This is a genomic window from Enterobacter sp. HNDS-6 (genome assembly GCF_039850505.1).
In the GTDB taxonomy this organism is placed as follows: Bacteria; Pseudomonadota; Gammaproteobacteria; order Enterobacterales; family Enterobacteriaceae; genus Enterobacter; species Enterobacter kobei.
In genome coordinates, this window is sequence record NZ_CP156673.1 from 1,037,888 (window position 1) to 1,153,230 (window position 115,343).

Annotated in this window: 102 protein-coding genes, 1 tRNA gene, 1 other RNA gene and 1 pseudogene (2 of these 105 running past the window's edge); 32 read left to right on the top strand and 73 right to left on the bottom strand. The window is 55.7% G+C overall.

Features of this window, described 5'->3' with window-relative positions; translation table 11 throughout:
- Positions 1-709, bottom strand: partial view of an N-acetylmuramoyl-L-alanine amidase AmiC gene (gene amiC / locus ABFI50_RS04755; protein WP_014885071.1) — the 5' portion only. The gene continues 545 nt to the left of window position 1, outside the view; the window shows 709 of its 1,254 coding nt (coding positions 1-709); the start codon lies at positions 707-709; its stop codon lies beyond the left edge, outside the window.
- Between the two features lie 226 nt (positions 710-935).
- Between amiC and argA the strand changes: the two genes are divergently transcribed.
- Entirely contained in the window at positions 936-2,267 is a 1,332-nt protein-coding gene (argA, locus tag ABFI50_RS04760; RefSeq protein ID WP_014885072.1) for an amino-acid N-acetyltransferase, read from the top strand.
- Positions 2,268-2,321: 54 nt separating this feature from the next.
- On the opposite strand, the gene recD is transcribed toward argA, so the two are convergent.
- The 12 genes from recD to rppH form a co-directional block, all read right to left on the bottom strand.
- Positions 2,322-4,142, bottom strand: a complete 1,821-nt coding sequence (recD, locus tag ABFI50_RS04765) for an exodeoxyribonuclease V subunit alpha (RefSeq protein WP_023337709.1) — start codon at positions 4,140-4,142, stop codon at positions 2,322-2,324.
- Positions 4,139-7,681 carry an exodeoxyribonuclease V subunit beta gene (gene recB / locus ABFI50_RS04770; RefSeq protein WP_096217991.1) on the bottom strand — a complete coding sequence of 1,181 codons (3,543 nt, stop codon included), beginning with the start codon at positions 7,679-7,681 and terminating at the stop codon, positions 4,139-4,141. Before recB ends, recD begins: the two co-directional genes overlap by 4 nt.
- The gene (gene ptrA / locus ABFI50_RS04775; protein WP_088127248.1) at positions 7,678-10,560 is read right to left on the bottom strand and encodes a pitrilysin; all 2,883 of its coding nucleotides are present in this window, start codon (positions 10,558-10,560) and stop codon (positions 7,678-7,680) included. Before ptrA ends, recB begins: the two co-directional genes overlap by 4 nt.
- Positions 10,561-10,825: 265 nt before the next feature.
- On the bottom strand, positions 10,826-14,200 hold the full coding sequence (gene recC / locus ABFI50_RS04780; protein WP_096217989.1) for an exodeoxyribonuclease V subunit gamma: 3,375 nt from the start codon (positions 14,198-14,200) through the stop codon (positions 10,826-10,828).
- A 12-nt stretch (positions 14,201-14,212) separates the two neighbouring features.
- Positions 14,213-14,536 (bottom strand): prepilin-type N-terminal cleavage/methylation domain-containing protein, encoded by a 324-nt coding sequence (locus ABFI50_RS04785; protein WP_023331216.1) that lies wholly within the window; start codon positions 14,534-14,536, stop codon positions 14,213-14,215.
- A complete protein-coding gene (locus tag ABFI50_RS04790; protein WP_032629471.1) occupies positions 14,521-14,922 on the bottom strand; it encodes a DUF2509 family protein in 402 nt (133 codons plus the stop codon). The genes ABFI50_RS04785 and ABFI50_RS04790 overlap by 16 nt, the downstream gene beginning before the upstream one ends.
- Complete coding sequence (locus tag ABFI50_RS04795; protein WP_023331218.1) at positions 14,919-15,479, bottom strand: prepilin peptidase-dependent protein; 561 nt, start codon at positions 15,477-15,479, stop codon at positions 14,919-14,921. Before ABFI50_RS04795 ends, ABFI50_RS04790 begins: the two co-directional genes overlap by 4 nt.
- Positions 15,473-15,934, bottom strand: a complete 462-nt coding sequence (locus ABFI50_RS04800) for a prepilin peptidase-dependent protein (protein WP_023331219.1) — start codon at positions 15,932-15,934, stop codon at positions 15,473-15,475. Before ABFI50_RS04800 ends, ABFI50_RS04795 begins: the two co-directional genes overlap by 7 nt.
- Positions 15,935-16,118: 184 nt before the next feature.
- On the bottom strand, positions 16,119-16,913 hold the full coding sequence (gene thyA / locus ABFI50_RS04805) for a thymidylate synthase (RefSeq protein ID WP_014885081.1): 795 nt from the start codon (positions 16,911-16,913) through the stop codon (positions 16,119-16,121).
- 6 nt (positions 16,914-16,919) lie between these two features.
- Positions 16,920-17,795, bottom strand: coding sequence for a prolipoprotein diacylglyceryl transferase (gene lgt / locus ABFI50_RS04810; protein WP_014885082.1), 876 nt, complete (start codon positions 17,793-17,795; stop codon positions 16,920-16,922).
- Between the two features lie 194 nt (positions 17,796-17,989).
- On the bottom strand, positions 17,990-20,236 hold the full coding sequence (ptsP, locus tag ABFI50_RS04815) for a phosphoenolpyruvate--protein phosphotransferase (RefSeq protein WP_014885083.1): 2,247 nt from the start codon (positions 20,234-20,236) through the stop codon (positions 17,990-17,992).
- Between the two features lie 12 nt (positions 20,237-20,248).
- On the bottom strand, positions 20,249-20,779 hold the full coding sequence (gene rppH, locus ABFI50_RS04820) for an RNA pyrophosphohydrolase (protein ID WP_013098553.1): 531 nt from the start codon (positions 20,777-20,779) through the stop codon (positions 20,249-20,251).
- Positions 20,780-21,242: 463 nt separating this feature from the next.
- Here rppH and ABFI50_RS04825 point away from each other — a divergent pair.
- The 4 genes and pseudogenes from ABFI50_RS04825 to ABFI50_RS04840 form a co-directional block, all read left to right on the top strand.
- Positions 21,243-21,308, top strand: a pseudogene (locus ABFI50_RS04825) (hypothetical protein); the annotation flags it as partial.
- A 154-nt stretch (positions 21,309-21,462) separates the two neighbouring features.
- Positions 21,463-22,155 (top strand): DNA mismatch repair endonuclease MutH, encoded by a 693-nt coding sequence (gene mutH, locus ABFI50_RS04830; RefSeq protein ID WP_014885084.1) that lies wholly within the window; start codon positions 21,463-21,465, stop codon positions 22,153-22,155.
- A gap of 128 nt (positions 22,156-22,283) precedes the next feature.
- Positions 22,284-22,502, top strand: a complete 219-nt coding sequence (locus ABFI50_RS04835; RefSeq protein WP_014885085.1) for a YgdI/YgdR family lipoprotein — start codon at positions 22,284-22,286, stop codon at positions 22,500-22,502.
- Positions 22,503-22,633: 131 nt separating this feature from the next.
- Positions 22,634-23,674 carry an NADP(H)-dependent aldo-keto reductase gene (locus ABFI50_RS04840; RefSeq protein ID WP_014885086.1) on the top strand — a complete coding sequence of 347 codons (1,041 nt, stop codon included), beginning with the start codon at positions 22,634-22,636 and terminating at the stop codon, positions 23,672-23,674.
- A gap of 92 nt (positions 23,675-23,766) precedes the next feature.
- On the opposite strand, the gene lplT is transcribed toward ABFI50_RS04840, so the two are convergent.
- A complete protein-coding gene (gene lplT, locus ABFI50_RS04845) occupies positions 23,767-24,960 on the bottom strand; it encodes a lysophospholipid transporter LplT (protein ID WP_347485489.1) in 1,194 nt (397 codons plus the stop codon).
- Positions 24,953-27,112 carry a bifunctional acyl-ACP--phospholipid O-acyltransferase/long-chain-fatty-acid--ACP ligase gene (aas, locus tag ABFI50_RS04850; RefSeq protein WP_347485491.1) on the bottom strand — a complete coding sequence of 720 codons (2,160 nt, stop codon included), beginning with the start codon at positions 27,110-27,112 and terminating at the stop codon, positions 24,953-24,955. Before aas ends, lplT begins: the two co-directional genes overlap by 8 nt.
- Positions 27,113-27,736: 624 nt before the next feature.
- Between aas and galR the strand changes: the two genes are divergently transcribed.
- Positions 27,737-28,753, top strand: a complete 1,017-nt coding sequence (galR, locus tag ABFI50_RS04855; RefSeq protein ID WP_014885089.1) for an HTH-type transcriptional regulator GalR — start codon at positions 27,737-27,739, stop codon at positions 28,751-28,753.
- On the opposite strand, the gene ABFI50_RS04860 is transcribed toward galR, so the two are convergent.
- Positions 28,714-29,199, bottom strand: a complete 486-nt coding sequence (locus tag ABFI50_RS04860) for a GNAT family N-acetyltransferase (protein WP_014885090.1) — start codon at positions 29,197-29,199, stop codon at positions 28,714-28,716. The two genes, galR and ABFI50_RS04860, sit on opposite strands and share 40 nt — an antisense overlap.
- Before the next feature lie 221 nt (positions 29,200-29,420).
- Here ABFI50_RS04860 and ABFI50_RS04865 point away from each other — a divergent pair, with 221 nt between their 5' ends.
- Complete coding sequence (locus ABFI50_RS04865; protein ID WP_014885091.1) at positions 29,421-30,458, top strand: LacI family DNA-binding transcriptional regulator; 1,038 nt, start codon at positions 29,421-29,423, stop codon at positions 30,456-30,458.
- Here ABFI50_RS04865 and lysA read toward each other — a convergent pair.
- Entirely contained in the window at positions 30,428-31,690 is a 1,263-nt protein-coding gene (gene lysA, locus ABFI50_RS04870) for a diaminopimelate decarboxylase (protein ID WP_014885092.1), read from the bottom strand. The two genes, ABFI50_RS04865 and lysA, sit on opposite strands and share 31 nt — an antisense overlap.
- A gap of 122 nt (positions 31,691-31,812) precedes the next feature.
- Here lysA and ABFI50_RS04875 point away from each other — a divergent pair, with 122 nt between their 5' ends.
- Positions 31,813-32,739, top strand: a complete 927-nt coding sequence (locus ABFI50_RS04875; protein ID WP_347485494.1) for a LysR family transcriptional regulator — start codon at positions 31,813-31,815, stop codon at positions 32,737-32,739.
- Here ABFI50_RS04875 and ABFI50_RS04880 read toward each other — a convergent pair.
- The 7 genes from ABFI50_RS04880 to ABFI50_RS04910 all read right to left on the bottom strand — a co-directional run bounded on the left by ABFI50_RS04880 (position 32,734) and on the right by ABFI50_RS04910 (position 40,652).
- Complete coding sequence (locus ABFI50_RS04880; protein WP_014885094.1) at positions 32,734-33,426, bottom strand: aspartate/glutamate racemase; 693 nt, start codon at positions 33,424-33,426, stop codon at positions 32,734-32,736. The genes ABFI50_RS04875 and ABFI50_RS04880 overlap by 6 nt on opposite strands.
- An 88-nt stretch (positions 33,427-33,514) precedes the next feature.
- Positions 33,515-34,639, bottom strand: a complete 1,125-nt coding sequence (gene wzz(fepE), locus ABFI50_RS04885) for an LPS O-antigen length regulator Wzz(fepE) (RefSeq protein WP_023331226.1) — start codon at positions 34,637-34,639, stop codon at positions 33,515-33,517.
- A gap of 249 nt (positions 34,640-34,888) precedes the next feature.
- Entirely contained in the window at positions 34,889-36,304 is a 1,416-nt protein-coding gene (locus ABFI50_RS04890) for a sugar porter family MFS transporter (protein WP_347485497.1), read from the bottom strand.
- A 312-nt stretch (positions 36,305-36,616) separates the two neighbouring features.
- Positions 36,617-37,378, bottom strand: a complete 762-nt coding sequence (gene kduD / locus ABFI50_RS04895) for a 2-dehydro-3-deoxy-D-gluconate 5-dehydrogenase KduD (RefSeq protein WP_014885097.1) — start codon at positions 37,376-37,378, stop codon at positions 36,617-36,619.
- Between the two features lie 62 nt (positions 37,379-37,440).
- Positions 37,441-38,277 carry a 5-dehydro-4-deoxy-D-glucuronate isomerase gene (kduI, locus tag ABFI50_RS04900; protein WP_014885098.1) on the bottom strand — a complete coding sequence of 279 codons (837 nt, stop codon included), beginning with the start codon at positions 38,275-38,277 and terminating at the stop codon, positions 37,441-37,443.
- A gap of 236 nt (positions 38,278-38,513) precedes the next feature.
- On the bottom strand, positions 38,514-39,692 hold the full coding sequence (locus ABFI50_RS04905) for an acetyl-CoA C-acetyltransferase (RefSeq protein ID WP_014885099.1): 1,179 nt from the start codon (positions 39,690-39,692) through the stop codon (positions 38,514-38,516).
- 93 nt (positions 39,693-39,785) lie between these two features.
- Positions 39,786-40,652 (bottom strand): LysR family transcriptional regulator, encoded by an 867-nt coding sequence (locus ABFI50_RS04910; RefSeq protein WP_347485500.1) that lies wholly within the window; start codon positions 40,650-40,652, stop codon positions 39,786-39,788.
- A 104-nt stretch (positions 40,653-40,756) separates the two neighbouring features.
- On the opposite strand from ABFI50_RS04910, the gene ABFI50_RS04915 reads away from it, so the two are divergent.
- Positions 40,757-41,218, top strand: coding sequence for a multidrug/biocide efflux PACE transporter (locus tag ABFI50_RS04915; RefSeq protein WP_023331229.1), 462 nt, complete (start codon positions 40,757-40,759; stop codon positions 41,216-41,218).
- Positions 41,219-41,337: 119 nt separating this feature from the next.
- Positions 41,338-42,567, top strand: coding sequence for an amino acid permease (locus tag ABFI50_RS04920; RefSeq protein WP_032635639.1), 1,230 nt, complete (start codon positions 41,338-41,340; stop codon positions 42,565-42,567).
- A 63-nt stretch (positions 42,568-42,630) separates the two neighbouring features.
- Here ABFI50_RS04920 and ABFI50_RS04925 read toward each other — a convergent pair whose 3' ends face one another.
- Both ABFI50_RS04925 and yjdI read right to left on the bottom strand, forming a co-directional pair.
- The gene (locus ABFI50_RS04925; RefSeq protein WP_014071634.1) at positions 42,631-42,903 is read right to left on the bottom strand and encodes a GNAT family N-acetyltransferase; all 273 of its coding nucleotides are present in this window, start codon (positions 42,901-42,903) and stop codon (positions 42,631-42,633) included.
- Between the two features lie 10 nt (positions 42,904-42,913).
- Complete coding sequence (gene yjdI / locus ABFI50_RS04930; protein ID WP_008499689.1) at positions 42,914-43,144, bottom strand: 4Fe-4S mono-cluster protein YjdI; 231 nt, start codon at positions 43,142-43,144, stop codon at positions 42,914-42,916.
- 177 nt (positions 43,145-43,321) lie between these two features.
- Between yjdI and ABFI50_RS04935 the strand changes: the two genes are divergently transcribed.
- The 5 genes from ABFI50_RS04935 (at position 43,322) to ABFI50_RS04955 (ending at position 49,817) form a co-directional block, all read left to right on the top strand.
- A complete protein-coding gene (locus tag ABFI50_RS04935) occupies positions 43,322-44,962 on the top strand; it encodes a sensor histidine kinase (protein WP_096217984.1) in 1,641 nt (546 codons plus the stop codon).
- The gene (locus ABFI50_RS04940) at positions 44,946-45,641 is read left to right on the top strand and encodes a response regulator (protein ID WP_014885104.1); all 696 of its coding nucleotides are present in this window, start codon (positions 44,946-44,948) and stop codon (positions 45,639-45,641) included. The genes ABFI50_RS04935 and ABFI50_RS04940 overlap by 17 nt, the downstream gene beginning before the upstream one ends.
- A 168-nt stretch (positions 45,642-45,809) precedes the next feature.
- Positions 45,810-46,898 (top strand): ABC transporter substrate-binding protein, encoded by a 1,089-nt coding sequence (locus ABFI50_RS04945; protein ID WP_014885105.1) that lies wholly within the window; start codon positions 45,810-45,812, stop codon positions 46,896-46,898.
- An 86-nt stretch (positions 46,899-46,984) separates the two neighbouring features.
- Entirely contained in the window at positions 46,985-48,754 is a 1,770-nt protein-coding gene (locus ABFI50_RS04950) for an iron ABC transporter permease (protein ID WP_248186035.1), read from the top strand.
- Complete coding sequence (locus tag ABFI50_RS04955; protein ID WP_121528241.1) at positions 48,747-49,817, top strand: ABC transporter ATP-binding protein; 1,071 nt, start codon at positions 48,747-48,749, stop codon at positions 49,815-49,817. The genes ABFI50_RS04950 and ABFI50_RS04955 overlap by 8 nt, the downstream gene beginning before the upstream one ends.
- Before the next feature lie 75 nt (positions 49,818-49,892).
- Here the strand turns inward: ABFI50_RS04955 and arsC are convergent, their stop codons facing one another.
- The 7 genes from arsC to actS form a co-directional block, all read right to left on the bottom strand.
- Positions 49,893-50,318 (bottom strand): glutaredoxin-dependent arsenate reductase, encoded by a 426-nt coding sequence (gene arsC, locus ABFI50_RS04960; RefSeq protein ID WP_014885108.1) that lies wholly within the window; start codon positions 50,316-50,318, stop codon positions 49,893-49,895.
- A 12-nt stretch (positions 50,319-50,330) separates the two neighbouring features.
- The gene (gene arsB, locus ABFI50_RS04965; protein WP_347485510.1) at positions 50,331-51,620 is read right to left on the bottom strand and encodes an arsenite efflux transporter membrane subunit ArsB; all 1,290 of its coding nucleotides are present in this window, start codon (positions 51,618-51,620) and stop codon (positions 50,331-50,333) included.
- A gap of 47 nt (positions 51,621-51,667) precedes the next feature.
- Positions 51,668-53,419: an arsenite efflux transporter ATPase subunit ArsA gene (arsA, locus tag ABFI50_RS04970; RefSeq protein WP_347485512.1), complete on the bottom strand. Its 1,752-nt coding sequence runs from the start codon at positions 53,417-53,419 to the stop codon at positions 51,668-51,670.
- A gap of 17 nt (positions 53,420-53,436) precedes the next feature.
- Positions 53,437-53,799, bottom strand: coding sequence for an arsenite efflux transporter metallochaperone ArsD (gene arsD, locus ABFI50_RS04975; RefSeq protein WP_059372300.1), 363 nt, complete (start codon positions 53,797-53,799; stop codon positions 53,437-53,439).
- Between the two features lie 49 nt (positions 53,800-53,848).
- Positions 53,849-54,202, bottom strand: coding sequence for an As(III)-sensing metalloregulatory transcriptional repressor ArsR (gene arsR / locus ABFI50_RS04980; protein ID WP_269195172.1), 354 nt, complete (start codon positions 54,200-54,202; stop codon positions 53,849-53,851).
- A 730-nt stretch (positions 54,203-54,932) separates the two neighbouring features.
- Positions 54,933-55,006 (bottom strand) — tRNA-Gly (locus tag ABFI50_RS04985).
- An 80-nt stretch (positions 55,007-55,086) separates the two neighbouring features.
- On the bottom strand, positions 55,087-55,830 hold the full coding sequence (gene actS, locus ABFI50_RS04990) for an amidase activator ActS (RefSeq protein WP_032635615.1): 744 nt from the start codon (positions 55,828-55,830) through the stop codon (positions 55,087-55,089).
- A 164-nt stretch (positions 55,831-55,994) separates the two neighbouring features.
- On the opposite strand from actS, the gene idi reads away from it, so the two are divergent.
- Complete coding sequence (gene idi, locus ABFI50_RS04995; protein ID WP_117581049.1) at positions 55,995-56,537, top strand: isopentenyl-diphosphate Delta-isomerase; 543 nt, start codon at positions 55,995-55,997, stop codon at positions 56,535-56,537.
- A gap of 38 nt (positions 56,538-56,575) precedes the next feature.
- Here the strand turns inward: idi and lysS are convergent, their stop codons facing one another.
- The 5 genes from lysS to xerD all read right to left on the bottom strand — a co-directional run bounded on the left by lysS (position 56,576) and on the right by xerD (position 62,669).
- Positions 56,576-58,093 carry a lysine--tRNA ligase gene (lysS, locus tag ABFI50_RS05000; RefSeq protein WP_014885130.1) on the bottom strand — a complete coding sequence of 506 codons (1,518 nt, stop codon included), beginning with the start codon at positions 58,091-58,093 and terminating at the stop codon, positions 56,576-56,578.
- Positions 58,094-58,102: 9 nt separating this feature from the next.
- Positions 58,103-59,201, bottom strand: a protein-coding gene (gene prfB, locus ABFI50_RS05005; protein ID WP_096059326.1) for a peptide chain release factor 2 whose coding sequence is annotated in 2 segments (ribosomal slippage) — positions 58,103-59,125 and positions 59,127-59,201 — 1,098 coding nt in all. Because the reading frame shifts where the segments join, the coding sequence is not laid out codon by codon here.
- A 90-nt stretch (positions 59,202-59,291) separates the two neighbouring features.
- A complete protein-coding gene (gene recJ / locus ABFI50_RS05010) occupies positions 59,292-61,025 on the bottom strand; it encodes a single-stranded-DNA-specific exonuclease RecJ (protein WP_023331239.1) in 1,734 nt (577 codons plus the stop codon).
- 5 nt (positions 61,026-61,030) lie between these two features.
- The gene (dsbC, locus tag ABFI50_RS05015) at positions 61,031-61,744 is read right to left on the bottom strand and encodes a bifunctional protein-disulfide isomerase/oxidoreductase DsbC (protein ID WP_014885133.1); all 714 of its coding nucleotides are present in this window, start codon (positions 61,742-61,744) and stop codon (positions 61,031-61,033) included.
- 28 nt (positions 61,745-61,772) lie between these two features.
- A complete protein-coding gene (xerD, locus tag ABFI50_RS05020; RefSeq protein WP_014885134.1) occupies positions 61,773-62,669 on the bottom strand; it encodes a site-specific tyrosine recombinase XerD in 897 nt (298 codons plus the stop codon).
- Positions 62,670-62,770: 101 nt separating this feature from the next.
- On the opposite strand from xerD, the gene fldB reads away from it, so the two are divergent.
- On the top strand, positions 62,771-63,292 hold the full coding sequence (gene fldB, locus ABFI50_RS05025; RefSeq protein ID WP_014885135.1) for a flavodoxin FldB: 522 nt from the start codon (positions 62,771-62,773) through the stop codon (positions 63,290-63,292).
- A gap of 5 nt (positions 63,293-63,297) precedes the next feature.
- Here the strand turns inward: fldB and ABFI50_RS05030 are convergent, their stop codons facing one another.
- Positions 63,298-63,708, bottom strand: a complete 411-nt coding sequence (locus ABFI50_RS05030) for a protein YgfX (protein WP_014885136.1) — start codon at positions 63,706-63,708, stop codon at positions 63,298-63,300.
- Positions 63,689-63,955 (bottom strand): FAD assembly factor SdhE, encoded by a 267-nt coding sequence (sdhE, locus tag ABFI50_RS05035; RefSeq protein ID WP_010435322.1) that lies wholly within the window; start codon positions 63,953-63,955, stop codon positions 63,689-63,691. Before sdhE ends, ABFI50_RS05030 begins: the two co-directional genes overlap by 20 nt.
- A gap of 294 nt (positions 63,956-64,249) precedes the next feature.
- Between sdhE and ygfZ the strand changes: the two genes are divergently transcribed.
- Positions 64,250-65,230 (top strand): tRNA-modifying protein YgfZ, encoded by a 981-nt coding sequence (gene ygfZ / locus ABFI50_RS05040; RefSeq protein ID WP_347485517.1) that lies wholly within the window; start codon positions 64,250-64,252, stop codon positions 65,228-65,230.
- An 84-nt stretch (positions 65,231-65,314) separates the two neighbouring features.
- Here ygfZ and ABFI50_RS05045 read toward each other — a convergent pair whose 3' ends face one another.
- A complete protein-coding gene (locus tag ABFI50_RS05045) occupies positions 65,315-65,974 on the bottom strand; it encodes a hemolysin III family protein (protein WP_347485519.1) in 660 nt (219 codons plus the stop codon).
- Between the two features lie 265 nt (positions 65,975-66,239).
- On the opposite strand from ABFI50_RS05045, the gene ABFI50_RS05050 reads away from it, so the two are divergent.
- Positions 66,240-66,971 (top strand): MurR/RpiR family transcriptional regulator, encoded by a 732-nt coding sequence (locus ABFI50_RS05050; protein WP_014885139.1) that lies wholly within the window; start codon positions 66,240-66,242, stop codon positions 66,969-66,971.
- A 116-nt stretch (positions 66,972-67,087) separates the two neighbouring features.
- Positions 67,088-68,521, top strand: coding sequence for a 6-phospho-beta-glucosidase BglA (bglA, locus tag ABFI50_RS05055; protein ID WP_014885140.1), 1,434 nt, complete (start codon positions 67,088-67,090; stop codon positions 68,519-68,521).
- An 88-nt stretch (positions 68,522-68,609) separates the two neighbouring features.
- On the opposite strand, the gene ABFI50_RS05060 is transcribed toward bglA, so the two are convergent.
- The 8 genes from ABFI50_RS05060 to ABFI50_RS05095 form a co-directional block, all read right to left on the bottom strand.
- The gene (locus tag ABFI50_RS05060; protein ID WP_014885141.1) at positions 68,610-69,353 is read right to left on the bottom strand and encodes an SDR family oxidoreductase; all 744 of its coding nucleotides are present in this window, start codon (positions 69,351-69,353) and stop codon (positions 68,610-68,612) included.
- Positions 69,354-69,423: 70 nt separating this feature from the next.
- Positions 69,424-72,297 (bottom strand): aminomethyl-transferring glycine dehydrogenase, encoded by a 2,874-nt coding sequence (gene gcvP / locus ABFI50_RS05065; RefSeq protein WP_023331246.1) that lies wholly within the window; start codon positions 72,295-72,297, stop codon positions 69,424-69,426.
- A gap of 124 nt (positions 72,298-72,421) precedes the next feature.
- Positions 72,422-72,811: a glycine cleavage system protein GcvH gene (gene gcvH, locus ABFI50_RS05070; RefSeq protein ID WP_014885143.1), complete on the bottom strand. Its 390-nt coding sequence runs from the start codon at positions 72,809-72,811 to the stop codon at positions 72,422-72,424.
- A gap of 23 nt (positions 72,812-72,834) precedes the next feature.
- Complete coding sequence (gene gcvT, locus ABFI50_RS05075) at positions 72,835-73,929, bottom strand: glycine cleavage system aminomethyltransferase GcvT (protein WP_014885144.1); 1,095 nt, start codon at positions 73,927-73,929, stop codon at positions 72,835-72,837.
- A gap of 397 nt (positions 73,930-74,326) precedes the next feature.
- On the bottom strand, positions 74,327-75,529 hold the full coding sequence (gene ubiI, locus ABFI50_RS05080; RefSeq protein WP_347485522.1) for an FAD-dependent 2-octaprenylphenol hydroxylase: 1,203 nt from the start codon (positions 75,527-75,529) through the stop codon (positions 74,327-74,329).
- 12 nt (positions 75,530-75,541) lie between these two features.
- Positions 75,542-76,720 carry a 2-octaprenyl-6-methoxyphenyl hydroxylase gene (gene ubiH / locus ABFI50_RS05085; RefSeq protein ID WP_023331249.1) on the bottom strand — a complete coding sequence of 393 codons (1,179 nt, stop codon included), beginning with the start codon at positions 76,718-76,720 and terminating at the stop codon, positions 75,542-75,544.
- Positions 76,717-78,030 (bottom strand): Xaa-Pro aminopeptidase, encoded by a 1,314-nt coding sequence (gene pepP, locus ABFI50_RS05090; RefSeq protein WP_086527817.1) that lies wholly within the window; start codon positions 78,028-78,030, stop codon positions 76,717-76,719. The genes ubiH and pepP overlap by 4 nt, the downstream gene beginning before the upstream one ends.
- 31 nt (positions 78,031-78,061) lie before the next feature.
- Positions 78,062-78,640, bottom strand: a complete 579-nt coding sequence (locus ABFI50_RS05095; protein ID WP_014885148.1) for a YecA family protein — start codon at positions 78,638-78,640, stop codon at positions 78,062-78,064.
- 167 nt (positions 78,641-78,807) lie between these two features.
- On the opposite strand from ABFI50_RS05095, the gene zapA reads away from it, so the two are divergent.
- The 3 genes from zapA (at position 78,808) to ABFI50_RS05110 (ending at position 79,983) form a co-directional block, all read left to right on the top strand.
- On the top strand, positions 78,808-79,137 hold the full coding sequence (gene zapA / locus ABFI50_RS05100; protein ID WP_006811891.1) for a cell division protein ZapA: 330 nt from the start codon (positions 78,808-78,810) through the stop codon (positions 79,135-79,137).
- A gap of 41 nt (positions 79,138-79,178) precedes the next feature.
- Positions 79,179-79,362, top strand: a non-coding RNA gene (gene ssrS / locus ABFI50_RS05105) — 6S RNA.
- A gap of 24 nt (positions 79,363-79,386) precedes the next feature.
- Entirely contained in the window at positions 79,387-79,983 is a 597-nt protein-coding gene (locus tag ABFI50_RS05110) for a 5-formyltetrahydrofolate cyclo-ligase (protein ID WP_014885149.1), read from the top strand.
- A 127-nt stretch (positions 79,984-80,110) separates the two neighbouring features.
- Here ABFI50_RS05110 and serA read toward each other — a convergent pair whose 3' ends face one another.
- Together serA and rpiA are read right to left on the bottom strand one after the other, a co-directional pair.
- Positions 80,111-81,343 (bottom strand): phosphoglycerate dehydrogenase, encoded by a 1,233-nt coding sequence (gene serA, locus ABFI50_RS05115; protein ID WP_014885150.1) that lies wholly within the window; start codon positions 81,341-81,343, stop codon positions 80,111-80,113.
- 267 nt (positions 81,344-81,610) lie between these two features.
- A complete protein-coding gene (gene rpiA, locus ABFI50_RS05120) occupies positions 81,611-82,270 on the bottom strand; it encodes a ribose-5-phosphate isomerase RpiA (protein WP_014885151.1) in 660 nt (219 codons plus the stop codon).
- A 127-nt stretch (positions 82,271-82,397) separates the two neighbouring features.
- On the opposite strand from rpiA, the gene argP reads away from it, so the two are divergent.
- Positions 82,398-83,291: a DNA-binding transcriptional regulator ArgP gene (gene argP / locus ABFI50_RS05125; RefSeq protein ID WP_008499727.1), complete on the top strand. Its 894-nt coding sequence runs from the start codon at positions 82,398-82,400 to the stop codon at positions 83,289-83,291.
- Positions 83,292-83,335: 44 nt separating this feature from the next.
- On the opposite strand, the gene ABFI50_RS05130 is transcribed toward argP, so the two are convergent.
- The 7 genes from ABFI50_RS05130 to tkt all read right to left on the bottom strand — a co-directional run bounded on the left by ABFI50_RS05130 (position 83,336) and on the right by tkt (position 91,718).
- Complete coding sequence (locus tag ABFI50_RS05130) at positions 83,336-84,067, bottom strand: oxidative stress defense protein (protein WP_014885152.1); 732 nt, start codon at positions 84,065-84,067, stop codon at positions 83,336-83,338.
- Between the two features lie 92 nt (positions 84,068-84,159).
- On the bottom strand, positions 84,160-84,795 hold the full coding sequence (gene argO, locus ABFI50_RS05135) for an arginine exporter ArgO (protein ID WP_023338768.1): 636 nt from the start codon (positions 84,793-84,795) through the stop codon (positions 84,160-84,162).
- Between the two features lie 145 nt (positions 84,796-84,940).
- On the bottom strand, positions 84,941-85,795 hold the full coding sequence (gene mscS / locus ABFI50_RS05140; protein ID WP_023331254.1) for a small-conductance mechanosensitive channel MscS: 855 nt from the start codon (positions 85,793-85,795) through the stop codon (positions 84,941-84,943).
- A 186-nt stretch (positions 85,796-85,981) separates the two neighbouring features.
- Positions 85,982-87,061, bottom strand: a complete 1,080-nt coding sequence (gene fbaA, locus ABFI50_RS05145; protein WP_014885155.1) for a class II fructose-bisphosphate aldolase — start codon at positions 87,059-87,061, stop codon at positions 85,982-85,984.
- A 92-nt stretch (positions 87,062-87,153) separates the two neighbouring features.
- Positions 87,154-88,317 carry a phosphoglycerate kinase gene (gene pgk, locus ABFI50_RS05150; protein ID WP_014885156.1) on the bottom strand — a complete coding sequence of 388 codons (1,164 nt, stop codon included), beginning with the start codon at positions 88,315-88,317 and terminating at the stop codon, positions 87,154-87,156.
- A gap of 49 nt (positions 88,318-88,366) precedes the next feature.
- Positions 88,367-89,386, bottom strand: a complete 1,020-nt coding sequence (gene epd, locus ABFI50_RS05155) for an erythrose-4-phosphate dehydrogenase (RefSeq protein ID WP_014885157.1) — start codon at positions 89,384-89,386, stop codon at positions 88,367-88,369.
- A 340-nt stretch (positions 89,387-89,726) separates the two neighbouring features.
- Positions 89,727-91,718: a transketolase gene (gene tkt / locus ABFI50_RS05160; protein ID WP_023331255.1), complete on the bottom strand. Its 1,992-nt coding sequence runs from the start codon at positions 91,716-91,718 to the stop codon at positions 89,727-89,729.
- A gap of 272 nt (positions 91,719-91,990) precedes the next feature.
- Here tkt and ABFI50_RS05165 point away from each other — a divergent pair, with 272 nt between their 5' ends.
- Positions 91,991-92,749 (top strand): M48 family metallopeptidase, encoded by a 759-nt coding sequence (locus tag ABFI50_RS05165; RefSeq protein WP_032635602.1) that lies wholly within the window; start codon positions 91,991-91,993, stop codon positions 92,747-92,749.
- Positions 92,750-92,959: 210 nt separating this feature from the next.
- The gene (locus ABFI50_RS05170; RefSeq protein ID WP_023337739.1) at positions 92,960-94,228 is read left to right on the top strand and encodes an OprD family outer membrane porin; all 1,269 of its coding nucleotides are present in this window, start codon (positions 92,960-92,962) and stop codon (positions 94,226-94,228) included.
- Between the two features lie 113 nt (positions 94,229-94,341).
- Here ABFI50_RS05170 and ABFI50_RS05175 read toward each other — a convergent pair whose 3' ends face one another.
- The 14 genes from ABFI50_RS05175 to ABFI50_RS05240 form a co-directional block, all read right to left on the bottom strand.
- On the bottom strand, positions 94,342-95,982 hold the full coding sequence (locus ABFI50_RS05175; protein ID WP_032635597.1) for a thiamine pyrophosphate-binding protein: 1,641 nt from the start codon (positions 95,980-95,982) through the stop codon (positions 94,342-94,344).
- A 13-nt stretch (positions 95,983-95,995) separates the two neighbouring features.
- Entirely contained in the window at positions 95,996-97,465 is a 1,470-nt protein-coding gene (locus ABFI50_RS05180; RefSeq protein WP_248230870.1) for an aldehyde dehydrogenase, read from the bottom strand.
- 9 nt (positions 97,466-97,474) lie between these two features.
- Entirely contained in the window at positions 97,475-98,245 is a 771-nt protein-coding gene (locus ABFI50_RS05185; RefSeq protein WP_023331260.1) for an aspartate dehydrogenase, read from the bottom strand.
- Between the two features lie 9 nt (positions 98,246-98,254).
- Entirely contained in the window at positions 98,255-99,049 is a 795-nt protein-coding gene (locus tag ABFI50_RS05190; RefSeq protein WP_014885164.1) for an SDR family oxidoreductase, read from the bottom strand.
- Positions 99,033-99,803, bottom strand: a complete 771-nt coding sequence (locus ABFI50_RS05195; protein WP_180262284.1) for an alpha/beta hydrolase — start codon at positions 99,801-99,803, stop codon at positions 99,033-99,035. The genes ABFI50_RS05190 and ABFI50_RS05195 overlap by 17 nt, the downstream gene beginning before the upstream one ends.
- Before the next feature lie 9 nt (positions 99,804-99,812).
- Positions 99,813-100,343: a cupin domain-containing protein gene (locus tag ABFI50_RS05200; protein WP_014885166.1), complete on the bottom strand. Its 531-nt coding sequence runs from the start codon at positions 100,341-100,343 to the stop codon at positions 99,813-99,815.
- 10 nt (positions 100,344-100,353) lie between these two features.
- On the bottom strand, positions 100,354-101,610 hold the full coding sequence (locus ABFI50_RS05205) for an MFS transporter (protein ID WP_023338769.1): 1,257 nt from the start codon (positions 101,608-101,610) through the stop codon (positions 100,354-100,356).
- Positions 101,611-101,635: 25 nt separating this feature from the next.
- Positions 101,636-102,823, bottom strand: coding sequence for an FAD-dependent oxidoreductase (locus ABFI50_RS05210; protein ID WP_347485533.1), 1,188 nt, complete (start codon positions 102,821-102,823; stop codon positions 101,636-101,638).
- Positions 102,820-103,746, bottom strand: a complete 927-nt coding sequence (locus ABFI50_RS05215) for a VOC family protein (protein ID WP_014885169.1) — start codon at positions 103,744-103,746, stop codon at positions 102,820-102,822. Before ABFI50_RS05215 ends, ABFI50_RS05210 begins: the two co-directional genes overlap by 4 nt.
- A 78-nt stretch (positions 103,747-103,824) precedes the next feature.
- Entirely contained in the window at positions 103,825-104,613 is a 789-nt protein-coding gene (locus ABFI50_RS05220; RefSeq protein ID WP_014885170.1) for an IclR family transcriptional regulator, read from the bottom strand.
- 12 nt (positions 104,614-104,625) lie between these two features.
- Complete coding sequence (locus ABFI50_RS05225) at positions 104,626-105,375, bottom strand: SDR family oxidoreductase (RefSeq protein ID WP_164955153.1); 750 nt, start codon at positions 105,373-105,375, stop codon at positions 104,626-104,628.
- Positions 105,375-106,397, bottom strand: coding sequence for an aromatic ring-hydroxylating dioxygenase subunit alpha (locus tag ABFI50_RS05230; RefSeq protein ID WP_014885172.1), 1,023 nt, complete (start codon positions 106,395-106,397; stop codon positions 105,375-105,377). The genes ABFI50_RS05225 and ABFI50_RS05230 overlap by 1 nt, the downstream gene beginning before the upstream one ends.
- A 10-nt stretch (positions 106,398-106,407) precedes the next feature.
- Positions 106,408-106,716, bottom strand: a complete 309-nt coding sequence (locus ABFI50_RS05235) for a recombinase-like helix-turn-helix domain-containing protein (protein WP_014885173.1) — start codon at positions 106,714-106,716, stop codon at positions 106,408-106,410.
- A complete protein-coding gene (locus ABFI50_RS05240; protein WP_014885174.1) occupies positions 106,713-107,036 on the bottom strand; it encodes a non-heme iron oxygenase ferredoxin subunit in 324 nt (107 codons plus the stop codon). The genes ABFI50_RS05235 and ABFI50_RS05240 overlap by 4 nt, the downstream gene beginning before the upstream one ends.
- Before the next feature lie 415 nt (positions 107,037-107,451).
- Between ABFI50_RS05240 and ABFI50_RS05245 the strand changes: the two genes are divergently transcribed.
- Positions 107,452-108,663 carry an MFS transporter gene (locus ABFI50_RS05245; RefSeq protein WP_180262276.1) on the top strand — a complete coding sequence of 404 codons (1,212 nt, stop codon included), beginning with the start codon at positions 107,452-107,454 and terminating at the stop codon, positions 108,661-108,663.
- Between the two features lie 3 nt (positions 108,664-108,666).
- On the opposite strand, the gene speB is transcribed toward ABFI50_RS05245, so the two are convergent.
- Positions 108,667-109,587, bottom strand: coding sequence for an agmatinase (speB, locus tag ABFI50_RS05250; RefSeq protein ID WP_002434404.1), 921 nt, complete (start codon positions 109,585-109,587; stop codon positions 108,667-108,669).
- Positions 109,588-109,986: 399 nt separating this feature from the next.
- On the opposite strand from speB, the gene ABFI50_RS05255 reads away from it, so the two are divergent.
- The 5 genes in view from ABFI50_RS05255 to ABFI50_RS05275 are tightly spaced (at most 54 nt apart) and all read left to right on the top strand, a layout consistent with a single transcriptional unit that may run on beyond the window.
- The gene (locus ABFI50_RS05255; RefSeq protein ID WP_032645301.1) at positions 109,987-110,565 is read left to right on the top strand and encodes a fimbrial protein; all 579 of its coding nucleotides are present in this window, start codon (positions 109,987-109,989) and stop codon (positions 110,563-110,565) included.
- 54 nt (positions 110,566-110,619) lie between these two features.
- Positions 110,620-111,357, top strand: a complete 738-nt coding sequence (locus ABFI50_RS05260) for a fimbria/pilus periplasmic chaperone (protein ID WP_347485537.1) — start codon at positions 110,620-110,622, stop codon at positions 111,355-111,357.
- Between the two features lie 29 nt (positions 111,358-111,386).
- Positions 111,387-113,960, top strand: coding sequence for a fimbria/pilus outer membrane usher protein (locus ABFI50_RS05265; protein WP_023337752.1), 2,574 nt, complete (start codon positions 111,387-111,389; stop codon positions 113,958-113,960).
- Positions 113,957-114,952: a fimbrial protein gene (locus tag ABFI50_RS05270; RefSeq protein WP_221703853.1), complete on the top strand. Its 996-nt coding sequence runs from the start codon at positions 113,957-113,959 to the stop codon at positions 114,950-114,952. The genes ABFI50_RS05265 and ABFI50_RS05270 overlap by 4 nt, the downstream gene beginning before the upstream one ends.
- A gap of 17 nt (positions 114,953-114,969) precedes the next feature.
- Positions 114,970-115,343, top strand: partial view of a ShlB/FhaC/HecB family hemolysin secretion/activation protein gene (locus ABFI50_RS05275; protein ID WP_023337753.1) — the start only. It continues 1,360 nt past the right edge of the window; only the first 374 of its 1,734 coding nucleotides appear in the window; the start codon lies at positions 114,970-114,972; the stop codon falls past the right edge of the window.

A 115,343-nucleotide genomic window follows, 5' to 3' on the forward strand; every position in this document is an offset into this window, starting at 1 on the left:
TCATGTAGGCGCGCATATTGCCCTCTTTATCAATCAACGCCTTCAGACGACGGGCAATTTGCAGCACCACGTCTTTCTCCCGCGTATGATATTTCCCCACCGCACCCGAGTCTTCGCCGCCGTGGCCAGGATCGAGCATGATCACAATCGGGCGATCGCGCCCCGCTTTGCCCGGCTGCGGACCACTTTGCGCAGGCGGAACCTGACGTTGCAGATCGCCTTTGTTGTAATCCTCCAGCAGGGCCAGAAGCGGATCCTGAATATCCGTTGCATTGGCTGGGTAGAGATCCATTACCAGACGCTCTTTAAACGTCGCCACAGGGGCGAGAGCGAACAGCTGCGGCTTCACGTTCTGTTTGAGCTCAAACACCATACGCACGGTTTGCGGATCAAACTGCCCGACGCGCGCCGATTTAATAAACGGATCGTCACCGCGGATCTGCGCCGCCATCCCCTTCAGCACGGAGTTAAGGTTCACGCCTTCGAGATCCACTACCACACGTTCAGGATTGCTGAGGGCAAATTGCTTATATTTCAGCACACGATTGGATTCGACCGTCACGCGCGTGTACGTCGACGACGGCCAGACGCGCACCGCCACCACCTGACTCGTGGCGGCAAGGCCGACCTGGCTGACGCTAAGCAACCACATTGCCCCGGCCCCTTTTAACAAACGGCGGCGGCTTATTGCTGAATTGGATCCCGACATGCTTCTCCCGAGCAAGAAAACGAACTGATATACAAAAGTCCAGATTGACCGAAAACTTTAACGAATGACGCATAAACTGTCATCTATAAAAGGGTAAACAATTCGCTGCTAACGCACGGATTACTTATTCATTTCTGTGGGTCGCAGAAAATTTGCACTTGCACACGCGGCCACAATCGAATAAAAATACAGAAATTACGAATAAACATTCATTAAGGGTTGTGCCATGGTGAAGGAACGTAGAACCGAACTGGTCCAGGGATTCCGCCATTCTGTTCCCTATATCAACGCCCACCGGGGAAAAACGTTTGTCATCATGCTTGGTGGCGAAGCCATTGAACATGAAAATTTTTCAAGCATCGTCAATGACATAGGCCTGCTGCACAGTCTCGGGATCCGCCTGGTGGTGGTCTACGGCGCGCGCCCGCAGATTGATGCCAACCTGGCCGCTCACCACCACGAGCCGATTTACCACAAACATACCCGCGTCACAGATGCAAAAACCCTGGAACTGGTGAAACAGGCGGCGGGGCTGCTGCAGCTGGATATTACGGCTCGCCTGTCGATGAGTCTGAACAACACACCGCTGCAGGGGGCGCATATCAACGTCGTGAGCGGCAACTTTATCATCGCCCAACCGCTCGGCGTGGACGATGGCGTGGATTACTGCCACAGCGGCCGCATTCGTCGTATTGATGAAGAGGCCATTCACCGCCAGCTGGACAGCGGTGCCATCGTGCTCATGGGCCCGGTGGCGGTATCCGTGACCGGCGAAAGCTTCAACCTCACGTCAGAAGAGATTGCCACCCAGCTGGCTATCAAGCTGAAGGCGGAAAAAATGATTGGGTTTTGCTCCTCACAGGGCGTCGTTAACGATGAAGGGGTGATTGTGCCGGAACTCTTCCCGAATGAAGCCCAGGCGCGCGTGGAAGCGCTGGAAGCCGAAGGAGATTACCACTCCGGCACCGTGCGTTTTCTGCGTGGTGCGGTGAAGGCCTGCCGTAGCGGCGTACGCCGTAGCCACCTGATCAGCTATCAGGAAGACGGGGCCTTACTGCAGGAGCTGTTCTCTCGGGATGGCATCGGTACCCAGATTGTCATGGAGAGTGCGGAGCAGATACGCCGCGCGACCATCAACGATATCGGCGGTATTCTGGAACTGATCCGCCCGCTGGAACAGCAGGGTATTCTGGTGCGTCGTTCCCGTGAACAGCTGGAGATGGAGATCGACAAATTCACCATTATTCAGCGCGATAACCTGACCATTGCCTGCGCCGCGCTCTATCCGTTCCCGGAAGAGAAGATCGGTGAAATGGCCTGTGTGGCTGTGCATCCTGACTACCGGAGCTCTTCTCGCGGAGAAATGCTGCTAGAGCGCGTGGCGGCGCAGGCGCGCCAGATGGGATTGAGCAAGCTGTTCGTCCTGACCACGCGCAGCATTCACTGGTTCCAGGAACGCGGGTTCACGCCGGTGGATATCGATTCCCTGCCGGAAACGAAGAAAGAGATGTACAACTATCAGCGCCGTTCAAAAGTGCTGATGGCCGACCTGGGATAATACGCCACTTGCCGGGAAGCGCTGCGCTTACCCGGCCTGCATTTCGTCCCTCATTCAGAGAGACTCAAAGATTGCGCCCAGCCCGCTTCGGCGTTCCGTGCGGGTGGCGATGGCCTGCATCAGCACGCGTTCATCGGTATACAGCGACAGGCGCTGACGCGCACGCGTGATGGCGGTATAGATCAGCTCGCGGGTAACGACAGGTGAAAGCTGCGTCGGCAGGATCAGCGCCGCATGGTTAAACTCAGAGCCCTGCGATTTATGCACCGTCATCGCCCACGCAGTTTCATGCTCGGGCAAACGGCTGGGCTGGAAGGACTTCACGCTACCATCCGGCATCTGGAACCAGACGCGCAACCCCTGCCCGCGATCGAGTGCAATGCCGATATCGCCATTAAACAACCCCAGCGCACTATCGTTGCGGGAAATCATCACCGGGCGCCCTTCATACCAGCGCGAGTGCAGGGTACGGTTGATTTTACGTTTCTGCGCCAGCAGCTGTTCCAGCCTGTCATTCAGGCCGCTGACGCCAAACGGCCCCTCCCTCAACGCGCAGAGCAACTGATATTCGCCAAACGCGGCAATCACCTGCTCCGGCGGACGTTGCTGTTGTACGCCGGTGAGAAAATGTTGATACCCCAGCAGGGCATCATCCAGCATCGCCTGATACTCTTCCCCACTTTGCAGCGATTTTTTCTCAATGTCGGTAAAGGTACCGTCAAACACCGCACAGGTCGTGTGCCGGTCTCCCCGGTTCACCGCCGACGCAAGCTGCCCGATGCCGGAGTCGCTGCCGAAACGGTAGCTTTTTTGCAGCAGGCACAAGCTGTCGCGCAGCGCGCCCGCGATCGAGTGCTGTTCCGCCGCAAGGGAACACCCTGTCAGGCGGGCCAACTCCTCCGCGCGTTCCGCGGTATAACCCAGACTGGCATAGGTGCAGATATCACCCAGCACGGCCCCGGCTTCCACGGACGCTAGCTGGTCACGGTCGCCGAGGAAAATGACCCGCGCATGAGGCGGCAAAGCATCGATCAGCCGCGACATCATCGTCAGGTCAATCATCGACGCTTCATCCACCACCAGCACATCCAGGTGTAGCGGGTTACCGGCATGGTAGCGCAGACGCTGGCTACCCGGCTGCGCGCCAAGTAACCGATGCAACGTGCTGGCTTCATTGGGTAAAAGCGCAAGCTGTTCCCCTGTGAGCGGCAATTTTTGCAGGGCACCGCCTAATGACTCCGTCAGACGTGCCGCGGCTTTACCGGTGGGAGCCGCCAGACGAATACGACACTTTTGCTCACCGGATAACTGAATCAGCGCGGCAAGCAGTTTTGCAACCGTCGTTGTTTTCCCGGTGCCCGGGCCGCCCGAAATCACCGAGATCCGCCGCGTTAACGCCACGGCGGCCGCCACTTTCTGCCAGTCAGTCGCGTCGTCAGAGGTAAACAGCGTATCCAGCACTTGCCGGAGCTGCGCTTCATCGCAGGGAAGCGGGGCGTTGGTCTCGCTGAAGAAGCGCGCCACCGTCAGTTCGTTACGCCAGAGTCGGTTCAGATACAAACGCTCGCCGGTCAAAATCAGTGGCGTCCCGGTATCGGTCGCGCTGACGGCAGGCGAGCGGAGTAATATCGCCTGCCAGTCCACTGCCTCACCGAGCAGTGCGAAACACGACTGCAGCGCCGGAGGCATTTTCTCATCCACAGCCAGACGCGACAGCGGAAGGCACACATGCCCCTCGCCTGCGTCCTTACTCAGAATGGCGGCAGCGAGCATAACGGCTGGCTCCTCGCCCGCCACCATCATGGCAAACTGCACGTCCAGGTGGCGCAATAATCGTTGTTCTACCGCCTCCAGCAATAGCGCCTGCATCGTCATGCCACCTCCTCTGTGCGTGCAGCAAACAGGTTATCCATTTTTTCAATCAGCTCCGCATCCGGACGGGTGCTAAAAACGCCCGACTGCGGGTCGTTAGCATCCACGCCGCGCAGGAACAGGTAAATAACGCCGCCAAAATGGTCTTCGTAACGGTAATCGGCCATGCGATGGCGCAGGTACCGGTGCAACGCCAAGGTATAGAGCTGATACTGTAGGTCGTAGCGATGCATTTGCATCGCTGAGGCCATCGCCTGTTGGGTATAGGCTTCGCTGTTCTCACCCAGCCAGTTCGATTTGTAATCCAGCAGGTAGTAGCGCCCTTCGTGGCGGAAAACCAGGTCGATGAACCCTTTTAGCATCCCCTGAACCTGGCGGAAGTTGAGCGGTGGGCACCCGGCGGATAACGGATCGTACTCACGGATCAACGCGTCAAGCGCGTCGGCCCTGAGCGGGCTGGCGATGGGGAGATAAAACTCCATTTCGACCTGTTTATCTTTGGCGGTCAGCTGGCTGAGGGAAATCCCCTGTGTCGTGAGCGGCGCGTGCAAAACAGCGCGGAGCCAGTCGGTGAGAACCGGCTGCCATTGGGCGTCGTAGCCGCCGCTCTGGAGCATCTTCAGCACCCATTCTTCAGAGACCGGCTGGGTAAAATCCAGCTCTTCAAACAGGCTGTGTAAAAACGTGCCCGGCGAGGCCCCACGCGGGAACTGATGCGGTGTGAGCACCGGTTCAGCGGGCACGCTTCCTGCGCCTGCAGCATCTACGTCCAGTTTAGGCATCAAATCCTGAGCAACGCTTTGCCCGTGCTGCTGTAAACCGGAGTAACTGGTAACGCGCCAGTCGTCGGCAATCGTGCGGGCAACCTGGCGGGCATGCAGCTCTGACGCTCTCTCTTCCGGCGTCTGCCAGCGGCTGTTGTCGGGCTGAGACGGAATATGCAGGGCAACATGCTCTGAGCAAAGAGATTCGATGCACTGGCGCAGACCGGCAGCATCTTTGGGTTCGCCTCGCTGGATAAGCCTTCCCAGCGCACTCAGATGAAAATCACTCTCGCCGCTCTTATCGCCCCGGCGACGAAACAGCGGCGCAACGCCCAGGCTGCAGTGCCAGACCGAGCGGGTCAGCGCCACATAAAGCAGACGCAGATCTTCTGCCAGACGCTCGGCTTCGGCCAGCTCAACGCTTGACTCTGCGTTGCTGAGATCGAGTACCGCTTCAAACGACTCGCGATCGTGGTAAAAAGCCTGATCCTGCACGCGGTAATTGGCGATAAAGGGCAGCCAGACCAGCGGGTATTCCAGGCCTTTCGATTTGTGAATGGTGACGATTTGCACCAGGTGTTTATCACTCTCAAGGCGCATCTGCTGGCTGGACGAATTACTGTTCGGGTCGGCAATCTGCTGCGCCAGCCAGCGCACCAGGGCATGCTCGCTCTCCAGCTGTGTCCCCGCTTCCTGCAGCAATTCGCTGATATGCAGAATATCGGTCAGACGGCGCTCACCGCCCGCGGTTGCGAGCATGTTCTCCGCAATGTGACGCTCTGCCATGAGCTCACGCACCATCGCCATCACGCCGCGCTTTTGCCATTTTTCGCGGTAGCGAACAAACTCTTCTACCACGGCATCCCACGCGGCTTCGTCATTGTTGAGCACATCAATATCACGCGCATTCAGCCCGAGCATCGCACTCGCCAGTGCACTGCGCAGCGTACTTTCACGCTCTGGCGCCAGCACGGCCTGCAGCAGCCAAAGCATCTCCTGGGCTTCCAGCGTTTCAAAAACGCTGTCGCGGTTGGAAAGATAGACGGACGGAATATTCAGTAGCGTCAGGGCGTCGCGAATAAGCGCGGCCTCCTGGCGGCTTCGCACCAGCACCGTGATATCGGATGCTTTTACCGGCGCGGGTTTATCGCCCTTCCACAGCAGCGCATCTCCCCGCGCGCCTGCGCTGAGCCAGTCCCTAATCTGCGCCGCACAGTACTGGGCCATGGCATTTTGATAGTCGGCGACGCCACAGCCTTCTCCGTCCAGCAGCCAGAAGTGCATGGCGGGCTGCGTCTCACCGTTGAATTCGAAGCGCAACGAATCGTTTTTCGGGGCAAATTTGACCGGCAGAAACGGGATTTCCCGGAACATAAACGCCATATCCATGCGACTGAACAGCGCGTTAACGCTTTCCACCATGCCGGGAGAGGATCGCCAGTTGGTATCGAGCGTATAGTGCGCATCAACCTCACTGCGGGCTTTCATGTAGGTGAAAATATCCGCACCGCGGAAAGCGTAAATGGCCTGCTTCGGATCGCCGATTAACAGCAGTGCGGTGCCGGGCTGATGGCGCCAGATACGGCGGAAAATACGGTACTGCTGAGGATCGGTATCCTGAAACTCGTCAATCATTGCGACCGGGAAGCGAGTACGAATCGCCTCTGCAAGCGCTTCGCCATTTTCGCTGCACAACGCCGCATCAAGGCGACTCAGCATGTCATCAAAACCCAGCTCGCCCCGCCGGCGCTTTTCGCGCGCCACGGCATCGCGAATTTCCGTCATCGCACGGGTGATCATCAGATCGTTAAGCGTCAGGGGCTCCGCCAGCAGAGTTTCAATTGCCACAAACAGGGGATGTTCAGGCACAATGCCGTCGGCTTTGGTCCGCTCAACCAGGAAACGCTGTGAGAATTTCTCCAGCGCGTCCGGAAGCTGATAACCGCGCGTCTCTTCCTGCGCCCATGCGCTGATCTTCTCGATCCATTTCCCCTGGTTGCCACGGTTGAACTTGCGTCTGTCGATCCCGGAACTCTCGATGATCGCCTCAATCTCGCCGACTGATTCATTCCATTTTTGCTTGATGTCTGCGATTCGCGCGATGATTTTTTCATGGCGTGAGGCCAGGGTTTCATCCGCTGGCGGCGGCGATTTGATGACCGGCGCTTCCCCCTGAAGATAACGATCGATGGCACGCAGCAGTGCCTCTGGCCCTTTCCACAAGGCATGTACCGCTTCGGCGATATCGCGCGGTAACGGGTAGCAGTGGCGACGCCAGAAATCCGCACAGGCCTGATAGCGCAGCACGGATTCATCTTCAATGAGTTGTTGTTCAAACAGCATGCCGGATTCGAACGCATTCAGACTCAGCATGCGCTGGCAAAACCCGTGAATGGTAAAGACGGACGCTTCGTCCATCTGTCGTTCCGCAAGGAGCAGCCACTGGGCGGCCTGCTGCTTATCAGCAATTTCTTCCAGAAGGCTCGCGTAGAGAGGGTTATCCGTACTCTGGCGCAGGCAGGCGATGCGCAGTTCGTGAATATTGGTACGAATACGGCCGCGCAACTCAGCGGTGGCGGCCTCGGTAAAGGTCACGACCAACAGCTCTTCAACGCTCAAAGGGCGCGGAAAAGCAGCGTTACCGCCAAGCCCTAACAGCAGGCGCAGATAGAGCGCGGCAATGGTAAACGTTTTTCCCGTTCCCGCTGAGGCTTCAATCAATCGTTCACCCTGTAGAGGTAAACGTAAGGGATCAAGGGACTCAGCGGTATCGGTCATTCTTTCTTACTCCAGGGCATTGATTGCTGCAGCGCGCTGACGCTCTTCCAGACTTTCCAGCCTTGTGGATTCACGTACTCCGTTTTCCCGTTCTGGCTACCGGAAACCTGAGACAGAATGGTGATGCCCTGCGGCTTAATCACGGCCTGATGGAAGAAGTCCGCAACCTTCTGCGGCGTCAGCTGTTTTATCTCGGCCACTACTTTATCACGCGAATCAAATTTCATATTACCGCGATCAAAATCTTTGCTCAGCTGCGACGCCTCTTCGCCCAGCGTCTGCGGCGGCTGCATCACCTGCGCAATGACGGCCTGCTGGATCTGGGAAAATTCTTCCGGCTTCATGGCCCGCAACTTTGCTTCCACCTGCGGGAAGAACGCCTGATAGCGCTGCCAGAGATAGGCCGGTTGTTTATCGCTGCTTTGCAGCAGGAAGCCCAGCCCCCACTGACGGCCAACGTTCATCGAGAAAGCAAATACCGCGTAGCCAAGCTGCTCTTCCGTACGCAGTTGGTTATAGAACCACGGCTGAATAATCTGCCCCAGCACCGCGCTCTGTGCGGACCCGGAGAATTCGTCATAGCCCGTGGGCACAAACACTGCAGCCAGCGCGGAATCGGTACTGCTCCCCGCTTTTTCAAAAATCACATTCTGTTTTTTCTCAACCAGCACGTCCTGGTTACGGCACCACTCGTCGCCTTTCGAACCCAGCTGAGTGCGGACATTCTCTGCCAGCGTTTTAGCCTGATCCTCGCTCATGTTACCGACGATAAGGAACTCAGGACGCGTGTTAGTTTTCAGCGCATCACGGTAATCCAGCACCTCTTTTAATGAGATAGATGGCAGCAATGCCCGGCGTTCTTCACGCTGGAAATACGGGATTTGCGACAGCATTTGCGCTGGCATCAGCGCCTGATCGTAGGCTTTGCCCTTTTCCGCAGAATCCATCATCTGCGCATACCAGGACTTGGCCTGCTCAAGCTGCTCTTCCGTCGGCGTATAGCTAAAATAGCCCTCCAGCAGTGCCTGGAACAGCTGAGGCAAACGCTGGGTATAGCCATTTGCATTCAGCATCAAACCATTGTTGGCATTGGTGGAGAAGCTGATCCCGCCAACGGCTGCCTGGTTGCTAAGCTGATCGAGCGCGATACCCGCGAGATAGTCATTCAGCGCGAACATCACCTGATTTTTGGCACTATTCATCGCTTTCGGATTACGCAGCACCACGCTGACATCCACCTTTGGCTCGCTCGCGAAATAACGGCTTGGGGTATACACCACGCGCAGCGTCGGCTCATCGACAATGAGCTGGGGGTGCGGATAATCCTTAGTGGTTTTGATAAGCGTAAAATCATCCGGAATGTAAGGGTTCAGTTCCGGCAACGTCAACGCAATCTCTCCAGCCTTCTTTTGCCAGGCAGCGAAGGTCTGGTCGCCGATCTTGTCTACCTGATAAGGTGCATCGACAAAGTAGGCGGTTTTGTTATGCGGTTCGTTCGGGCTGATGTACCAGATACGGGCATTCTGCGGGGTCATCATCGCCAGGCGCGCTTTTAACGCCGCCGCATCATAGCGATCGGCAATATTGACCGCATCGAGGGTGTGTTCCACCGGCACGCGGATCATGGTATCCGCCAGCCACTCCACATAATCCATGTCGCGGGTGATGGACGGGTAACGGAAATCGAGATCCAGCACATGAGCGAGTTCATCAAAATAGCGCTTATCGACGCCTTTCTCACGCAGCAAAGAGAGGTAGCTGAAGATAGCGGCAACCACTTCATCACGGTTGGCCTGCCCTTTGTCGGTCAGGGTGGCGGAAATTGCCAGCACGCCGCTGTTGCCGTTTACAACAGGATCCGAATCGGCGCGAATCCCTTCCACCAGCCCCTGTTTTTGCAGCCAGTCGGATAATGTTCCCGGACTGCGGTTACCAATCAGGTAGGTCACCAGCTCGTCGGTTTTGCTGCGAAACTGTGCGGTGTTGTTATCAATGCGGAACTCAACGCGCAGCACCTTGCGGGGCATGGCAGGAACGTAGTGGATGACGATCCCTTTTTGCGCGTCCGTGACAACCGGCACGTCAATCTTGGGCAGGTCGATATTTTTATTTGGCACCCGGCCAAACGTTTTTGCCGCCAAACCAGCCAGTTCAGGCAGCGGTTTGTTGCTGTAAATAACCGCCTTCATCAGGTTGGCTGAGTAGTATTTGTCGCGAAACGCATGCAGAGCATCAATGACCGGGCTGCCGGGTTTATCGCTGAGCGTCTCCAGATTGCCGCCCGAGAAGCGTGCACCTGGGTGCGCCGGGTTGATCGTCTCAGCGCTGACCTGCGCCATACGCATACCGTCTCGGGTACGGGCCATCGTCAGTTCGGCATTCACCGCATTGCGTTCACGATCGGCGTACTTTTTATCCAGCAGCGGCGCGGCGATAGCATCCGCAAGACGATCAACCGCCCCGTCCAGCGCGTCATTTTCGACTTCGAGATAAAAGGCCGTGCGGTAAGGTGCCGTGCTGGCATTGTGGCTGCCGCCATGCATTTTTAGAAATTCGGACAGGCTATCCGGCTGCGGATACTTCTTTGACCCCATTAACGTCATGTGTTCGAGGTAATGCGCCAGCCCCGGGTGAGCCTCAGGATCTTCCAGCGATCCAATCGGCACGACCAATGCCGAGAGGGATTTCACCGCCTGCGGATCGGAAACCAGCAGCACGGTCATGCCGTTATCAAGCCGGATCGCCTGATACTGCCGGGTGTCTTTTTCGCTCTTACGGATAGTGTCCTGAACGGGTTGCCAACCGGAGTCTGCCTGAGTGAAGGGAGCCCAAAGGGCGATAAACAAAACAAACGCTTTGAACACGGTGCTGCCTGGCATTACGACCTCTTTATCACGGCTATCCCCGTCATACTTCAAGTTGCATGTGCGTTGGCTGCGTGCGTTCACCCCAGTCACTTACTTATGTAAGCTCCAGGGGATTCACACCCTTGCCGCCTTCCTGCAACTCGAATTATTTAGGGTAAACATCATTAACACACTGCGTGCTGGACACGCCAACATCTCTTTATTGGGGGTACATCAGTCCATGATAAGAAGTGCATCATAAATGAACACCCCATACTGCGCAATTTTTATACAGCACTCAGGACTGATTAAATTTAAACAACGGTAACAGGTAGCGCTTTGCCTCTTCCGTGATAGCCTCAAAGTACTCTGGTTCGAGCGTGCGCCATAAGCGCTGGTACCAGACATCTTCCCCCTCGCCGCGCACCATCATGTTCCCTTCATAGGCCTGTATAAATTTACTGCGCGCTTTCTGCAGAGAAGCCTCATCCGTTAACATCGCATCATTCTGTGCGTCGTAACAGGCTTTTATCCACGCACCACCACTTTCAGGCAATAACAGCAGAGGTTTGTTCATTCCCTGGAGATAGCCTTCAATGTACAAAGAGAGGTAGCGAAACGCCTGCTCTGCCTCCATTGGCGGAAAGCGCCACTCGCCCTCTTTGCGCACGAAAATCCGGCTTTCGCCTTTATGGCCCAACGCACTGTAGACAAGATGTTCCAGCCAGAGTTGCAATCCCTGTGAAACGCTGAGCAGTGAAGGCCGCCAGCGCAGCAGCCCATCAGGCTGAACCTGAGTGAGCCAGCCGGTGAGCTGGATGCCATTGCAGCTGAGATCGATTTCAAGACTTTGTCCGGGCTGACGCTGCTCCCTTACGCGCTCCGCCAGAGCGTTCATCTCCTGGCATTGCGCCTCCCAGACGATCTCCCCAAACGCGCCATAAGGCAGTTGCCCTGCCGCACGATAGCGGCGATAAAGCTTGTCGGCATCTTCCTCGTCAACCAGTGCATTCAGCAGTTGCAGATTTAACTGATAGCGCTCCAGCCCTTCCAGCGTAAAAGGTTCTGCATCCGGAATTTCGCTCTCTTCAGAACGGAAGTTGACCTGCAATCGTTGCTGGAAGAAGGCGCGAACAGGATGCGCCCAAAAGCATTGAAGCTGTTCAAAAGTCAGGGTGTTAATGGGCAGCGGGTCAAGTGTCTGAATGAAATCCGTATGTGCTCTCCCCTCCTTTTTCGCCGCCGGTAGCCACTCGCGGGCATAGCTCTGCTGTTCGCTAACAACGTAGTTCATCGGGTCAAACGGCATACGGCTGTGGACACAGGTGATATGCGCTTTGACCCGCTGTTCGCTTTCATCACAGTTAAGGGCTTCATCACCCGCCAGATAGTGGCTCTGGCCGATATAATCCACTAACTCCTGCACCAGAACGGAGGGGAAGCGCTCGCTGTTATCCTGAATGGAGCGGCCGATATAGCTGATATAGAGCTTACTCTGGGCAGAGATGAGCGCTTCGAGGAAAAGATAGCGGTCATCATCACGACGACTACGGTCACCCCGCTTTGGATTTGCGCTCATTAAATCGAACCCCAGCGGCGCCAGGGCGCGAGGATAAACGCCGTCATTCATGCCGAGCAAACAGACCACCTTAAAGGGGATTGAACGCATTGGCATCAGCGTGCAGATATTGATTGGGCCCGCCAGGAAACGCTGACTGATTCGCTCCTGGTCAAGACGCTGCGTCAATTCGTCCCTCAGCAGCGACAATGGAATCGCCTCGTGATAGTGGGAATTCACGCCCTCGTCGACGATAGCCTGCCACTGCGTTTCAATGAGCGCCATCGCCGCTTCGGTGTCACTGTCTGGCAGGAAGAAATCATTGAGCAACGCCCTGCAAACCGGAAGCCACTCTTCAAGCGGACGCGGCTGCATTAACTCACGACGCCAGCGGTTAAGCTGCATCAGCAGAGACGCTAAATGCCCCACCAGTTCAGCAATCAAACCGCTGGACTCATCGTATGGCAGCACCTCATTCCACTCGCCCTGGCTGCTTTCCATGGCGTAGCCCAGCAGCATACGCGTCAGGCCAAACCGCCAGGTATGTTGCCCGGTCGGAGGAAGCTCGAACTCCTGGACGTTGTCGTCATCAATCCCCCAGCGCACGCCAGATTCATTCACCCACTGGCGAAGGTAGCGCAGCCCTTCCTCATTGATGTTGAAGCGTGCGGCCAGCACGGGAACATCCAGTAACGCCAGGACATCTTCCGAGATGAAGCGGCTATCCGGCAGTGAAAGCAGGGTAACAAAGGCCTGCAAGGCGGGATGCGACTGACGAGCGCGACGGTCAGAGATAGCGTAAGGCAAGTATCGCTCCCCTGTCGCACTGCCGAAAACAGCCTGAATAAAGGGGCTGTAGCTATCGATGTCTGCCACCATCACCACGATGTCACGCGGCGTGAGTTCGGGATCGTCCTGCAGCATCGCCAGCAACTGGTCGTGAAGCACTTCGACCTCACGCTGCGGGCTATGGCACACATGGATCGTGATACTACGATCGTCAGCGTCCAGCTGACGCTTGCTGTCGCTGCGTTCAAACTCTTTCGCCGTCACGCCCATAACGGCACGGTTTTCCAGATCAAGAATATCGAGCTGAATGTTATGCAGCAGGTTATCCGGGGCGATCTCGACAAAAGCATCCACATCGCCTTCACCCGATGAAGTGATATCAGAGAGCATGTGAATGTAATCACGTCCCAGCTTCCCCCATGAGGCAAGCAGCGGATTGGGCAGGTTCTGAATACCGTCTTCATCGAAAAGCTGCGCGGCGGTGGAGCCGTCTTTAAACAAAGGGACGGATCGCTCTTCAAAAAGGCGCTTTCTTTGGCGGGTTACCAGTCGTGAAAGCCAGCGTTCATCGAGGATATCCCCCCAATAGTGCCGGCAGGGGTTGGTAAACAAAATATGAATATCAATATGTTTACCCAGCGCATTCAGCGCCTTCAGATAGACAGGGGGTAATGCGGATATCCCACAGATAAAGACGCGTGACGGCAGACGGGCCGGGCGCTCCGACGCATTTTCGAGTATCGAGATAAACCGATCGTACAAATTGGCACGGTGCCACTTAGGCTGGCCCAGTTTCTCCGTATGCTCAACCAGCGCTTTCCACAGCGGCGCCTGCCAGATTTGCGCCTCCGGTAGCCCTTCAACCCGCTCACCCGCTTCCCAGCGAATTAACCAGTCAGCACGGTAAACCAGATATTGGTCGTAGAGATCGGCGGTACGGGACGCCAGCTGGAACAGCTTGCGCTTATCGGTATCGTCATTGAGATAGTGGCGCAGCATGGCGAATTCATCGTGCTGCAGCATTTCCGGCAGCAGCGCCATCAGCTTCCAGCTCATGCTCTGCTTGTTGAAGGCGCTCTGCTCGGGAATGTCTGGCAATACGCGAACAAACATTTCCCAGATAAAGCTCGCCGGCAGCGGAAAATCAATGTTCGCGGCAATGCCAAATTTACGGGAAAGCGACATTTGCAGCCACTGCGCCATACCGGTGCTTTGCACCAGCACCATTTCAGGCTCAAAAGGGTCGTCCAGCCGCTCGCGCTCAACGATAAATTCCATCAGCGCTTCCAGCACATCCAGACGATTTGAGTGGTAGACCCTTAACATAGACGCTCCCGACTACTGGCTAACAGGGCAATGCAGACGCGTTATCTCACCGCGCCGCCCCAGAGGCGAAAAAAGTGTAACCGTGATGCTGACACATCCTGAGTGCGTTGTCTGCACCCGACTCACCTGCCAGCCTGCGGGCAGCGCAGTCGTTGAGAGCTGAGCCTGGTTCCAGGCATAATGCCAGAGCTGGCGGTACTGGTTAAACAGGGTAAACCGCGCCGCCAGTGCCCTGTGATAACCGGCCAGTGCGGTTACGATCATCACCAGCAGCATCATCGCCAGCAGAACCTCAACCATGCTAAATCCTTTCTCTTTGTTTACGGTAGCTGGCATAACGCGCGCTCCTTAAGGGGACAAAAATCACTCCAGCCGTGGGGTGAAAAGTGAATTTTACCGTCGATTATCTCTCCTGAGCGCCAGAGCAGCAGGTCATTGCCTCCGGCAATCAGCAGCACACTCGTCTCACTCAGCCGCCGTAAACACACTCGCCACGCTGATGCCTGTTTGCACTGCGCCAGAGGCTCCGATGACCAACGCTGAACGCGTCCCCACTCAAGCGCAGATTGCACCGCGGCCTGCTGCTGAAATGAACGGCTTTCTCCGCCAACGAGCGCACTAAACGTAGTGAGTTGCTGGTTGAGACCGGTGAGGATCAGGGTACCAAGCACCAGTAAAAGCAGAACCAGCGCCAGGGAAGACATACCACGTTGACGGTTCACAAGTTGTACCCCGTGACCGTATACACCGCCTGATAAGGCTTCCCCTGCTCGCCCTTGCGGATAGCGGCCAGTTCGATAGTGAACTCAGGCGCAAACCTGGCGTGTTCAACTTTTCTCACCATAAAGTGCGTGATCACCAGCCTGTCCGGATCCGTGAGCTTTTCCCATCCTTTGCCTTCACACGAGGTTGCACCACGCAGGGTTTCCAGTGCACCCGACTCCAGACGAAAACCGGTGCTGTCGTTTTCTGATGCACTGTTATCCCAGCTGCCGTTACTGTTGGCATCCCATCGCACAATGACACAGCTACCTTGCCTGCCCGTTAACAACCCTTGTCCCTGGCAGTTACCCGCACAGTAGCCTGCCCGCTGGAGCTGTTTGCCGAGGGAAAACAGTCTCTGCCAGACCTCCTCTTCCTGTTCTCGCTGGCCGGATTGCAGTAACACCGCTCGCTGCAAACCGGGTAAAAAGCGCGATGCGCCGATCAATAACAGGCTGCTGATGGCCGTAGCAATCAGAACTTCAGTAAGGGAAAATCCCTGCTGACGCTTCAACATTGCCCCCCCTGCGAGACCTGACACATCCTGATGCGCCCTCCATCTGAGACAATAATCAGCCATTCTCCTGCACGGCTTTGCACTCTTATCCGACCTGCCCATGCCGTATCCCTCAATCCATAGAACCCGAGTGACGGCGTTACCTCGCTGACCGCGACTTCTGGCCAGAGTGGAATCAGTGCAAAGGGGCTGCCCTGCTCACAGCCTTTTACGGCAGAACTCACCAGGCATGCCCTTTCCCCCACCTGCTGCAAGGTAATGCGGTGCTCGCGGTTGTACCGGTTAGCATGGTTGCGCAGAAACACCAGGTAGTCGCGCACCTGGCTGGCGGTTTGCCACAGCCGCTGCTGCCCCTGCCAACTGCTCCAGCCGTACAGGCCTGAGGCACTGAGAATGACGACCAGCGACACAGCCACCAGCGTTTCGATAAGCGTAAAACCGTTCTCTTTTTTCATACGGGGAGTGTGGCGATGCGCCGATAAAGTGGCGAGCAGCGAATTAACGTTTTACGAGGCGTTATCCAGGGGATTAAGCGAGTTGCAGCGCGTTGCACGCTTTCTGGATAACGCCTCGGGAAACGGGATAAAGACGAAAAAAAACCGGCGCTAAATAGCACCGGTTGTGTCACGCTTTACCGCATCAGATAGCGACGGGCGCTTTGATGCCAGGGTGCGGGTCGTAGCCCTCAATCTCAAAATCATCGAAGCGGTAGTCAAAGATTGACGCCGGTTTGCGCTTGATGATGAGCTTCGGCAGCGCGCGCGGTTCGCGGGTCAGCTGGAGATGGGTCTGCTCCATATGGTTGCTGTAGAGATGGGTGTCCCCACCGGTCCAGACAAAATCCCCCACTTCCAGGTCACACTGCTGCGCCATCATATGGACTAACAGCGCATAGCTGGCAATGTTAAACGGCAGGCCGAGGAACACGTCACAGGAACGCTGGTAGAGCTGGCAGGAGAGCTTTCCGTCAGCGACGTAGAACTGGAAGAACGCGTGGCACGGAGCCAGCGCCATTTTGTCCAGCTCGCCCACGTTCCAGGCGGAAACAATGATTCGGCGCGAGTCCGGATCGTTTTTCAGCTGGTTCATCACGGTGGTGATCTGGTCAATATGGCGGCCATCAGGCGTTGGCCATGCGCGCCACTGCTTGCCGTAAACCGGGCCCAGGTTGCCGTTTTCATCTGCCCATTCGTCCCAGATGGAGACGTTGTTTTCGTGCAGATACGCAACGTTGGTATCGCCTTGCAGGAACCAGAGCAGTTCATGAATGATCGAGCGCAGATGGCAGCGCTTGGTCGTCACCAGAGGGAAGCCTTCCTGTAAATTGAAGCGCATCTGGTGGCCAAAAATGGAGAGCGTACCGGTGCCGGTACGGTCGTTTTTCGGCGTGCCCTCATCGAGCACTTTTTTCATCAATTCAAGATACTGTTTCATGGTTCCTCAGGAAAGTTGTTGCTGTGGACGACGACGATACGCCCAAATCATCATAATGGCACCCGCGACAATCATCGGAATGGAGAGGATCTGCCCCATGCTGATGTACTGTACCCATTCACCGGTGAACTGTGCATCCGGCTGGCGGAAGAATTCAACAATGATGCGGAACGCGCCGTAGCCAATCAGAAACAGGCCGGAGACAGACCCCATCGGGCGCGGTTTGCGAATAAACAGGTTCAGGATGATGAACAGCACGACGCCTTCCAGTGCCAGCTCATAAAGCTGGGACATATGACGCGGCAGCACGCCGTAGGTATCGAAAATGGATTGCCACTCTGGATGCGACGGCAGCAGCGCCATGTCTTCTGCACGCGAGCCGGGGAACAGCATGGTGAAAGAGACGCTCGGGTCAACACGCCCCCACAGCTCACCGTTGATAAAGTTGCCCAGACGGCCAGCCCCCAGCCCAAATGGGATCAGTGGTGCGATAAAATCTGATACCTGGAAGAAGTTGCGTTTGGTGCGTTTGGCAAAAATCACCATCACCAGGATCACCCCAATCAGGCCGCCGTGGAAGGACATGCCGCCGTCCCAGACGCGGAACAGGTAGAGGGGATCGTTCAGGAATACCGGGAGGTTATAGAACAGCACATACCCAATACGGCCACCGAGGAACACGCCGAGGAAGCCCGCGTACAGCAGGTTTTCCACTTCGTTTTTGGTCCAGCCGCTGCCAGGACGGCTGGCGCGACGACCAGCAAGCCACATGGCAAAAATGAAGCCCACCAGGTACATCAAACCGTACCAGTGAAGCGAAACAGGTCCTACTGAGAAAATGACCGGATCAAATTCCGGAAAATGCAGATAACCACTGTTCATCTGTCACCACAAGATGTTGTTATTCCGCTGAAAGTGGACAGCGGTAGAAATGCGATTCTGCCTTAAGCAGAGGCTCCAAAGTTGCGAATCATAGCATAAGGCGGGCGTGGAGGATGCGCCAGAGATGTAAAAGATGTGTATAGGGTTTTATCCGCACTGGTGCCCTCTCACTACAGGGAGAGGGAGTAAGAGGATTAGCGGCCGCCGCGAATCAGGCCACCCATACCGCGTCGTTCCATAAACGCCGCCACCTGGTGCCGTACCTCCGCGGACAGCTGCGCTTCAAGACTGCGCTCAGCCAGCTCGCGAGCATCATTGATGTCGATATGTCGCAACAAATACTTCACGCGTGCGACGGCACGGCCGTTCATCGACAGGTGGCGATACCCCAGACCAATCAGGATCGCGACGCACATTGAATCCCCGGCCATTTCGCCGCACAGGCGTAAATCAATGCCGTACTGCTCCGCCTCACGGGCAATCATCGCTAACGCGCGAATGATCGCCGGATGCAGACTGTCGTAAATACTGGCGACGCGGGTGTTGTTACGATCGACGGCCAGAATATATTGCGTCAGGTCGTTCGTACCGACAGAGATAAAATCAACGCGGTTAGCCAGCTGCGGCAACATAAAGACCATCGACGGCACTTCGAGCATGACACCGATCCGTGGTTTAGGGATCGCATAGCCAATCATCTCTTCCACTTCCCGGCCAGCACGTTCAATCAGGCGCCGCGCTTCGTCGATCTCATCAATACTGGTCACCATCGGCAGTAAGATGCTGAGATTCCCCGTCGCCGCGTTGGCGCGCAGCATGGCGCGCACCTGAATCAGAAAGATCTCCGGCTGATCGAGCGTAATACGGATCCCGCGCCAGCCCAGGCATGGGTTCTCTTCGCTGATCGGCATATACGGCAGCTGTTTATCCGCCCCGACATCCAGGGTACGCAGGGTGACGGGCTTGTCGTTAAACATCTGCAACATGCCCTGATACTGCGCCACCTGCTCCTCTTCGGAGGGGAAACCACTTTGCAACATAAACGGGATTTCAGTGCGGTATAAACCGATGCCGTCGATGCGGCTGCCAAGCTTCTCCTCGTGTTCCGGGCTTAAGCCCGCGTTGAGCATGACTTTGATCCGCTCTCCGCTTTTGAGTTGCGCAGGCAGGTTAACGTCATCTTCCGCCAGCTTGCTTAATTCATTCTCTTCGCTGATGAGACGCTGATATTCCTGAAGCAGAACCGGCTCAGGATCGACCAGCAGTTCACCGCGGTAACCATCAACCACCAGCGTGCGTCGGTGCAGTACCGACGGCTGGATATCCGCCCCCATAACGGTAGGAATACCCAGCGCACGTACCATAATGGCGGCATGTGAGTTGGCGGCACCATCGCGCACCACGACGCCGGCCAGCCGGTCCTGAGGCAGTTCAGCCAGCGTGGTTGCCGAGAGTTCATCGGCAACCAGGACAAACCGTTTTGGCCAGGCATTTGGCCCCTGAATGGTGTCATCCAGATGGAACAGCAGACGTTGGCCCAGCGCGCGTAAATCTCCGGCGCGCTCCTTCAGATAACCGTCAGTTAATACAGCAAACTGTTCAGCAAACTTTTCGATAACCTTTTTAACGGCCCATTCTGCTACCGAACCTTTATCCACCTCGGCAAAAAGCTCACGACGCAAACGCGCGTCTGAGAGCAGGTGCGAATAGAGGTCAAAGATAGCCGCCGTCTCTTTTTGCGCACCCGCCGCAAAGCGTTTGCTGTAGCGACGAAATTCATTCGCCGCCTCTTCCAGGGCTGCGGTAAGACGCTCGCGCTCCAGCGCTTCATCAAGCGTGGAGGCTTCGTACACCTGCTCCATTAACGGCAGCGTGGCGTCCATCCAGCCTTCAGCAATCGCCACGCCTGGCGAGGCCGGAAGAGCACGGATACGCGTATGACGATACTGACCAAAAAGCGCAGCAAGCTGAGACTGTGAGAGGATCGCCGCCATCTGTGTGGCAAGCGTAACGAGGAATGACTCTTCGCTTTCATCGTACTGACGCAGCTCACGCTGCTGGACGACCAGAACGCCGAGCAGCTGACGACGCTGGATAATTGGCACACCAAGGAAAGCGCGGAAGCGCTCTTCCTTTACGGAAGGAATGTATTTAAAACTGGGGTGTTTTTGCGCATCGGCAAGGTTGATGGGTTCCGCCAGCCGTCCAACCAGACCGACAATCCCTTCATCGAATGCGAGCGTTACGGTTCGTCCCCGTGGTTTTTTCAAACCACGGGTCGCCATCAGGTAATAGCAGCGCCGATCGTGGTCGGCCAGATACACCGAACAGACCTCGGTCTCCATCGCAAGACAGATGTCAGTAACCAGAATATTCAACGCCTCGTTCAGACGCGGAGCACTGGCCACCTTCTCGACTATTTCTCGCAAGCGGGTGAGCATGATTTGCGTAGCTTAACCTCTTTTACGTCGCCAGGCAGGTGCGCTTTGCGGCTTAGGCGGGATCTCCTGAAGCTGCATAACCACACTTGCAAACTCTTTCATCACCCTACGGTAAACATCGCGTTTAAATGACACGACCTGACGAACAGGATACCAATAGCTTACCCAGCGCCAGCCATCGAACTCCGGCGTACTGCTGGTTTGCATATTGATGTCTGAATCGTTGCCCACCAACTGCAGAAGAAACCACTTCTGTTTCTGGCCGATACAAACCGGCTTTGTGTCCCAACGCACCAAACGTTTCGGTAACTTGTAACGCAACCAGTTGCGGGTCGAGGCCAGGATGCGAACATCTTTACGGCTTAAACCGACCTCTTCAAAAAGCTCCCGGTACATCGCTTGTTCTGGGGACTCTCCCGGATTGATCCCACCTTGCGGGAACTGCCAGGAGTGCTGACCATATCGCCTTGCCCACATGACCTGGCCCTGACGATTACAAATTACTATTCCTACGTTCGGGCGGTAGCCATCGTCATCAATCACCGGACTACCCCAATCTAAACCTTATATATGAATGATTGTTTCACACTACAGGGAGGCGGTAAACCACTCTCTTACAGGCCTGCAACCTAATAACATTTGAATAACTCACAAATAAGGGCAGAGTTATAAACAGAAGTGCAGCTGCGAAGGGAATTTTATTCACCTTTTCTGTGGATATAGTTGTGAAGAAGTGTCTGATTACCCATGAACAACCTGAATCACCGTCAGGCTCCCTCTTTTAATGAAATTATATAAAATTATTATTTTCATGCAGTTAAGTACGAAACCATCAACAAAAAAGAGAATAGCGTGACGATCATCACATCAGGGATCATCGTGCTGATGAAAGATCGAACAGCGTCGGTTTTATCCACAGATTGTGCCAATAAGTTAAACACAATTTGTCTGAAATTTGGATTTTCGTCGCACGTCAAGGCTGTAAATTGAAACAGTAGTCAGGGTTATGCCCAGTTATCCCACTTTTCTGTGGATAACATGGTGTAAGATCCTGTTTATTGTCAGTGACCAGATTTGAACAACCCGTTTTACGTTTCAGATCTGATGCTAAATTTTCGATAAAAAAACCTATAAATCATAGACATGGAATATTGGTACAGAAAAAGTTAAACTCTATCCACAAGGGACAATTTCTTCGTTTATTTTTTAATCATAAGGTTACCTTCATGCATCCGCTTACCCCCTTGCTCACACCGCCGTCAAGCGAGCGTCAGTTGCTGCAGCAGGCTCAGCGTCTGGCGGGTTTCTCGCTGGGCGAACTGGCGGCGATGGCAGGGCTTCCGATCCCGAAGGATCTGAAACGAGATAAAGGCTGGATCGGCATGCTGCTGGAACTGTGGCTGGGTGCCAGCGCCGGGAGCAAACCAGAGCAAGATTTTGCTGCCCTTGGCGTAGAGTTAAAAACCATTCCCATCGACAGCCAGGGCAAGCCTCTGGAGACCACGTTTGTCTGCGTTGCGCCTTTGACCGGTAACACCGGCGTGACGTGGGAGACCAGCCACGTGCGCCATAAGCTGAAGCGCGTGCTGTGGGTTCCGGTTGAAGGTGAACGTCAGATCCCACTGGCTGAGCGTCGCGTTGGCGCGCCGCTGCTCTGGAGCCCGGATGAAGAGGAAGAGCATCAGCTGCGTCTGGACTGGGAAGAGCTGATGGACATGATCGTGCTCGGGCAGGTGGAGCGCATCACCGCCCGACACGGAGAAGTGTTACAGCTGCGCCCAAAGGCGGCTAACAGCAAAGCGCTGACCGAGGCGATCGGCGCAATGGGCGAGCCGATACTGACGTTGCCGCGCGGTTTTTATCTCAAAAAGAATTTCACCGGCGCACTGCTTGCTCGTCATTTCTTACTAAAAACATAGTTTTTTACTTATTTTGCGAGCTAACAAACATAATCGCCTGGTTTTTAAGATTTTACTGCTTCTCCCTGTTTTCATAACGGGTTAATACTACACTATGATTTGATACGAGCCAGATGAGGATGATAACGATGAAAAAATGGGCGGTGTTAATTTCAGCAGTCGGGTTGGCGTTTGCTGTATCGGGCTGTAGCAGCGATTACGTTATGGCGACAAAAGATGGCCGGATGATCCTGACCGACGGCAAACCCGAAGTCGACGACGATACCGGTCTGGTCAGCTACCACGACCAGGCAGGCAATAAAATGCAGATCAATCGCGACGAAGTTTCGCAAATTATTGAGCGATAACAGTCAGAGGTCAGTAGCGTACTGGCCTTTTTGATTTTTTTCTTCCCCTTTTGCTTCCCCTCTGCCATGTTTATATTCCTTTGTCGGGAGGTTCCTGACGCGGTCTACATGTCTATTGAAGGAAGCCGGCTATGCATTATCACCGTATCCCCCACAGCGCTCTGGAGATAAGTCAACTGGGGTTGGGCACGATGACATTTGGTGAACAAAACAGCGAAGCCGATGCCCATGCACAACTCGATTATGCCGTCAGCCAGGGCATTAACCTGATTGATGTCGCAGAGATGTACCCTGTGCCGCCACGCCCTGAAACCCAGGGACTTACCGAAACCTACGTCGGTAACTGGCTGGCAAAACGCGGCAACCGTGAAAAGCTGGTTATCGCCTCGAAAGTCAGCGGCCCCTCGCGCAATAACGATGCCGGGATCCGCCCAAACCAAATCCTCGATCGCAAAAATATCCGCGCCGCGCTGGATGCCAGCCTGAAGCGCCTGCAAACCGACTATCTTGATCTGTACCAGGTCCACTGGCCACAGCGTCCAACCAACTGTTTCGGTAAGCTCGGCTACAGCTGGAATGAGAGCGCTCCCGCCGTTACGCTGCTGGAAACGCTGGAAGCGCTGACCGAATGCCAGCGCGCGGGGAAAATCCGCTACATTGGCGTGTCTAACGAAACGGCCTTTGGCGTGATGCGCTATCTGCACCTGGCGGATAAACACGATCTGCCGCGCATCGTCACCATTCAAAACCCCTACAGCCTGCTTAACCGCAGCTACGAAGTTGGCCTGGCGGAAGTGACACAATATGAAGAGGTGGAACTGCTCGCCTATTCCTGCCTCGGTTTTGGCACGCTGACGGGGAAATACCTGAACGGCGCAAAACCGGCCGGGGCGCGTAATACCCTCTTTAGCCGCTTTACCCGCTACAGCGGCGAGCAGACACAGAAAGCCGTTGCGGCCTATGTGGATATCGCAAAGCGTCACGGTCTTGACCCCGCACAGATGGCGCTGGCCTTCGTGCGCCGTCAGCCGTTTGTGGCCAGTACTCTGCTGGGGGCAACCACACTGGAACAGCTGAAAACCAATATTGAGAGTTTCCATCTGGACCTGAGTGAAGAGGTATTAGCGGAGATTGAAGCGGTGCATCAGGTTTATACGTATCCTGCACCGTAATAAATGCAAAACGGCAACGCACGTTGCCGTTTTTAGTGTTCGCACCCTCTCCCGTGGGAGAGGGCCGGGGTGAGGGCATCAGACCGCATAAATCAACGGCGACGCTGCCAAAGCCATAATGCGGCAATCGCCAGCGCAAACAGCGCACCAAACCCGATGCCAATTCCCACCACTGGCACACCGACTTTCACCGCCAGCGAGTAGAGCCCCAGCATTAACAGCATCGCCAGGTTTTCACCCAGATTTTGCACCGCAATGGCATTTCCCGCCCCAACAGTCTGCTTGCCGCGCTCCTGCAGTAACGCGTTGAGCGGTACCACGAAGAAACCACCCAGAATACCAATCAGGATCAGCAGAACATAAGCAGGCAATAACGCATGCTGTAGCGAGAAAAGGAGCACCACGACGCCAATCAGGATCCCCGCAGGCATGCAGCGTGCCACCGTTTCGAGCGTCACCAGCTTCGCCGCCGCGCCCGCGCCAACAACAATGCCAATCGCCACCATCGCGTTAAGATAGGTCGGCGTCGCATTGTCGGTAATGCCCAGCGCCACCGGCACCCACAGCACCAGCAGGAAGCGCAGCGTGACGCCTGCACCCCAGAACATACTGGTGCCCATCAGAGAGAAACGTGTTTCACCGTTACGCCACAGCACGCGGCAGGCATTAAAGAAACTGCCGGTCATCGGTTTGAAGCGCCAGGATTGTCCCGGACGGGCTACCGGCAGCTTCGGAATGTACAGGTTAGCCACGACCGCACCGCCATACACCACCGCACAAACGCCCAGCGCCGCCAGGACATGCCAGTCGGCCAGTACACCGCCCGCGACGGAGCCGAGCAGGATAGCGGCGATAGTAGACGACTCCATCAGGCCGTTGGCTTTCACCAGCTTATCACCCGTGGTCAGCTCTCCGAGGATGCCATATTTCGCCGGTGAGTAGGCGGCAGCACCAATGCCCACCAGCGTGTAGCCAATAAACGGATTGAAACCAAAGCAAATGCTGGCGGCCCCCAGCAGCTTCAGACCGTTAGCAAACATCATCACCCGGCCTTTCGGGAAACTGTCCGCCACCTGCCCCACAAACGGCGCGAAGATAATGTAAGCGCCCACAAACACCATCTGCAGGATCGGCTGGCTCCAGTCAGGGTAAAACTCGGCCTTCAGCAGCGCCAGGGTGGCAAACAACAGCGCGTTATCGCCGAACGCAGAGAGAAACTGCGCGGCAATCACTGCCATCATGCCTTTAGACCTAAGCGATGTGTTAGTGTGCACTGACTCACGCATTTTGCTGTTCCGCCTCTTCAACCATGCCTTTCAGGGTCACAAAGTCAGGCTTACCGCTACCCAGTACCGGAAGGTGTTTCAGGTAACGAATATCGCGCGGTACCGCCAGCTCGGGAATGCCATGCTCACGCGCATGGCTAAGTAACCTGTCGCGCTTCAGCTCACTGTCGGTGGTAAACAGGACCAGCGCCTCGCCTTTGCTGGCATCACTCTTCACCACCGTCGCGTGCATCTTATCCGCGGACACCGCCGTCGCCAGCTGCTCAACCATCTCCAGAGAGACCATTTCACCGGCGATTTTGGCGAAGCGTTTTGCACGCCCCTGAATCTGCACAAAGCCCTGCTCGTCGAAGCGAACGATATCACCGGTGTCGTACCAGCCGGTTTCGACCTCACCGTTCACGTTTTCCGCCGTTGGCGCTTCCAGCACGCCCGGGTTTTCCACGCGCAGGTAACCGTTCATCACGTTTGGTCCTTTCAGCTGCAGGCGGCCACCGTCCTCAATGCCCGGTACCGCCAGCAGACGCGCATCCATTCCCGGCAGAATTCGGCCAACCGTACCCGGCTTCGCCGCCATCGGCACGTTGATGGAGACGACGGGTGCGCACTCCGTAACGCCATAGCCTTCAAGAATGCGCAGGCCAAACTTGTCCTGCCAGATCTGACGCGTGCTCTCCTGCAGTTTTTCCGCCCCCGCCACCACATAACGCACACGATAGAAATCATATGGATTAGCGAAACGCGCATAGTTACCCAGGAAGGTTGAGGTCCCAAACAGGACGGTGCAGTTACGGTCATACACCAGCTCCGGCACAATGCGGTAATGCAGCGGGCTGGGATAGAGGAACACTTCTGCGCCGGTCAGCAGCGGCGTAAACAGCCCCACCGTCAGACCAAAGGAGTGGAACAGCGGCAGCGCAGACATAAAACGGTCACTGGCGGTAAAGTCAGCAATGCTTTTGATCTGTTCAACGTTCGCGAGAATACTCTTGTGGCTGTGGACGACGCCTTTCGGGTTGCCTTCCGAACCGGAGGTAAAGAGGATAATCGCGTCATCTTCCGGCTGCTGTTTAACCTGTGCCAGATGGGGCATCAGCAGGTGAGCGAAAATCCACAGCTTGTCGCCCGTCGTCACGTCCGCCTTCAGATCTTCCAGGAAGACCCAGCGAACCTGAGTCAGCTGCTCCGGCAGATGCCACAGCTTGCCTTTATCCAGGAACTGGCGAGAGGTAAAAACGGTGTTGATTTGGGCCGCAGTGATGGCACTGGTCAGCCCTTTTACACCCGCCGTGTAGTTCATCATTGCCGGAATACGGCCGCGGGACACCGCACCAAAAATCACCGCTGCGCTGATGCCCGCGTTAGGCAGCATCAGGCCAATCTTTTCACCCTTCTTACTGTATTTTTCAAGAATGCGGCCCACAAACAGGGTCTTGGTCAGCAGTTTGCAATATGTGTCAGGCGTGAAATTGATGTCTTCAATACAGTTTTTCCTGGCACCATAGCGATACTGTGCCGAAAGCAGAGATTCATACAGCGTTTCGCGCGGACGAACGGCCATTCGCGCTTCCATCATAATCTGGTGCAGCATTTCTCCGGCAATTTTACGGCGATCGCGGGCACGCGGTGCATCGGGCATCGGTAACGACGTTGGCGGCAGAATATGCAGGGTAATTTTTGGGAACAGACGCTGCTTCACCAGCCCTTTCAGGCGGCTGAAGTGGCTCAGCTCTGCGCCTTCGATACGCAGTGGCACCACGGTCGCTTTTGACTTCGCCGCGACAAAACCCGCGCCGTCATAGATTTTCATTAGCGAGCCGGTCACTGAAATGCGCCCTTCCGGGAAAATGACCACCGGACGCCCCTGCTCAACCAGACGTACCAGATGTTTAATCATCATCGGTTTGGTGGGGTCGAGCGGCACGAAGTCAATCAGCGGCGTGAGCCAGCGCATATACCACTGCTGGCTGATGGAGGTATACACCGCAAACACCGGACGCACGGGCAAAAACAGCGCCAGCAGGATGCCATCGATAAAGGAAACATGATTTGGTGTGATGAGAACGCGTTCGCCGCGAAGCGCCTGGGCATCGCCAGTGACGCGGATGCGAAAAAGAATACGGAAAAGTGTACGGAAGAACCCAAATAGCATCTCAACTCCCTTTGCCAGACAGTGTGGAGGGTTGACAGTAAATGGTGGCAGATTACACGAGAAGTGGTATGGGAGCGACAGCAAAAGTGGAGGCAAAAAAAAACCTGCGCATCCGCGCAGGTTGGTGCAAGAGATGAGTACGAAAACGTACTAAGAATTCTCACCAATCAATACCTCTGGGATCTTGATTGTGGCCGTTGCCCCTGCGCTTCGCCAGCAGGAAAACGCAAGGGAATGAGCCGAAGTGCAACCAGGTGTGAATATTCTCTTTTGCTGTTACAGGTTGAACTATCAGGCAAAAAAAAACCTGCGTAAAAACGCAGGCTGGTGTAAGTCGTGTTAATCAACCGGAGTTGATTCCACCTATCAATACCTCTGGGATCTCGACTCTATCAACCTCTTTAACGTCATCGCCACCGGACAATCGCAACAGCCTGAGGCAAAGTGTAACCAAAGGTTCAGATTCACCGTCTTCTGACATGACTGCGCGTGTAACGATTACACGATCAGGGGTGTTCTGCGTCACGTTTGTAGTGAGGGGAAATCGGTGCCCCTTGAATGCACGCCACTTTTCCGCAACACTATTTGGTGTGTAAACGCTTACCCCTAATAAGAAGGTTATAAATGGCGACAATAAAGGATGTGGCTCGTCTGGCCGGTGTTTCGGTTGCCACCGTCTCCCGCGTGATTAATGATTCCCCCAAAGCCAGCGACGCATCGCGCCAGGCGGTACAAAGCGCCATGGAAACCCTGAACTACCACCCCAACGCCAATGCTCGCGCGCTCGCCCAGCAGTCCACTGAAACCATTGGTCTGGTGGTGGGTGATGTATCCGACCCCTTTTTCGGCGCCATGGTGAAGGCGGTTGAACAGGTCTCTTATCAGACGGGTAACTTTTTACTGATCGGCAATGGCTATCATAATGAGCAAAAAGAGCGCCAGGCGATCGAACAGCTGATCCGCCACCGCTGCGCAGCTCTGGTGGTTCACGCCAAAATGATCCCGGATGCCGAACTGATCCACCTGATGAAGCAGATGCCCGGCATGGTCATCATCAACCGCATTATTCCTGGATTTGAAAAACGCTGCGTGGCTCTCGACGACCGCTACGGCGCCTGGCTTGCGACCCGTCATCTGATTCAACAGGGACATACGCGGATTGGCTATCTCTGTTCCAACCACCCTATTTCTGACGCAGAAGATCGTCTTCAGGGCTACTACGATGCCCTGCGCGAAAACGGTCTGCCCTGTAATGACCGTCTGGTGGCCTATGGTGAACCGGATGAGAGCGGTGGCGAACAGGCTATGACGGAACTGCTGGGCCGCGGACGGAACTTCACGGCAGTGGCCAGCTATAACGACTCGATGGCCGCTGGCGCAATGGGGGTATTGAATGATAACGGGATTGAGGTCCCGGCAGAAATCTCGCTGATTGGCTTTGATGATGTGCTGGTCTCTCGCTATGTGCGCCCGCGCCTGACCACCGTGCGTTACCCTATCATCACGATGGCCACACAGGCTGCCGAGCTGGCGTTAGCACTGGCCGAGCAACGCCAGCCACCGGAAATTACCCATCTCTTCAGCCCAACCTTAGTGCGCCGTCACTCCGTTGCGTCGCCTGCTGAAGCGCAAAGCGAATAACGGTACAGATGTACCGTTTTATCGGGATACTCCAGCCCATCGCCAATGTACTGCCAGCCGTAACGTTCATAGAAGTCACGGCAGGCAGACCAGAGATGGAGTTCGTCGTATCCGGCCTGTGCGGCAAAGGCGATAACGTGTTGCTGTAACTTACCTGCCAGTCCCTTACCGCGCGCCGCCTCATCAACGTAGAGCGCCGCCAGCCACGGACAGAGATCCTGTCGGGTAATCAAATCGCAGCGCCAGAGGCCCACCGTGCCGAGAAGCTGTTGGTCTTCTAAAGCGATAAACGTCAACGGCAGTGCCCCCGGCGCCTGGCTGTGCTCAACGATGCTGTGGAAAAATGCCCGTGGGAGCCCCTCGCCAAACGCCTGCCATATCCAGTCGGTAACCTGCTCCGCATACTGCGGGGCTTCATAAAGCGGGAGGATGACACTCTTTTTCACGTTTCACCTGGGTGTTCTTATTAATGGGCTAGCCTGACGCCTCCAGCCCGGTTTGTCGATTATTTTACCAGAGTCAGACTATTACGTTTTACTTCTGAGGGGCCAGGCGAATCGTTACCAAAAAGCGTGATCGTGGCAGAAGTTTTGCCCTTCCCGCATCGCTTATACGCCGTCAGGTCTGTGTTAAACTGCAGGGCATTACGTGGAAGCAGGAATGTAGAATGGCAACAATGCTGGATGTCTCACTGCGTGCGGGCGTGTCGAAGGCTACCGTCTCGCGCGTGCTGAACGGCACGGGTCAGGTTAAAGAGAGTACGCGTCAGCAGGTCTTTGCTGCGATGGAAGAGCTGGGCTACCGCCCCAACTTTCTCGCGCGCTCACTGGCTAACCAGACCAGCAACAGCATTGGTCTGGTCGTCTCCACCTTCGACGGCTTTTATTTTGGGCGCCTTCTGCAGCAGGCGTCGCGGCAGACCGAAACCCACGGCAAACAGCTGATCGTCACCGACGGTCACGACGCGCCGGAACAGGAAGAACAGGCAGTGCAAATGCTGGCCGATCGTCAGTGTGATGCCATCGTGCTTTACACGCGCTATATGAGCGAAAAGGCGATCATCAAACTGATGAATACCGTGCAAACGCCGCTGGTGGTCATCAACCGTGAAGTCAGTCAGGCTCCGGATCGCTGCGTGTTCTTCGAACAGCAGGATGCCGCATTTAAAGCAGTGGATTACCTGATCAATCAGGGCCATCGGGAGATCGCCTGTATTACCGTCCCGATCCACACGCCCACGGGTAAAGCGCGGCTGATGGGCTATCGCAAAGCGCTGGAAAAGCACGGTATTCGCCTGGACGAGCGTCGAATTAAGTACGGTGATGCCGGAATGACGAGAGGCTATGAGCTGTGCAAGGAGCTGATTGCCGACGGCGTGCCGTTTAGCGCCCTGTTTGCCTGTAACGATGATATGGCACTGGGTGCGTCCAAAGCGTTGCACCAGGCAGGACTCAAGATCCCGCAGGATATCTCCCTGTTCGGTTTTGACGATGCCCCAAGCGCGAAGTGGCTGGAGCCTGCGCTTTCATCGGTTTATCTGCCAATAGATAACATGATTATTACGGCCATCGATCAGGCGATCCGGCTGGCAAAAAACCAGCCGGTCGATGCGATCCCACCGTTTACCGGCACGCTGGTATTACGCGATTCGGTCACCACCGGGCCGTACTTTACTCAGATGAGTTCTAAAGCCAGCAGTTCCTGAATGGTCTGACGACGACGGATCAACTGCGCTTTGCCGTTATCAAACAGTACTTCCGGCAGCAGCGGGCGGCTGTTGTAGTTCGAGGACATCGACGCCCCGTACGCCCCGGTGTCGTGCAGCACCAGGTAATCGCCCGGCTTCACCTCTGGCAGCGCGCGGGTTTCCACTTTTCCACCTTCCTGCTGAGTGAAGACGTCCCCCGATTCACACAGCGGGCCTGCGACAACCGTCTCGCGGCGCGGCGCATGCGTTAAATCGCGGCCATCAGCGGCCAGCGCGGTAATGTGATGATAGCTGCCGTACATCGATGGACGCATCAGGTCGTTAAAGCCCGCGTCAATCAATACGAAGTGGCGGGAGCCCATCTCTTTGACGCTGCGTACCTGCGCCACCAGCACACCGGCTTCGGCCACCAGGAAACGACCCGGCTCAATTTCCAGCTTCACGGCATGACCGAGATGGGCGGCGATTTGGTCACGCGCGGCGCTCCACAGGCCGTAATAGTGATCGGTGTCGATCGCCTCCTCTCCTTCGCGGTAAGGAATGGAAAGCCCGCCCCCGGCGGAGATCGCCTCAAGATCCTGGCCAAAATCGACAACCTGGCGCACCATCGCTCCGCAAACCTGCTCCAGATGGCCGTAATCCACGCCAGAGCCAATGTGCATGTGAATACCCACCAGCTTCAGGTTGTAACGCTGCAACACGTCAAGCGCGGCTGGCATGTCGGCATACCAGATGCCGTGCTTGCTGTTTTCGCCGCCGGTGTTCGTTTTTTGGCTATGACCGTGACCGAAACCCGGATTCACACGCAGCCAGACGCGATGACCTGGTGAAACCTGACCCAGCTGCTCCAGCATATCCACCGAACCGGCATTCACCGGCACCTGTAGTTCATGCACGCGCGCCAGCGTGGCGTCGTCAATCAGATCCGCAGTAAATACAATCGCGTCTGGATCGGTTTTCGGATCAAATCCGGCCGCCAGCGCACGTTCGATTTCACCCAGCGAGACAGAGTCAACCTTGACCCCCTGCTCACGCATCAGGCGCAGGATGTGAATATTGGAGCAGGCCTTCTGGGCAAAACGCACCACGTCAAACTGATGCAGGGCCGCGATCTTCTCGCGAACGATCTGCGCGTCGTAGACCCATACCGGGCAACCAAACTCGGCGGGCAGGCGCAGCAGATTTTCGGCATTTAAATCGGTATCAGTTTGATTGAGCGGGCGTGGCATGGTCTTCTCCGGATAAATTCATTTTTCATGATTACGCCACAGCGGAAGGAGAATAAAAAATATCGTTTTATCGTGAGTCTATGCAAAAATGATATGGACAGTTCTCTGCTTTCAGGTGCCCTATGCCCGCTGTGAATTTACGCCATATAGAGATTTTTCACGCTGTGATGACCACCGGCAATCTCACCGAAGCCGCGCAGATGCTGCATACGTCGCAGCCGACGGTCAGCCGCGAGCTGGCGCGCTTCGAAAAGGTACTGGAACTGAAACTGTTCGAGCGCACCCGAGGAAGACTTCACCCGACGGTGCAGGGGTTGCGCCTGTTTGAGGAAGTCCAACGCTCCTGGTACGGGCTGGACAGAATTGTCAGTGCGGCGGAAAGTCTGCGCGAGTTTCGTCAGGGCGAGCTGTCGATTGTCTGTCTTCCGGTTTTCTCTCAGTCTTTTTTACCGACCCTGCTTCAGCCTTTTCTGGCCCGCTATCCGGAGGTCAATCTCACCATCGTGCCGCAGGAGTCCCCCCTGCTTGAAGAGTGGCTTTCAGCACAGCGTCATGATTTGGGCCTGACCGAAACGCTCTCCACGCCTGCGGGAACGGCACGCACGGAGTTACTTTCTTTAGATGAAGTGTGCGTTTTGCCCGCTGGGCACCGGCTCGCCGGTAAGACAGTGATTGCACCAGAGGATTTCCACGGGGAGAACTACATTAGCCTGTCGCAAACCGACAGCTACCGGCAGCTGCTGGATACGCTTTTTGCTGAGCATCAGGTGAAACGGCGGATGGTAGTGGAAACGCACAGCGCGGCGTCAATATGTGCAATGGTGCGGGCGGGCGTCGGCGTCGCGGTCGTTAACCCGCTCACGGCGCTGGATTATGCCGGGAGCGATATCGTGATTCGCCCGTTTAGCCTATCCGTTCCGTTCACCGTGAGCCTGATCCGCCCGCTACACCGTCCGGCCTCCGCGCTGGTGGACACATTCACCGAACACTTAATGGATCACGCCCGCCAGGTGGCGCTTCGCTTACCTGAACGGCAAAACCCATTATGAGAGCATAAACTCCACGGCATCGGCGGCGTGAATGGCGGCGGTATCAAAGACCGGGACCGGGCTTCGCTCTGCAGGCACCAGCAGGCCGATCTCCGTGCAGCCGAAGATCACCCCTTCAGCCCCCTGCTGCGCCAGCTTTTCAATCACGCTGACGTAATACGCCCGGGAAGGCTCGCTGAAGGTACCCAGGCACAGTTCTTCGAAGATAATCTGATTGAGGCGCGCCCGGTCTTTCTCATCCGGTATCAGGCTTTCGATGCCGAATTCGCTGTGCAAACGCCCGCGATAGAAATCCTGCTCCATGGTGTAGCGCGTGCCGAGCAATGCCACGCGCGACATCCCCGACGAGCGAATAGCACGTCCTGTGGCATCGGCGATGTGCAGGAATGGCAGCGAACAGCGTGCTTCAATGTGCGATGCAACTTTGTGCATCGTATTGGTACACAGCAGAATGCCCTGTGCCCCCGCACGCTCCAGCCCCAGCGCGGCATCCGCCAGTATTTCACCGGCTTTATCCCACTCTCCGCTCGACTGACAGGCTTCAATTTCATGGAAATCAACGCTGTGCAGCAGCAGACTCGCAGAATGCAGTCCGCCCAGACGCTGCTTTACCCCTTCGTTAATCAGGCGGTAATAAGGGATTGTCGATTCCCAGCTCATCCCACCTATCAGGCCGATCGTTTTCATTATCTCTCCTTATCTCTGGTATCTCTTTTAACACAACCGACGCCCATAAAAAAAGGCGCTGTATTCAGCGCCTTTTTAAACCCTGCGTTTATTGTGTCAACGGCTCTGACAGCGGATGACGGGAGAGCATCGCTTCACGCAGCAACACGCTACCGCAGGCAAAGAGCCCGCCCAGGAGTGCCGCCAGAATTACAATCAGAGGTTTGCCCGGACCGTCTTTTTTCACCGGCAAAGACGGAGAAAGCTGATACCTGAAGGGTTCAAGCTTAACGTCTGCAAAGGAGAGATTTTTCAGCTGCGCCAGATAGTATTCCCGGTTCTGGAAGTCCGCGTTCAGCTCCGTCACATCTTTGAGATTTTTTTCAATCTGCAGCTTTTGCGCAATTCCGTCGGCACCGAGCGCAACGGAGTAATCCGGGTCATCTTTTACCGCCTGCCCGCTGCTGTAGACTGGCTTCTTAATGCCCGCAGCATTTGCCACTTCCAGCGAATAATTCAGCCGCTGCAGGTTAGTATTGTGAATATTGGTCAGACGCACACGGTCGAGCTTAAGCTGCTGCTCTACCTCATTCGTCCTGAGGGCGATCTGGTTACGGATATTTTGCACCGTCTCTTTTTCAACAACCGCCGCGATATAATTGATATACCCCTCCAGTACGGTTTGCGCATCACTGGCTTTCGGTGCCGTGAAGCTCAGAGTCCAGGAGACATAAGGCACTTTATCCGCATCTTTTACCTGTGCGTCATTCACCGCTTTCATTCTTTCCGCAATATTGACGACCGCACGGTGCAGTTCAAGCGCGTCAACCTCAACCTCTTCAAGCTGTGACATGACGTAAGGGGAAGAGGTCAAATACTCTTTGAGCAATGACTGCGACTGGAATTTTTTGATAAACAGATCAAAGATTTCCGAACGTGTCACCTGCGCCTTCACGTCAAGAACCTGCAGCGCAACCATCATCTGGCGCAGCGGGTTCCACTGCGTCTGCTCTGCCGGGGTGATCACCGCTTTACTGGTCCATTTTTGCGGCAACAGAAACGCAATAGCCAGACCTGCCAGCGCAAAGATAAAGACGATGGTGACGATGCGTTTTTTCGCGGCCAGCAGAACATCTAACAGACCCAGAAGGTCGATCTCTTTTGGAGAGATTGCGGGGGTAGCATATGAAGGAAAATCGAGATCCGTATTTTTTTTGAAATCCATTGCTGACATAGCCGTTCTTCTATTGCGATTGCAGTAAAGTTCTGCCTGGTGAGTTCAGTTTTCAGATAATACTAGGAAATGAGAATAATCTGAACGCAAGAATCGGCTATGTGTGCGCTTGCTATCAAAGTTGGTAGTTATTTACAACATGGCTCTTGTTAAACATCGATCTAGAAAAAAGCCGGGTGGCGCTAGCGCTTACCCGGCGTACATTTTGCCCACGCAGGCCCAGTAAACGTAGGGCCCCCGGTATTCACATTACACGCCGATATTACGCAGTTTTTCCCCGGCCATCAGTTTGCGTTCAATATGTTCCAGCGTCACACCTTTGGTTTCCGGAATCAGCCAGAAGGTCACGCCAATAAACGCCACGTTCAGCACCGTGTAGAGCCAGAAGGTTCCCGCAGCGCCAATGGCATCCAGCAGCGTCAGGAAGGTCGCACCAATGATCATGTTCGACACCCAGTTGGTGGTGGTGGAACAGGTGATCCCAAAGTCACGGCATTTGAGCGGCTGAATTTCGGAGCACAGGATCCACACCACAGGTGCGGCGCTCATCGCGTAACCGGCAATACACATCATGGTCATCCCGACAGAAAGCCAGGAAAGACCGCTTGAGGCCGTGCCGTTATCAAACTGCATCAGGCAGTAGCCGAGGATCAGCGTGCCGAGAGCCATCACGCTAAAGCCAATTTTCAGCGCCGGTTTACGCCCGGCTTTATCGACGGTGAATACCGCAATAAAGGTGGCGAACATAAAGGTGAGCCCCACCACCAGCGTGGCAATCATCTGCTGCTCAGTGGTGGTAAAACCGGCCATTTTGAAGATGCGTGGCGCGTAGTACATGATGATGTTCATCCCGGTGAACTGCTGCATCGCCTGCAGCAACATGCCGAGGAACACCGCGCGGCGCACGTTGCGGTTGCTCTTAAACAGCGCCCAGCCCCCCTGCTTCAGCTTCAGGCTTTCGCGGATTTCGTTCAGCTCTTCACGCGCTTTTTCAGAAGTATCGCGCAGCATCCGCAGCACCTCTTCCGCCTCGACGTGACGCCCTTTTTGCGCCAGCCAGCGCGGGCTATTGGGCAGGAAGATCACTAGTACAATCAGCACCACCGCAGGCAGCGCCAGCACGCCGAGCATGGCGCGCCAGTTGCCGCTGTAGCTGAAGTACGTATCGGACAGGAACGCCAGCACGATGCCCAGCGTCACCATCAACTGATACATACTGATCATCTTGCCCCGCACATTCTCACTTGCCATCTCAGAGAGATAAAGCGGTGCCGTGTAGGAGGCGATCCCCACTGCCACGCCGAGCAGCACGCGGGAAAGCAGCAGTACCTCTACGTTGGTCGCAAATGCAGAGCCAATCGACCCCGCAACAAACAGGACGGCGCCGACCATCAGGCTGTATTTGCGCCCGAGGCGGAACGAAAGCCAGCCGTTAAACAGCGCACCGATAGCCGCACCAAGCATCATGCTGCTCACCACCCACTCCTGCAGGCGATTACTCAACGTAAAATGATCGGTAATGAACGGCAGCGCCCCGGCGATGACGCCAATATCCAGGCCAAACAGCAAACCTGCTACAGCAGCCGCAATGGAGACAAACTGGTTCATGCGTCGGGTATCGCGCAGCGCAGCGGGCATCAGGGTAGAGTCATTGATAGATGTCATATTTTTCCTGCCTCAACAGCAAAATTTGTTAAGTGAAATTACGAGAAAGCGCGGAAAAGTGTCAGGCAGGAATTCGCGAAGATATGGATGATTTCGCTATGGCATAGCGATCTGTGATGGACATTACAATTTCAACTAATCCTGATTAATCACAATATTTTACTAATCCGTTAATTTTTCAGGAATAAAAGTGTGATAGCGGTCATTTATCATTTTTCGGTATGGATTTTTCGTGTTTATCGATATGGATTTTGACAATTTTTAAGCAAAAAAAACCTCCGCTGAAGCGCAGAGGTTTTGTCAGAAGCGGGGTTATCGCGCCAGCCAGCCGCCATCCACCGCAATGGTATAACCATTGATGTAGTCCGAGGCTGAGGAGGCCAGAAACACAACCGGCCCCATCAGGTCACTCGGCAGACCCCAGCGCCCGGCCGGGATACGCTCCAGAATGGCCGCACTGCGTTCTTCGTCCGCCCGCAGCTGCTGGGTGTTATTGGTGGCCATGTAGCCCGGGGCAATCGCGTTGACGTTGATATTGTGCTGCGCCCACTCGTTCGCCAGCAGACGGGTCACGCCCATCACCGCGCTTTTTGACGCCGTATAAGACGGCACGCGGATGCCGCCCTGGAAGGAGAGCATCGAGGCGATGTTAATGATCTTGCCGCCTTTTCCCTGCGCGATGAAGTGCTTTGCCGCCGCCTGAGACATAAAGAATACGCTCTTAATATTCAGGTTCATGACGTCGTCCCAGTCAGTCTCGCTGAAATTAATCGCGTCTTCACGACGGATCAGACCCGCGTTGTTGACCAGAATATCAATATGGCCCCATTCCGCCACCGCGCGCTCAAGCAGTTGCGGAATGCCGTCAATTTTACGCAGGTCGGCGGTCAGGCTGAGAAAACGACGCCCCAGCGCAGTCACGCGCTCAATCGTTTCTGTGGGTTCAACGATATTAATCCCGACGATGTCACAACCCGCTTCCGCCAGACCCAACGCCATCCCCTGACCCAGGCCGGTGTCGCAACCGGAAACCACCGCCACTTTGCCCTGCAGAGAAAATGCATCCAGAATCATGTTAGTTCCTTACTCTTCAGCGCCTGTCACCAACAGGCAGATAGATACTTAACCGCCCGCGACTAGCGCAGATCCTTAACAGCAACGTGGTCCATGTCATCGAAGACCTGGTTTTCGCCGACCATACCCCAGATGAAGGTATAGGCTTTGGTCCCTACGCCAGAGTGAATAGACCAGCTTGGTGAAATCACCGCCTGCTCGTTATGCATGACGATATGGCGCGTCTCCTGCGGCTGCCCCATCATGTGGAACACGCAGGCATCGTCGTCCATGTTGAAGTAGAAGTAGACTTCCATGCGGCGTTCATGGGTATGGCACGGCATGGTATTCCACAGGTTGCCCGGAGCCAGTTCAGTCAGCCCCATGCTGAGCTGGCAGGTTTCCAGCACATCCGGAACGAAATATTTATTGATGGTGCGACGGTTGCTGGTGAGGTTATCGCCCAGCGTTACGGGCGCTGCGTCCTCAGGCGTCACTTTTTTTGTCGGGTATGAGGTATGCGCAGGGGCGCAGTTATAGTAAAACTTCGCGGGCTTACCGCCGTCGATGCTGGCAAAGACCACCTCTTTCGCCCCTTTACCGACGTACAGCGCATCGCGGTGACCAATCTCGAAGCACTGGCCGTCCACGGTAATCGTGCCCGGCCCGCCGATATTAATCACCCCCAGCTCACGACGCTCCAGAAAATAGCTCACGCCCAGCTGTTTACCCACTTCCCCGCCCACGGAGACGGTTTTTGCCACCGGCATAATGCCGCCGACAATAATGCGGTCGATATGGCTGTAGACCATGGTGTACTTGTCGGCCTCGAACACCTGCTCAACTAAAAACTCACTGCGCAGCCCCTGCGTATCCAGCGTTTTGGCGTGCGCACTGTGAATGCTTTGTCTGACGTCCACGGTAACCTCCAGATGTGGTCATGCCCAAAAGAAGAAAATAAACGAAACAACGTTCCGTTTTCATGATGAACACATACTATCGGCATAAAATAGGCTTTTCAATTAAATTCAAAACAACGTTTCATTTTTTATTTTGTTTATAACGAAAATGACACCCGGATCACGGTTAAGAGGTATGGGAATGAAGGGAGGATAAAAAAAAACCTCCCGGAGGAGGTTTCATTAATCAGGAAAGATTAGCGTTCGATGGCCAGCGCCACCCCTTGCCCGCCGCCTATACAGAGCGTTGCTATCCCTTTGCGGGCATTGCGTTTTTTCATTTCGTGGACCAGTGAAACCAGGATCCGGCAACCGGACGCCCCGATAGGGTGACCCAGCGCAATGGCTCCACCGTTTACGTTGACCCGCAGCGGATCCCACTCCAGCATTTTGCCGACCGAGATCGCCTGCGCGGCAAACGCTTCGTTCACTTCAATCAGATCCACATCGGAGAGTTGCCACCCTGCGCGATCCAGACAGCGACGGGTAGCGTAGACGGGTGCGATCCCCATCAGTGCTGGATCAACACCCACGCTGGCAAAAGCCTTGATGCGGGCCAGGACAGGGAGATCCAGCTCCAGGGCTTTACTTTCACTCATCATCATAACGGCTGCGGCGCCGTCGTTAATGGAAGAGGCATTGCCCGCCGTGACCGAGCCCTGGGTTTCAAACGCAGGATTGAGTCTTGCCAGGCCTTCAGCACTGGCGTCAGTGCGCGGCTGTTCGTCAGTATCCACGACAACCACCTCGCCGTTCTGACGCTGCGTGCTGACCGGGACAATCTCGTCGCGAAAACGACCAGAATCAATCGCAGCACGCGCCTTTTGCTGGGAACTGAGCGCGTAAGCATCCTGCAATTCACGGCTGATACCGTACTCGCGCGCCAGGTTTTCCGCCGTCACACCCATATGATAGTCATTGAACGCATCCCACAGCCCGTCATGCACCAGGCTGTCGAGCAACTGACTGTTACCTAACTGCGCACCGGTACGACTGTCGGTGAGAACGTGCGGCGCACGGCTCATATTCTCTTGTCCGCCAGCAATAACCACATCCGCTTCACCGCATTGAATGGCTTGCGTAGCGAGATGAAGTGCTTTGAGTCCTGAACCACAGACGTCGTTGATGGTGATGGCGGATACGGTGTTGGGCAGACCGCCTTTCAGGGCCGCCTGGCGCGCAGGGTTTTGCCCGGCTCCGGCAGTGAGAACCTGCCCCAGGATCACCTCATCAATTTCGTGTGCGGCGACCCCGCTACGTTCCACCAGCGCTTTGACCACCACGCTGCCCAGGTCAACCGCCGAGTGACGCGCGAGCGCTCCCTGAAAACAGCCTATAGCTGTACGCAACGCACCCACTATGACGACATCTTTCATCACGACCTCTGTGTTAAATGACATGACGATAGTAGAGGATTGTTACTGGCAATTATCTTAATTGTTTAAAAATAGTGAGTTTAATCACAAGGATTAACGGACATCCTGCAGATACTGCCGCAGCCAGCTTCCGGCAACGCCGGGAGGGGATCGTTTATTCCACAGCAGATCGATGCCGATCGCCCTTGGCCAGCCAGGCACATTGAGCTGAACCAGGGATTTCGCGGCGGCAAATTCATCCACCAGCGCGCACGGCAACACGCACCAGCCGAATCCCTGCACAGCCATACTCAAGAGTAACAGGTAATTCGGTGCTGACCAGACGGGTCCTCGCGCAATTTCAGCCTCGCGTTCCAGATAGGTGCTAAGCCGCAGTTCGCGCCAGCCGTGCAGCTCGTCACTCTGCACTTCGGCTTGGCCCGCCAGGGGATGCGTGGTCGCAACATAAATTGCCATACGGGTCTGCATCGGCAGGCGGGTAACGCCAATGTCGGTGGGGTAACTGTCCCGCGCTTCCGTCAGCCCCACCTGCGCTCGCGCCTTTTGCAGCAGATCGATCACATCCTCTTCCTCGCCAATCAGACATTCGAACGCCGTATGGGGAAAGCGAGCGTCAAACTGCTTCATCATCTCTTCCAGCACGTCCGGGTTCAGGGTATCGGAAAGGACAAATGTCAGACGCGCCTCCGTTTGTGCCGTTAGCGACACCGCCAGTTCATCCAGCCGCGTGCTGGCGGCAAGGATGGCCTGGACATAGCCCAGCACCTGCTCACCCTGAGGCGTTAACACCGGCTGACGCGCCGAGCGGTCAAAGAGCTCAAAACCGAGATCGGCTTCAAGATGGGCAATGGAGGTGCTGATCGTCGACTGACTTTTACGCAGCCGGCGTGCGGCGGCAGAGAAAGAGCCAGCCGCAACAGCCTCAACAAACGCGGTAAGGGCTTCAGGTGAATAGCGCATAACCTATCTACTTTATCGATGGATACTATCTTTAATATATCAGCTTTAACGATAAAAATAGGCCGCATCACCGCCCATACCGGCGAATTAATGAGGTCTACACTATGCAACATCAGGATGCACTCCACCGTAAACTGCCGGAGCGGATCTTCCATGCTGTCTGTTTCGAAGGGATTGCCACGGCGATCCTCGCCCCTACGGCCGCGTGGCTCATGCAGCGCTCCGTAGTGGAAATGGGGGGATTGACCGTTATTCTGGCCACTACCGCCATGCTCTGGAACATTATTTATAACTTCGGTTTCGACCGTTTCTGGCCAGTCCAGCGGGTAACACGCACGGCAAAAGTGCGTGCGCTGCACGCCCTGGGGTTCGAATGTGGGTTTATTGTGATTGGCGTGTCGATTGTCGCTGCCGTGCTGGGCGTCACCTTGCTTCAGGCATTCACACTGGAAATAGGTTTCTTCCTGTTCTTCCTGCCCTACACCATGTTCTATAACTGGGCATACGATAACCTGCGTGAGAAATTCCTTAAGCGTCGCCAGCAACGACGCGCCCTGGCAGGCTAAATGCTCTCTGGCCGGACGCCTGTTCCGGCCAAATACCAACGAAGCAACTGCGCTCTACACGCATAACTATGGTAAATTGCACGCCATTCTGATGGTTTGATAGTTGAAACGTTGCTCTAATGTCGAAAATTTGGTCAAAAGATGAGACTCTCTGGAGTTTCGCTCTCTATGGCACGGCCGTGGGCGCAGGAACGCTGTTCTTGCCCATTCAGCTGGGCTCTGCAGGCGCTATTGTTCTGTTTATCACCGCCCTTGTGGCCTACCCGTTAACCTACTGGCCGCATCGCGCGCTGGCGCAATTTATTCTCTCTTCAAAAACAAAAGGCAATGAAGGGATCACCGGCGCCGTCTCGCACTATTACGGCAAGAAGATTGGCAATCTGATCACCACGCTCTATTTCATCGCCTTCTTTGTGGTGGTGCAGATTTACGCGGTGGCCATCACCAACTCGTTAACCGAGCAACTGGCAAAACACCTGACGGTGGATACCGCCGTGCGCGTGCTGGTCAGTTTAGGTGTGGTGCTGGTGTTGAATCTGATCTTCCTGATGGGACGGCATATCACGATAAAGGTGATGGGCTTCCTGGTATTCCCGCTGATTGCCTATTTCCTCTTTGTCTCGATCTACCTGACCGGGAGCTGGCAACCCTCGCTACTTACCAGCCAGATGGCCGTTGATCGCCATACGCTGCATCAGGTATGGATTTCCATTCCGGTGATGGTGTTTGCCTTCAGCCATACCCCGATTATCTCGACATTTGCCGTGGATCGTCGCGAGAAGTTTGCTGACGCCGCCATGGATAAATGCAAGAAGATCATGAAGGTGGCGTACCTGATTATCTGCCTGAGCGTGCTGTTCTTTGTCTTCAGCTGCCTGCTCTCGATTCCGCCGTCCTACATTGTGGCCGCCAAAGAGCAAGGGGTAACCATCCTGTCAGCACTGTCGATGATGCCCTCTTCTCCCGCATGGCTCGGCATTTCCGGGATAATCGTGGCGATTGTTGCGATGTCGAAATCGTTCCTCGGCACCTATTTTGGGGTCATTGAGGGGGCGACGGAGATCGTGAAGTCGTCGCTCAATCAGGTGGGTGTGAAAAAGAGCCGCGCCTTTAACCGCGCAATTTCCATTATGGGTGTGTCGTTAATTACCTTCGCGGTCTGCTGCATAAACCCGAACGCGATTTCGATGATTTACGCCATCAGCGGCCCGCTTATCGCCATGATTTTGTTTATCATGCCGACGCTGTCGACGTACCTGATCCCTTCGCTGAAGCCTTACCGCTCCCCTGGCAGCCTGCTGACGCTGATCGTCGGCGTGCTGTGCGTGTCGGTGATGTTTGTTGGCTAATGTTCCTGCCATACATTGTGCCGGGTAGCGCTGCGCTTACCCGGCCTACATTCCTACAGAGAATCACGCCCGGATATCGTCATATTCCCGCGTATTATCAAACTCATGTTTCGCAAACGGACACAGCGGAATAATTTTACGGTTCTCACCGCGCATCTTCTCGACCACTTTCGCCACCAGCTGTTTGCCAACGCCCTGCCCTTTCAGGCTCGGATCGACATCAGTATGCTCAATAATGCTCAGGTGCTCGCCGGTCGGCACGAAGACAATCTCCGCCACCTGATTTCCGTCTGCATCATTCACGTAAAACTTGTTATGGCCTTCCAGAATATCCATGGTTCCTCGCTTATTTTTGGCGATACTTCAGCGCACCGCTCGGGCAGGTATCAATTACGCGTACAACCGTTTCGACGTCCACTTCATCAGGAATAATCCACGGTTTACGTTTCAGATTAAACAGCTTTGCGCTCCCACGCACGCAGTTACCTGAGTGTTTGCAGATCCCGGTGTTGAAGTACACGTCAATTTTCTCGCCGGTATAGGCCCGGTAACCCGCATCCAGTAGTTCTTTATCCATGACATTGCCTCTGTAATTATTCTCGTGCTGAATGAAGCATAGCCTTACGGGATCCCGATGGCTATCACGCTGAAAACGAAAAGCCAGCTCACAACTCTTTTCTTACCGGATTGCGTCCACTATTTGCACATGTCAGGCTCCATAAATATCCCCTTTTCCAAGGCTAGCGCGGGTTGAATGAAACGCAGACTCTCTTTTCAGGTAAAGCTGTTTTTAGCGCTGGTGTGCTTCTCCTGCCTGCTGTTAGTGCTGCTGGGTACGATCCTGTTTCATTTTATTGACCGGCAGCTCCATCACGATCTCGGCCAGCGCGCCCGGGTTCAGGCCAGTGAGATTGCGCTGATGCCGGGTCTGGCGGAAAAGGTGGCGGCCAGAGATATCCCCGGCATCGCCCGGTTAATTCAGCCGCTGCGTGCCGAAAGTGACGCCAGCTATATTGTGATTGGCGATACCCGGGAGCAGCATCTTTATCATTCAGAATCCCCGGAGCGCATTAATTTACCGATGATCGGCGGCGATAATGCCGAAGTACTCAAGGGCAAAACCATTATTTCCGTGCGTCAGGGCGGGATTGGGGTTTCGCTGCGCAGCAAAGCGCCCATCTTCAATACACAGCATCAGGTGATTGGCATTGTCTCGGTCGGCTATCTGACTTCGTATATCGCCAACATTAACGCCCGCATTCTCTGGCAGGCCGGTTTATACGGGATTGCCCTTCTGCTGCTGCTGTTTATTTTCTCCTGGCTGTTTACCCGCAACCTTAAAAAACAGATGTTCAGACTTGAGCCGAAAGATATTGCCCAGCTGGTTTTGCAGCAAAGGGCGCTGTTAGAAGCCATGTATGAAGGGGTATTTGCCGTCAATGAAGAGAAGCAACTGATTTTAATTAACCGCGCGGCACGAGAAATGCTGGATATTCATCGGAGTGAAAAAGATCTTATCGGCAAGCCGCTGGACGAGGTTCTGCAAACCTCGCCGGGGTTTTTAACACAGCGCTACGCCTCGGTGAGCAGCGGCCGCCACGACCAGATTGCGGTACTTAACCAGCGCGAGGTCATCGTCAACCGCGTGGCGATTGAGGTCGAGCCTGGCGTTGAAAGCGGCTGGGTATACAGCTTTCGCGACAAAAACGACATTAATACCCTCAGCAGCCAGCTCAGCCAGATCAAACGCTATGCCGACAACCTGCGCATTATGCGCCACGAACAGCTGAACTGGACCGCGACGCTGGTGGGGTTGTTGCAGATGAAACACTATGACGAAGCGATCCGCTATATCCAGGTGCAGTCGGAAGGCGCACAGCGCGTGCTGGACTTCGTGTCGGCCCATTTTGCCTCTCCGGCCTTATGCGGGCTGCTGCTCGGGAAATATGTCAGCGCACGGGAAAAAGGGGTTGAGCTACAGTTTGATCCCGCATGCCAGCTCACCCGCATGCCGTCCCGCCTCAGTGAAACGGAGCTGATGTCCATTATTGGTAATTTGCTGGATAACGCCGTGGATGCGACCCTCACCGCACCGGTCCCCGCGCCGGTAGAACTCTATATTTCCGATCGCAACCAGGAGCTGCTGATTGAGGTGGCCGACCGGGGCTGCGGGGTGGATGATGCGCTGAAGCCGCATATCTTTCGACAGGGATTCAGCAGCAAGCCGGACAGTGAAAACGACATTGTGGGTACCGAGCACGGTATCGGCCTGTTTCTGGTGGCAGGCTATATCAACAAAGCGGGCGGCAGCATTGAGATTGCCGACAATACGCCGCAGGGCACGATTTTCTCTGTATTTATTCCGAATGGGCTAAAGCATGACCCAAGCACTTGATGTTGTGATCGTTGAGGATGAGCCGCACCTGGCGGAGCTGCATCGCGAGTATATTGAGCAGAACTTTCATCTGCACGTGGTGGGCATCGCCGCGTCGATTGAGCAGGCATGCAGCCTGATTCGCCAGCATCAGCCGCGGCTTATTCTGCTGGATAACTATCTTCCGGACGGCAAAGGCGTGGAGTTAATCGACACTCCCCTGCTGAAAAGCTATGAGTGCTCGGTGATCTTCATCACCGCCGCCAGCGATATGCAGACCTGCAGCCATGCCATGCGCAGCGGCGCGTTTGATTACCTGATTAAACCGGTCTTTTTCCAGCGCCTGCACGCCTCGCTGGAGCGTTTTATGCGCTTCATCCACACCGTGCAGCAGGTAAAAGTCGTTGATCAGCATGCGCTGGATCGCCTGTTTAACCTGCCTGCTGCTGAATCCCCGCACACGCCGTCGACGAAGGGCATTGAGCCTCAGACCCTGGAGCGGATCAAACGGCTGTTTGCCGATCGTCCCGACAGCGCAATGTCGGTGGAGGAGGTCGTGGAAAACGTCGGGGTCAGCAAAACCACGGGGCGTCGCTATCTTGAATACTGCGTGGAGAGTGGGTTAATCAGCGTCGAAATGCTGTACGGCAATATCGGTCATCCGCGAAGGCTATACCGTAAAGCCCCCGATAAAACGTAATCCGCGAACATTAGCCAGCAAACGTTCGCGGATTCTATGGTGTTAATTGCTGAAACGACGGTGACAATCACACTTCGGAATCATCGCCCGCTTCCCCCTATTGTGGGTGGAGGCCGATAGGCTATGTTGACAATTAGTTCCTCAAATGTAACTAAAAGGTTAACTATAATGTCGAACACATTCCGAATTTCTCTGATTACCGCTACCGTCCTGTTCTCCGCTTCTGCGCTGTCTGCCCTGCCGCAGGGCTATCCGGCTGAGTATCAAAAGGTTGTCGATGCCGCCACGAAAGAGGGCAAAGTTGTCATCTACTCCACCACCGACACCAAAGCCGCCGGGCCGCTGATCGAAGGCTTCGAAAAAACGTATCCAGGCATCAAAGTTGAATATAACGACATGAACAGCACGGAGCTGTACAACCGTTTTATCAGCGAACAGGCCTCCGGTGGCGGTAGCGGTGATGTGGTCTGGAGCTCGTCCATGGACACCGGACTGAAGCTCGCCGCTGACTACGCTATGGAGTATAAATCGCCGGAGCAGAGCCAGCTGCCGAAATGGGCGGTCTGGAAAGATAAGGCGTACGGCACCACCTATGAGCCGGTGGTCTTTATCTACAACAAACGCCTGATCCCGGCCGGTGACGTGCCGGATTCACACGCCGCGCTGGCGAAGCTGATTGCCAGCCAGACGGATAAATTCAAGAGTAAAGTCACCACCTATGACATTGAGAAATCAGGTCTTGGTTTTATGCTCTCAGTGCAGGATCACAAGGCCGATCCAAATTACTTTAAAACCCTGGCCGACGTTGCCAAAGGTGGCTTAGCGGTGCAGTCGTCTACCGGCACCATGATGGAGAGGGTCTCCTCCGGTGAAAACCTGATCGGCTTCAATATCCTTGGTTCTTACGCTGAAGCGCGTGCGAAGAACGACCCGTCGCTCGGCATATCCTATCCAAAAGATTACACCCTGGTGCTGTCGCGCGTGTCGTTCATCAGCCAGCAGGCGCAAAACAGCAATGCGGCAAAACTGTGGCTGGACTATGTGCTGTCTGAAAAAGGCCAAAGCATCCTGGCAAATCAGGCGGACATTCCATCCATTCGTAACGATATCGAAGGCAAAAACGATATCGACGGCCTGACCAAAATCCTCGGCAATGCGCTGAAGCCGATCCCGGTTGATGAATCGCTGCTGGAGTATCTGCAGCCGAAGAAACGCCTGGAGTACATCAAAGAGTGGCGTGCAGCCGCCGCCAAATAAGCGTCCTGGCGCGGCGGCGTGCGCCGTCGCGCGTCTGTTCATCTGACTGAGTTCATTTTTCCGGGCTGCAACACCAGGGATACCCCATGAATACATTACGCAGAAAGTGGCAAAGCCTGCCGCGCGGTATTGTCGTGTTGATAACCGCCCTGGTTATCTATACGCCACTGTCGTTTATCGTGATACAGAGCTTCCTGTCCGCCCCGTTCTTTTCCCCGGCAAAAGAGTGGAGCCTTGAATCATTTGGTTTTATCTTCACCGACCCTGATTTCTACAAGGCCCTGAGAAGCGGCTTTCTTCTCGCTTTCGGGCTGGTCATCATTGCCATTCCGCTGGGTGGCGTGCTGGCGTTTCTGATGGTGCGTACCGATCTGCCAGGCCGACGCCTGATCGAACCGCTGATCCTGGTCCCGATTTTCGTTTCACCGATGGTGCTGGGTTTTGGCTATGTGGTGGCTGCCGGTCCGGTGGGCTTCCTGTCCCTGTGGGCACAGGCGCTGATCGGCTTTGTGCCGTGGAACATCTATGACATGTCGAGCATCGTGGTCATTGCCGGCCTGACGCATGTTCCGCATGCCTATCTCTATATTTCCTCCGCGCTGCGTAGCGTAGGCTCCGATGTGGAAGAAGCCGCGCGCACCGCGGGCGCCTCTCCGCTGCAGGTGATGACCTCCGTCAGCCTGCCGATGGTGCGGCCATCCATCCTGTACGCCATCGTGCTGCTGTTCTTCCTCGGGCTGGAAGTGTTTGGTCTGATGCTGGTACTTGGCGATCCGGAAGGCAACATGGTGCTGGCGACCTATCTGTACCAGCTGACGAACAAGCTCGGAACGCCTTCCTATCATCTGATGGCGGCGGTCGCCGTGGTGCTGATTTGCATCACTATCCCGCTGGTCATGCTCCAGCGTCGCCTGATGCGCACCGCCAACCGCTTTGTCACCATGAAAGGGAAAGCCTCTCAGGCTCGCGCGTTACCACTGGGTAAATGGCGCTGGGTGGCCGGGGCGGTGGTCGCCTTCTGGCTGACTGTCACCATCGGTGTTCCCCTGCTTGGCGTGGTGCTGCGCGCGTTCATCTCCAACTGGGGGGTGGGCGTTTCACTGTGGGATGAGCTTTCGCTGAGTACCTTTCGCACCATCTGGGCGCAGCCTAACCTGCTGCGCGCCATCGTCAACTCGATGTCGATTGGCGTTATTGGCGGCGCACTGGCCGTCGCGTGCTACCTGTTTGTTGGTATTGCCATGCACCGTAAACCGGACAACACCACGCGGTTCCTGGATTACAGCGTGCTGGTGCCGCGCGCCGTGCCGGGATTGCTGGCGGGTCTGGCCTTTTTGTGGGTGTTTCTGTTCCTGCCGATGTGGCTGGATAACGCCCTGAAATCCGGCTGGCTTTCCGGATTCGTCTGGACCGACTGGATGCGCGAAAACTTCATCGTCTGGCTGCGCTCGCTGCGCAGCACCATTTTCAGCGTCTGGCTGGCTTATACCGTGGTGTGGATGGCTTACGGACTGAGGCTCATCTCTTCCACGCTGTTGCAGGTGGGGCCGGAGCTTGAAGAGGCGGCGCGCAGCACCGGCGCGACGCGCGGGCAGATCACCCGCCACGTCACCATTCCGCTCTCCCGCTACGGGCTTATCGGCTCATGGCTGCTGATGTTCCTGATCTTTGAGCGCGAATATTCAACCGGTGTGTACCTGCTCTCCCCCGGCACGGAAACCATCGGCTCGATGCTGGTTTCCCTGTGGGCCGCGGGTGCAATTGATATCGTGGCGGCGCTCTCTTTCATTAATATCCTGCTGGTCGTGGTAGGTCTGGGCATTGCCCTTCGTTTCGGAGTGAAATTACATGATTGAATTAGCGGTTGACGATCTGCACTTAACCTACGGCGACAATCCTGTTTTAAAAGGGGTCTCCATGAACCTGAAACGCGGCGAAGTGGTCTCCCTGCTGGGCCCTTCCGGCAGCGGCAAAACCACCCTGCTGCGCGCCGTCGCGGGTCTGGAAAAACCAACTCAGGGGTCGATTGTCATTGGTCAAAATAAAGTTTATGACGGTACGCCGCGCAGCGAGGTTCCGGCGGAGGAGCGTAACCTGGGGCTGGTGTTCCAGTCCTACGCCTTGTGGCCGCACAAAACCGTATTTGAAAACGTGGCCTATCCGCTCAAGTTGCGTAAAGTCCCGGCCAAAGAGATCCAGCAGCGCGTACAGGATGTGCTGGACCAGCTGGGTCTCGGTCATCTTGGTAAACGTCACCCGCACCAGCTCTCAGGCGGGCAGCAGCAGCGCGTGGCGATTGGCCGGGCGCTGGTCTATAACCCGCCGGTGATTTTACTGGACGAGCCGCTGTCCAACCTCGACGCCAAACTGCGCGAAGAGGCCCGCGTATTTCTGCGCGAGCTGATCATTAAGCTCGGGTTATCTGCGCTGATGGTAACGCACGACCAGAACGAAGCGATGTCGATTTCCGACCGCATCCTGCTGCTCAACAACGGTAAAATTGAGCAACAGGGTACACCGCAGGAGATGTACGGTTCACCGAAGACGCTGTTTACGGCCGAGTTTATGGGCAGTAATAACCGCCTGCATGGCAAAATCACCGAAGTACGCGACGGCAAAGCACGCATTGCAGGAAAAGACTGGGTGCTCTGGGGCCAGGCGGGTGAAGGGGTGCAGAGCGGTAATGAGGCTACGGCGGTGATCCGCGTCGAGCGCGTGGCGGTTGTCGAGGGGCCGGGGGAAAATCAACTTGCGCTGCCGCTCCTCACCAGCATGTATCTTGGCGACCGCTGGGAGTACCTGTTCCGCACGGCGGGGGATGATTATGTGATCCGCGCTTACGGGAATGAGCTTCGCGACCCGCAGCATTGTCATCTATCGCTGCCAGAGAAGCATGTCTGGATATTCCCGAAAAACTAGAGAAATCGGCCTGCCATTCAGTGGCTAAACGGGATGGCAGGCCGACACTCAAAGCGCGAATGCGCTCCTCCATACTTATTTCAATCGTTTACCTGTTTCATCAACGACCTTCTCACCGTCTTCCTTCGCGAAAGCCGCTTTCTGCGCATCCGGAAGAATATCCAGAACCACTTCTGAAGGACGGCACAGTTTGGTTCCCAGCGGCGTCACGACAATAGGCCGGTTAATCAGGATCGGATGCTGCAGCATAAAGTCGATTAACCGATCGTCAGTAAACTTATCTTCCGCCAGCCCCAGTTCTTCATAAGGCTCGACATTTTTACGCAGCAGTGCCCGTACCGTGATCCCCATATCTGCAATGAGTTTGACCAGTTCATCGCGAGACGGCGGATTCTCCAGGTAATGAATGACGGTCGGCTCATTTCCGCTGTTGCGGATCATCTCCAGCGTATTACGGGACGTACCGCAGGCCGGGTTGTGATAAATAGTGATGTTGCTCATAACAGTATCTCATTACAAAGTGAAAGAGAGACGTAGCGCCAGCGCGGCCAGCGTTACAAATAGCACAGGCAGAGTCATAACGATCCCGGTGCGGAAATAATATCCCCAGGTAATCGTCATGTTCTTCTGTGAAAGGACATGCAGCCAGAGCAGCGTTGCCAGGCTCCCAATAGGGGTGATTTTTGGCCCCAGGTCGCAGCCAATCACGTTGGCGTAGATCATCGCCTCTTTGATAACACCGGTTGCGGTGCTGCCATCAATAGAGAGCGCACCAACCAGCACGGTCGGCATGTTATTCATGATGGAGGACAGGAAAGCCGTCAGGAAACCGGTACCCAGCGTCGCGGCCCACAGTCCTTTATCCGCCAGCACGTTCAGCACACCTGAAAGGTATTCGGTAAGCCCGGCGTTGCGCAGACCGTAGACCACCAGGTACATCCCCAGCGAGAAGATGACGATCTGCCAGGGTGCGCCATGCAGCACTTTGCCCATGTTAATGGCATGGCCGCGTTTCGCCACAGCAAACAGGATGACGGCCCCCACCGCCGCAATCGCGCTCACCGGAATACCGAGCGGCTCAAGGACGAAAAAACCTACCAGCAACAGAATTAAAACGACCCAGCCGGTACGAAACGTCGCCGGATCTTTAATCGCTTTTGCCGGTGTCTTAAGAAGAGACAGCTCGTAAGTCGGCGGGATATCTTTGCGAAAGAACAGATGCAGCATCACCAGCGTGGCGACAATGGCTGCAATATCGACCGGAACCATCACCAACGCGTATTCGGTGAACCTCAGACCGAAGAAGTCTGCCGAAACAATATTCACCAGGTTCGACACGATAAGCGGCAGGCTGGCGGTATCGGCAATAAACCCGGCGGCCATCACGAATGCCAGCGTGGTGCCTTTGCTGAACCCTAATGCCAGCAGCATGGCAATCACGATCGGTGTCAGAATAAGAGCAGCACCGTCGTTGGCAAACAGTGCAGCCACCGCTGCGCCGAGCAGAACGATATAGGTAAAGAGCAAACGGCCCCGACCGTTTCCCCAACGCGAAACATGCAGCGCTGCCCATTCGAAAAAGCCGGATTCATCAAGCAGCAGGCTAATAATAATGACGGCAATAAACGTTGCCGTCGCGTTCCAGACGATATTCCACACCACCGGAATATCGCCTAAATGCACAACGCCTGAAATTAAAGCCAGGGCTGCGCCCAGCGTCGCGCTCCAGCCAATTCCCACCCCCTTCGGCTGCCAGATAACCAAAACAAGGGTCAGGACAAAAATAGCGCCTGCCAGTAACATAAAACCTCCTGACAGGGCGGCTCTGCCGCCCTGTATTAACCAATAAATTAGCGCATCAACGCTCTGAGCTTTTCGATACCGGCAGGCTCTGACGCCAGTAACGGAACAAGCGCTATACGGTCAGCATGCTGATGCTTAACCGCCTCAATCTGCGGCAATTCCTGCCGGGCGCGCTGGCAAAGCAATGGAGAACGCGTATCCGCAATAGAAAGGCTGTTATTGATAATCCAGCCCCACGGATGAATCCCCGCGCGTTCAAGATCGGCCTGCAAATTCGCTGCCTCCAGCACTGGAGTGGTTTCCGGAAGCGTAACCAGCAGCACCTTGGTTCGCTCCGGGTCCTGAAGCTGCATCATCGGGGTAGTAAAATGGCCTTTGTCGCCCATTTTTTTGGCAATTTCGCGGTGATAAGCCCCGGTTGCATCCAGCAGCAACAGCGTATGCCCCGTGGGAGCCGTATCCATCACCACAAACCGCTTACCTGCTTCGCGGATCACGCGGGAAAATGCCTGGAAGACGGCGATCTCTTCAGTACAGGGGGAACGTAAATCTTCTTCCAGTAGCCGTTTCCCTGCTTCGTCCAGACCTTTTCCCTTCGTCTCAAGGACATGCCGGCGATAGCGTTCGGTTTCCTCGTGTGGGTTGATCCGGCTGACCTGCAGGTTATTCAGGCTGCCATTTAGCGTTGTGCTGAGATGTGCGGCGGGATCGGAGGTGGTGAGATGGACATCAAACCCCCTGTCTGCCAGCCTGACGGCGACAGCAGCCGCCATCGTGGTTTTACCCACGCCACCTTTGCCCATCAGCATAATCAGGCCGTGTTCGTTACGGGCGATATCCTCGACCAGGCCAGAGAGCGTTGCGTTTTCAGGCGTATCCAGGGCGTTCGTTGCAGGGAGCGGTAATGCCTCAGAACGGCTGTCCAGCAGGCCCTTTAATGCCGACACGCCAACCATGTTGACGGGTTGCAGTAATAAGGTATCTGTCGGCAGCCCGGATAAACCGGCAGGAAGATTTGCCAGTGCCTCTTGCTCCCGTTGCCATATCGCAGCAGCCAGTGCGTCATGTTCCGCTTCGGCTGCCGGCAAAACGCCATTAATCACCAGATACTGGTTTTTCAGGCCGATCGCCGCCAGTTCTTCATGGGTGCGGGCGACTTCCTGCAAAGTGGATTTCTGCAGTCGTGCAACCAGAACCAGACGGGTACGCGCAGGATCGGATAACGCCTCTACCGCGTGTGCGTACTGCTCACGCTGTTTTTCCAGCCCGGCCATCGGGCCGAGACAGGAAGCACCGTCCGGGTTACTTTCAATGAAGTTACTCCATGCACCGGGAAGCTGGAGCAGGCGGATAGTGTGGCCCGTCGGCGCTGTATCAAAAATGATGTGATCGAAGCGGGTCAGCAGGGAAGCGTCTGTCAATAAACCGGTGAACTCATCGAACGCCGCAATCTCAGTCGTACAGGCGCCGGAAAGCTGCTCGCTGATGCTGTTAACGACGTCATCAGGCAAAAGCCCCTTAACAGGATCAACGATTCTGGCGCGATACTGCTGGGCAGCTTCCTGTGGGTCAATCTCCAGAGCGGAAAGCCCGGGAACGGCATTAACAGAGTGGATCGTGTTACCGATAGTTTGATCAAAGACCTGGCCGACATTGGAAGCGGGATCGGTACTCACCAGCAATACCCGCTTACCCCGTCCCGCCAGGCGGATAGCCGTCGCGCAGGAAATGGAGGTTTTGCCCACACCGCCCTTTCCGGTAAAAAACAGGTAAGGCGGGATATTCTGTAAGAATTTCATATATCCTCCCGACATAATCAGCAACAGGAAGTCTTCCCACCACAGCAGCTGGTGGGCGCCAGGCCCACTTTTTCCAGCGGGATCCCAAACCAGCGAGCCAGCTCAGCGCGTTTTGGATATCGCCCGGCCATTACCGTTTCACCGTCCAGCAACAGCAGCGGAAGCCCTTCTGCTCCCGAGGCTTCCAGGAAGGCTTTCGCTTTTTCGTTCTGAACGAAGCTCATGGGCTGCTGCGCCAGGTTGTAACGTTCCACCTGTACGCCACGTCCTTTCAACCACTGCACATCCGCAGAAAAATCAACCAGAACCTGATCGACATCTGAACCACATACGCCGGTACTGCAGCACAATGCCGGGTCAAACACCGTTAACATTTTCATTCTGAACACCTCACATTTGAAAAATCATATATGTTCAGGCAAATTTTTTTTAGAGACAAATAGCCTTACCGCTACCAGAGCAATTTGCCGTTGCCAGCTTACGGGCGATGGCCTGTACGTCGTCCTGCTGGCTTAACCAGGCTTGCTCAATCACCTGAGCAGCCCATGACGGAATATGCGGGGAAAGACGATAGTGAACCCACTTGCCCTGCTTACGATCCTGCAATAGCCCACTTTCCCGTAGCATTGCCAGATGACGGGAGATCTTGGGCTGCGACTGATCCAGTGCCGTGCAGAGATCGCATACGCACAACTCTCCCATCTCTCTGAGCAGCAGTACGATGCCCAGACGGGTTTCATCGGAGAGGTATTTGAAGAGTTGTAAGGATGTTAGTGACATCAAACCTCCTGAGTATTTACCAACAGGATACTCGGCATGAACGAAAACTCAATACACATTCGAAAAAACACATATGTTTTTAATGATGGGTTTGAATCGCGACGGATGCTTTATGTCTTATAAGGGGAAGAAAATTATTAGCATCACTAATACCCGATTAAAATTAGTGACTTGCTCCACCCGATCCCACCAGTAATAATACCGCCCAGAAACGTTACCAGCATAATAATCACGCAAAAAAACAAAATGAAAATCTTTTTAGAAATAGTGGCGCAGTCAGTGCTATGGCTCGTCATCGGCTGGATCTTCTGTCGTGCATGGATGCGAGGCTGCAACGGGGAAGATAAATGATCAGATTGTCTCTTGAGGAAGTAGTAGAAGGAGTTGAACGTCATAGCTTTATCTTTGAAGACGAACAACAGCATTCTCTGATCGTATTTATACTCTCCAGCATTTACGCCCAGGCGTCACAGGGTACAGGAGGCCAGCCAAATCACTGGAATGGCTAATTACCGCACCAGGGAGTACAGCCCTTTATTTTCCGGGATAAGAAATATCAGCAGTGACTAAATGCGTCTCTGATTTATCAGTTTGGATGCGATACGCAAAATTATACCGCTCCCCAGATGTAAACTTATTACTGATCCCATAAACCAGCAAAAAAAAATAATCAGCTAAAACAGAAGCTTGTTGTTCAAGGTAAAGGGAAGAGGTTACAAGGCTTTTAAAGGAGTGGAGCGGGCGAAGGGAATCGAACCCTCGTATAGAGCTTGGGAAGCTCTCGTTCTACCATTGAACTACGCCCGCTTTGAGGTGCGTAAGGCATTATAGACCTTACGCCTCTTCATACAAGCCTCTTCACCACTAAGTGGCGATAAAATAATCACTTAGCACTTCGGCTTGCTGCCGGGTGCCGGAAGATAACGCTGCGGATCGATGGCCGTCGCCTTATAACGAATCTGGAAGTGCAGCTTCACCGAATCCGTTCCCGTGCTGCCCATGGTGGCAATCTTCTGCCCTGCTTTGACGTTTTGCCCGTTATTGACCAGCATCGTGTCGTTGTGCGCATAGGCCGTGATGTAGTCTTCGCCATGCTTAATCATGATCAGGTTACCGTAGCCGCGTAGCTGGTTACCGACATAAACCACCTTACCTGCGCCTGAGGCGTAAACCGGCGTACCGCGTGCAGCGGCGATATCAATGCCTTTGTTCCCCCCTTCAGACAGGGAGTACGGCAGCACCACTTTACCGCTGGCTGGCCAAATCCAGCAGCGTTGACCGACCGGTGGCCAGGAGGACTGCGGCACCGCATAGGATGGCGTCACTTTAGCGGTTTTGCCTTTCGCAGAGGATTTTTTACCCGAGGTCGAACTGCCGTTAACCTTCAGCTTCTGCCCCACTTCGATGGTATACGGTGGAGAGATGTTATTCAGACGCGCCAGATCCTTCACGCTGGTCCCCGTCGCGCGCGAAATCCGATACAGCGTGTCACCGCGCTTAACGGTGTAGACCGAACCGGAATAGCTGCCCATATCCGAAGATTTACTCCCCGAACAGCCGGCCAGTAATAATGTCAGCGTCAGGCAAAAAATGGCGATGATGGGGTTTCTCGTCAGGCTTCCTGCAAACAAAACAGATCCTCGGTCAGCGTGAATGGCGCCCTATGATACCAGCCCTGGCAGAAATGGGTCAGCCCTTTTCCGCTCTGTGGGTCAAACCGTTCGTATAAGAATGCCGTATAATAGTGCTCTGCTGATGGTGCAGAACCATCCGCATCGTTGGCACTGGAGCACGAATGAGTATTCAAGAACACGTTATTTTGGTAAACGACCAGGGAATGGTGATTGGCACTCAGGAAAAGTACGCCGCACACACCACCCAAACCCCTCTGCATCTGGCCTTCTCCTCCTGGCTGTTTAACGCCGAAGGGGAGTGCCTGGTCACCCGACGCGCGCTAAACAAAAAAGCCTGGCCGGGCGTCTGGACGAATTCCGTCTGCGGGCACCCTCAAACCGGTGAAAAGACGGAAGAGGCGATTATCCGCCGCTGCCGCTATGAGGTTGGCGCTGAAATCACGGCGATTACCCCCGTGGCCGCCGAGTTTCGCTACCGCGAAACCGATCCTTCCGGGATTGTGGAAAATGAGATTTGCCCGGTATTCGCGGCACGTATTACCAGCGAACTGCGTATTAATCACGAAGAAGTGATGGAATTTGAATGGGTTGAACTGGAATCGTTGTTCCAGGCCCTAAACGCCGCGCCCTGGGGTTTCAGCCCGTGGATGGTGCTGGAAGCAACGGTCGCACGAGACGCTTTGAGAGCGTTTGCCGCGCAATAAAAAAGCCCCTAACGGGGCTTTTTTTACATCTTAACGCCTTATTTCACCGGACGCATCGCCGGGAACAGGATCACGTCACGGATGGTGTGGCTGTTGGTGAACAGCATGACCATACGGTCGATACCAATACCCAGACCCGCCGTCGGTGGCAGGCCGTGCTCCAGCGCGGTCACGTAGTCTTCGTCGAAGAACATCGCTTCGTCATCGCCCGCTGCTTTCGCATCAACCTGATCCTGGAAGCGCTGCGCCTGATCTTCCGCATCGTTCAGCTCGCTAAAGCCGTTGCCGATTTCACGGCCGCCGATGAAGAATTCGAAACGGTCAGTGATTTCCGGGTTCTCGTCATTACGACGCGCCAGCGGAGACACTTCAGCAGGGTATTCGGTGATGAAGGTCGGCTGAATCAGGTGCGCTTCGGCCACTTCTTCGAAGATCTCGGTCACGATACGGCCCAGACCCCAGCTCTTCTCTACCTTGATACCAATGCTTTCCGCGATCGCTTTCGCAGAATCGAAGTTATCCAGATCCGCCATGTTGGTTTCAGGACGGTATTTCTTGATCGCTTCGCGCATGGTCAGTTTTTCGAACGGCTTGCCGAAGTCGAACACTTCTTCACCGTAAGGGACCTGGGTGGTGCCCAGAATGTCCTGCGCCAGGGTACGGAACAGGGATTCGGTCAGCTCGATCAGATCTTTGTAATCTGCATACGCCATATAGAGTTCCATCATGGTGAACTCTGGGTTATGACGAACGGAGATACCTTCGTTACGGAAGTTACGGTTGATCTCGAATACGCGATCAAAGCCACCTACCACCAGACGCTTCAGGTACAGTTCCGGCGCGATACGCAGGTACATGTCCAGGTCCAGGGCGTTATGATGGGTGATGAATGGACGGGCAGACGCACCGCCTGGGATCACCTGCATCATCGGGGTTTCCACTTCCATAAAGTCGCGGTTCACCATGAACTGGCGAATACCGGCCATGATCTGGGAGCGAATTTTGAAGGTCTTGCGGGATTCATCGTTAGAGATGAGATCCAGATAACGCTGACGATAGCGCGCTTCCTGATCCTGCAGGCCGTGGAATTTGTCCGGCAGCGGACGCAGCGCTTTGGTCAGCAGACGCAGCTCGGTACAGTGGATAGACAGTTCACCGGTTTTGGTTTTGAACAGTTTACCTTTCGCGCCAAGGATATCGCCCAGATCCCACTTCTTGAACTGCTCGTTGTAGATGCCTTCCGGCAGATCGTCACGGGAAACATACAGCTGAATACGGCCACCCACGTCCTGCAAAGTCACGAAGGAGGCTTTACCCATAATACGGCGGGTCATCATACGGCCAGCAACGGCCACTTCGATGTTCAGCGCTTCCAGCTCTTCGTTCTCTTTACCGTCGAAGTCAGCGTGCAGTTGGTCTGAGGTGTGGTCACGACGAAAATCGTTCGGGAACGGCACGCCCTGCTCACGCAGCGCTGCCAGCTTCTCGCGGCGGGTTTTCAGTTCGTTGTTAAGATCGACTACCGCGTCAGCGCCCTGTGCTTGTTGTTCAGACATGTTGGTTCCTCATAACCCTGCTTTCAAACTTGCTTCGATAAATTGGTCCAGGCTGCCGTCCAGCACCGCCTGCGTGTTACGGGTTTCAACCCCGGTACGCAGGTCTTTGATGCGGGAGTCATCAAGGACGTAAGAACGGATCTGGCTGCCCCAACCGATGTCGGACTTGTTATCTTCCATCGCCTGTTTCTCAGCATTTTTCTTCTGCATCTCCAGCTCATAAAGCTTCGCTTTCATCTGCTTCATGGCCTGGTCTTTGTTCTTATGCTGGGAACGGTCATTCTGGCATTGTGTTACCAGCCCGGTTGGAATGTGGGTAATACGCACCGCCGATTCCGTACGGTTAACGTGCTGACCACCCGCACCGGAGGCGCGATAAACGTCAATACGCAGGTCCGCCGGGTTAATTTCGATATCAATATCTTCGTCAACTTCCGGGTAAACAAACGCCGAGCTGAAGGAGGTATGGCGACGGCCACCGGAGTCGAACGGGCTCTTACGCACCAGACGGTGAACGCCGGTCTCGGTACGCAGCCAGCCGTAGGCGTAGTCGCCAATGATCTTGATGGTGACGGATTTAATACCGGCCACTTCACCTTCAGACTCTTCGATGATTTCGGTTTTGAAGCCGCGCGCTTCTGCCCAACGCAGGTACATACGCGTCAGCATGCTGGCCCAGTCCTGCGCTTCGGTACCGCCAGAACCTGCCTGAATATCGAGGTAACAGTCAGCGCTGTCGTATTCGCCGGAGAACATACGACGGAATTCCAGCTGCGCCAGCTTCTCTTCCAGCACGTCGAGTTCTGCCACGGCTTCGTTAAAGGTTTCTTCGTCGTCGGCTTCGACGGCCAGCTCGAGCAAACCGGAAACATCTTCCAGCCCCTGAGCCATTTGATCCAGCGTATCTACGATAGCTTCGAGAGAGGAACGCTCTTTACCCAGCGCCTGTGCGCGTTCAGGTTCGTTCCAGACGTCCGGCTGTTCCAGCTCGGCGTTTACTTCTTCAAGACGCTCTTTCTTGGCATCGTAGTCAAAGATACCCCCTAAGAACGTCAGAGCGCTCCGTGAGGTCCTGAATACGGTTTTTTACCGGATTAATTTCAAACATGGTCTGTTTTCTTTTATGGACTTGTCAAAATGCGGTGATAAGAGCGGGATTGTACCGAATCCACGCCCTTTTTTATAGAGATTACTGCCGCTAAATTGGCCAGATATTGTCGATGATGATCTGAAGGGTGCGGTTTCCGCGAAACTCGTTGATATCCAGTTTGTATGCCAGTTCGACCTCGCGCACGCCGTTGTCCGGCCAGATGGCCGTATCGACGTTGAAGGCGATGCCGTCCAGCAGCGGTCCACCGCCAACGGGCTCAACCATGACTTTCAGATGACGCTCGCCGACGATACGTTGCTGAAGCAGGCGGAAACGGCCGTCGAACAGCGGTTCAGGGAACATCTGTCCCCACGGACCGGCATCGCGCAGCATCTGCGCCACGTCCATTGTCATCTCATGCGGTGAGAGCTCGCCGTCGGACACCACTTCTCCCTGCAACAAGGCAGGGTCAATCCAGTCGGTGACCAGTTCACCAAATAGCCGCTGAAATTCGTCAAATTTCGCCTCTTCCAGCGACAGACCCGCCGCCATCGCATGGCCGCCAAATTTGATCATCAGGCCCGGATACAGCGTATCCAGACGCTCCAGTGCATCACGCATGTGAAGACCCTGAATCGAACGGCCAGAGCCTTTCAGCGTGCCGTCACCAGCCGGGGCAAACGCGATCACCGGGCGGTGGAAGCGCTCTTTAATGCGCGAGGCCAGAATGCCAACCACACCCTGATGCCACTCAGGATGATACATCGCCAGCCCGCCCGGCAGCGTTTCACCGCTGCGTTCGAGTTTTTCGCAAAGGGTCAGCGCTTCGACCTGCATTCCCTGCTCTATCTCTTTACGGGTCTGGTTCAACGCGTCGAGCTCATTGGCCAGGACGCGCGCTTCGCCGATGTTATCGCACAGCAGCAGCGCCACACCGACGGACATATCGTCCAGCCTTCCGGCAGCGTTCAGACGCGGGCCGAGGGCAAAACCCAAATCACTTGCCGCCAGCTTGAGCGGATCGCGGTTGGCAATTTCCAGCAGCGCCTTAATCCCCGGACGGCACTTGCCCGCGCGAATGCGGCTTAAGCCCTGCCAGGTCAAAATACGGTTATTGGTATCGAGCGGCACGACGTCCGCGACGGTACCCAGCGCCACCAGGTCGAGATATTCGGCCAGGTTTGGTATGGCGATACCGCGTGATTCGAACCAGCCCTTATCACGAAGCAGGGTCCGCAGCGCCAGCATCAGATAAAACGCTACCCCCACACCGGCGAGAGATTTTGACGGGAAATCGCAGTCGCGCAGGTTGGGATTGATGATCGCTTCAGCGTCCGGCAATGTTTCACCCGGCAAGTGGTGATCGGTGACCAACACCGGGATCCCCAGCGCGTGCGCATGATCGACACCTGCATGGGAAGAGATCCCGTTATCAACGGTCATGATCATCTGTGCCCCGCGGGCGTGAGCCTGATCGACCACTTCCGGGCTGAGGCCGTAACCGTCTTCAAAGCGGTTCGGCACAAGGTAAGTGACGTTATCGCAGCCCAGCGCGCGCAGACTCAAAACGCTCAAGGCCGTGCTGGTTGCGCCATCTGCATCGAAATCCCCTACCACCACAATACGCGTTCCCTCACGGAGCGCGTTGTAGAGCATTTCGATGGCTTTTTCGATGCCGTTGAGCTGCTGCCAGGGCAGCATCCCTTTGACGCTGCGTTCAAGATCCTCAGCACTGCGCACGCCGCGGCTGGCGTAGAGACGCTTCAGCAGGGGCGGGAGATCGTCTGGCAAATCAACCGGTTCAACCGCCTCGCGGCGGCGCAATTTTATCGGGGCTTTCACGCGGATTATTTACCACCAAACTGTTTCTGGTGCGCGTCGAGGAACTCTTTCATCTCTTTTGGTCCCTGGTAACCCGGCACAACATAGCCATTGCTCAGGACAATCGCTGGCGTACCGCTTACGCCAAACTGCACGCCCAGCGCGTAGTGGTTAGCAATATCGATATCGCAGGACGCAGGCTTAACCTCTTTACCGCTCATCGCATCGTCAAACGCTTTGTTGCGATCTTTCGCACACCAAATCGCTTTCATGTCTTGCTCTGGCTGGCTCTGCACGCCTGCACGCGGGAAGGCCAGGTAACGCACGGTAATGCCCAGCGCGTTATAGTCTTTCATCTGCTCATGGAGCTTGTGGCAGTAGCCACAGGTGATGTCGGTGAAGACGGTAATCACATGTTTTTCCTGCGCCGCTTTATAGACGATCATCTCTTTTTCGAGCGCATTCAGGTTTTTCATCAGCAGCTGGTTGGTGACATTGACCGGCTGCGCGCCGCTCACGTCATACATTGGCCCCTGAATAATATGTTTGCCGTCTTCGGTGACATACAGCACGCCGCTGTTAGTCAGTACCGTTTTCATCCCGGCAACCGGTGCAGACTGGATGTCGCTGCTGGTAACGCCCAGTTTAGCCAGTGACTGTTTAATAGCGGCGTCATCCGCATGGGCGAACCCGGTAAAAGAGGCTGCCAGCAGGGTGAACAGCGCGAAAGACTTTTTCATAGTTGATCCCGTTACAATTTGTCGGCACTCACGCACGAGGGTGGTGCTGTTGGTGTAGCTGCCGCAGGCGTTCCGTCGCGACATGGGTGTAAATTTGCGTCGTAGAAAGATCGCTGTGTCCCAGTAGCATCTGCACCACGCGTAAATCTGCGCCGTGGTTTAACAGATGCGTCGCGAAAGCGTGACGCAATACGTGCGGCGAAAGCTTTTCACTGTCGATACCCGCCAGTGTGGCGTAATGCTTGATGCGATGCCAGAACGTTTGTCGTGTCATCTGCTGTGCGCGCTGGCTCGGAAACAAGACGTCGATAGACACGCCATTGAGCAACCATGGACGGCCATGCTCAAGATACGTTTCCAGCCAGTAAACCGCTTCTTCTCCCAGCGGCACCAGCCTTTCCTTATTTCCTTTACCGATGACGCGCACCACGCCCTGACGCAGGCTGATGTCGCTCATCGTCAGACCAACCAGTTCAGAGACACGCAAACCGGTAGCATACAATAGCTCAAGCATGGCTTTATCGCGTAACTCCAGCGGCAGGTCAACAGCAGGTGACTGTAATAATCTCTCAACTTGTGCTTCGCTGAGATCTTTCGGCAGCCGCTGCGGGAGTTTAGGGGACGCCAGAAGCGCACTCGGATCGTCTTCCCGAATCTTCTCACGGTAGAGATGCTGGAACAGCCGACGCATCGCGCTGAGCAAGCGTGCAGAACTGGTGGCCTTATAGCCCCCTTCAACCCGTTCCGCGAGCAGCGCCTGAAGGTCGTCGCTTTGCGCACTCGCCAGCGATAATTCGCGACGCGCCAGCCACTCCACCAGCATGGTGAGATCGCGCCGATAGGCACTGAGCGTGTTCTCGGCCAGATTTTTCTCCAGCCACAGCGCATCGAGAAACTGTTCAACGAGTGCGAGATCCTTTTCCACATCGGCCCCTTTGATTCTGCAGTCAGGCCATTATGCCTGATTGCGACCGGTTTCTGGTACACTACGCACAAAGTCAAAGCATGAATTGAGATAGTTACGCGATGAATATTGGTCTTTTCTATGGTTCCAGCACCTGCTACACCGAAATGGCGGCAGAGAAAATTCGCGACATCATTGGCCCCGAACTGGTGACGTTGCATAACCTGAAAGATGACGCGGTCGCGCTGATGGAACAGTACGATGTACTGATCCTCGGTATCCCAACCTGGGATTTTGGTGAGATACAGGAAGACTGGGAAGCCATCTGGGATCAGCTCGATTCAGTCAATCTCGACGGCAAAATTATTGCGATGTACGGCATGGGCGATCAGTTGGGCTACGGCGAATGGTTTCTTGATGCACTTGGCATGCTGCATGACAAACTGGTACCGAAAGGGGCGACGTTTATCGGCTACTGGCCAACCGAAGGATACGAGTTCACCAGTCAAAAACCGATCATTGCCGACGGCCAGCTGTTTGTCGGACTCGCGCTGGATGAAACCAATCAGTACGATCTCAGCGACGAGCGCCTGCAGGCCTGGTGCGAACAGATACTTGGCGAAATGGCAGAAAAATTTAGCTAAGTGGATTACTCCTGCGTCGGCTGTTGCAACAACATCCGGCGCAGATCTCGCCATTCTGAAGCATCCATACTGTCAGCCGCCAGCCACAGGTGCTGGCAACGCCCGCCGTCCACATTGCGTAACCGTAACATCATGCCGGAGTTGAGCATCCATGGCATACCCAGAATATCCCACTCTTTTCCCTGCCAGCGCAGGCGGGAATCCATCAGTAACTTGATCTCACCCTGACGAGCATTAATGCGACGCTGGCTGCGTACGCTGTCAAAAACGACAAACGAAAGTAATAGCAGCCACAGCGGTGTATAGCTCAGGGGCCATGGCATGAGTAACACGATGGCCGCAACCAGGCCGTGGAGCATTAACGACATCCACTGCGAGCGCCACGAGACGCGAAGATCAGATTGCCACAGGACCACGTTCCCGATTCCGTGTTTGAATTAATTGCACCATCCGTTGCAACTCGGTGTCGGCGGGTTTGCCGTGGTTCATCAGCCAGTTGAATAAATCTGGATCGTCAGACTCAAGCAGGCGAACAAACAGCCGCTTATCATCATCGCTTAAGCTGTCATACTCATATTCGAAGAAAGGCATGATGGAAATATCAAGTTCACGCATGCCGCGACGGCATGCCCAGTGAATACGGGCCTTGTTGTTAATATCCATGTTCAGTTTCCTGCATTACGTTTGGCACAGTCGGGCCCCCGTTCAGTGTTCTTTATTTCTCTACGGGGACACCAGCTAGTGTAACGTGTTTTTGACCGTTTCATTACTGGAATATTGCGATCAACGAGCAGGCTTCCAGAATAACCCCTACAAAGACAGCGGATTACACTATTTTGCGTAGCGCTACGCATAACCGGTTTATGGCACAAATGGTCTGCTGAAAGCGCTTGCATTGCCAGCAGGCTCTTTTACCATTAGGCATTATCAAAGCGTTAAGCAATTCAGGATATCGTTATGGCATTTACACCATTTTCTCCTCGCCAGCCCGCCGCCTCTGCGCGTCTGCCGCTGACGCTTATTTCTCTTGATGACTGGGCGCTGGCGACGCTCGCCGGCGCCGACGCCGAAAAATACCTCCAGGGCCAGGTCACCGCCGACGTCAGCCAGATGACCGAACACCAGCACCTGCTGGCGGCGCATTGTGACCCCAAAGGCAAAATGTGGAGCAATCTGCGTCTTTTCCGCCGTCAGGACGGTTTTGCCTTTATTGAACGCCGCAGCCTGCGAGATGCGCAGCTCAAAGAGCTGAAAAAGTATGCAGTCTTTTCCAAAGTCACTATCGTCCCGGACGACGAACATGTTCTGCTGGGCGTGGCGGGCTTCCAGGCACGTGCCGCGCTGAAAAATCTGTTTGCTGAGCTGCCGGATGCAGAAAAACAGGTCGTCAGCGAGGGGGCCACCTCCATCCTGTGGTTTGAACATCCGGCGGAGCGCTTCCTGCTTGTCACGGATGCCGCAACCGCCGAACGCGTCATCGAAGCACTGCGCGGCGAAGCGCAGCTCAACAACAGCCAGCAGTGGCTGGCGCTGAATATTGAAGCCGGTCTGCCGATCATTGACGCCGCCAACAGCGCGCAGTTTATTCCACAGGCTACTAACCTGCAGGCGCTGGGCGGCATCAGCTTTAAAAAAGGCTGTTACACCGGCCAGGAGATGGTGGCGCGTGCAAAATTCCGTGGGGCAAATAAACGTGCACTGTGGACACTGGCAGGTCATGCCAGCCGCGTACCGGAAGCGGGTGAAGATTTAGAGCTGAAAATGGGCGATAACTGGCGCCGTACCGGCACCGTGTTAGCCGCCGTACAGCTGGATGATGGTCGTCTTTTAGTCCAGGCCGTCATGAACAACGACATGGAAGCCGACAGCGTGTTCCGCGTGCGTGATGATGCGAATACGTTGAGTATTGAGCCGTTACCGTATTCGCTGGAAGAGTGATGCTGTATCGCCCGGTGGCGCTGCGCTTACCGGGCCTACCGATCCCGTAGGTCGGGTAAGGCGAAGCCGCCACCCGACAACAAACTACACCTGCCCCACATACAAATAAATCGCCAAAAAATGGCACACGCTGCCGCCCAGTACAAAACCATGCCAGATGGCATGATTGTATGGAATGCGCTTGCAGACGTAGAAAATGACGCCCAGCGAGTACACTACGCCTCCCACTGCCAGCAACGTAACCCCGCCAACCGCCAGCTTAATCGCCAGTTGATACACCACAATCAGCGACAGCCACCCCATGGTCAGATACGTCACCAGTGACAACACTTTAAACCGGTGTGCAATGGTTAGCTTGAAGAGGATCCCTAGCAGCGCCAGGCTCCAGATGACAATCATCAGTCCGCGCGACAGCGGCGAGTTGAGCCCCACCAGCAGAAAAGGCGTATAGGTTCCTGCAATAAGCAGATAGATAGCACAGTGGTCAAATTTCTTGAGCCATATCTTGGCCCGTTGATGCGGAATCGCGTGATAGAGCGTCGACGCCAGGAATAACAGGATCATGCTTCCGCCATACAGGCTATAGCTGGTAATCGCCATCGCGCTGGCATTGCTATCAACCGCCTGTACCAGCAATAACACTAAACCGACTATCCCAAACACCAGGCCAATGCCATGGCTGATGCTGTTGGCTACTTCCTCCGCCAGTGAATATCCCTGTGCGATTAATGGTCTGCTCGCCATACAAAACTCCGGGAAACTAAAGATGATTATTCATCGCATGACTATGCTAACTGAGAATGATTCCAGTGAACACCTGTTAGCTAAAATATTTTCAATGTGATTTTTTTACAATAAAAATCAAAAACATAGATATATTTTTCACCTGACATTTGTTCACATTAAAATTTATGCGTTACGAATCAATAGCATAAAATTAGATCCTGCCGTCTGGCTGCATGTTATGATGGTTAAACGAGGTCTGAATGAGAGTTTTGCCACTGTGAGTATGTTCACCCACTCCGCCATTGCCAGTCTCAATAACCTGGAGATGATGGTCTACAACTATGTCATTAAAAACCGTGACAAAGTGATGTACATGACCATCCGCGAACTGGCGGATGCGGCGGGCGTCTCAACCACCACCATCCTGCGCTTTTGCCGTAAGCTCAACTGTGAAGGGTATTCTGAGTTTCGCGTGCGCTTTAAGCTCTATCTTGAACAGAACGAACCTCAGCAGGCGAATTTCGGCGCCAGCGAAATTATCAGTTTCTTTAAAAGCGTGAATAATGAAGAGTTCGACGCTTTACTGGATGACGCGGTAAATATCATTCTCTCTTCGGAGCGAATTATATTTGTCGGCGCAGGGACATCAGGATCGCTGGCAAAATACGGTGCCCGTTTCTTTTCGAATATCGGAAAATTCAGCAACCATATTGATGACCCTTATTTCCCGGTCACCAATGATATGGCGAAAAATGCACTGGCAATTGTGCTCTCTGTGTCGGGCGAGACCGAGGAGATCCTGCGCTTCGCCAGCCAGTTCAGCCTGCATCACTGCAAGGTGCTCTCCATTACCAGCCACGAGCACTCGCGTCTCGCAAAACTGGCGGATTTTAATCTCTCCTGGCACGTTCCCCAGACGCGTATTGCAGGCGTCTACGACATCACCACACAAATCCCCGTTATCTATATTCTGGAATCTCTCGGACGCAAACTGGCGAAGAAACTGGCGGAATAAAACATCCTGTTTTTTTGATGTGACAAATCACAATTTCCGCGAATTGTTATATCGTGACATTCAATTTCGCTTTGCTAGACTCAAAACCAATACGTCATTTATTGAGAATAGCAGCGATGAAAAAATTGACCTTACCGAAAGATTTTCTATGGGGCGGTGCCGTTGCGGCGCATCAGGTTGAAGGCGGCTGGGACAAAGGCGGCAAAGGGCCAAGCATCTGCGACGTACTGACCGGCGGAGCGCACGGCGTGCCGCGCGAAATCACGCAGGACGTGGTGCCGGGTAAATACTACCCAAATCACGAGGCCATCGACTTCCACGGCCACTACAAAGAAGATATCAAGCTGTTTGCCGAGATGGGTTTCAAATGTTTCCGCACCTCGATTGCCTGGACGCGCATCTTCCCGAAAGGTGACGAAACGCAGCCAAACGAGGAAGGGCTGAAGTTCTATGACGACATGTTCGATGAGCTGCTGAAATACAATATCGAACCGGTGATCACCCTCTCCCACTTCGAAATGCCGCTGCACCTGGTGCAGGAGTACGGCAGCTGGACCAACCGTAAAGTGGTCGATTTCTTTGTACGCTTCGCGGAAGTGGTTTTTGAGCGCTACAAGCACAAGGTCAAATACTGGATGACCTTCAATGAAATCAACAACCAGCGTAACTGGCGTGCGCCACTCTTTGGTTACTGCTGCTCAGGCGTGGTCTATACCGAACATGAAAATCCGGAAGAGACCATGTACCAGGTGCTGCACCACCAGTTTGTGGCGAGTGCCCTGGCGGTGAAAGCCGCGCGCCGTATCAATCCGGAGATGAAAGTCGGCTGCATGCTGGCCATGGTGGCGCTCTATCCGTTCTCCTGCAAACCAGAAGACGTGATGTTCGCCCAGGAATCCATGCGCGAGCGCTATGTCTTTACCGATGTTCAGCTGCGTGGCTACTATCCGTCTTACGTACTGAATGAATGGGAGCGCCGCGGTTTCTCCATCAAAATGGACGCAGGCGATGAGCAGATCCTGCGCGAAGGTACCTGCGACTACCTGGGCTTCAGCTACTACATGACCAATGCGGTGAAAGCGGAAGGTGGCACCGGTGACGCGATTTCTGGCTTCGAGGGCAGCGTACCTAATCCGCACGTCAAGGCGTCCGACTGGGGCTGGCAGATTGACCCGGTGGGCCTGCGTTATTCCCTGTGCGAACTGTACGAACGCTATCAGAAGCCGCTGTTTATCGTGGAAAACGGCTTCGGTGCCTACGATAAGGTGGAAGAGGATGGCAGCATCAACGATGACTATCGTATCGACTACCTGCGCGCCCACGTTGAAGAGATGATCAAAGCCGTCACCCACGATGGCGTGGATCTGATGGGCTATACGCCATGGGGCTGCATTGACTGCGTGTCATTCACTACCGGCCAGTACAGCAAGCGCTACGGTTTTATCTACGTCAATAAACACGACGACGGCACCGGCGACATGTCGCGTTCCCGTAAGAAAAGCTTCGAATGGTATAAAGGCGTGATTGCCAGCAACGGCGAGCAACTTTAACGCCGTAACGCCGGGCGGCGCTACGCTTGCACCGGCCTACAAAACCTGCGAATCGTAGGCCGGGTAAGGCGAAGCCGCCACCCGGCGTTTATTTCCCGCCCGCCAGTTCAATAAAACTGCCCGTCACGTATGACGCCTTCTCGCTCAGCAGCCAGACTATCGCCTGCGCGACCTCTTCCGGCTGGCCGCCGCGCTGCATCGGCAGTAACGATTTCACGCGATCCACCCGCCCCGGCTCCCCACCAGACGCGTGAATATCGGTATAAATCAGCCCGGGCCGCACGCAGTTTACGCGGATACCCTGCGCCGCTACCTCCAGCGATAATCCGGTAGTCAGGGAATCTACCGCGCCTTTGGAGGCCGCGTAATCGACATACTCCCCCGGCGCGCCCAGACGAGACGCGGCAGAGGAGACATTGACAATCGCGCCACCCTTGCCGCCATGTTTGTGCGACATGCGCTTTACCGCCTCACGGCAGCAGAGAAAATAGCCCGTGACGTTGGTGCTCAGCACGCGATTAATGCGTTCAGCGGACAGATTTTCAATAGTGGATTGCTCAAACAGAATGCCTGCATTATTGACCAGCGCGGTAAGGGGCTCACCTTCGCGATCGAGGCTGTCAAACATGGCCATGACCTGCGCTTCATCGCTAATGTCTGCACGCAGGGCAAATGCTTTTCCACCCGCCTCAACGATCTGATTGATGACGTCCTTTGCGGCTTTGATATTGTGGTGATAGTTCACCGCCACGGTATAACCTTCGCGAGCCAGTTGCAGCGCGGTGGCTTTGCCAATGCCGCGGCTGGCGCCGGTGACCAGTGCAATTGCCATTGTCTTCTCCCAAAAAAAAAGCCGGGTGGCGGCTTCGCCTTACCCGGCCTACGTTACTACAGCAAAAAAATTACTGGTATTCGCTCATCGGCACACAGGAGCAGAACAGGTTACGGTCGCCGTATACGTCATCAAGACGCTTCACGGTCGGCCAGTATTTATTCGCCACGCCTGCCGGGAAGACAGCCAGTTCACGGGAATAACCGTGATTCCACTCGGCCACCATCTCGTGCTGGGTGTGCGGAGCGTTAACCAACGGGTTATCTTCCAGCGTCCATTCGCCGTCCTGCACGCGGTCTATCTCCATGCGGATGGCCAGCATCGCGTCAATAAAGCGGTCCAGCTCGGCTTTGCTTTCAGACTCCGTTGGCTCCACCATCAGCGTACCCGCAACCGGGAACGACATGGTTGGTGCGTGGAAGCCGTAGTCGATCAGACGCTTGGCGATATCCAGTTCGCTGATACCCGTCGCTTCTTTCAGCGGACGAATATCGAGGATGCACTCGTGTGCCACACGCCCATCGCGACCGGTGTAAAGCACCGGGAAGGCCGACTTCAGGCGAGTCGCAATATAGTTAGCATTCAGGATCGCGACCTGGCTTGCCTGTTTCAGCCCTTCCGCGCCCATCATGCGGATGTACATCCAGCTGATTGGCAGGATTGAAGCGCTACCGAACGGTGCAGCAGAGACCGCGCCCTGACGGGTCAGCATACCTTCTATCTGCACGACGCTGTGACCCGGCACGAACGGCGCCAGATGCGCTTTCACGCCGATAGGCCCCATGCCCGGACCGCCACCACCGTGTGGGATACAGAAGGTTTTGTGCAGGTTCAGGTGCGACACGTCCGCGCCGATGAAGCCCGGAGAGGTAATGCCCACCTGAGCATTCATGTTCGCGCCGTCGAGGTACACCTGACCGCCGAACTGATGCACCACTTCACACACTTCGCGGATGGTTTCTTCGTACACGCCGTGAGTCGACGGGTAGGTCACCATGATGCAGGAGAGCTTATCGCCCGCCTGCTCGGCTTTCGCGCGCAGGTCGGCCAGGTCGATGTTACCGTTCTTATCACACGCCACGACCACCACTTCCATGCCCGCCATCTGGGCAGACGCCGGGTTGGTGCCGTGGGCAGAGCTCGGGATCAGGCAGATATCACGGTGGCCTTCGTTACGGCTTTCGTGATAGTGACGGATTGCCAGCAGCCCCGCATATTCACCCTGCGCGCCGGAGTTCGGCTGCATACAGAGCGCGTCATAACCGGTCAGTTTCACCAGCCAGTCGGAAAGCTGGTTGATCATGACATGATACCCTTCCGCCTGCTCTGGCGGGCAGAACGGGTGCAGCTCGGAGAACTCAGGCCAGGTGATAGGGATCATTTCTGCCGCGGCGTTCAGCTTCATGGTACACGAGCCCAGCGGGATCATCGCCTGGTTCAGCGCCAGATCTTTGCGCTCCAGAGAGTGCATATAACGCATCATCTCGGTTTCGCTGTGATAACGGTTGAACACAGGATGCGTCAGGATAGCGTCATTGCGCAGCATGCTCTCCTGAATAGAGCGGCTGTCATGCGCGACCTCTTTGTCCAGCGCATCAATATCCAGACCGTGCGCATCGCCCAGCACGACATTAAACAGGTTGACGATATCGTCGCGCGTGGTGGATTCATCAAGGGTGATGCCCACGGCGTGATGAATGTCGCTGCGCAGGTTAATTTGTGCGGCATCCGCACGTGCCAGCACCGCCGCTTTATCTGCGACGTCAACGCACAGCGTGTCGAAGTAGTGCTCATGACGCAGCTTCAGGCCTTTCTGCTGCAGGCCACAGGCCAGAATATCCGCCAGACGGTGGATGCGGCCGGCAATCCGTTTCAGCCCAACCGGGCCGTGGAAGACGGCGTACAGGCTGGCAATGTTTGCCAGCAGAACCTGAGAAGTACAGATATTAGAGTTCGCTTTCTCGCGGCGGATATGCTGCTCGCGAGTCTGCATCGCCATGCGCAGCGCGGTGTTACCGGCGGCATCTTTCGATACGCCAATAATGCGGCCTGGCATGGAACGTTTAAATTCATCTTTCGCGCCAAAGAATGCCGCGTGCGGTCCGCCGTAGCCCATCGGCACGCCGAAACGCTGGGCCGAGCCGAATACAATATCCGCACCCTGTTTGCCCGGAGCCGTCAGCAGCACCAGCGCCATAAAATCAGCGGCAACGCTGACCACCACTTTGCGGGATTTCAGCTCGGCAATCAGTGCGCTGTAATCATGCACTTCGCCGGTGGTACCCACCTGCTGTAACAGCACACCAAAGACGTCCTGGTGATCCAGCACTTTGTCAGCGTCGTCGACAATCACGTCAAAACCAAAGGTTTCCGCACGGGTACGCACCACGTCCAGCGTCTGCGGATGCACGTCCGCCGCCACGAAGAAGCGGTTGGCATTTTTCAGCTTGCTGACGCGTTTTGCCATCGCCATGGCTTCAGCTGCCGCGGTCGCTTCATCCAGCAACGAGGCGGAAGCGATATCCATCCCGGTCAGGTCGAGCGTCACCTGCTGGAAGTTCAGCAGCGCTTCCAGACGGCCCTGGGACACTTCCGGCTGATAAGGGGTATAGGCGGTGTACCAGCCCGGGTTTTCCAGCATATTACGCAGGATAACCGGCGGTAACTGCACGTTGGTGTAGCCCATGCCAATGTAAGACTTATAGCGCTTGTTAAGGCCAGCGATGGCCTTCAGCTCCGCCAGTGCGGCGAATTCCGTGGTGGCTTCTCCCACCTGAGGCGGCGTGGCAAGCTGGATGTCTTTTGGCACGATCTGGCCGATCAGTGCGTTTAATGAATCCGCGCCAACCGTTTTCAGCATCTCCTGCTGTTGCTGAGCATCCGGCCCAATGTGACGTTCAATGAAAGCGCCACGGTTTTCAAGCTGGCTTAAAGTCTGTGTCATGAGCGATGGTTCCTGAAACGTGCAGTGAATTTAAGTTCCCTCTCCCCTCGGGAGAGGGTTAGGGTGAGGGGAAGATGGGCACCCTCACCCCTGCCCTCTCCCGGAGGGAGAGGGGGATTAACAATTACTCGTCTTCTAACAGGGCTTCGTACGCGGTCGCATCCAGCAGCGCGGCAACCTGAGATTCGTCACTGGCTTTGATCTTGAAGATCCAGCCACCTTCATAAGGCTCGCTGTTCACCAGCTCCGGCGAATCGCTCAGCGCGTCGTTTACGGCCACAATTTCACCGCTTACCGGTGCGTAGATATCGGATGCTGCTTTAACGGACTCCGCCACGGCGCAGTCATCGCCCGCGCTCACGGTTGCGCCCACTTCCGGCAGGTCAACAAACACCATGTCGCCCAGCAGCTCCTGCGCATGCTCGGTGATCCCTACGGTGTAAGTGCCGTCCGCCTCTTTGCGCAGCCACTCGTGTTCTTTGCTGTATTTCAGTTCTGCTGGCACATTGCTCATTGAAGTTCTCCTGATAAAAATAGTTAGGCGACCGGCTTACCGGCGCGAACAAAAATCGGTTTGGTCACGTTGACCGGCATTTCGCGGTTGCGGATTTGCACCACCGCCGTCTCGCCAATGCCCGCCGGCACGCGAGCCAGTGCAATACTGTAGCCCAGCGTCGGGGAGAAGGACCCGCTGGTGATCACGCCTTCGCGCGGATTGCCGTCGGCATCGGTAAAACGCACCGGCAGTTCTCCGCGCAGCACGCCTTTTTCCTTCATCACCAGGCCAACCAGCTGTTCAGTGCCCTTCTCGCGCTGCATTTCCAGCGCTTCGCGGCCAATAAACTCACGGTCAGCGGGTTCCCATGCGATGGTCCAGCCCATGTTGGCCGCCAGCGGAGAGACGCCTTCGTCCATCTCCTGACCGTAGAGGTTCATCCCCGCTTCAAGGCGCAGCGTATCGCGCGCGCCCAGGCCAGCCGGCTTCACGCCCGCTTCCACCAGCGCACGCCAGAAATCAGCTGCTTTCTCGTTTGGCATGGCAATTTCATAGCCCGCTTCACCGGTATAGCCGGTCGTGGCAATAAACAGATCGCCCGCCTGCACGCCAAAGAAGGGCTTCATCCCTTCGGTGGCTTTACGCTGCTCGTCGCTGAACAGAGACGCGGCTTTCGCCTGCGCGTTCGGCCCCTGCACGGCAATCAGCGACAGATCGTCACGGACGGTGATGTCGATGGCATAAGGTTCGGCGTGTTGGGTGATCCAGGAGAGGTCTTTTTCGCGGGTGGCGGAGTTTACAACGAGGCGGAAGAAGTCTTCGGTGAAGTAGTAGACGATAAGGTCATCAATCACGCCACCCGAGGCGTTCAGCATACCGGTATAGAGCGCTTTCCCCGGTGTCTTCAGCTTCGCGACATCGTTCGCCAGCAGATAACGTAGAAACTCCCGGGTGCGGCTACCGCGCAGATCGACAATTGTCATGTGGGACACGTCGAACATACCGGCATCGGTGCGCACCGCGTGGTGCTCATCAATTTGCGAGCCGTAGTGCAGCGGCATCATCCAGCCATGGAAATCCACCATGCGGGCGCCGCATAACACGTGCTGTTCGTACAAAGGAGTCTGTTGAGCCATCTTGTCCTCGTTGAAAAATTCACCGTGAAACCCGGTATCGGCCTCGTTTCCGAATGCCGACGCAAACGTTCTCTTTTACCTGAACTTACCACCGAAACCGGCGGTTAACCATAAGGTAAAACGGGTCATCACATTAGCTTATGACCAAAAAACGCTGAAAAGCCTACAGAGTTATTCACTGGAAAAATGCGATTAACCCCGCACAAAATTAACAATGATCTAACAGGATTTAGCACATGGTGATATTTCATGCGGAGAAACGGGCCGAATTTCCGTCACATAAAAATCATGACATTAGATTATCTAATGCGAAAAATGACGTGGAATTAGAATATTTCAAACGAGGGAATTTTCCCGGCACAGAGGCCGGGAAAAGAAAGTGTGACGGGGGTCTATTTTATTTCAGCCAGTCCGGCAGGTCGTTAAGACCCATCGCCTGACGCAGGAGTTGAGGTTTGACGCCAGGGAGGGTATCGGCGAGCTTGAGCCCAATATCACGCAGCAGTTTTTTCGCCGGATTTGCCCCGGCAAACAGCTCACGGAAGCCCTGCATGCCTGCAAGCATAATCGCCGCACTGTGCTTGCGGCTGCGCTCGTAGCGACGCAGATACACATGCTGCCCAATATCTTTACCCTCTCGCTGCAGACGACGCAGCTCTTCTACCAGCTCCGCCGCATCCATAAAGCCGAGATTAACGCCCTGCCCGGCCAGCGGATGAATGGTATGGGCCGCGTCGCCCACCAGCGCCAGACGGTGCGCGGCAAACTGACGCGCATAGCGTCCGGTTAAGGGGAAGACCTGACGCTCGCTCTCAAGAGTACAAAGCCCCAGACGGTTATCAAACGCCACGCACAGTGCCTGGTTAAAGGCCTCTGGCGTCGCCTCCTGCATCTGCTGCGCTTTTTCCGGCACCAGAGACCAGACAATTGAGCAGAGATGCGGATCGCTTAACGGCAGGAATGCCAGAATGCCGTCGTTGTGGAAAATCTGGCGCGCCACGCCGCCGTGCGGCTCTTGGGTACGGATCGTCGCCACCATGGCATGATGGCGGTAATCCCAGTAGGTCAGCGGAATATCCGCTTTATTGCGCAGCCAGGAGTTAGCGCCATCGGCACCGACCACCAGACGCGCGGTGAGCATATCGCCACTTTGCAGGGTGATAAACGCCTCGTTTTCGCCCCACGCAACCTGCTGGATTTGCGCAGGCGCAACCAGCGTTACGTCGCTGCACTGCTGAGCTTTCTGCCACAGCGCGTGGTGGATCACCGCATTCTCAATGATGTGACCCAGATGGCTATAGCCCATGCTTTCATCATCAAAAGCAATATGACCAAAGCTGTCTTTATCCCATACCTCCATGCCGTGATAGCAGCTCGCACGCTGGGCCACGATATCTGACCAGACGCCAAGGCGCGTCAGCAGCTTTTCGCTGGCCGCATTTATTGCCGACACGCGGAGTTCCGGCGGGGCATCAGGTGCGACGGGCTGAGGCTGCTTTTGCTCCAGCACGGCCACACGCAGGCCGCTGCCTTGTAATCCGCAGGCCAGGGCCAGTCCAACCATTCCGCCGCCAACGATGGCAACATCAACATTTTGCACAGTGATAACTCCTTAACGCGCGACCCAACCCAGGGTCCGCTGCGCCAGCACGTCGCGTGCCGGAATGAACAGTTCCATCGCCATCAGCCCGAGGTTGCGACCGGCAACCAGCGGCGCCCAGCGATTGGCAAAGAGATGGACTAAACCATCGGTAACGCCGATTGTCGCCTCTTTATCGGCCTGACGTCGCTTCTGGTAATGGCTGAGTACCGGGTATGCGCCGCAATCTTTCTGTTCGCTCCACGCTTGCGAAAGCGTTTCGGCCAGGCTCATCACATCCCGCAGACCCAGATTAAAACCCTGACCCGCGATGGGGTGAAGCGTTTGCGCGGCGTTGCCGACCAGCGCCACGCGGTGCGAAACAGACTGTGATGCGGTAGTTAACGACAGCGGGTATACCGCACGTTTTCCCGCATGGGTAATGCGACCCAGCCGCCAGCCAAACGCTTTCTGCAGTTCACTGCAAAAACGTTCGTCGGACCAGGCCTTAACGTCTTCCGCCTTTTCCTGCGGATGGCACCAGACCAGCGAGCAGCGACCATCCGACATCGGCAGCATCGCCAGCGGACCGTGCTGCGTGAAGCGCTCAAACGCCCGGCCGTTGTGTTCTGCGGCAGTAGAGACGTTCGCAATGACCGCAACCTGCCCGTAAGGCTGCTGCTGCCACTCAACGCCGCACTGGGTGGCGAGCGCCGAGCGCGACCCGTCCGCCGCCACAAGAAGCTGGCCGTCGAGAACGGTGCCATTATCCAGCGTCACGCTGACCGTTTCTTCACTGCGGGTAAAGCTCGCAACGCGTGACGGACAATGCAGGGTCACGCCTGGCGCGTCCTGCAACAGACGAAACAGGCGCAGGCCAACATCATGGAGTTCAACGACCTGACCCAGGGCGTCAATACGATAATCATGGGCATCCAGCGTCACAAACCCGGCATGGCCGCGATCGCTCACATGCACGGTATGAATGGCGGTGGCGCAGTCGGCAATCGCCTGCCAGATGCCAATTCGGGAAAGCTGTTGGCAGGTTCCCTGCGCCAGGGCAATGGCGCGAGAATCAAAGCCGGGGTGATTCTTCGTTTGTGGTGCAACCGCCTCAACGAGATGCACCGGAAGCTGCCCCTTCGTCAAATGCGAGATCGCCAGTGCCAGGGTGGCGCCGGTCATGCCGCCGCCAACGATAATCACGCTCATACGCGTGCCGCTGCCATCAGCGCCTCGATATCGTCTGCGTGTTTCACCACGCTCGCGGTCAGGTTTTCGTTACCGGTTTCGGTGATGACGATGTCATCTTCAATACGAATGCCAATTCCGCGGTACGCTTCGGGCACATCGGCATCCGGCGCGATATACAGCCCCGGCTCGACGGTCAGCACCATGCCCGGTTCCAGCACGCGTGAACGGTCGGTACCGTACGCCCCCACATCATGCACATCCAGCCCCAGCCAGTGGCTCAGGCCGTGCATAAAGTACGGACGATGCGCATTTTCGGCGATCAGGGTGTCCACGTCGCCTTTCAGGATGCCAAGCTTCACCAGTCCGGTAATCATGATGCGCACAACTTCGCCGGTCACCTCCTGAATGGACGTGCCCGGGCGATACAGCGTGAGCGCCGTTTCAAGTGATTCGAGAACGATGTCATAAATTGCTCGTTGCGCGGGCGAGAACTTACCGTTCACCGGGAAAGTACGGGTGATGTCACCCGCGTAGCCCTGATATTCGCAACCGGCGTCAATCAGCACCAGATCGCCATCGCGCAGCGCACTTTCGTTTTCGGTGTAATGCAGGATGCAGCCGTTCTCCCCGCCGCCGACAATGGTGTTGTATGACGGGAAGCGCGCGCCGTGACGGTTAAATTCGTGGTGAATTTCGCCTTCCAGCTGGTATTCGAACAGACCAGGACGGCATTTTTCCATGGCGCGGGTGTGTGCCAGGGCGCTGATTTCACCAGCGCGGCGCATCACGTTCAGCTCTTCTTCAGATTTGAACAGGCGCATCTCATGCACCACCGGACGCCAGTCCGTCAGCGTGGCCGGCGCGGACAGATTCTGACGCGAGCCTTTGCGCAGCTTATCCAGAGCGGTGAAAACAATCTCATCGGCGTACGCATATTCGCCCTGCGCGTGATAAAGCACGTCGAGGCCGTTGAGTAACTGATAGAGCTGCTGATTGATTTCGCTAAACGCCAGCGCGCGGTCGACGCCCAGCTTCTCCGGTGCGGCCTCTTGCCCTAAGCGGCGGCCAAACCAGATTTCAGCGGTTAAATCGCGTACGCGGTTAAAAATCACGCTGTGGTTGTGGGTGTCATTACTCTTAATCAGCACCAGGACCGCTTCCGGCTCGTTAAAGCCGGTGAAGTACCAGAAATCGCTATTCTGGCGATAGGGATATTCGCTGTCGGCACTGCGCGTCACTTCCGGCGCGGCAAAAATCAGCGCCGCACTGCCAGGCTGCATTTTTGCCAGCAGCGCCTGACGACGGCGCAAATACTCTTGTTGCGAGATAACCATGACACCCTCCTGTGCGTTATTTTTCTTAATGTAAGGTTGGCTTACGAACTTCCGGCGCGGTCGGCTGTGAGCGCGTAAAGTTGTCGTGGCACAACAGCGCCGCCACGCGCACGTACTCAATAATCTCTTCGAGGGACATTTCCAGCTCTTCCTGGTCTTCCTCTTCATCGTAGCCGAGCTGGGCGATGTTACGCAGATCGTCGATCGCTTCACCCGCTTCGCCGGTCACTTTATCAAGCTTAGGCTGGGTTACGCCCAGGCCAAGCAGATAGTGGTTTACCCAACCCGCGAGCGCATCGGCACGATCGAAGACGCTGACGTCATCACCTTCAGGCAGATAAAGCTGAAAAAGGAAGCCATCGTCTTCCAGCGAATCACTGGTTGCCGCATGCATTTTACGCAGCGATTCTGCCAGCTCGTGGCCAAACGCCAGCCCTTCGTTCGTGAGGTCGTGGATCAGCGGCTGCCATGAGCTGTCGCTGTTTCCGCCGCACAGTATGCCGCTGATCAGACCGTGCATTTCGGCAGGGGTAAGTCCGACTCCCTGCTGGTTCAGTAACTGGTTTAAATCCTTGTAACCAGGCATTTCGTTCTGTATAGACATACGCATTCGTCATCAAAGGGAGGATATTCATGATATGCTACCACTTTGGACCCTGGTGATACCAGAAAAGGGCTTGTATCTTCACATCAGGGTAGCTATAGTGTCGCCCCTTCGCAGCCCCCGGGGCAGTAAGCGAAGGCAGCGCAGTCAATCAGCAGGAAGGTGGCATGTCTGCACAACCCGTCGATCTCCAGATTTTTGGCCGTTCACTGCGAGTGAATTGTCCGCCTGAACAAAGGGATGCTTTGAATCAGGCTGCGGACGATTTGAATCAGCGGTTGCAAGATCTAAAAGAACGCACTAGAGTCACAAATACTGAGCAGCTGGTTTTCATCGCCGCGTTGAACATCAGCTATGAACTGACTCAGGAAAAAGCGAAGACCCGCGACTACGCGGCTAGCATGGAGCAGCGCATTAAAATGCTCCAGCAGACCATAGAACAGGCATTGCTTGATCAAGGTCGCAATCCCGAAAGACCGGGACCAAAGTTTGAATAACACTTCTCAGTTGACTATGGTAGAGTAACTGTGAAGACAAAATTTCTCTGAGATGTTCGCAAGCGGGCCAGTCCCCTGAGCCGATATTTCATACCACAAGAATGTGGCGCTCCATGGTTGGTGAGCATGCTCGGTCCGTCCGAGAAGCCTTAAAACTATGACGACACATTCACCTTGAACCAAGGGTTCAAGGGTTACAGCCTGCGGCGGCATCTCGGAGATTCCCTCTTTCTTCTTCTACCTACTACCATGACTCAATTCCCTGAAGTTTCTGCCTCACGCCAGGATATCCGTCAACTTATTCGCCAGCGTCGTCGTGCACTTACGGCTGAACAACAGTCGCATTTTGCCCAGCAGGCCGCCGCCCGCATGATGGCGTGGCCCCCGGTGGTTATGGCTAACACGGTCGCTCTGTTCCTGTCGTTTGATGGCGAGCTCGATACCCAACCACTTATCGACCAGCTCTGGCGCGCCGGGAAGAAGGTTTATTTGCCGGTGCTGCATCCTTTTAGCAAAGGCAATCTTCTGTTTCTGCACTACCATCCGCACAGCGAGCTGGTGGTGAATCGTCTGAAAATTACCGAGCCCAAACTCGACGTGCGCGACGTGCTCCCGCTGTCACAGCTGGACGTGCTGATTACGCCGCTGGTGGCGTTTGATGAACAGGGCCAGCGCTTAGGAATGGGCGGCGGTTTTTACGACCGGACGCTGCAAAACTGGCAGCAGTATGGATTACAGCCGGTGGGGTATGCGCATGATTGCCAGGCTGTAGAAGCGTTGCCCGTCGAGAAATGGGATGTGCCGTTGCCAGCGGTGGTGACGCCATCGACGTTGTGGGAGTGGTGAAACAGGCGTGCAGCCTGATGCCCTCACCCCAGCCCTCTCCCACAGGGAGAGGGTGAAAACATAAAAAACGGTAACGATGGTTACCGTTTTGCATTTACCTCGCCACCCGACACCACAAACCGCACCATCAGTACAACAGGCGCGCGCGAATCGTCCCCGGAATAGCTTTCATGCTCTGCAGTGCTTTCTCGGCAACATCTTCATCCGCTTCGATATCAATCACCACGTAACCCATCTGCGAGTTGGTTTGCAGGTACTGGGCGGCAATGTTGACGCTCTGCTCGGCAAAGATTTGGTTGATAGCCGTCAGCACGCCAGGACGGTTTTCGTGGATGTGCAGCAGACGGCGACCACCGTGCAGCGGCAGAGACACTTCCGGGAAGTTCACCGCAGAGAGCGTGGAACCGTTGTCGGAGTATTTGCTCAGCTTACCCGCCACTTCAAGGCCGATATTCTCCTGCGCTTCCTGAGTAGACCCGCCGATGTGTGGCGTCAGGATCACGTTGTCGAATTCGCAGAGCGGAGAGTTAAACGGATCGCTGTTGGTGGCAGGCTCCGTCGGGAACACGTCAATGGCCGCCCCCGCCAGATGCTTACGCTTCAGAGCATCGCACAGCGCAGGGATGTCGACCACCGTACCGCGCGCGGCGTTGATCAGCAGTGAGCCCGGTTTCATCAGCGCCAGCTCTTCTGCACCCATCATGTTTTTGGTGGACGCATTTTCCGGCACATGCAGGCTTACCACGTCGCTCATGTTCAGCAGGTCAGAGAGATGCTGCACCTGCGTCGCATTCCCTAGCGGCAGCTTGCTTTCGATATCGTAAAAGTAGACGTGCATCCCCAGAGATTCCGCCAGAATCCCCAGCTGAGTACCGATGTGGCCATAGCCGATGATACCCAGTTTTTTACCGCGCGCTTCGTATGAGCCCGCAGCCAGTTTGTTCCACACGCCGCGGTGCGCTTTGGCGTTAGCCTCCGGAATACCGCGCAGCAGCAGCAGTAATTCGCCAATCACCAGCTCCGCCACGGAACGGGTGTTGGAGAACGGGGCGTTAAATACCGGGATACCGCGTTTGGCGGCAGCATTCAGATCAACCTGGTTGGTACCGATGCAGAAACAGCCAATCGCAACCAGCTTCTCCGCCGCAGCAATAACGTCTTCCGTCAGTTGAGTACGGGATCGCAGGCCAATGAAATGGGCATCACGGATGGACGCTTTCAGCTCTTCGGTATCGAGCGCGCCCTTGTGAAATTCGATGTTGGTGTAACCCGCCGCACGAAGGCTATCAAGCGCTTTCTGATGCACGCCCTCGACCAGCAGGAATTTAATCTTGTCTTTCTCCAGTGATACCTTTGCCATTTCCCCGACCCTGTTTTTTATCTGAACTGATGTTGTGCTGGATTGAAATCCGCTGTAGCCAACATATCAAAAAAAACTATTGCAGCAATATGAACGTTTGCGTCGGCACTCTGAAGAAAAGTCATACAGGGCAAAATGGCAGAGCAAAATGCTAAGGAAATTTACAAACGTGGCAGGATCGGCAAAAGAGGTGGAAAAACGTGACACAAGTCACCGAATTTAGCTTTTCAAAAATTTTTTAGCGGGGGGAGCGCTCCCCCCGTCAGATCATTTTACGATGGTTTTCACACCGTCAGCGGTGCCGATCAGCGCCACATCCGCGCCACGGTTGGCGAACAGCCCTACGGTGACAACGCCTGGAATAGCGTTAATCGCATTTTCCAGGGCAATCGCGTCGAGAATTTCCAGGCCGTGCACGTCGAGGATCACGTTACCGTTATCAGTGACCACACCCTGACGGTATTCCGGACGACCACCCAGCTTCACCAGCTGACGGGCAACCGCACTCCGCGCCATCGGGATCACTTCGACCGGCAGCGGGAAATTACCCAGAATATCGACCTGCTTGGAGGCGTCAGCGATGCAGATAAATTTGTCAGCAACGGAAGCGATGATCTTTTCACGGGTCAGCGCTGCGCCACCGCCTTTGATCATCTGCATGTGGCCGTTGATTTCGTCTGCGCCATCAACGTAAATCCCAAGACGATCCACTTCGTTGAGATCGAAAACGGTAATGCCGAGGCTTTTCAGCTTTTCCGTGGACGCATCAGAGCTCGAAACCGCGCCCTCGATCTGCCCCTTCATCGTGCCCAGCGCATCGATAAAGTGTGCCGCCGTTGACCCTGTACCAACACCGACAATGGTACCTGGCTGTACGTACTGGAGAGCGGCCCATCCTACTGCTTTTTTCAGTTCATCCTGCGTCATGATCGTTTTGCCTGTGGTGTGAAAACTCAGGGCGCATTATAGAACACGTCGAATGGATTTCGTCTGCCACAAAGGGAAAATTGTGTCATAGTGCAGATTAAGCAAAATTTAGGAGCCAGCCAGAGCAATGAAACGTCCGGACTACAGAACACTACAGGCACTTGATGCAGTTATTCGTGAACGCGGTTTTGAGCGCGCAGCGCAAAAGCTGTGTATCACCCAGTCCGCCGTATCACAGCGTATCAAACAGCTTGAAAACATGTTCGGGCAGCCGCTGCTGGTGCGTACCGTGCCGCCTCGCCCAACGGAGCAAGGTCAAAAGCTCCTCGCCCTGCTGCGCCAGGTTGAGCTGCTGGAAGACGAGTGGCTGGGTGACGAACAAACGGGCTCCACGCCGCTGCTCCTCTCTCTGGCGGTCAACGCCGACAGTCTGGCAACCTGGTTACTGCCCGCCCTTGCCCCGGTCCTGGCCGACTCCCCGATTCGCCTGAATCTACAGGTTGAAGATGAAACCCGTACCCAGGAACGTCTGCGTCGCGGTGAAGTTGTTGGGGCGGTCAGTATTCAGCCTCAGGCGCTGCCAAGCTGCCTGGTGGATCAACTGGGGGCGCTGGACTACCTGTTTGTGGGTTCAAAAGCCTTTGCGGAGCGCTACTTCCCTAACGGCGTCACCCGCGCCGCGCTGCTGAAGGCGCCTGCCGTGGCGTTTGACCATCTGGACGATATGCATCAGGCGTTCCTGCAGCAGAACTTTGACCTGCCGCCGGGCAGCGTGCCGTGCCATATCGTCAACTCGTCTGAAGCTTTTGTGCAGCTTGCGCGTCAGGGCACTACCTGCTGTATGATCCCGCATCTGCAGATTGAGAAAGAGTTGAAAAGCGGTGAGTTGATTGATTTAACGCCGGGGCTGTATCAGCGCCGGATGCTCTACTGGCATCGTTTTGCGCCGGAAAGTCGCATGATGCGCAACGTCACCGATGCACTGCTGGCGTATGGGCATAAGGTGTTGAGACAGGATTAAAAAGAAAAAGCCGGGTGGCGGCTACGCCTTACCCGGCCTACAGGTTACTGAGCCGGTTTCGGCTGTGCTGCAACGGGCTCCAGCTGGAACACCACATCCACCTGATCGTCGAACTGAATGGTTGGCTGCTCGTAAGTTTCCTGCGCAGAAACCGGTGCCGCGTCAGCCTTCATCATCCGTACCATCGGGCTTGGCTGATAGTTAGAGACGTGGTAACGCACGCTGTATACCGGGCCAAGCTTGCTCTTGAAGCCGGACGCCAGCTGTTCAGCCTGGTGAATGGCATCATCAATCGCCGCTTTACGCGCTTCGTCTTTGTATTTCTCCGGTTGCGCAACGCCCAGCGACACGGAACGGATTTCGTTCAAACCGGCCTTCAGCGCACCATCCAGCAGTGAATTCAGCTTGTCCAGCTGACGCACGGTCACTTCAACCGTACGCACGGCACGGTAGCCTTTCAGGATGCTTTTGCCGTTCTGGTAGTCGTAATCCGGTTGGGTACGCAGGTTAGCAGAGCTGATGTCTTTCTTGGCGACACCGTTCTGTTCCAGGAAGGAGAGATATTGCGCAACGCGGTCGTCCGCCTGTTTTTTGGCAGAGGCGGCATCTTTTGCAGCCACGTTGACTTCAATTGCCAGGGTTGCAACATCCGGTACCGCGTCCACGCTTGCGGTGCCTGACGTGACAATGTGCGGGCCATCCGGCAGTTCACTCGCCTGCGCCGACACCGCACCTAAACTCACTAATGCCGCCAGGGCCATCACTTTAAACTTCACTGTCATTCCTCCATGTTGCGAAGAGTGCCCCAGAAACAGGGCTCATGCCAGCAAGCTTAGCGGGTCTGGCTCAGTTGTCCATAAGACAACGCTTAGTTGAGCAAACCCTGAACATGATGAACGCCCTCTTTCGCCAGCTGGAAAGCGATAAACCACATCACCAGACCGACCAGCGTATTAATGATGCGCTGGGCTTTGGCGGTCCGCAGTCGTGGCGCCAGCCACGCCGCCAGAATCGCAAGACCGAAGAACCACAGGAACGACGCGCTGACGGTTCCCAGCGCAAACCAGCGTTTAGGCTCAACGTCTAACTGTCCGCCGAGGCTACCCAGCACCACGAAGGTATCCAGATAGACATGCGGGTTAAGCCAGGTCACCGCCAGCATGGTGACGATAATCTTCCAGCGCCCCTGCTTCATCACTTCAGCGCTTGCCAGTTCGAGGTTACTGCTCATCGCCGTTTTCAACGCACCGAATCCGTACCACAGCAGGAAGGCCACACCGCCCCAGGTCACCAGCGCCAGCAGCCACGGCGACTGCATCAGAAGCGCACTCCCGCCAAAAATCCCGGCGCAGATCAGCAGCAAATCGCTCACCGCGCACAGCAGGGCAATCATCAGATGATACTGGCGGCGAATACCCTGGTTCATCACGAACGCATTCTGGGGGCCGAGGGGAAGGATCATGGCCGCACCTAAAGCAAGCCCTTGAAAATAATAGGATAACATGACGAAATTCTCACAGTAATGTTCTGGATGCAGACTATACTGCGCGAATCACATTAGAGGAAATGGATAATATTAATTGGGGATTAGCAGGGCTTATAAAAATAAAGCCCGGTGGCGCTGACGCTTACCGGGCCTGGGTGTGACGTTACTCTGCTTCTTTGACTTTTTTGACGTTTACGTCCATCTGCGGATACGGGAAGCTGATGCCGTTGGCGTCAAACTCACGCTTAATACGTTCCAGCACGTCCCAGTATACGTTTTGCAGATCGCTGCTTTTGCTCCAGATACGCACCACGAAGTTGATAGAGGACGCGCCCAGTTCGTTCAGGCGTATAGTCTGCTCTTTATCCTTCAGAATACGATCGTCGGAGGCAATGATGTTGCTAATCAGTGACTTCACCTGATCGATATCAGAGTCGTACGCTACGCTGATAATCAACTCATTACGACGTACCGGCTCACGGGAGAAGTTGGTGATGTTCCCGTCGATGACCTTCTTGTTCGGCACTATCACGATTTTACCGTCTATCGAACGCAGCGTGGTGGAGAAAATCTGCACATTCAGCACGGTACCCGCCGTGCCGCCAAGATCGACATATTCACCGGCGCGGAACGGACGGAAGGTGACCAGCAGAACGCCAGCCGCCAGGTTAGCGAGCGAGCCCTGAAGTGCCAGACCAACGGCCAGACCGGCGGCGCCCAGCACGGCAATGACGGAGGCGGTCTGAACACCAACACGGCCTAATGCCGCAATGAGGGTAAACGCGATAATGCCATAGCGCACCAGCGCTGACAGGAAATCAGCAACCGTGGCGTCAATGTGGCGAGTGAGCATGACGCGATTGATGGCTCGGGAAACGGTACGGGCAACAATCATCCCCACGACAATAATGGCAATTGCCGCCGCAATATTCACGGCGTAGCTGATGAGCAGCGCCTGATTGCGCACCAGCCAGGAGCCAGCGTTATTGATGCTATCTACAACACCGAGATCTTCCATTTATCTTTCCTTATGCTCTTATAAACAACAAAAACCATCCCATAGCGAGACAGGCAGGTCAGTAAAGGGTAAACAAAAAGTACGCGTATTGCCAAGCAGATCACAAAAACAGGTATTGCAGGATATTGAAAAAGCATAAAAAAAGGCCCGCTATTGCGGGCCTTTTAACGCTTTCAGCAGCTCAAATTACAGAACGTCTACCGCGTTCAGTTCTTTGAATGCCTGCTCCAGACGAGTAATCATTGAAGTCTGTGCAGCGCGCAGCCATACGCGTGGATCGTAGTATTTCTTGTTCGGCTGGTCTTCGCCTTTCGGGTTGCCCAGCTGACCCTGCAGGTAAGCTTCGTTAGCTTTGTAGTACTGCAGGATACCGTCCCAGGTAGCCCACTGGGTGTCGGTATCGATGTTCATTTTCACCACACCGTAGCTGACGGAGTCTTTGATTTCCTGAGCAGAAGAACCGGAACCGCCGTGGAAGACGAAATTCAGGCTGTTGTGAGGCAGGTTGTGTTTCTTAGAAACGTATTCCTGAGAATCACGCAGGATGGTTGGAGTCAGAACCACGTTACCTGGTTTGTAAACGCCGTGTACGTTACCGAAGGACGCTGCAATGGTGAAGCGTGGGCTGATTTTGCTCAGCTCGGTGTACGCGTAATCAACGTCTTCTGGCTGGGTGTAAAGGGCAGAAGCGTCCATGTGGCTGTTGTCCACGCCGTCTTCTTCACCACCGGTGCAACCCAGTTCGATTTCCAGAGTCATGCCCATTTTGGCCATGCGCGCCAGGTACTTAGAGCAGATTTCGATGTTTTCGTGCAGTGACTCTTCAGACAGGTCGATCATGTGAGAAGAGAACAGTGGTTTACCGGTGGCTGCGAAGTGTTTTTCACCCGCGTCCAGCAGACCGTCGATCCACGGCAGCAGTTTCTTCGCGCAGTGGTCGGTGTGCAGGATAACAGGAACACCGTAGTGCTCAGCCATCTGATGTACGTGGTGCGCACCAGAGATAGCGCCCAGGATAGCAGCACCCTGTGGAATGTCAGTTTTCACGCCTTTGCCCGCGATGAACGCAGCACCACCGTTAGAGAACTGAACGATAACCGGTGCTTTAACTTTGGCAGCGGTTTCCAGTACGGCGTTGATGGAGTCGGTACCTACGCAGTTAACTGCTGGCAGAGCGAAGTTGTTTTCTTTAGCTACCTGGAACACTTTCTGTACGTCATCACCAGTGATAACGCCAGGTTTTACGAAATCAAAAATTTTAGACATGTTGCTTAGTCCTGTATCTTCGGCCGTTAGAAAAGGTGCGAGCTCTGATAAGCGCGCTGAAAATTGGGCAGGTTTCCCTGCCCTTGAATGGCTTACTTCTTAGCGCGCTCTTCGAGCATTGCTACTGCTGGCAGTACTTTGCCTTCCACGAATTCGAGGAATGCACCGCCACCAGTGGAGATGTAGGAGATCTTGTCAGCGATACCGAACAGATCGATAGCTGCCAGGGTGTCACCACCGCCTGCGATAGAGAACGCTTCGCTGTCTGCAATAGCGTTAGCCACGATTTCAGTCCCTTTGCGGAAGTTCGGGAATTCGAACACGCCAACAGGACCGTTCCACAGGATAGTTTTTGCGTTTTTCAGGATATCAGCCAGTTTCTGTGCAGAAACGTCGCCCAGGTCCAGAATCTGCTCTTCATCTTTGATGTCGTTAACAGATTTCAGGGTCGCGGTTGCGGTTTCGGAGAACTCGGTCGCCACGCGAACGTCAGTTGGAACCGGGATGTCACAGGTGCCCAGCAGGCGTTTCGCTTCGTCAACCAGGTCCGCTTCGTACAGGGATTTACCCACGTTGTGGCCTTGAGCAGCAACGAAGGTGTTCGCGATACCACCGCCAACGATCAGCTGGTCAGCGATTTTTGACAGGGAATCCAGCACGGTCAGTTTGGTAGACACTTTAGAACCACCAACGATAGCGACCATTGGACGAGCAGGTTCTTTCAGCGCTTTGCCCAGTGCTTCCAGTTCGTCAGCCAGCAGAGGACCCGCACATGCTACGTCTGCAAATTTACCGATACCGTGGGTAGAGGCCTGAGCACGGTGCGCCGTACCAAATGCATCCATCACGAAGACGTCGCACAGTGCAGCGTATTTCTTAGACAGGGTTTCGTCGTCTTTCTTTTCGCCTTTGTTGAAGCGAACGTTTTCCAGAACAACCAGCTCACCAGCAGCCACTTCAACGCCGTCCAGGTAATCTTTTACCAGGCGAACCGGGTTGGACAGTTTGTCTTTCAGGTAATTAACCACTGGCAGCAGAGAGAACTCTTCGTTGTACTCGCCTTCGGTAGGACGACCCAGGTGGGAGGTGACCATCACTTTCGCGCCCTGCTTCAGAGCCAGTTCGATGGTTGGCAGGGATGCACGGATACGCGCGTCGCTGGTCACTTTACCCTCTTTAACCGGTACGTTCAGATCAGCACGGATGAAAACGCGTTTACCAGCCAGATCCAGATCGGTCATCTTAATTACAGACATGGTGAATCCTCTCGTTGATTCTTAAAGTTTTGCAGACGCACGATGCGTCTTACCTGAAACCTTGAGCGGCCATTGCTAACGTGGTGTCGAGCATCCGGTTAGCAAAGCCCCATTCGTTATCACACCAGACCAGCGTCTTGATAAGGTGTGCGCCACTGACCCTCGTTTGCGTGCCATCAACAATAGCGCTGTGCGGGTCGTGGTTAAAATCTACTGAGACCAACGGTAATTCCGTATAGTCAACTATACCATGAAATGCTCCCTGTGCCGCTTTTTGCAGCAACAGGTTGACTTCACAGGCTTTTACCGGTTTTTTCACCGTCACGCTCAGGTCGATTGCGGTGACGTTAATCGTCGGGACACGCACGGCAATCGCTTCAAAACGGTCATTAAACTGCGGGAAAATTCGGGTGATCCCTGCCGCCAGTTTCGTATCTACCGGGATGATTGACTGGCTCGCCGCGCGAGTGCGTCGTAAATCCGGATGGTAGGCATCAATAACCTGCTGGTCGTGCATGGCGGAGTGAATCGTGGTCACGGTGCCGGACTCAATGCCATACGCATCGTCTAACAGCTTGATGACCGGAATAATGCAGTTGGTGGTACAGGAGGCGTTGGAAACGATGAGGTGTTCAGCCTGCAGCTCATGCTGGTTGACGCCAAACACGACGGTCGCGTCGAGGTCGTTACTGCCGGGATGAGAAAACAGGACTTTTTTCGCACCGGCTGCCAGGTGAGCTTCGCCATGTTCGCGATTGCCGTAAACCCCGGTACAGTCGAGCACCACATCCACGCCCAGCTCACGCCACGGTAGCCCTGCGATACTGCTTTCATGCAGCACGCGGATGGCATCGTCACCGACAAACAGCTGCTCTCTTTCCTGGCGAACATCCCAGGCAAAGCGGCCGTGGCTGGTGTCATATTTCAACAAATGCGCCATGCCCGCAGCATCCGCCAGTTCGTTGATTGCCACCACGGTTATTTCCGCACGACGCCCGGATTCATATAAAGCACGAACCACGTTGCGCCCGATGCGACCGAAGCCATTAATCGCTACGCGTACGGTCATAGATCTCCTGCAAAGCTATCCCTGAGTTTGAGGTGGCTGAAAGAGTAATCCAGCTACGCCCGAAGGGGAATCTTTGCTATCACAAACTGCGATTGATTGGTCAATTGTCGAACATTTAATCGACTGAAACGCTTCAGCAAGAATAAGCGAATCGCGGAATAAAAGGAATGGCTGTCCAGATGAATAAGCGTGCTATATGACATGCGTCACATTTTCGGTGGAATAATACCGGCGAGGTAAAAGCAAAACGGTAACCCAAAGGTTACCGTTTTTAGTGTTTACTCCCTCTCCCTGTGGGAGAGGGCTGGGGTGAGGGCATCAGCCCGCACCGTACAAGCAATTACAGCAGTTCTTTCGCCTTAGCGACAACGTTATCAACGGTGAAGCCGAACTCTTCGAACAGCAATTCTGCTGGCGCAGACTCACCGAAGGTGGTCATACCGACGATAGCGCCATTCAGGCCCACGTATTTGAACCAGTAGTCAGCGATACCCGCTTCCACTGCCACACGCGCAGAAACCGCTTTAGGCAGAACAGATTCACGGTAAGCCGCATCCTGTTTGTCGAACGCATCGGTAGACGGCATGGAGACCACGCGCGCCTTCACGCCTTCGGCAGTCAGTTTTTCCCATGCTGCAACCGCCAGTTCAACTTCAGAACCGGTCGCGATGAAGATCAGCTCAGGCTGGCCTGCACAGTCTTTCAGCACGTAACCACCGCGAGCGATGTTCGCCAGCTGCTCTGGCGTACGCTCCTGCTGTGCCAGGTTCTGACGGGAGAGGATCAGCGCAGTTGGGCCGTCCTGACGCTCAACGCCGTATTTCCACGCTACCGCAGATTCAACCTGGTCACATGGACGCCAGGTGCTCATGTTCGGGGTCACGCGCAGGGAAGCCACCTGCTCTACCGGCTGGTGAGTTGGGCCATCTTCGCCTAGACCGATGGAGTCGTGGGTGTAGACCATCACCTGACGCTGTTTCATCAGCGCAGCCATACGCACGGCGTTACGCGCATACTCTACGAACATCAGGAAGGTAGAGGTGTACGGCAGGAAACCGCCGTGCAGGGAGATACCGTTGGCAATCGCGGTCATACCGAATTCACGTACACCGTAATGGATGTAGTTACCGGCAGTGTCTTCGTTAATTGGCTTAGAACCAGACCACAGAGTCAGGTTAGATGGCGCCAGGTCAGCGGAACCGCCGAGGAATTCAGGCAGCAATGGACCAAATGCTTCGATCGCATTCTGGGACGCTTTACGGCTGGCGATTTTAGATGGGTTCGCCTGCAGCTTAGCGATGAATTCGTTCGCTTTCGCGTCGAAGTCAGACGGCATATCGCCTTTCATACGACGGGTAAACTCAGCCGCTTCCTGAGGGAAGGCTTTCGCATAGGCGGCGAATTTCTCGTTCCAGGCAGCTTCTTTCGCCTGGCCCACTTCTTTTGCATCCCACTGAGCATAGATCTCAGATGGAATTTCGAATGCAGGGTGTTTCCAGCCCAATGCTTCACGGGTCAATGCGATTTCCGCGTCACCCAGCGGTGCGCCGTGGGAGTCATGCGTACCCGCTTTATTCGGAGAACCGAAGCCGATGATGGTTTTGCACATCAGCAGGGACGGTTTATCGGTGACCGCGCGCGCTTCTTCTACTGCACGTTTAATCGAGTCAGCATCGTGGCCATCAACACCACGCACAACGTGCCAGCCGTAGGCTTCGAAACGTGCTGCGGTGTCGTCAGTGAACCAGCCCTCAACGTGACCGTCGATGGAGATGCCGTTGTCATCATAGAACGCAACCAGTTTACCCAGCTTCAGGGTACCTGCCAGGGAGCACACTTCATGAGAAATGCCTTCCATCATGCAGCCGTCGCCCATGAACGCGTAGGTGAAGTGGTCAACAATGTCATGACCAGGACGGTTGAACTGCGCCGCCAGCGTCTTCTCAGCAATCGCCATACCCACTGCGTTAGCAATACCCTGACCCAGTGGGCCGGTGGTGGTTTCTACGCCAGCGGTGTAACCCACTTCCGGGTGACCTGGAGTTTTGGAGTGCAGTTGGCGGAAATTTTTCAGCTCTTCAATAGGCAGATCGTAGCCAGTGAGGTGCAGCAGGCTGTAGATCAGCATAGAGCCGTGGCCGTTAGACAGCACGAAACGGTCGCGGTCAGCCCATGCCGGGTTCTGCGGGTTGTGGTTAAGGAAATCACGCCACAGGACTTCGGCGATATCTGCCATACCCATAGGGGCACCCGGGTGGCCGGATTTGGCTTTCTGTACTGCATCCATGCTCAGCGCACGAATAGCATTAGCAAGCTCTTTACGTGAGGACATTTTAACTCCAGATCGGACTGTTAAAGGCCATGCCCTTGACGACAGCGCGTTTTGGGCTACGCCGGAAAAAAGTGCCAACAATGTAACCCAAGCCGCAGGGCATGTACATGGACCATTCTTTTGCAGCTTAAGAAATCTCTGGATCATGCTCGCATGTTGCGCAATCTGCTCGCCCGCGCCTGTAGATATTCCTTATACTTATCCCGGCCCCGGCTTCGTTGCGGGTGCACTTTTCGGATTTTATTGAGATTAACAAGTACGGAAGCAACTTCATGAAAATGCGTGCAATAGTGCTGGCCCTGGGTACAACGCTCATGCTGAGCGGCTGTCAGAATATGGATTCTAACGGTCTGATGACGTCAGGCGCAGAAGCCTTTCAGGCCTACTCCCTGAGCGATGCGCAGGTTAAAGCGCTGAGCGATCAGGCCTGTAAAGATATGGACGGAAAAGCCACGATTGCGCCGGCTAACAGTACCTACACACAGCGTCTGAATAAGATTGCTTCCGCGCTCGGCGATAACATCAACGGTCAGCCGGTGAACTATAAGGTTTACATGGCTAAAGACGTCAACGCCTTCGCGATGGCAAACGGCTGCATCCGCGTCTATAGCGGGCTGATGGATGTGATGACCGACAACGAAGTGGAAGCGGTTATCGGCCATGAAATGGGTCACGTTGCGCTCGGCCACGTGAAAAAAGGGATGCAGGTCGCCTTAGGCACCAACGCCATCCGTGCGGCGGCTGCCTCTGCGGGCGGTATCGTGGGCAGCCTGTCTCAGTCACAGCTCGGCGATGTCGGAGAAAAGTTGGTCAATTCCCAGTTCTCCCAGCGCCAGGAGTCCGAAGCGGATGACTATTCTTACGATCTGTTGCGCAAACGCGGGATTAATCCGTCAGGTTTAGCCACCAGCTTCGAAAAACTGGCGAAGCTGGAAGCGGGACGCCAGAGCTCCATGTTTGACGATCACCCGGCCTCAGAAGAACGTGCACAACATATTCGCGACCGTATGGCCGCAGATGGAATTAAATAATTCTGGAAGGAGGCAAATTTGCCTCCTTTTTATTTCGCATGAATTGCCAACTTAATCGCACGTATCGGTAACTCCCGCAAAACCCTCTCCATATCCGGCTCTTAGCGCTGAAACGTCTGGACACATAATTATTGCAATCATTAACCATTCGGGTAATTATCCGACCTGCAGTAATTCATTTTAATATATTAAGACAGAGACGTTCCCTCCGTGAAAAAAGAATTATCGTTAATTGCTTTAGGATTATTCGCCGCATTACCCGCCGCTGCAAGCCAGCAATCCGACAGTCAGGGTTTTATTGACGACAGCCATCTGGACCTGTTTTTACGCAATGCGTATATCAGTCGCGACTATCATCAGGGCCAGCAGGATAAAGCCGAATGGGGCCAGGGTATTATTGCCACCTTCACATCCGGTTATACCGAAGGGCTGGTGGGCTTTGGTGTAGACGGCATTGCACAGTATGGCGTTCGTCTGGACGGTGGCCGTGGAAAAAGCGGTGCGGGCGGTATCGACTTCTTTAAACAGGAAGACGATGGCCGGGCAAAATCCGATTTAGCGAAATTTGGCGCAACCGCCAAAATGCGTATCTCAAATACCGTGCTGAGCTACGGTAGTCAGCGTCCTGAGCTACCGATCGTGAATGCCGACAACTCCCGCCTGCTGTTTGAAAGCTACACCGGCACCCTGCTGACCTCAAAAGAGATCGACGGTCTGGAAGTCAACGCCGGTTACTTCACCGACGAGCAGCGCAAAAGTGATGACCGCCACGACAGCGGCCTGAAGAGCCTGACCTTCGGTGGCGCGAGCTACCAGTTTAACGAGCAGTTCAGCGGTGCGGTGTATGCCTCGCATAATGAAGAGGTAATGAACAAGCAGTACCTGGGCCTGAACTTCAAACAACCGTTCAGCACCGGGCAGCAGCTGGTACTCGACTTTAACGGCTATAACTCGCGTCTGGAGCAGGGTTACGCCGACAGCCTCGACACGGGCCGCAGCAACACCATCTGGAGCCTGGCAGCGAGCTATATCTGGGACATTCACACGTTCAAGGTGGCATACCAGCAGAGCAGCGGCAGCACCGGCTACAACTACGGTGGCTACCGCGACCAGGGCGGTGTGGGTGACGGCGGCAACACCATCTGGCTGGCTAACTCCTACTGGTCTGATTTCAACGGCGAAGACGAACGCTCATGGCAGGCATCGTACGGTCTGGACTTTGGCGGACTCGGCCTGCCGGGCCTGAGCTGGACCACCGCCTACGTACGTGGCGATAACATCAAAACCTCTGAAACCAGCAACGGCAAAGAGCATGAGTGGTTCAACCAGATCCAGTACCAGGTGCAGGATGGTCCGGCGAAAGATCTGAAGCTGAAGCTGCGCTATTCCGTGCTGCGTGTCTCCAGCAACGCCAGCGATTACAACGTGGGTGGGGATGAGATCCGTGCTTACGTGGAATACCCGTTTAACGTGTTCTGATGAAAAAAGCCGGGTGGCGGCTTCGCCTTACCCGGCCTACGGTTTTTTCGCTGTTATTGAGTGAGAAACCGTAGGCCCGGTAAGCGCAGCGCCACCGGGCGATATCCACGATATCAATACAGCGTCTTCTGCGGCGGCCCGGCAAACTTCAGGGCGCCAATCTGCCCCATCCGCACTTCCACTACCGACGGGCCCGGCATCGCCAGCGCTTCTGTCATAACGGCATCAAAATCATCGGCACGCTCAACACTCCATGCCTGCAGGCCAATCGCCTGCGCCAGCAGCGTGAAGTCCGGCGTATGCAGCTCGTTGTAATACTGACGCCCGCCGAAATACTTATCCTGAATACCACGCATTACGCCGTACCCCCCATCGTTCATGATCAGCAGCGTCACGTTGGCTTTCTCCTGGGCCAGCGTCGCCAGTTCGCCGAGGTTCAGACTCAGACCACCATCACCCACCAGCCCCACAACCTTGCGCTGCGGGTTAGCTATCGCGGTGCCAATGGCCATCGGCAGCCCCATACCAATGGCTCCGGCCAGCGAGTGAATGTTCATCAGCGGGCCGTTGGCGCGGAACAGGCGGCTGCCCCACAGGCTGCCGGACACGGTGATATCGCGCACCAGCAGGCCGTCCTGCGGAAGCGCTTTCTCGATGGCATCGTTAAGTCTCGCATAGGGGCCGCACTGATCGCGCAGGCCCTGCCCGGCTTGCTCAACCGCCTGTTGAACCAGCGCGTCCCACTGCGCGTTGCCCCACTCACGCCCCTGTACGTTGTCGGCCAGCGCGCTAAGCAACGCGGAACAATCGGCTATCAGCGTGTTATCCATCAGATAATTACGGCTCGCCGCCGCCGGGTCGATATCTACCTGTACCCGTGGAGACGGCAGCGCCAGCGTCCATGAGCGGGTTTCGTTGCTGCGCAGGCGTGAACCGGCGACCAGCGTAAAGTCACACTGCGCGATGAGCGCTTCAACGGATGGCGAGTTGTGAAACGCCCGCAGACTACCGCGATGGCTGTCCGGCAGCACGCCGCGCGCGTGGGTGCTGGAGATGACGGTGATGCCTGCATCCGCCAGCTTTTTCACCGCATCAGCGCTTCTCAGCGCTCCGCCGCCCAGCCACAGCAACGGCTGTTTTGCCTGCTTCAGCTGCCCCCAGAGTGCGTCAACTATCGCGGGGTCCACGGTGGCGACCGACGTCGGTTTCACCGGTGCGGTCACCAGCGAAAGCGGAATGTTGGCACTCTGAATATCAATCGGGATCTCAACAGAGACCGGCCCGCACGGCGGCGTCTGCGCGTCCTGAATCGCTTTGTGCAGGATAGCTATCGCCTGGTTGGCGTTGCTGATGCGGTACGCCCGTTTGGAGCTGGCCTTCAGGAAGGTCAGCTGGTCGCGGGTTTCATGGATAAATCCGGTATCGGCATCCAGCCAGGCTTTTTCGACCTGTCCGGTTAAATGCAGCAGCGGCGTGCAGGCGTTCATCGCTTCTACCAGCGCGCCTACCGCGTTACCCGCACCCGCACCGGTGCTGGTCAGCGCCACGCCGAGACCGGAAAAACGTCCGTGGGCGTCGGCCATGGTCACGGATCCCGCTTCGCCGCGCGCGGGCACGAAGCGAATGTTGCCGCGCTGCCCGACCGCATCCGCGATCGGCAGGTTGTGAATGGAGATGACGCCGTAGATGGCCTCAACCTGATACTGCTCCAGCGTTCTGGCGATGGCGTCGCCGACGGTTATCATTTCGCTCATTGCTCACCCTTTCTCAGTCGCACCAGTGGTTGACGCTGTTACCCGTCGCCAGATAAATGCTCTTTTGCTGCATCCAGGCTTTCAGCCCCTGAATGCCCTTTTCGCGGCCCAGACCGCTCTCTTTAAAGCCCCCGAACGGGGTTGAAATCGCAAAGACTTTGTAGGTGTTGATCCACACCGTGCCCGCCTCAAGCTGTTCGCTCAGGCGCAGCGCGCGCCCGGCATCGCGCGTCCAGATCCCCGCCGCCAGACCGTACACCGAGTCGTTGGCCTCGCGGATAAGCGTGGCCTCGTCGCGAAACGGCATCGCCACCAGTACCGGGCCGAAGATCTCCTCCTGACACGTGCGGGCGCTGTTGCTCAGCCCTTCGATGAGGGTGGGCAGGAAGAAACTGCCGTTTGCCAGCTCAGGATCGGCCGGGATCTCCCCGCCGCACAGCACGCGGCCCCCTTCGCGCTTCGCCAGCTCGACATAATCCTGCACGCTCTGGCGATGTTTAGGGTTAATCAGCGGCCCGACATGGGTGCCGTCGGTAAACGGATGTCCGACGCGCAGCCCGCGCGTGAGCTCAAGCAGCCGCGACATCAGCGGCGCGTAAATGCTCTCGTGGATAAACAGCCGTGAACCGGCAATGCACGCCTGCCCTGCCGAGCTAAAAATGCCGTAGCAGATGCCGCGCGCGGCCTGCTCGATGTCTGCGTCTTCCAGCACGATGGTCGGTGATTTTCCGCCCAGCTCCAGCGATGCCGGGATCAGCTTTTCCGCCGCCACGTGTGCAAGATGGCGGCCCGTAGTGGTGCCACCGGTAAAGGAGATTTTGCGCACCTTAGGGTGACGCGCCAGCGCATCGCCAATCACCGAGCCTTTACCGGGTAGCACGCTCAGCAGCCCGGCGGGCAGCCCGGCTTGTTCAAAAATACGCGCCAGCTCCAGCGCCATCAGCGGCGTGGCCTCGGCAGGTTTGAGGATCACCGCATTTCCGGCGGCAATCGCCGGGGCAACCTTTTGCATTTCGCTGGCAATCGGCGAGTTCCATGGCGTGATGGCAGCCACCACGCCGAGCGGTTCATAGCGGCTCAGGGTCAGCAGACCCGGCTGGCGTGGCGTCGGGAGTTCCCCTTCCAGCAGCTCGCAGGCAGAGGCAAAGTAGCGCGCCGTCCCTGCCGCACTCATCACCAGCCCACGCGCTTCCGCGAGCGGCTTGCCGTTATCGCGGCTCTGCATTTTCGCCAGTTCCTCGACGCGGGATTCAATCAGATCCGCGACCTTATGCAGGATCCTCGCGCGCATGTGCGGCATGCTGCTGCGCCACGCGGGATCGCGCCACGCCCGCTCGCCGGCCTCGATTGCGTCATTCAGATCGTCGAGACTTGCCGCATTCAGCGTCGCATTGATCGACCCGTCTGCCGGGAAATGGCTCTGCATCGGGTTGCCACCACCATGTCGCCAGTGGCCGCCGATAAAAATCTTCAGATCGTCCATCATCGCTCCTCAGCTCAGGGCCAGCTCGCGGCAGGCGCGTACCGCGCTCAGTGCTGCAAGAGTGGAGGTTTTAGGGTTAGACGCCAGCGGCAGCCCGCTCAGCTCAAGATGGAACTCGCCGAACACGCCTTCGACATGCAGCGTGTGGGTATTGCGCTTCGTTGCCGGGTCGACCATCAGCTGCACGCGCGTCTCGTCCATCCCGACGCCACCGAGCGCCACCGTCGCCGCCACGTTGGCGTTCGCCGGGAACAGGCGCGCCGCCTCGCGGGCGCTGCCTTCAAAGAAAACGCTCGCCTCAGACACCGCGTTAAGGTCGATAAGCTGCTCAGCATAACTGCCGCGCCAGCTGGCCGGGCTTTTGCGCGACTGATAGGTTACGCGTTCCAGCCCGCCCTCTTTCGCCGCCGCCAGCCCGTCAATACCGGCAACCGCGCCGGAGAGCAACGTCAGCTTGCCGCCAGCACTGAGCAAACGCTGCTCCAGCGCGCTGTCCGCCAGCGCGCCGGTGGAGATCACCGCCAGATGCCAGCCGCGACGCAGTATGTCCTCGCCGTACTGCGCCACCGCCTGCTGGCTGGCGCACTCCAGCACCAGATCGGGCGTGTCAGCGCACGCCACCGGCGTACCGAGCGCCATCACTGCATCACCAAACTGTGTGTGAATCGCCGCATGATGAGATTCACGCGCCACGATCCAGCCGATAGCCACGCCCGCGGGTAAACGCTCAATCACCGCCTGCGCCATGGCGCCAAAACCAATTAACATGATCTTTTTCATAATGTGTCCTTACAGGTGGCGGCAGAAGCCGCCGGAAACGTCCAGCGCGGCGCCGGTGGTGAATGACGCCAGCGGCGAGGCGAGGAACAGCAGCGCCTGCGCGGGCTCCTGCGGCTTGCCGAGACGCGCCATCGGGATGCCACGTTTACGCGCGATATCCGCCGTCCACTCCGGCCAGCTCTGACTTTTGTCCGTCCGGCTCTCAAAGCGGCGCTGCCACTGCCCGGACTCCACCATGCCGAGCAAAATGGAATTCACGCGGATACCTTTACCCACCAGCTCTTTTGAGAGCGTCAGCGTCATATTCAGCAGCGCAGCACGGGCGGCAGAAGTGGCGATCATGTGCTCCTCCGGCTGCAGCGCCAGCAGGGAGTTCACGCAGGTAATGGAGGCGATATCGGACCGCTCCAGCAGAGGCTGAAACGCCTGCACCGGGTTGATCACCCCGAACAATTTCAGTTCGGCTTCGTGCAGCCACGCTTCGCGCGGGGTATCGCTGAAATGCGCCACATAGCCCTGCCCGGCGTTGTTAATCAGCATATCCGCCGCGCCAAAGCGGGCCTGAACGGCATCCGCAAAGCCCTGGACTTCGGCAGCGTTTAGCACGTCGCAGCGGTAGGAGAAAATCTCGCCGTCCGGGTATTCGTTTTGCAGCGTCGCGTGGGCGCTGGCGAGCCGGTCCGGGTCTCGGCCGCAGAAAGCCACTTTTGTCCCCTCGCCCAGCAGCAGGCGCAGCGTTTCAAAGCCAATGCCAGAAGAACCGCCGGTGACTACCGCTACGCGCCCGTCAATTTGTGCATTCATCGCGCACCTCTTCGTTAATGCGTAAAAGCTGTTGGTTAAAAAACGCCGCGTTATCGAGATAGCTGGCGTGCCCGGCCAAGGGAATGGCGGTAAACGGCATGCCGTAGCGCAGTGCCAGCCCCTGCACCAGCTCGGGCTGCGTGATCGCATCCTGCTCGCCGCACCAGACCTCAAACGTGCCGGAGTAACGTTTAAGCCAGCCGTGAATATCGTCGTGTGCCAGCATCCACGCGGCGGCAAGGTAGCCCTCAGGACGCAGCTTGCGCATGCCCGACGCGACGGTGGCGATATCTTCCCCGCGGGCGCCGGGGCGCAACAGCTTCGCCGCGCGGGTCTGGGCAAGGATTTCACCGCCCAGCGCCATCTGCTGCTCGCGGCTGCGCCAGACCTGCTCGCGTTGCTCCGGTGCGGCCTGACCGTAGCCCTGCGCGGCATCTGCCAGCACCAGATGCCGCACCCGGTCGGGAAACTTCGCCGCAAAGGCGCTGGCGACCAGCGCCCCGAGAGAATGGCCGACCAGTACCGCCTGCCAGACGCCCGCGCGGTCAAGCATTGCCGCCAGTGCATCGGCGTAATCTCCCGCACTCGCCCGTTCTACGGTCAGCATCGGGCTTTCGCCATAACCAGGCATGTCCCACGCCAGCACGCGAAAACCCTTCAGCGCCATCTGCTTATGCCAGGAGGCAGCACCCGAGCTGATCCCATGCAGCAGCATCAGCGGAATGCCGCTTCCCTGTTCACGAAAACCCGTCATCATGCCCCCTTAGTTCCGCTTCACTTTTGAAAGCGGATGATCGGCGGGATAGGTTGGGATTTCCGGCTTGTTGGTCCCCAGCATGACGCACATCAGCGCCTCTTCTTCCCCGTGGTTAAACAGGCCGCGATAGATACCCGGCGGGACGGAGATCAGGTCACGCTCGCGCAGCACGGTTTCGGTGTAGTGTTCGCCGTCCTGGATCATCAGCGTGATTTGCCCTTTAAGCATGAAGAACACCTCTTCCACGTCGTCATGCAGGTGCAGCGGCCCTTCACACTTCGACGGCAGCACCATGGTGGAGAAGGTGAAATGGTCCGCCTGCACGGTGTTGGTGTCGTTCGCCACGCCCGTTGCGCCGGTGCCGATGTAGCGCATCTGCGCCCGGCGATATTTCGGGTCATAGTCGGCCTGGAACTTCAGCGCGTTCCAGTCGTACTTACGGCCTTCAAAGCGCGCGATGCGCGACTCGACCCACTCTTCCATCGTCAGGTGCTCAGGTTTGATGCCTGATTTATGGGTTACGGTTGAATCAGTCATGACACTCTCCTCAGTAACGTCTCAGCAGCGGCAGTAACAGGACGCAGCCCACCGCCGCCATCACCGCCAGAAAAATCAGCCCGGAATCCATGCTGTGGGTGAAGGCGATAAGCGCCCCCATCACCGCTGGCGACAGTGCGCCCGCGAAGTTTCCCAGCCCGTTGAAAATGCCGCCCGCCGTCGCGCTCACCCGTGGATGAGTGGCCTTCGCCAGCAGGGCAAAAATGTTGGGTGCGCCAGTGCCCCACATAAAGGTGCTGAAGCTCATCGCAGCGATGATGGTCAGCGGGGTGTCGAGGTGCATGACCGCCGCCAGCCCGACAGCCGCGCCCGCCATGGAGATAAAGCAGGCTGCCGCACGCTTATCGACCCGGTCAGAGAGCCACGCGCCAATCACTTCGCCCGCCAGCATGGCGATGAACGGCATCGACGACAGCCAGCCCGCATGCTCCAGGTGAATGCCTTTGCCTTTGATCAGGTAGCCCGGCAGCCAGCCATTGATGCCCCACAGGTAGGTCAGGAAGGCGATGTTAAAGATGCAGATGATCCAGAAGTGCGGGCTGACGAACAGCTCGCGCCGCGCGGCACGCCGCTCATCCTGAGACGCCTGCGTGGTGCCAGGTTTCGCCTCCAGGCGGATACCACGCAGACCGACGCGCACGAAAATCAATACCGGCACGGTAAGCATCGCCATCACGAAGAAGGTGCTCTGCCAGCCGAAGGTGTTCAGCAGCCAGAGGGAGAGCGGAAAACCAATCGCCGCGCCCACCGGCGTGCCAAGTAGCCACAGCATGGTGGCGCGCGCCTGCAGATGCTGCGGGAAGTTGTGACGCACAATGGCGAAGGCCAGCGGGAACAGGGGCCCCTCCGCCACCCCCAGCAGAATGCGCAGCACGATCATCAGCGTATAGTTGTGGGTAAAGCCCATCGCCACCATCAGCACGCACCAGATCGCCATCATCCCGGTCAGCAGGCGCAGCGGCGCGATTTTATCCCCCAGCCCGCTGAGAAAGACTGACGAAAAACCGTAGCTCAGCAGAAAGGCGCTCATCAGAATGCCGAGGCGCGTGGTGTCGAAATCGATCCCCATCGCCTGCTGGAAATGGCTGTCAGAAAACAGCGCCGCAATACTGATTTTGTCGAAAAACGCCAGCAGCACGCAGGCCAGCAGCGACAGCGGGATAGCCCAGCGCACTGCTTTTTCAGGCGTGCGGGTTCCCTCACCGCCTGCCTCAACGGGCGCGGTGTTGGTCTCTAATGTGGTCATCTCTCCCCCTACGGGTACGGGTTAGCTATCGCAATGACATCAGTGAAAAAGTCGGGTCGGCGAGCGGTACGTCCGATAAATCCCGCCCTGCCGCCATCCAGCGTTTCGCCAGCTTGACGGTGCGCGCATCGTTAAACGCCACCAGCTGCATCAGTCGCCCGTTTTCATCCAGCGAGAAAAAGAGCGAATCTTCACGCGCTATCGTGTTGCTGCCCGGCTGCGGAATGCCGAGGATCTGAATATTGTGCTGGTATTGATCCGACCACAGCCACGGCGCGTCGTCGTAGCCTGGCGCATCGGGGTTGAGCATCGCTTTCGCCGTCGCCACCGCCTGATTCTGGGCAAATGCCCACGACTGAATGCACAAGCCGTAGTGGTGATGCTGAGCCACATCGCCAGCCGCAAAGATGAACGGATCCGAGGTACGCCCCTGAGCGTCCACCACGATCCCGCGCCCGGTATGAAGCCCCGCATCGTGCGCCAGTTCCAGATTGAGATCGACGCCGATCCCGACCACCACCGCATCAAAGGTTTCGCGCTGGCCATCACAGTGAATAACCGGCAGGCCATTGTCGTCCTCCAGCTCCAGCGCGCCGCAGCCGGTACGGATGTCGACGCCCTGTTCGCGATGGATGGCCGCTAAGCGTTGCGACACTTCTCCGCTCACCGACCGCATGCACAGTGCGGGCTGCTGCTCGAACAGCGTGACCGCCACGCCGTTTTTGCGCGCGGAGGCGGCAATCTCAAGGCCGATCCAGCCGCCGCCCACAATCGCCAGGGTTTTACTCTGCGCCAGACGCCCCTTCAGACGCTGCGCATCCTGCCAGTGGCGCAGGGTATAGACCTGCGGATGCGCCTCCCACGCCTCGCCCGGCAGACGCGCCCGCCCTCCGGTGGCAATCAAAAGAATGTTGTAACTAAGATGCGTACCGTTGCTTAAACGCACCGTTTTTGTCTGACGGTCGATCTGCTCCGCACGCAGTGGGCGGTACCAGGTCAGATCCAGCGCCTGCTGTGCCTCTTCGGAAAACAGCCGCGGGAGCGCCGCGTCAGGCTCCAGCAGAGACGCCTTCGACAGCGGCGGACGTTCGTAGAAATCCCACGCTTCTTCCGCCACCACGCAAATCTCGCCCTCGAAGCCCTCGTCGCGGAGGGTTTTTGCCGCCCAGCCGCCCGCCTGACCGCCGCCGATAATGACAATGCGCGACGTCATACCGCCTCCGGCTTTTTCTGCTGACGGCGCGTGTCGTGGTCGATGCCGCCTTCCACCGCCCATTCGGTGAAGGAGACCAGCGAATGCTCCAGCTCGCGCGGCTGCCAGTTTTCGGTCAGGTAATCGTCGTTGGTGTAATACTCAAACGCACCGCCGGTCGGGCTGTTGACGTACCAGAAATAGGCCGACGACACCGGATGACGGCCCGGCCCAATAAACGTGCTCCAGGCATTTTTATTCATCGCGATACCGCCGCCGATCACCTCGTGGATGTCGCGCACCGTAAACGCAACGTGGTTTAGCCCGCGCTTGCGGTTCGGTAATTGCAGCAGGAACAGGTTGTGATGGCCGCCGCGCACGCCGCAGCGCAGGAATACGGCGCGGTTGATGTAGCGGTCAGAGACCTGGAAGCCGAGCACTTCGCGATAGAATGTCTCCACCGCGGCCAGCTCCTCAACGAAAAACACCACGTGCCCGACGTTAATCGGCTGGGCGCGATCGTAGACCGGGCTGGGGGTGTCGATTCGGCGAGCGTCTCCCCACTGGTTAATCGGCTCAACGTTCAGCTCCACGTCGGTCTGCTGGCTGACCTGCACGCGCAGCGTCATGCCGTTCGGATCGCGGCACTCCAGGGCGTCGCCCACTTCACGAAAGCCAGGCTGCCCGGCAAGCTTCGGGCGCAGCGCATCGAGGTCTGCCGGGGTGGCCACCGCCCAGGTCATGCGGCGCAGGGTGTTGCCCGCTTCAAAGGCTGGCGGCAGGTCGGGGCTGTCAATCGGATTAAGCTCCACGCGCGCGCCGCTCAGGGTGGTAAAACGCTGGCCGCTGGCATCGCCCGTCAGGCCAAAATCACGCATAAATTTGGCGCAGTGCGTCAGGTCTTCCACGCCAAATTCCAGCTTTTCAATTCCGGTTACACTCATCGTTCGTTGCCTCATCTGGCCCAAATTGGGCGTAAAACATGCCCGACGCACTGAAGCGCCTGACGTTAACTCACTGATTTAACTGGCCTGTGACAGGTACCCTAAGAAGCCAGAAATTTTATCTGCCGCGAGGCGAACCTCGTTCTGGAGCCGCTCGCGGTCGGTCTGCGGGATCTCCTCCGACGGCACCAGAATGCTGACCACCGCCGCCACGCGCTGGCTTCGGTCATACACCGGATAGACGATGGAAGAGATGCCGTGGCGGAAGAAAGACTCGCCAATCACATATCCGCGGGCTTTGTCCTGCTGCACCATCTGCCACAGGGCTTCGCGGTCGTGAAGCTGCCCCGGCGTGTTGCCCGGCAGCCGCTCGTGCGGGAACAGCTGTTCAAAATCGGCGCGGGAAATATCGGTCAATAACATGCGCCCAAGCGAGGTACAGTGCACCGGCAGACGGGTGCCAATGCTGACCTGATTGATACGCGACCCGGCGGCGCTGACGCGGGCAATGTAAATAATGTCGCGTCCGTCGCGGATCGCCAGATGGCTGCTGCACTGGCTGACATCGCGAAGCTGCTCGATCACCGGCTGGCCTACCTGCGCCACATCCAGCGAGGCGATGTACTCAAAGCCCAGACGCAGCACGTTCATGCCCAGCGAGAAGGTATTGGTGCGCGCATTGCGCTCCAGAAAACCCATATACTCCAGCGTCTGCACCACGCGGTAGGCAGTGGCCTTCGGCATATCCACCAGCCGATGTAGCTCGGCAAAGGTCAGCTCGCGATGCTGCTCGCCGAAGGCCAACAGCAGCTGCAAACCGCGTTCAAGCCCCGGCACCAGATACTTCACTTCCTGATCGTTTGCCATAATCGCCATACCTTAGTTAAAGACAAAACCGCCGTTGACCGGGATCAGCTGCCCGGTGATAAACCGCGACAGATCGCTTAAGAGCCAGACCACGCTTCCGGTGACATCCTCCGGCTGCTGCGCGCCCGTTAACGCGCGGCCATTTTCGTAGAGCTGATGGCGTTCGGCGGGCACATATTCGGTGGCCTCGACGCGGGTCAGCCCCGGCGCGATAGCGTTGATTCGAATGCGTTTATCGCCCAGCTCGCGCGCCATTGAGCGGGTCATCGCAATCACCGCCCCCTTACTGGCCACGTAGGCCATCAGGCGCGGCGCGCCCCACAGCGCGGTATCGGACGCCACGTTCACAATCCCCGCCCCTTCGCGCAGCAGCGGCACGGCGGCACGCGTCACCAGCCAGGTGCCCTTGACGTTCACGCTCATCACCCGATCCCAGAGATCCGGATCGTAATCCAGCATGTTTTTACCGCCCACGCCGGTCGCCATTGCAGCGTTGTTCACCAGGCCGTCAATCTGCCCCAGCTTGCCAATGGCGCTGAATACCTGCTCGATGGACTGCGGATCGGCCAGATCGATAACGTGCGATTCGGTTGCATACCCTTGCTCGCTCAGACGGTGGGCGCTTTCGGCCAGCTCGCCTTTGAGGATGTCGCACATCACCACGCAGGCACCTTGCGCAGCGCAGGCGCTGGCAAAGTGGTAACCCAGCCCGCGCGCGGCGCCGGTCACGACGATGCGCTTCCCGCTCAGCAGTCCGTTCATCAGGCGGCTCCCTGCTGCGCTTCGCGCATCGCCAGCTGTTCTTTCGCGGCCTTTTGCATCATGCGGCGCAGGCGCGAGAGCCCGACGTCGTGCTGGTAGAGGTATTCATGGTCACGGGCATTTGGCGCCAGGCTTTCCAGCACCACGCGGTCCTGCTCCAGCACTTCCCAGTGCAGTTTTTCCAGACGATTGCGGTACATAAAGCGCCACATATCGCGCTGCCAGCCCTGCACGCGGCGGATGCGCCAGAAGAAGACGCGGCAGTTGTCGTTATCTTCCGGCACCACCATGCCGACGATAAAGAAGTGGCCGCCCGGTCCGAAACGCTTCTTATACGGAATGGAGAGACGCATCCAGCAGGTGCCGCTGTTGCCCAATTCCACCCAGTCGAAATTGACGCCGCTCTGCCCCTTTTTCTCGAAGATGAAGCCGGTTTTGGTCGGCTGAAGCACCATGTCGGCCTTGCGATCCCCTTCTGCCATCGAATGTGACGACGAATGCAGATAGGTGCCGTGCATCGGGTCCATGACGTTTTCCAGCGCGTACTGGTAATTGCATTTCCACGCGGCGGTGCAGAGGAAGTTGCTGAAACTGTCCGTGTCGGCGAGCTCATCCGGGAAAGTCAGCTCGTCAGGCTGCTGGTCAGCAGTGACGCCGAACCACAGGAAAATGGCGCCGTGCGCCTCCTGCACGTTATAGCTGCGCACGCACTGCTGGCCGACCAGCGGGCATTTGTCCACGGCGGGCACATCTTTCACTTCGCCATTGCCCGCCACTTCCACGCCGTGGTACCAGCAGGCAATACGGTCCCCAAGGTTCCAGCCCATCGACAGGCGTGCGCCGCGGTGCGGACAGCGGTCTTCCAGCGCCTGCACCTGGCCGTCTTTATTGCGCCAGACCACAATCTGCTCGCCCAGGCGGGTAATCCCCACCGGCGCGGACTGCACTTCCCAGCTCGCCAGTACCGGATACCAGAGGCCGCGCAGACCTTTATCCAGATAGTTTTGTACGGTAGTCGTCATCGCGTTGTCCTCAGTAGCCGTTAACCTGTAAGAATGCCTGGAAGCTGGCGTCGCTCCAGGGCTCGCCCTGCTGGTCGTGCATGCGCACCGCGTTCAGCCCGTTCACCAGCTCCGGCAAGGTTTCAACGCCCTGCTCGAAGAGATCTTCCAGCGTCGCGATCAGGTTCATCTCCCAGTTTTCCGGCTCGCGGCTGCGGGTTTGCCAGATCAGGTTCTGGTAATCGCCTGGCTTATGAATGGCACCGTTACCGCCTTCTGCAGGCGGAGTAAACTGGCGGCTTTCCGGCAGCGCCGGGTTGTAGTTCAGGGTGTCGCTCATGCCACGCTCTCCTCGACGAAGGTAATCTGGATTTGGTTTTCAAAGACCCGAACCGGGTAGCGGTTAAGGTTGCGACCACCGGGGCCATGCAGGCACTGGCCGGTTTTGACGTCGAACACCGCCTCGTGTAGCGGGCATTCCACCTTGCCATCTTCGACGAAGCCCTGGCTCAGCAGGGCATATGCGTGCGGGCATACGTCTTCCAGCGCGTAATATTCACCGTCAATCAAATAAACGCCGATCTCTTTACCGTCGACGTTGCCGCTAAAAGGGAAATCTTCCTGTACTTGTTCTGCGTCACATACGCCTATCCAGCTCATCACGATCCTCCAGGCTTTTGTTTCATATATGAAACTCTGTTTCTTATTTAATACGGTCAATATAAAAGCGATGAATGTTTCGTCAAGCACGAATGTGACGAATTTGTTAACCAGGAGGTAATTAATTAACTAAGTGTGCAAAGGATCACGAAAAAATGCAGCGATATGAAATTTTCATTATTGCCGCGTGAAAGAATACGATTTTTCGATAGTCTAAAATTTCAAAAAACAGATATTGACTTCTTTTCTTTTTGCTCATTAAAAATAAAAAGGTGGCACGTCATCGTGTTTCACCTGTGAAACTTATTTTTACTTTATTCTTAATAAACAATGAGTTTCACAGGTGAACCATTTTACACCCGTGACAATCACTCTGATAAAAAATATTCATACGCGCAGACATAAGGCAGGCATCATGACGGCAAGATGGCAAGGTACAATTGCTCTGTTATTACTCATCATTATTTCCTACATCGACCGTGTGAATATCTCGGTAATGATTTTACACCCTGAATTTGCCGCACATTTTCAGTTAAATGAAAACAGAATGTTACAAGGAATGCTCATGACCTGCTTTCTGCTGGGTTATGGTTTTTCGGCTTTATTATTAACACCAGTTATTGAAAGCAAACTTCATTATCGGCAGGGATTATTAAGCAGCATTGCGATTTGGGCCGCGGTCTGTGCGATTTCGCCCTTGCTCGGCTCGCTGATGGGGATGCTCATTGCGCGCGTGATTCTGGGGATTGCGGAGGGGCCGCTCTTTTCATTAAAAACGCGCTTTATCAGCGAGCGCTTTAACGCAGAAGAGATCGGCAAACCCAACGCGGTGACCGCGCTGGGCGTCTCGCTCGGGCTGGCGGCAGGCTTTCCACTGATCACCTGGCTGATGGCGCATCTGGGCTGGGCGGGATCGTTCTACGCGTTGGCCGTCATGAATCTTGTGCTGGGTGGCGGGTTAATCTGGCGCTTTCTGCCTGCGCCCCAGAGCCGGGGGAAGATGAAAAAGCCGGGATGGGTGCAGACCTTCACCCTTGCCTGGCAAACGCCGCTGCTGGGCTGGATCCTGTTGGTTGAAATCGCCACGCTGAGCTATCTCTGGGGGAGCAGCGCCTGGCTGCCCGCATGGCTGCGCGATGAACATCACTTCTCACTGCATGCTACGAGCCTGCTTGCAGCCATTCCCTTCCTGCTGAGCCTGGGGTCGAAATTTTTGGGCGGCGTGCTGCTCGACAAAATGCGCCCGGAACAGGCACCGGTGCTGTTTGTGGTGGGAGGCGCGTTAACGGCGCTGTCCGTGGTCGCGCTGATGCTCAGCCATCAGCCTGTCTGGCTGGGGATGTTTATGTTGTCCGCCAATGCTTTCTGGGGACTTCAGGGAGCTGCGATCCCTGCGGTGATCCAACATCATGCCGCGCGGGAAGCGGTGGGTAGCGCGTATGGGATCATTAATGGCATAGGGAATATCTGTGCGGCGTTTATTCCGCTGCTGATGGGGGTGGTGATGAAATCGGTCGGGTCGGTCAGCTCTGGCTTTTCGGTCCTGGTCGTGTCGCAGGCGATCACCCTGCTGGCCGGAGGAATGTTGCTGCTGCGCATGCGTCGCGCAGCAGCAATCAGCGCCTAAGGCTTATTCGCCTTTTTTCGCCGCCTGAATGTAGAGCATTTCCAGTGCCAGGGTCGCTGCCGCCAGGGCTGTGATTTCGGACTGGTCATAGGCTGGCGCCACTTCCACCACGTCCATCCCGACGATGTTCAGATCCTTCAAGCCGCGCACCAGCTTGATGGCGCGGTCGGACGTCAGGCCACCGATCACCGGCGTACCGGTGCCTGGCGCAAAGGCAGGATCCAGGCAGTCGATGTCGAAGGTCAGGTAGACTGGCATATCGCCGACGATCTGCTTCACCTGCGCGATGATGTCATCCACGCCGCGATCGTTCACCTGGCAGGCATCCAGCACGGTGAAGCCGTTGTCTTTGTCGAACTCAGTACGAATACCGATCTGCACGGAGTGGTTCGGATCGATCAGGCCTTCGTTCGGTGCAGTGTAGAACATAGTTCCGTGGTCAAACTCGCAGCCGTTCGCGTAGGTGTCGGTATGCGCATCGAAATGGACCAGCGCCATTTTGCCAAAGTGTTTCGCGTGGGCGCGCAGCAGTGGCAGAGTCACAAAGTGGTCGCCACCGAAGGAGAGCATACGCTTACCGGCTGCCAACAGTTTCTCGGCGTGGGCCTGCAGCTTTTCGCTCATCTCACGCGCGTCGCCGAAGGCATACACGAGGTCACCGCAGTCAACCACGTTCAGGCGCTCGCGCATGTCGAAGTTCCACGGGAAGCGGTTGTGCTCCCAGGCCAGGTTGGTGGAAACCTGACGGATCGCCGCCGGGCCATGACGTCCACCGGCACGACCCGAGGTTGCCATATCGAACGGCACACCGGTGATCACCCAGTCAGCATCGCTGTCGTAGGGCTGGAAGTTCATCGGAAGGCGTAAAAAACCAAACGCGTTAGATACCAGAGAGTTGTCGTACTGATGACCTAAAGTGCTCATGTCCTGACCTCTTAAAAGTCGTTGCATTAGATACAGATGAAAAAAAATCCCCTCCGCGTCGTTAAACCCGACGAGGAAGGGATTGATGTCCTTACTGCTTTTGCCTAATGCTAGCCTCTGGAACGTGAAGATTCAAGCTCACTTTTCAAAACATAAATCAATTGTGTTGCCAGACTTTTACGGCCTCTAATTATTCACCATACCGATAAAATTCATTTTTAGAATTGATATTATCTTAAGCCCCCCATTTCTTCGCATTATTTGCGTTTAAAAGTTTGAAGCAAAACTTAATTCATAAATTTAATAAATATACCATTTTAAAACTAGGAATATATTTAGGCCTGGCCGATAGCGGTGGAGGAGATGACCTCTATACAATAGCCCCCCCAATGAAATGATATGGATATTTTTATGAAGAAGTTATCTAAGCTGGCAATCCTGGCCGTTCTTTCAACCATCGGTACCGCCGCGGCAGCAGAAGATGGCACGATTACTTTTCAAGGTACTATTAGCGACGCAACCTGTACTATTACCGGCGGTGACGCACAGGGCGAATCTGAAAGCCCAGACTTTACCGTTCATTTACCTTCTATTAGTACAACCGCGCTTGCAACGGATGGACAGCGCGCAGGTGATACCCCATTCCACATTACGTTAAGCGGCGCAAACTGCACCAATGGCAAAGTTGCCAGCGTATTCTTCGAACTGGCGCAAAGCACCAATATCGATGCCACCACCGGTAACCTGAAAAATACCGTGGCTAAAGCGTCAGGCGGAGCTGAGAAAGTTCAGGTTGGTTTACTGGATTCTTCAAAAGCAAAACTGAACCTGAATACCGCAAACGATAGCGCTAAAACCGTTACGGTTGCCGGTAATACGGCTCGCTTTGATTACTGGGCACAATATGTGGCGACGGGTGGTGCATCTACTGCCGGTCAAGTCTCAACCGACGTTGTGTACTCCATTAAATATCAGTAATCGCGCGCCCCGCGGGTTTATCCGCTAAGAGTATCACCTAAAGGATTAGGCCAGATGTTAAAAAAACTTGTTATATCTTCTGTATTCATGATGACGCTGGCCTTTTCCTTTGCGGCCAGTGCAACGATTCAAATTATGACGACCCGCGTGGCATTCAACGCCGGGGAGAAAGAACAAACGATTCGTATTAATAACGTCAGCAAAGCGCCTGAACTGGTTCAGGTGTGGCTTTCCAGCACCGATAAGAGTGACGGCATCGCCAAAGAAGATTTGCCTTTCTTTATCACCCCACCGGCGGCCAGAATTAACGGCCAAAAGGGGAAAGTTTTCCGCATATTCCAGACGGAAGGCGCCGCCGCGAAATATCCAAAAGATCGTGAAACGGTTCTGTGGCTCAATGTCCTGGATATTCCGCCTGAAATGGCGGACGACGTAGATAAAAATCAGCTAAAGATGGCGTTCAGAACGCTGATTAAATTTTTCTATCGCCCGGTTGGTCTGAAAGGTAATCCGATGAAAGCGGCGGATGAATTAACCTGGCAATTGAAAAAAGCAGCCAACGGTTATGACGTCGTTGGAACAAATAATTCGCCTTTCCATGTAAGCATGACAAATGTCTGGCTCCGAAATGCTCAGGGTAAAGATGTCATGATTGATGGCGAGATGATCGCGCCATATAGCACGCTGGTATATCACTTCCCGCAGGTTAATGCCGTGCAGGGGAAAGGGACATTCCAATACAATTATATTACCGATCTGGGTGCCTATATTAAGCGCACGTATAACTTCTGATTAGTAATCATATTGACCAGGACGGTGATATGTCGATGTTTTACAAGAAAACTAACATTCTGCGGGTGATTAGTGGCTTTGTCATTTCGGTGACCATTGCGCCACTCGCAGTATATGCCAGTGATACCAGTAAGCCGATGACATTTTCTCGTGGGTTTATGAAGTATTACGATAGCGGAATCGATCTGACACAATTTGACGGCGTTGAAAAAATACTGCCGGGGAAATATACGCTTGAGGTTTACAGCAACCTCAAGCCGGTTAATACCTGGACCGTTACCTTTGTGGCTGCAAATAATGAGCAGGGATTCAACGCCTGCATGACGCCCGAAATGGTCGTCCGCTTTGACGTCGACACATCAAAACTTCCCCCCGACTGGAAGCAGAATACCTGCATTATTCTCCCCGAGCTGATTAAAGGCGCGACGGTTAATTATAATGCGGTAGAAGAACAGCTGGATGTCACGATTCCTCAGGCAATGCTGCTTAACACGCCTGCGGGTTACGTAAGCCCGGAGTTATGGGATAACGGCGTGCCGGCGCTGATGTCCTCCTATACCCTCAGCGCCACCAGTTCACGTTATCGCCCCGCTCAGGATAACGCGACCTATCTCTACAGCAATTTGCACAACACCCTCGCACTGGGGGCATGGCGTTTTACGACCTACGACAGTCTGAGCTCCGGCAGCGACACGGAAAATACCGGCGTACAGCATATCCAGGCCTATGCAGAGCGGGCCATTGCGCCGCTGCAATCGCAGATAGTGCTGGGCGATCTGAACACCACCGGTGATTTTTTTGACACTACCGCCCTGCGTGGCGTTCGTCTCGCCACGGACGATCGCATGCTTCCCGACTCGGTACGCAACTATGCCCCGGTGGTGCGCGGCATCGCCAACAGCAACGCCACGGTGACCATCAAGCAGGCTGGCAACACCCTGTATGAAAAGGTGGTGCCACCTGGGGAGTTCGCCATCAGCGATCTCTATGCGACCGGCTATAACGGCGATCTTGAGGTCACCGTTAAAGAGACAAACGGCAAAGAGTCCTACTTCGTGGTCCCCTACTCCAGCGTGCCGCAGCTGCTGCGCGAAGGTTACTCCCGCTACTCTGTGGCTGCGGGTGAAATCCGCGATACCTGGCTGAAAGAGGATCCGAAAGCGGTTGAGGGCACGTTTCAGTACGGCTTATTCAATAACTTTACCGGCTACGTTGGTGGACAGAGCGCGTTCGAAGGTGATTATGCGGCGCTGATGACCGGTTTTGCGATTAACACCCGTCTGGGCGCATTAGGCGTAGACGTGACGCGCTCTTTCACCCGCTTCGAGGGGCAGCCGGACACCGCAGGCTGCGGCACCTTCTGCAATATGAGCCTGCGCATTAGCCTGGCGAAGACCCTCCCGACAACCGGGACGAACTTCAGCCTGATTGGCTATCGCTATTCCAGCGCGAATTTCTACTCCCTGAGCGACGCGGTCAGCCTGAAGCGCTCGATTGAAGCCGATGAAGAAGACTTTCTCCCGGAACGCTATCGCGAGCGCCTGGAAGCCAACATCAACCAGACGCTTCCCGCCGGTTGGGGAAGCTTCTACGTCAGCGGGTTTGTGGGCAACGTCTGGAATAACGAGCAGGGCCGAAATGAAAAGTCGAACTTCGTGCTGGGCTACAACAACCAGTTTGGCATCACGACCTGGGGGATCTCCCTTGGACGCACCAATAACGACGATGGCGACCACGAAGATACGCTCTACCTGAACGTGAGCATGCCGCTTGGCCACCACTACGAGAAGCAGGCTCGCCTGGGGGCCAACTTTAGCTATAACAGCGAAGAAGCCAACTTCCGTACCTCGCTGAACGGCTCCGCCGGGGAACGCTCACAGTTTGGCTTTGGCGGCTATTTCAGCCAGTCCAACACGCCGGAAACTAACTTCGGCATGAACCTCTCCTACACGGGCGAGAGCGCCTCGGGCGGGATGACCTACAGCCAGTCCCGGGACTCCTTTATGGGAGGGGTCAACCTGAACGGCGGCGTGGTGGTGCATGAAGGCGGCATCAACTTTGTGCCAACCCTCGCAGACACCATTGGCATCGTGGAAGCAAAAGGCGCAGAAGGCTCTCGCATCTACCCGGATTCCCAGGCCGTCATCAAAGACAACGGCTACGGCATTGTCGGGTATCTGGTGCCTTACAAGTACAACGAGGTGTACGCCGACCCGAAAGGCACCGCGTATACCGTCGAGGTCGACGACACCCGCCGAACCATCGTGCCAACCTCCGGCGCGGCAGTGCTGATCAAAATGGACACCCAGGCCAATCGCCAGAGCTTTGTGCGCTTTATGCAGCCTTCCGGCGAAGTGATCCCATTTGGTGCGTCGGTACTGGACGAATCGCACAACGCGATCGGCATGGTCGGTCAAAACGGCGTGGCGATGGTGGCGCTTAAGGAAGGCCAAAACGTCTTTACCCTCCAGTGGAAGAAAAATAAAAAGCCCGCGCAGTGCGGTGCGCGTTATGTGAAGCAAGGCACTGAGGACCGGCCAACCGAGGAAGAAGCGTTTAAGGCTATTGAAATTACCTGTATCAATAACGGGGCAACACCATGAAACGGATTTTTACGGCTGCGCTGATTCTTTTATCCACGGCGTTTATATCTTTAACGTGCAACAACGCCTATGCGGCGTTGTGCACCCTCACGTCCCCGTTGGCGACACTGAATATCATGGACGACATCACGCTTAACGTTATAAAGCAGCGTGAAGTCGGCAAGGTTTTATGGAGCAAAACCTATCAGGTGCCGGACGTCAGCTACACCTGCGACGCGTCCACCCAATCTTCATGGCATTCAAGCTATTCGCGAAGCTATATCCGTTCGCAGATTGATCATGTCTATAACACCGAAATCCCGGGGATAGGCATTCGCATGCGATGGCCCACGCAGACCGAATCTTCATGGCTGCCGGGTAACTCGGGTTCGCCGACCACGTGCTCCACCGGTTGTGGGGTGAAAAACAGTACGGTTCTGGTGGAAATGGTCCAGACCGGCTCGATGCCTGAAGGGGAATACTTTATTCCAGCGGGTAAGGTGGCGGAGGCACTGGTGATCCCGTCCGCCGATGAAAGCGAAAAACTGCCGATTATGGCCATCAACTTTGGTGTTGCCATTAAGGTGGTTACCGCCTCGTGCTCCATTTACCCCTCAGCGACGAACGTCGATTTAGGCACCTATAACATCGCCGATTTTCAAAAAGACGATACTTTTCAAGGTGTTAAAAAAGACTTCAGTATCACCGTGGGCTGCCCTTCTACGGAACAAATTGGCATCACCTTCAACTCCTTAATTAACACCCCTTTAGGCGCGTTGACCGGTGTGATCGGCGTTGAAAGCGGCGATGGCTATGCAAGCAATTTTAGTATTCGCCTTTTTGAGAAGAACTCAACCGCGATCACGCTGGGTAAGGAGAAGGTCTATACCGCCTCCACGCTCACCAAAAACTATCAGGCACAAATCTATGTTGGCGGCGGGGTCGATCGTAAGACGGCCCTCACCCCCGGCAAAGTTGTCGGCGCCGTTCAATACACCGTTGTCATTAAATAACGCTCAGGGAGAGAGTGATGCGTTGTCATTTTAAAATCAAAAACGTCCTGTTTTTACTGCCTTTATTACAGGTGGCCCATGCCGCCATACTGCCCTCAGTTCAGAACAAGCAGGAACTTGACCGCCTGGAGCGGCAGAGTAACCAGTATCTGATTGAAGAGGCGAAAAGAACGGAAGCGTTGCTGCAACAGCAGCGCGCAATTCGCGGCGAAGACGCGGAGACCGGCCTGCCGGCAAATTCATCGTGGAAGTTCAACGTAACCCGGATCGAGATCCTCGACGATCATCTGTTCGACGGATCGCCGCAGCGCGAGGAGATCGTCCAGCGCTATCTGGGTAAGGATCTGGGTAAATCTGACATTTTCACCTTAGTGAAAGAGTTAACGGATTT

Coding starts and splice junctions, on each gene's coding strand:
- ABFI50_RS05185 (WP_023331260.1), bottom strand. CDS start 98,245: ATGAAAAAGATCATGTTAATTGGTTTTGGCGCCATGGCGCAGGCGGTG.
- lysS (WP_014885130.1), bottom strand. CDS start 58,093: ATGTCTGAACAACAAGCACAGGGCGCTGACGCGGTAGTCGATCTTAAC.
- ABFI50_RS04835 (WP_014885085.1), top strand. CDS start 22,284: ATGAAAAAATGGGCGGTGTTAATTTCAGCAGTCGGGTTGGCGTTTGCT.
- idi (WP_117581049.1), top strand. CDS start 55,995: ATGAGTATTCAAGAACACGTTATTTTGGTAAACGACCAGGGAATGGTG.
- ABFI50_RS04785 (WP_023331216.1), bottom strand. CDS start 14,536: ATGCCAGCTACCGTAAACAAAGAGAAAGGATTTAGCATGGTTGAGGTT.
- zapA (WP_006811891.1), top strand. CDS start 78,808: ATGTCTGCACAACCCGTCGATCTCCAGATTTTTGGCCGTTCACTGCGA.
- epd (WP_014885157.1), bottom strand. CDS start 89,386: ATGACCGTACGCGTAGCGATTAATGGCTTCGGTCGCATCGGGCGCAAC.
- ABFI50_RS04920 (WP_032635639.1), top strand. CDS start 41,338: ATGTCGAAAATTTGGTCAAAAGATGAGACTCTCTGGAGTTTCGCTCTC.
- fbaA (WP_014885155.1), bottom strand. CDS start 87,061: ATGTCTAAAATTTTTGATTTCGTAAAACCTGGCGTTATCACTGGTGAT.
- arsA (WP_347485512.1), bottom strand. CDS start 53,419: ATGAAATTCTTACAGAATATCCCGCCTTACCTGTTTTTTACCGGAAAG.
- ABFI50_RS05045 (WP_347485519.1), bottom strand. CDS start 65,974: ATGGCGAGCAGACCATTAATCGCACAGGGATATTCACTGGCGGAGGAA.
- rpiA (WP_014885151.1), bottom strand. CDS start 82,270: ATGACGCAGGATGAACTGAAAAAAGCAGTAGGATGGGCCGCTCTCCAG.
- bglA (WP_014885140.1), top strand. CDS start 67,088: ATGAAAAAATTGACCTTACCGAAAGATTTTCTATGGGGCGGTGCCGTT.
- recC (WP_096217989.1), bottom strand. CDS start 14,200: ATGTTAAGGGTCTACCACTCAAATCGTCTGGATGTGCTGGAAGCGCTG.
- ABFI50_RS05255 (WP_032645301.1), top strand. CDS start 109,987: ATGGATATTTTTATGAAGAAGTTATCTAAGCTGGCAATCCTGGCCGTT.
- ABFI50_RS05165 (WP_032635602.1), top strand. CDS start 91,991: ATGAAAATGCGTGCAATAGTGCTGGCCCTGGGTACAACGCTCATGCTG.
- recD (WP_023337709.1), bottom strand. CDS start 4,142: ATGACGATGCAGGCGCTATTGCTGGAGGCGGTAGAACAACGATTATTG.
- ABFI50_RS05205 (WP_023338769.1), bottom strand. CDS start 101,610: ATGACCACATTAGAGACCAACACCGCGCCCGTTGAGGCAGGCGGTGAG.
- ABFI50_RS04865 (WP_014885091.1), top strand. CDS start 29,421: ATGGCAACAATGCTGGATGTCTCACTGCGTGCGGGCGTGTCGAAGGCT.
- ABFI50_RS04890 (WP_347485497.1), bottom strand. CDS start 36,304: ATGACATCTATCAATGACTCTACCCTGATGCCCGCTGCGCTGCGCGAT.
- ABFI50_RS05060 (WP_014885141.1), bottom strand. CDS start 69,353: ATGGCAATTGCACTGGTCACCGGCGCCAGCCGCGGCATTGGCAAAGCC.
- ABFI50_RS05195 (WP_180262284.1), bottom strand. CDS start 99,803: ATGACGGGTTTTCGTGAACAGGGAAGCGGCATTCCGCTGATGCTGCTG.
- kduD (WP_014885097.1), bottom strand. CDS start 37,378: ATGATTCTGGATGCATTTTCTCTGCAGGGCAAAGTGGCGGTGGTTTCC.
- ABFI50_RS04875 (WP_347485494.1), top strand. CDS start 31,813: ATGCCCGCTGTGAATTTACGCCATATAGAGATTTTTCACGCTGTGATG.
- argA (WP_014885072.1), top strand. CDS start 936: ATGGTGAAGGAACGTAGAACCGAACTGGTCCAGGGATTCCGCCATTCT.
- lplT (WP_347485489.1), bottom strand. CDS start 24,960: ATGCGTGAGTCAGTGCACACTAACACATCGCTTAGGTCTAAAGGCATG.
- ABFI50_RS04795 (WP_023331218.1), bottom strand. CDS start 15,479: ATGTTGAAGCGTCAGCAGGGATTTTCCCTTACTGAAGTTCTGATTGCT.
- speB (WP_002434404.1), bottom strand. CDS start 109,587: ATGAGCACTTTAGGTCATCAGTACGACAACTCTCTGGTATCTAACGCG.
- argP (WP_008499727.1), top strand. CDS start 82,398: ATGAAACGTCCGGACTACAGAACACTACAGGCACTTGATGCAGTTATT.
- aas (WP_347485491.1), bottom strand. CDS start 27,112: ATGCTATTTGGGTTCTTCCGTACACTTTTCCGTATTCTTTTTCGCATC.
- ABFI50_RS05200 (WP_014885166.1), bottom strand. CDS start 100,343: ATGACTGATTCAACCGTAACCCATAAATCAGGCATCAAACCTGAGCAC.
- ABFI50_RS05225 (WP_164955153.1), bottom strand. CDS start 105,375: ATGAACGGACTGCTGAGCGGGAAGCGCATCGTCGTGACCGGCGCCGCG.
- ubiH (WP_023331249.1), bottom strand. CDS start 76,720: ATGAGCGTGATTATCGTTGGCGGCGGCATGACCGGCGCCACCCTGGCA.
- dsbC (WP_014885133.1), bottom strand. CDS start 61,744: ATGAAAAAGTCTTTCGCGCTGTTCACCCTGCTGGCAGCCTCTTTTACC.
- ABFI50_RS05210 (WP_347485533.1), bottom strand. CDS start 102,823: ATGACGTCGCGCATTGTCATTATCGGCGGCGGTCAGGCGGGCGGCTGG.
- tkt (WP_023331255.1), bottom strand. CDS start 91,718: ATGTCCTCACGTAAAGAGCTTGCTAATGCTATTCGTGCGCTGAGCATG.
- gcvP (WP_023331246.1), bottom strand. CDS start 72,297: ATGACACAGACTTTAAGCCAGCTTGAAAACCGTGGCGCTTTCATTGAA.
- ABFI50_RS05240 (WP_014885174.1), bottom strand. CDS start 107,036: ATGAGCTGGATAGGCGTATGTGACGCAGAACAAGTACAGGAAGATTTC.
- arsB (WP_347485510.1), bottom strand. CDS start 51,620: ATGTTACTGGCAGGCGCTATTTTTGTCCTGACCCTTGTTTTGGTTATC.
- ABFI50_RS05235 (WP_014885173.1), bottom strand. CDS start 106,716: ATGAGCGACACCCTGAACTACAACCCGGCGCTGCCGGAAAGCCGCCAG.
- ABFI50_RS05175 (WP_032635597.1), bottom strand. CDS start 95,982: ATGAGCGAAATGATAACCGTCGGCGACGCCATCGCCAGAACGCTGGAG.
- ABFI50_RS05220 (WP_014885170.1), bottom strand. CDS start 104,613: ATGGCAAACGATCAGGAAGTGAAGTATCTGGTGCCGGGGCTTGAACGC.
- ABFI50_RS05245 (WP_180262276.1), top strand. CDS start 107,452: ATGACGGCAAGATGGCAAGGTACAATTGCTCTGTTATTACTCATCATT.
- ABFI50_RS05190 (WP_014885164.1), bottom strand. CDS start 99,049: ATGAATGCACAAATTGACGGGCGCGTAGCGGTAGTCACCGGCGGTTCT.
- ABFI50_RS05260 (WP_347485537.1), top strand. CDS start 110,620: ATGTTAAAAAAACTTGTTATATCTTCTGTATTCATGATGACGCTGGCC.
- ABFI50_RS05270 (WP_221703853.1), top strand. CDS start 113,957: ATGAAACGGATTTTTACGGCTGCGCTGATTCTTTTATCCACGGCGTTT.
- thyA (WP_014885081.1), bottom strand. CDS start 16,913: ATGAAACAGTATCTTGAATTGATGAAAAAAGTGCTCGATGAGGGCACG.
- recB (WP_096217991.1), bottom strand. CDS start 7,681: ATGACCGATACCGCTGAGTCCCTTGATCCCTTACGTTTACCTCTACAG.
- ABFI50_RS04840 (WP_014885086.1), top strand. CDS start 22,634: ATGCATTATCACCGTATCCCCCACAGCGCTCTGGAGATAAGTCAACTG.
- ABFI50_RS05265 (WP_023337752.1), top strand. CDS start 111,387: ATGTCGATGTTTTACAAGAAAACTAACATTCTGCGGGTGATTAGTGGC.
- ABFI50_RS05110 (WP_014885149.1), top strand. CDS start 79,387: ATGACTCAATTCCCTGAAGTTTCTGCCTCACGCCAGGATATCCGTCAA.
- fldB (WP_014885135.1), top strand. CDS start 62,771: ATGAATATTGGTCTTTTCTATGGTTCCAGCACCTGCTACACCGAAATG.
- ptsP (WP_014885083.1), bottom strand. CDS start 20,236: ATGCTCACCCGCTTGCGAGAAATAGTCGAGAAGGTGGCCAGTGCTCCG.
- serA (WP_014885150.1), bottom strand. CDS start 81,343: ATGGCAAAGGTATCACTGGAGAAAGACAAGATTAAATTCCTGCTGGTC.
- ABFI50_RS04880 (WP_014885094.1), bottom strand. CDS start 33,426: ATGAAAACGATCGGCCTGATAGGTGGGATGAGCTGGGAATCGACAATC.
- arsC (WP_014885108.1), bottom strand. CDS start 50,318: ATGAGCAACATCACTATTTATCACAACCCGGCCTGCGGTACGTCCCGT.
- ABFI50_RS04905 (WP_014885099.1), bottom strand. CDS start 39,692: ATGAAAGATGTCGTCATAGTGGGTGCGTTGCGTACAGCTATAGGCTGT.
- ABFI50_RS04910 (WP_347485500.1), bottom strand. CDS start 40,652: ATGCGCTATTCACCTGAAGCCCTTACCGCGTTTGTTGAGGCTGTTGCG.
- argO (WP_023338768.1), bottom strand. CDS start 84,795: ATGTTATCCTATTATTTTCAAGGGCTTGCTTTAGGTGCGGCCATGATC.
- ABFI50_RS04945 (WP_014885105.1), top strand. CDS start 45,810: ATGTCGAACACATTCCGAATTTCTCTGATTACCGCTACCGTCCTGTTC.
- ABFI50_RS04955 (WP_121528241.1), top strand. CDS start 48,747: ATGATTGAATTAGCGGTTGACGATCTGCACTTAACCTACGGCGACAAT.
- ABFI50_RS05215 (WP_014885169.1), bottom strand. CDS start 103,746: ATGAGTGTAACCGGAATTGAAAAGCTGGAATTTGGCGTGGAAGACCTG.
- ABFI50_RS04940 (WP_014885104.1), top strand. CDS start 44,946: ATGACCCAAGCACTTGATGTTGTGATCGTTGAGGATGAGCCGCACCTG.
- mutH (WP_014885084.1), top strand. CDS start 21,463: ATGCATCCGCTTACCCCCTTGCTCACACCGCCGTCAAGCGAGCGTCAG.
- ygfZ (WP_347485517.1), top strand. CDS start 64,250: ATGGCATTTACACCATTTTCTCCTCGCCAGCCCGCCGCCTCTGCGCGT.
- gcvT (WP_014885144.1), bottom strand. CDS start 73,929: ATGGCTCAACAGACTCCTTTGTACGAACAGCACGTGTTATGCGGCGCC.
- ABFI50_RS04915 (WP_023331229.1), top strand. CDS start 40,757: ATGCAACATCAGGATGCACTCCACCGTAAACTGCCGGAGCGGATCTTC.
- pgk (WP_014885156.1), bottom strand. CDS start 88,317: ATGTCTGTAATTAAGATGACCGATCTGGATCTGGCTGGTAAACGCGTT.
- ABFI50_RS04935 (WP_096217984.1), top strand. CDS start 43,322: ATGAAACGCAGACTCTCTTTTCAGGTAAAGCTGTTTTTAGCGCTGGTG.
- ABFI50_RS05230 (WP_014885172.1), bottom strand. CDS start 106,397: ATGACGACTACCGTACAAAACTATCTGGATAAAGGTCTGCGCGGCCTC.
- arsD (WP_059372300.1), bottom strand. CDS start 53,799: ATGAAAATGTTAACGGTGTTTGACCCGGCATTGTGCTGCAGTACCGGC.
- sdhE (WP_010435322.1), bottom strand. CDS start 63,955: ATGGATATTAACAACAAGGCCCGTATTCACTGGGCATGCCGTCGCGGC.
- galR (WP_014885089.1), top strand. CDS start 27,737: ATGGCGACAATAAAGGATGTGGCTCGTCTGGCCGGTGTTTCGGTTGCC.
- ABFI50_RS05095 (WP_014885148.1), bottom strand. CDS start 78,640: ATGTCTATACAGAACGAAATGCCTGGTTACAAGGATTTAAACCAGTTA.
- yjdI (WP_008499689.1), bottom strand. CDS start 43,144: ATGGATAAAGAACTACTGGATGCGGGTTACCGGGCCTATACCGGCGAG.
- ABFI50_RS05050 (WP_014885139.1), top strand. CDS start 66,240: ATGTTCACCCACTCCGCCATTGCCAGTCTCAATAACCTGGAGATGATG.
- mscS (WP_023331254.1), bottom strand. CDS start 85,795: ATGGAAGATCTCGGTGTTGTAGATAGCATCAATAACGCTGGCTCCTGG.
- ABFI50_RS04800 (WP_023331219.1), bottom strand. CDS start 15,934: ATGAAAAAAGAGAACGGTTTTACGCTTATCGAAACGCTGGTGGCTGTG.
- ptrA (WP_088127248.1), bottom strand. CDS start 10,560: ATGCCAGGCAGCACCGTGTTCAAAGCGTTTGTTTTGTTTATCGCCCTT.
- lgt (WP_014885082.1), bottom strand. CDS start 17,795: ATGAACAGTGGTTATCTGCATTTTCCGGAATTTGATCCGGTCATTTTC.
- gcvH (WP_014885143.1), bottom strand. CDS start 72,811: ATGAGCAATGTGCCAGCAGAACTGAAATACAGCAAAGAACACGAGTGG.
- lysA (WP_014885092.1), bottom strand. CDS start 31,690: ATGCCACGCCCGCTCAATCAAACTGATACCGATTTAAATGCCGAAAAT.
- ABFI50_RS05180 (WP_248230870.1), bottom strand. CDS start 97,465: ATGGACGATCTGAAGATTTTTATCGGCGGCCACTGGCGACATGGTGGT.
- ABFI50_RS04950 (WP_248186035.1), top strand. CDS start 46,985: ATGAATACATTACGCAGAAAGTGGCAAAGCCTGCCGCGCGGTATTGTC.
- ABFI50_RS04925 (WP_014071634.1), bottom strand. CDS start 42,903: ATGGATATTCTGGAAGGCCATAACAAGTTTTACGTGAATGATGCAGAC.